Origin of the sequence: Ochrobactrum quorumnocens, from assembly GCF_002278035.1 — a bacterium.
GTDB classification, from domain to species: Bacteria; Pseudomonadota; Alphaproteobacteria; order Rhizobiales; family Rhizobiaceae; genus Brucella; species Brucella quorumnocens.
The window spans coordinates 230,687-346,029 of sequence record NZ_CP022604.1 but is presented as its reverse complement, the minus strand read 5'-3'; the positions used below and the strand labels follow the sequence as shown (position 1 = coordinate 346,029).

The window sequence follows — 115,343 nt, the reverse complement described above, 5'->3', positions numbered from 1 at the left end:
CGCAATATAAGGAATGGAGCCGACGGCTGCGATACAGGTAGCAAGAGAGGCCACGCCAAAGCTCTTGCCATAGCGAGCGGCCAAAAAATCAGCGATGGAGGTGATGTGTTCTGACTTCGCCAACCGCACGATGTGGCGCAAGAGGCGATTGCCAAGCGTGAAGACGAGAATCGGGCCGATATAGATGCCCAAAAACTCAAGCCCTCGTTGGGCCGAAAGGCCGACGGAGCCGAAGAATGTCCACGATGTGCAGTAAACCGCGAGGCTGAGTGCATAAATATAGGGGCGTGGAGCGCTGCTCCAGCGAGCGGCGCGCCTGTCGCCGATGCTTGCAACCGCAAACAGCATCAACAAATATAAAAAGGCCGCGCCTATAATACCCCAGCCCTGCATTGCCGGACCATCCTCCCCTGCTGTTACCCTCATAATTGGAGGTAACACACAGGGGAAGGCAAGCATTTTCATAGTTAGCGCGCAAGGTCTACCCTATTATCAATTAGTTAGAGCCGTCCCGCAAAAATGCCCCCTTCTATTGAGCGGGTGCCGCACCCTCTGCGGGCTTATCGGTCTCGCTGTCGAAACTCTTCGTTACATCCATGAAACGACGCATGAAACGCTCCATATAGCCAAGAGACTGCTCGAACTCCGCATCTGTTGGCAGCTTGGATGCAGAAGCAGATGCACCACCTGCTTCAAGAGCTGTAACCTTGCCCTCAAGCTTCTTCACCCGATCCTGCAAATCGGAAATATCATTTTCGTAAGCTTCTCGATCCTCGGTCGCCATCTTGCAGATAAGCTGCCCCTGCTGCTCGTTGCAAACCGACAATGCGCCGGTGCGAGTATCGAGCCGCACGTAACCGGTTTCGGTGCCTTCAAGGCGATAGCGCCCGTTTTCCTCAGCATGAGCACCGCTTGCTGCAAAGCTTGTACCCAGCAATGAAACAGCGGCTAGTGTGCGAAATAACGGGATGGTTTTGCCAGACATGTTTCGATCTCCTTTAACGCATGTTCTAAGCGCAGCTTGTCCGAAATCCGTGTCACACTTTTCGTGACGCGCTTTCAACTTCCCCCCATCATATGGGAGCTATGCAAGAAAAACGAACACGTCATGCTTTGATTTTCTAACTAATTCGGTCTAGAGAGCTGCCATGACCAAAACGACCATCTACAAGATCGCCCCGCGCGATCTCTGGGCGCAGGCAGAAGAAGCTGGCATTTTTACCGGGGCACCGGTTGATATTGCTGATGGCTATATCCATTTCTCTACCTATACACAGGTGCGGGAAACAGCCGCCAAACACTTTGCCGGGCAAACGGATCTGCTGCTTGTGAGCGTGGATGCGGATTTTCTTACAAGCAGTTTGGGCGATGCGCTGAAATATGAAGCCTCGCGTGGCGGAGCACTCTTTCCGCATCTTTATGCAGCGCTGCCAATGTCGGCAGTCACAAAAGTCGAGCCCTTGCCGCTCGACAAAGATGGTCTCCATATCTTTCCGGAGCTTGAGGATAAATGAGCGGGCTTTTTGAACTTATCGGGCGACGTGCATTGTTCTCGCTCGATGCCGAGCAGGCGCATGGTTTGTCCATTGCCGGTCTTAAAACCGGCATCGTTACATGCAACCGCTCCAATGACCCTGCGCTTTCGGTTAAGATTGCAGGACTGCAATTCCCGAACCCGCTGGGCATGGCCGCAGGCTATGACAAGAATGCCGAAGTGCCGGATGCGCTTTTGAAAATCGGTTTCGGCTTCACAGAAGTCGGCACGATCACCCCGCGTCCGCAAAGCGGTAATCCACGCCCGCGTATTTTCCGCCTGCCAGATGATCACGCCGTCATCAACCGGCTTGGCTTCAACAATGAAGGCCACGATGCAGCTTTCAAGCAATTGTCGCAACGTGCAGGCAAAAGCGGCATTGTCGGCGTCAATATCGGTGCCAACAAGGATGCTGAAGATCGTATCGGCGATTATGTGGCTGGTATCCGTAAGTTCTATCAGCTTGCGCGCTATTTTACCGTCAATGTTTCTTCGCCCAACACGCCCGGCCTGCGCAACCTTCAGTCGCGAGAGGCATTGCGCGAACTGCTATCGCGCGTGCTTGCAGCGCGCGACGAAGAAGGCAAGATGTGCACGCTGAAGCGGCCTGTCTTTCTCAAGATCGCACCCGATCTCAGCAATGAAGAACTGGACGATATCGCGGCCGAAGCTACAGCACAGAAGCTCGACGGCATTATCGTTTCCAACACCACGCTTTCACGCCATGGCCTGAAAAGTGCCGAGAACCATGAAGAAACCGGTGGTCTTTCTGGCGCACCACTTTTCGAGCGTTCAACAGTCATTCTGGCCCGTATGCGCGAACGCGTCGGCGCTGACATGCCGCTGATCGGCGTAGGTGGTATCGATAGTGCCGAAACAGCGCTCGCCAAAATCAAGGCTGGTGCCGATCTCATCCAGCTTTACACCGGCATGATCTATCGCGGTCCGGGCCTCGCGTCAGAAATCCTGCGCGGCCTCTCAGAGGCTGTGAAAAACGAAGGTGCTGCCAATATCGCCGAACTGCGTGACCGCGATACCAAGCAATGGGCCGCGCGTCGCCTTCCGGATTAATTCCGGGAAAATTCTGATCGATATCTGCGCGGCAGCAGCGTCAGAAGCGTTACGCCGCGGATCGATAAAAACAGATTGAGTGCCAACCAAAGCCCGTGATTTCCCATCATGGGCTTTGCTGCATAAAGCACCACCAAAAAGAATATCAGCGAGAAGAACATCATGTTGCGCATATCACGCGACCATGTTGCGCCGATATAGACGCCGTCCATGTGAAAAGCGAGAAGACCCGTGAGGCCTGTCAGTGCTGCCCACGGCAGATATTTGATCGCCTCATCACGCACGTCTTCGGCCTTCGACAGCAGACCAATAATCGCATCACCAAACACCATCAGGATGAGCGCAATCGCGCTGGCCATGACCAGTCCCCAGACGAAGGTCAGCTTGGCACCACGCACAAAAGCCGGGCTGTGACGCGCGCCGACCGAACGCCCGACGATCTGCTCAACCGCCGCCGCCATTCCATCAAGGAAGAAGCCACAGACGAGGAAGAAGTTCATCAACACCGCATTTGCTGCAAGCGTCACTGGCCCAAGCTCCGAGCCCGCGCGCGTGAAGAAAGCAAATGCCGTCAAAAGCAGGATCGAGCGGATCATGATGTCTCGATTGAGCGCGATCATCCGCACAATACCAGCCTTGTGCAGAATGTGCTTGATATCTGGGTGGCGACCCGTTTGCTTGTGAAAATGGCGCATAACAAGGAACAGCCCGACAATAGCGGCCACCGTTTCGCCAGTCACTGTCGCCCAGGCAACGCCTTCGACACCCCAGCCCAGTTCCAGACCGAGCACGATGCACAGCACAATGTTAATGCCGTTGATAAGCACCTGGAGGCTCAAGCCAAGCACGCCCTGCCCGCGGCCAAGCAGCAAACCGAGCACTGAATAATTGATCAGCGCCACAGGTGCCGACAACATGCGGATGGAAACATAGCTTACCATCGCAGCCTGTGTTGCAGGCGTTGGATGAATAAAATCGGACGCGACAGTGAGAACAAGCGGCAAGCTCAGGATCATCAGACAACCCGCAACGATTGCAATGATGATTGCGCGCCAGAAGATCGCCTGTTCTTCTGCCTTGTCCTCCGCACCCATGGCTTGTGCCACAAGGCCGGTCGTGCCCGAGCGCAGGAAGCTGAACATCGTCAGCAGAAAATCGAAAACTAGCGCGCCAATTGCCAATCCGCCAATCAGTTCGGCCTGCCCCATCTGACCGACCACGCCCATGTCAACAAGGCCGAGCAAAGGCGTGGTGACAGCCGCCAGCGTCATCGGCACGGCGATCATCATCACCATGCGATGCGTCACATCAAATGGTCTGGAAACGATGCTCTTTTCGTGCAGCATCTGATCCATGGCTGACCCCAACAACTCATTAGCAATTGGAGGAAGCTCTACTCTGGAATTTCTGGAAACGACAGAAAATTCGGCCACCGCATTGTCGCAGGCCTGACAACACTATGTCCGCAGAGTTTTCGATTCATTACAGCGGCTCCAGTTAATATTGAATCGTTGGAACCCCTGTAACTATTTGTTTTTACGCATTTCCGAACACAAAACCGGTTCCAACTTTTGCTGGAAATACTTTTAAGCGTTCGGAATGCGCGCAATAACCTTGATTTCGAAGTCAAAACCAGCAAGCCAGTTGACGCCCACAGCGGTCCAGTTTGGATACGGCTTCTCGGCAAACATGCGCGCCTTCACGTCCATGATTGTCGTAAACTGGTTTTGCGGGTCTGTATGAAATGTAGTCACGTCCACGATGTTATCGAATGTGCAGCCCGCCACTGCCAATACATTGCGCAGATTATCGAATGCGCGTTCAACCTGTGCTTTGAATTCAGGTTCGGGCGATCCGTCTTCACGGCTACCAACCTGCCCAGATACAAAGAGAAGGTCGCCGGAGCGAATGGCAGCCGAGTAACCGTTTTGTTCATAAAGGTCCTGGCGACCATCGGGAAATATAGCGATGCGGGTCATGGAACATCCTTTCGATATACAGCTTTTTTTAAGCCTACAAGTTTGATATACGTAACGTATGTGTATTTCATATACGCACCGTATGTCAACACCGGAGATTTGCATGGCCCCGAGGTCTCGTGCTGAAACCATGATGGAAAACCGCCAATTGCTGCTGGTTGCAGCGAGGAAAGCCTTCGCCGAAAAAGGCTTTGCAGCCGCATCCATGGACGATCTAACCGCTGAAGCGGGGCTGACACGCGGCGCGCTCTATCATAATTTTGGTGACAAGAAGGGCTTGCTGGCCGCCGTCGTTGCACAGATTGATGGTGAAATGGCTGCACGTGCCAAGGAAGCAGCGTCCGTTAAAGCTGACCCTTGGGATGCGCTGATAACGGAGGCTAAGACCTATATCGAGATGGCATTGGAACCAGAAGTGCAGCGGATCGTCCTCTTAGATGGCCCGGCTTTTCTGGGAGACCCTTCGCAATGGCCCAGCCAGAATGCCTGCCTCGACGTCACGCGCAAAACGGTTGAAGTTCTGATCGCAGAAGGTGTTTTGAAGTCCGTCGATGTGGACGCTGCGGCGCGCCTGTTAAGCGGAGCAGCACTGAATGCAGCGCTTTGGGTTGCCGCAAGCGACAATCCAGCGTCAGCGCTGAAAAAGGCTGTAGATGTGTTTCAGCATCTGGCTTCCGGACTCTTGGTCGACAAAAGAATTTAAAGCCCCAACATCATCGCCCAATAAATGCGACGCGGATTATTTTCAGGTGTTGCCCAGGCAAGGCCATAATGCCCGAATGTGGGATCGAGCATGTTTTTGCGATGGCCGGGCGATTTCATCCAGGCATCGAATACCGCTTGGGTATTGGGCTGGCCCGAAGCGACGTTTTCCGCAGCAGGACCGCGAATGCCTGCCTGCTTAAGCCGCGAGACGAAGCCATTACCCCAGCCAACCGAGTGGCCAATCTTGCCATGGGTTGCCATACGCCGTGCCTGATAAAGCGCGGCCTGTTCGAGCTTGCTATCGGTCGCCATCGACGACAGGCCGTTGGCCTTGCGGATCTGATTGAACAAGTCCGTTGGATCGACGTCTGCTGCGGCATCCGCAAAGCCCGCAGGCAAGGCGGCGAAAGCCAGTGCACCACCGGCGAGGATCAAAAATCCCCGCCGGGAAAGAATAAACGTGTCGTTCTGCTGCATTTGTCCGGTTTCTGAGCGGTTCAAATTGAAGCATTGTTCGGCACAAAAATGCTTCGCACTCTTGGCTCAAATGCTCTGATTATTTCCGGTAACTCAGGATACGGAGCAAAATAAAGGCAGGAATAACGACTGCCGCACCAAGAATGAGATAATCGGCAAAACCAGCAATTGCTGAGAAGCCCATATTCCACAGACGCAGCACAAAATCGCGGATGCCATAGAGAATATCATACGGCGTCCAGTGGAATGCGCTCATCACCACGCCCACAACAAGCGAGATCAGTACCAGCTTGATCAGCACGCGCGCTGGCGTATCGCCAAGAAAACGGTTTACACCATCAGACATGCAAATCTCCTGCATAAAAGCATGTCTCCGAAAAGCGGGAACCGGTTTTCCGTTAAAGACATGTGTAAAAACAAAGGGCATTAAACGCGCGGTATGGATACGATAAAATGCGACGCGTTTCAGCCCCTCTGCCAAACTGGCAGTTTCGTCGCGGAAAATAGGAGGTCAGTGGGGGATTCGCAAGCTATCTCACAAGCTCAGTGCTGTTTGCGATATTCGCGCGGGGCTTTTTGCTTCTGTCTGATAAACGAACGGTTCATGCTGCGGGTGTCGGTAAAGCCGCTGGCGACCGCCACTTCCAGAAGCGAGAGCCCGGTTTCAGACAACAGCTCGCGCGCCTTCTTGACCCGTAACTCCTCACGGACCTCGAAAGCGGTGCGCCCAACAGCCATGCGGAAACCTCGCTCCATCTGGCGGACAGAAATACCGAGCTTGCGCGCCACATCAATCATCGGCACTGGCTCTTCCAGCGTTTCCTCGAAAATGCGGATCGCCTTGCGGATCATCGGTGAGCGAACGCCATTGAAGCTGAGCGCCGGTTGTTCAGATCGCACCAGCTCATAAGGGATCATCAAAATGGATGCGCTTTTGCGCGCCAGTTCCTCGGAGATTTCATTCTGAATGATCGACAGCGAAAGCGACGCAGCGCCCAGTCCGCCTGCACAGGTGTAGTGTCGGCCGCTGCGATGAAAAAGGCTGGTTGTATCAGCCGTATGACCGTCGAAAAGATCGACGAAGTCGTCGCGGTGAAACCAGCTGACGCAGCAATTGCGGTCATCGAGCAAACCGCCTTCGGCAAGCAGGAAAGCTGCCGTGCAAAGGCCCACCACCGTCTTGCCGCGTTTGTCGGCTCGTTTGATGAGATCAATCAACGCTTGCTGGCGCGGGCGATATTGCGCAAGCAAACCGCCAACCACCGCCACATAATCACATTCATCAAGTTCACCTATGGGCGCGGTCGGTTCAATGACCATGCCGGAACTGGACGTAACCGGATCGCCAGACAAGGTGCAGATTTTCCACCCGCATCTGATCTGACGGCTCTTGTCACGGTCATCGGCTGCCAGTCGAAACGGATCAAGAAACAGGCTGAGTGCTGTCAGTGTAAAGCCCGGCAGCGCGACGATACCCACCAACAGACGGCGCGGTGGCACATCTACTGTGTTTTCCCGTACATCATCCTTACCATGCTTCACTCTTCCGGCCTCCTCCACTTCGCTCCAATTTATAGAAGTAGGATCGGGAAGAGCGCAATCACCTGAAATGCTTGGAGAGCTTGAGTTGCTGCGCCTGATAGTTCGATCCGAGATCGACACCGTAAAGCGCCTTCGGGCGATTCAACATATGCTCATAAACAAGACGGCCGACAATCTGGCCATGTTCGAGAATGAACGGGACTTCATGACTGCGCACTTCCAGAACCGCGCGGCTTCCAGTGCCACCAGCAGAGCTATGGCCGAAACCTGGATCAAAGAAGCCCGCATAATGCACACGGAATTCACCAACCAGCGGGTCGAAAGGCGTCATTTCAGCTGCGAAAAGCGGCGGCACATGCACGGCTTCACGCGAAACCAAAATATAGAACTCATCAGGATCGAGCACGAGCTCTCGTGAACCGCGATCATAGATCGGCTCCCAGAAATCGAGCACGTCATGCGCGGCGCGTTTATCGACATCGACGACAGCCGTGTGATGCTTGCCGCGATAACCAATTAATCTGTCTTCGCTGCCTGACAGATCAACCGAAAGCGCGATGCCGCCGCCTGAAATATTCGGCATTTCAGAAGCAACCAGCGTCTCGTTCTGATGAAGGATTGCCAGTTCCGCTTCGCTCAACTGCGCGCGGCCCTTGCGGAAACGGATCTGCGACAGGCGAGAACCAGTACGTGCCACAATCGGGAATGTGCGTGGGCTGACTTCAAGATAGAGCGGGCCTTTGTAACCAGCCGGAACCTTGTCGAATTCCTGCGCACCATCGGTGATGACGCGGGTGAAGATATCAAGACGACCGGTCGAGCTTTTTGGATTGGCGGATGCTGAAAGCTCTGGCGAAAGTGACAGGCTTTCAAGCAAAGGCACGATATAGACACAACCCGTTTCAAGCACTGCACCCGCAGTCAAGTCGATCTCGTGCAGCTTGAGACGTTCCAGCTTGTCGATAACCGGGGTTCCGGGACCCGGCATGAAGGATGCGCGCACACGATAGGCTTTGGCACCCAACCGCAGATCAAGACTAGCAGGCTGAATCTGATCGGCATCCAATGGACGCGCAGATGCCAGCAAACCGCTTTCAAACAGTGCAGCAATATCCGCATCTGCCAGAATTCCCGCATCCCTCTGCGTCATAACACTGAACTCCGTGACTTACTTAAATTTGGTCTATGACCATTGACCGCTCTCGACCCCAATGCCAACCCTGAAACCCCACAGCTCGCGGGTTTTCCGCAGGAATCACAGCCATCAGAGCTTTGGCAGACAGGCGTTTTCCTGAAAACTGATCCTTCTGGCATTGACGACCCCGCCCAAGAGGCATAAGGAAAAAGTGTTCCGTGGTGATTTGGCCGGCCGGCTTGCAGCCACGTTAAAGAATTCGCTAAATGAGGCCGCGGTTCGTTACCGGCCTTTTGCGTTTTCGCAAGGCCGGTTTTTTATTGGCCGCCGAGGCAATTCCGCGCCCCGGCCGACCAGCTTTCGACAGGTTGGAAAAATGACGAATGAGACTACCCGCAAGTTCCGCCCGGCAACTCAGCTCGTTCACGCAGGATCGCTGCGTTCGGGTTTCGCAGAGTTGTCAGAAGCCCTCTATCTAACGCAGGGCTTTCTTTATCCAACGGCGGAAGCCGCTGAGGCTCGCTTTAAGGGTGAAGACCCTGGGTTCATCTATTCGCGTTATGCCAATCCAACCACCGATATGTTTGAAAAGCGGATGTGCGCGCTTGAAGGCGCGGAAGATGCTCGCGCACTGACATCAGGCATGGCAGCAGTTGCTGCATCCATTCTTTGTCAGGTACAGGCTGGCGATCACCTGATCTGCGCCCGCGCCGTCTTCGGCTCGTCGCGTTATATCGTCGAAACGCTATTGCCACGATATGGCGTGGAAATTTCCGTAATCGATGGCGCGAATATCGAGAACTGGAAAGCCGCCGTCCGTCCCAACACCAAGGTAATGCTGCTTGAAAGCCCGTCGAACCCGACGCTGGAAGTCATCGACATTGCCGCTGTCGCAGATATTGCCAATGAGATCGGTGCCAAGCTGATCGTGGATAACGTCTTTGCGACCCCCCTCTTCCAGAAGCCACTGGAACTGGGCGCGCATATCGTCGTCTATTCGACGACCAAGCACATCGACGGTCAGGGTCGTTGCCTCGGCGGCATCGTCCTTTCCGATCAGGAATGGACTGAAGAAGTTTTGCAGCCTTACTTCCGTCATACCGGTCCCGGCATGAGCCCGTTCAATGCATGGATCATGCTCAAAGGTCTTGAAACGCTCGGCGTACGCGTGCGTCAGCAGACACAATCGGCAGCAGCCGTTGCAGACGCGCTTGCAGGCCAGGCTGGCGTCAAGCAAGTTATCTATCCGGGCCGCGCCGACCACCCGCAGGCCGACATCATCGCCAAGCAGATGACTGGTGGCTCGACGCTGATTGCTTTGGAGCTGGAAGGCGGCAAAGAAGCGGCGTTCAAGTTTGAGAATGCGCTTCAGGTCTTCAGCATCTCCAACAATCTGGGCGATGCAAAGAGCATCATCACCCATCCGGCGACCACTACGCATCAGAGCCTCACCGACGAAGCCCGAAGCGAGCTTGGCATTTCAGATGGCATGCTGCGCATCTCGGTGGGTCTTGAGGACACGGACGATCTGATTGAAGACGTGTTGGAAGCGCTTGTCGCCGCTCGTTAATAAAAATCGACTAATTTAGCGCCTTTTGATCGCAAAATGATGCATAAACAACGCAATTGCCGGAACATTTCGGCAATTGTAGCGCAATTGTCCGCTTCAAATCGTTGACCTCCAGCGCAACTTTGGCGATAGGTTGAAGATGAAGACTTGATGCGATTCAAAGGCGGGTGCGTATGTACAGAGCGGTGACGCGGGGTATCGAAGTAACAGCCGAGCCCTTTTATCTTGAAGATCAGTCAGAGCCTGAAGAAAATCGCTATGTCTGGGGCTATCGGATCACGATCGCCAACAATTCTTCCGACACCGTGCAGTTGCGCTCGCGGTACTGGCAGATTACTGATGGCAACGGCCACATAGAAGAAGTACGCGGAGACGGTGTTATCGGAGATCAGCCGACGCTCAACCCCGGAGACTCCTACCAGTATTCTTCAGGCTGTCCACTCAACACCACATCCGGCGTGATGGTCGGGCGCTATCAGATGCAGGCATCTGATGGAAAAGCTTTTGAAGTCGATATTCCGGCGTTCTCGCTCGATATTCCCGAAACACGCCGCACGCTGAATTGAAAAAGGCGCTTCTCACGAAGCGCCTTTTTCTTGTTCTTATTTCGCAAACTGCGCTGGGTCAAACTCGTAATGTGTCGAACAAAACTCGCACGTCACTGAAATCTTTCCGTCCTCGATGCTGTCCTGAATTTCTTCAGCCGAGAGATTGGAAAACACACCTTCAATCTTCTCGCGCGAGCACGAGCATTCATCGAGAACCCGAACGGCTTCATAGATGCGCACACCGCGTTCATGGAACAGACGATAAAGCAGACGTTCCGAGCCAACTTGCGGATCGGTCAGCTCAGAGCTTTCAATCGTGCCGACCAGCGAACGTGCCTCATCCCAGCCGTCATCTTCCAGATCACGCGCAACCGTGTTTTCATCGCCATCACCACCCGGAAGATCCGGTATGCGCGATCGCAATTCGGACTCAGGCAGGAACTGAATAACCAGCCCCCCGGCGCGCCAACGCTCGACAAGTTTACCGTCCGCACCGCGTTCAATAAGCTTGGCAACGCTCAGCTTCATATCGGTCGGTATCTGTTCCGACTGGCGGAAATATGTGCGTGCAATCTCTTCCAGTGTCGATCCATCAAGAGCAACGATGCCCTGATAGCGCTGCGTATAAGCACCCTGATCAACGGTGAAGGCCAGCGTGCCGCGACCGAGTAGCTCCTCAGGACGCGTCTGACCAGCCGCTACCGCTTCCTTTACGCGCTCCGCGTCGAAACGCGCATAGGCACGTACGGAACGTGGCGTACGGAAATCGACCACCAGCATATCGACAGGACCGTCGGACTGGGTCTGGAAGATAAACTTGCCTTCAAATTTAAGGGACGTGCCAAGAAGCACAGTCAGAACCGTTGCTTCGGCCAGAAGGCGCGCGACATGTTCCGGATAGTTGTGGCGCTTCAGGATGGCATCAATGCTGCCGCCCAATTGTACGGCGCGACCACGCACGTCGAGCCCCTCCACCTGGAAGGGCACAACGGCATCGTCGCCAGCGAAGTCGAGGTCTTCCAGAGCGATCTGGATGTCTTCGACTTCGATTTGCTCATTGCTGATCTTATCAGACAATTTATGCTCCTAAATTGCCGCCTTGCAGGCACCAGGCCAGAATGGCTTTCTGGGCATGGAGCCTGTTTTCAGCTTCATCGAATACGACCGATTGAGGGCCGTCGATCACTTCGTCGGTCACTTCCTCGCCGCGATGCGCGGGCAGGCAGTGCATGAAAAGCGCCTCTTGGTCAGCTTTAGCCATCAGATGTGCATTAACCTGATAGGGCATGAAAACATTATGGCCACGAGCATGATCTTCCTGCCCCATCGAAACCCAAGTGTCGGTCACGATGCAATCTGCACCGCGTACCGCCTTATCCGGGTCCGCTGTGGACATGATGTTCGCGCCGTTTGCCTTTGCCCAATCGATATATTGCTGCTTCGGCTCGCTGCCTTCCGGCGTTGCGATATTGACGTTGAAATCAAAACGCGCCGCAGCTTCCACAAGCGAATGAAGGACGTTGTTACCGTCCCCCATCCAGGCGAAGGTCTTGCCTTTGATCGAGCCGCGATGTTCCTCATATGTAAGAACGTCGGCCATGATCTGACAAGGGTGCGTATCATCGGTTAGTGCATTAATAACCGGAACGGTCGCATACTCGGCCAGTTCCAGCATGCGATCATGCGACGTTGTGCGGATCATAATCGCATCCACATAGCGCGAAAGCACCTTGGCTGTGTCCGCGATGGTCTCGCTGCGACCGAGCTGCATTTCCGAGCCTGTGAGCATGATCGTCTCACCGCCAAGCTGACGCATACCCACATCAAACGAGACGCGGGTACGTGTGGACGGCTTCTCGAAAATCATTGCCAGCACCTTGCCCGCAAATGGCTTTTCGAGTTCGCCAGCCTTCAAGCGTGCCTTTCGCGCCTTGGCATCTTCCATAATGGCGCGGAGTTCGCCGGCTGGTACAGTGGAAAGGTCGATGAAGTGCTTGATACCGTTATTGTTTGCCATGATCTCACGCCGTCTTACTGGTCGGATTTGCGATTGCAAGCCGTTCTACGGCCATCTCAATACGCTTCAATGCTTCACGAGCCTCTTCAGGCGTCGTGACCAGTGGCGGAAGAAGTCGGATGACGTTGTCACCAGCGCCGACGCTCAGAAAATGTTCGTCACGCAGAGCCTGAATGAGCGTCACATTTGGCACAACGCATTTGATACCCATCAGAAGACCACGACCACGGATTTCCGAGACCACGCTCGGAAAACGATCAATGATCGACGCAAGGCCCTGCTTCATGGTCAATGCAGTTTCCTGAACGTTTTCGAGGAATCCGTCAGCAAGCACAACATCAAGCACAGCATTGCCGACAGCCATAGCAAGCGGATTGCCACCATAGGTGGTGCCATGAACACCGGCGGTCATGCCTTTGGCAGCGTCAGCGGTTGCAAGGCAGGCGCCCATCGGGAAACCACCACCAATTCCCTTGGCGACGGCCATGATGTCGGGCTTGATGCCCGACCATTCATGAGCGAAGAGTTTGCCGGTACGGCCAACGCCCGTCTGCACTTCGTCGAGGATCAGCAGAAGACCCTTGTCATCGCAGATCTGGCGCAACAGACGCATGAACTCTTCCGGGAAGCCACGCAGACCGCCCTCGCCCTGCACAGGCTCGAGCAGAATTGCTGCGGTCTCACTGGTGATCGCAGCACGCAATGCTGCTTCATCTCCGAATGGCACCTGATCGAAGCCGTCGACCTTCGGGCCGAAACCTTCGAGATACTTGGCCTGACCACCTGCGGCAATCGTAGCCAATGTACGGCCGTGGAATGCGCCTTCAAAAGTGATGACGCGGAAGCGCTCAGGATTGCCGTTTACATAATGATAGCGGCGCGCGGTCTTGATCGCGCATTCAAGAGCCTCGGCACCGGAATTGGTAAAGAACACTTTATCCGCAAATGTCGCTTCAACCAGACGAGCGCCCAGCTTCTCCTGTCCAGGAACCTCATAGAGATTGGACAGGTGCCACAGCTTGTCGGCCTGATCTTTGAGCGTATTGACCAGATGCGGATGGGAATGGCCCAGTGAATTGACTGCAATGCCTGCAGCAAAATCGAGATAACGGTCGCCGCCTTCGGTAATCAGCCAGATGCCCTCACCTCGCTCGAAGCGCAGAGCCGCACGATTGTAGGTGTCGTAGAGCGGTTGCACAGTCGTAACGTCGGTCATTGCAGTCAGGCCTCCATAAGCCTTGTAAATGCAGCGCCTCCGGCAAAGCCGGTCAGGCAGCGTTTCCCATTGTTTTAAATACCCGCAGAATGCCTAAAAAGGCTCCTGAACGGGATCGGGCGATCTCATGTCTTTGAATGAGCCTCCCGGCGGAAATAAAAAACCGCCCTCAGGGCGGCATTATTTATTCCCGGGCGTATATTGGCGCTCGCAAAAAAAATGTCAATCAAAGCGCGCAAGGATAATCATCCATCTTTATGCATGAGTTCATGCTGGAAAGAACTCACTATAATAAGATGGGACCTATGCGCTCCGGGGCTGGCATTTTGCAGATTGGGTCGATATATAGACCCCAGATGTTTTCCCTGACGGAACATCCCGCTGAAAAGCTCCCGCGAAATACCCGAAGCTGACTCAGAAAAACCGTCTTTAGCACCCAAGTTGGGGAAAACCATAAAAATGGAATCCGCCTGACAAGGCTATCCCTTGTCATGGAGTCGTTGATTAATGTAGTTTCTATTCAAAGCAAAAAAACTACATTTCGTGCGACGGACCTAGTCACCCGGATAGATATAGTGTTTGTGCCTGGAGCAATTCGGGAGCACTGGCGGATTCCGGATAACGAAAATTGATTGGAGCCCAGGGCGATGAACTGGACAGATGAGCGCGTCGAACTGCTGAAGAAATTATGGAACGAGGGCTTGAGTGCAAGCCAGATCGCAGCACAGCTTGGCGGCGTGAGCCGCAATGCAGTGATCGGCAAAGTGCATCGTTTGAAGCTTTCGGGCCGTGGCAAAACCACCACGGCTGCTCCTCGCAGCAAAAAAGTTAATACTGTTGCAGCCACTCCACGTCCCGCTGCAACCCAGACCAATGGCGGCGGTAGCCGTCCTCAGACGACCACGACCATCCGCACGGCAACCGTTACGCAGACCGTCGGTGCAACCGCACTTCAGATGGAATATGTGGCTGATGCAGTGACTGAACGGGTCGTAAGACCAACTTCGGACGTTGTTGTACCTATTTCCCGCAAGCTGACCTTGCTGCAGCTTAGCGAACGCACCTGCAAGTGGCCAATCGGCGATCCGCTCAATGAAGATTTCCACTTCTGCGGCAGTGAATCCGGTGAATCCAGCCCATATTGCGGATATCATTCGAAACTGGCTTTCCAGCCGACGGCAGAACGTCGCCGCGCGCGCTGAATGATCGGCCAAATCGGAAAAATCTAAGCCCCGGAGCGAAAACGCTACCGGGGCTTTTGTTTGCAGAAGTCTTAGAGCATTTTCTGTTTACGATGAATCGTTAGAAATACGTCTCACTGCCTGCTTTAACGCATGTATTTATTCCAAACCCATTCCCATTTTTCGGGATTTGCTCTCGTTCAAGCCCGCTTAGGCAGGCGCACCAGGAAGGTTGAACCTTCACCAAGCCGCGAACGTACAACCAATCGTCCGCGATGGCGCGCCAGAATGTGCTTTACGATGGCAAGCCCCAAACCTGTCCCCTTCTGTGCACGGCTGGTTTCGACGTCGATGCGATAGAAGCGCTCTGTAAGGCGCGGCAGATGTTCAGCGGCGATGCCCGGACCAAAATCCTGTATGGAAGCCACAGCCTCGGATGCGCCGCCGTTGTTTTCTTCATCCAGCTTCAGAATAACACGCTTACCGCCCTGCCCATATTTACAGGCATTCTCAACCAGATTCTGGAACACCTGAATCAGTTCATCGCGCGTACCCGTCACATTGACTGGACGATCCGGCAGATGGCGTTCGATCGTGACGTCCAATCCAGCAGCCAGCGGGCTCAGCGTATCTGCTACATGATTGAGCACAGCGGTCATATCCACGCATTCATTCACTGACAGATGCGCTCGCATCTCGAGCCGCGATAGCGACAGGAGATCATCGATCAAGCGTGACATGCGCTCGGCCTGTTTCTGCATGATGCCGAGAAACCTGTCGCGTGCTGCTGCATCGTTGCGAGCCGGCCCCTGCAGAGTTTCGATAAAGCCCAGCAGCGAAGCAAGTGGCGTGCGCAGTTCGTGGCTGGCATTGGCAATGAAGTCCGACCGCATACGGTCGATACGCCGCGTTTCGCTCTGATCGCGGAAAAGAAGAACAAAAAGCTCTGGCCTACCATCGGCATCACGCAACGCCTTGACCATCGCTTTGTACCAACGGTCAATCGGCACGCGCTCGAAATAGTCGATGCTACGTGGTTCACCGTCTGCAATCACACCCTGGATAAGCGCATGCATTTCCGGTGCACGAAAACGCAAATAAAGGCCAGTGTCCTTTTCAAGAGACTGGAATGCATCAACAGCAGCGGCATTGGTAAAAAGCACAGTTCCACGTTGATCGAAGACGATCATCGGATCGGTCAGCAGTTCAGCCAGCCGTTCTCCCGAAACATCCGCCATTTCATTGGTTATATGGACGCCCTGCGGCTTGTCCTCAATGGCATCTTCGCGCGTTGCACTCGCAACCCAGATGGCACCTATAATGATCAAAACCATCAGAGCGATACGGAACCATAGCGGCAATTCCAGCACCATGATGCAGACTACCAGTACCATGCTGGCAATGAGCACGCCTTTGACCCGGAGAAGCGGAGCGAAGAGGGTTTCTTCTGGCTCGGAACCGGTCGAAGGCTGGTTGCTGTTTTCACTCATTCTGACATCTCTCACTTAATGCACCGCGCAAGCAATTGACCTGACGCAGGCGATTGTTCCTTCGGGAACAAACCATCCTTTACGCGGCTTATAAACAGCCCATATCATGCATAATGCTATGTGGGCACTTTTCGAAGCGTGCTTTTCTATAAACCAAAGGAGCTTGCCGTGGGTGACAGTTCAAAGACAGCTAACAAAAAGAAAGCAGAAAAGGACAATTCCAAATCCGCCGATAAGCCATTGAAGATCAAAATCGATGGTGAGACGCACAAGTTCGATATCAATGATCCAGAGCTTCCCGATTGGATAGATGATCAGGCTCTTCAGTCCGGTGGCTATCCCTATACGGAAAAAATGAAAACGAAGGAATATGAGGAAACGCTGGAGCGTCTTCAAATCGAACTCGTCAAGATGCAGTACTGGCTGCAAGGCACGGGCGGGCGCGTCATTTCGGTGTTTGAAGGGCGCGATGCCGCAGGCAAAGGCGGTACGATCTTCACAATCCGTCAGTTCATGAACCCACGTACTGCGCGCAACGTCGCGCTACCCAAGCCAACCGAAACCGAACGTGGTCAGTGGTATTTTCAGCGCTATGTGCAGCTTTTCCCAACGACCGGCGAGTTTGTTACCTTTGACCGCTCCTGGTATAATCGTGCCGGTGTCGAGCGCGTCATGCAGTTCTGCACACCAGAGCAGCTTGAAACATTTCTGACAGAAACACCGGATTTCGAGCGCATGGTTGTCACCGAAGGTATTCACCTGTTCAAGTTCTGGCTTGATATTGGTCAGGAAATGCAGCTCAAGCGCTTCCATGAACGCCGCCACAGCCCGCTCAAGAACTGGAAGTTCTCACCCATGGATGTGGCAGGCATTTCACGCTGGGATGATTATTCAGCAGCTTTGCACACGATGCTGGAGCGCACCGATACAGGCTATGCGCCATGGACGATCATCCGCTCCAATGATAAGCGACGCGCCAGACTGGCTGCAATCCGGCGCGTTTTGCTCACATTGCCCTATGAAGGCCGGGATCTGGAAGCCATTGGTCCCGAAGATCAATCCATTATCGGACGCGGGGCTGAATTCCTCGCATCCAAAACCGCTACCCCTTCATCCTCCAACAAATAGAACACACTTGGCTGGTGCGGAGTTTTCTCCCACAGATGCGGCTTTCGCACCAGCTGCCACAGCGCGCGCCAGGCCGAAATGGAGATCAAAACCCAATAGGCAGGTATGGCCAGAATATAGGCGTAGCCACTCAATTCCGTCGGTTCCATCGTCTTAGAACCAAGCACATAAAAGCTCAGATAAGCCAGCATGATGTTGACGAGATCAATGCGCAGCAGCCACAGATTTTCGGAGCCGAGCGGTCCGAAAGCCATCATCGCAACCAGCACTGCAACCGTCATAAGCATAAATGGATGCAGAAGCGCTGAACCGATAATGCCGAGCGTATAAATCTGGTTGACCACGAAGCGCCACCAGCCGAGCTCACGCCAGGTTGTGTAAGGATTTCGGCCATGAACAAGCCATGTCTGCATCCAGCCCTTGATCCAGCGCGTCCGCTGTTTGTGCCAGACAGAATAATCCACCGGCGCATCTTCAACAGTGCCCCGGGTGATAACATCGATACCATAACCGAAACGGGCAAGCCGCATACCAAGGTCAGCGTCCTCCGTCACATTATAGGCGTCCCACCCGCCAACTTGATCGAGACAGGATCGGCGAAAATGATTGGAAGTACCGCCCAACGGAATAACAAGACCCTGTGAGGCGAGCCATGGCAGCAGGCCCCGGAACAAAGTGGCATATTCAAACGCGAACATACGCGTCAGCAAATTCTGGCGGAAATTTCCGATAATGAGTGGTGCCTGAACGCAGGCAAGTTGCTTGCCACCACGCTGGAATGCCTGCCATGCCTCAAGCAACTGGTCAGGGTGCGGGCGATCTTCCGCATCAAAAATCGCGATAATTTCTCCACGCGCAAATTGCAGCGCGTAGTTTAACGCCTTGGGCTTGGTGCGCGGCCCGCCTGACGGCACGAGAACCAGTTCGTAATTGGAAGGCAGCGTCCGCCCTCTGATCTCGGCAATCGTATCGAAATCGTCCTTCTCACACACGAGCTTGATATCCAGCTTGCTGCGCGGCCAATTGAGCCGTTCAAGCGAGGCTAACAACTGCCCGACCACGGCCTGTTCGCGATAGAGAGGCACAAGAACGGAATAAACCGGCAAGTCACGTCGTTTGAAAGGCATGATCTCAGGAAAGCGCAAGCGTCGGCTACCAACCGCTGCAAAAAGACGAATAAGCACACAGCCGAAAAAGAACAATGTCAGGCAGACATGTAAGGCCAGAATAGTTTCTGTCGGCCAGTTCACGATACTGGCAATGAACGCATAAAGCCCCATCGCTATGATGAACGCCTGAGGCGTCTCGAGAACACGGGAAGCAGAAAAAAGCTGCGGCGTCATCGCATGGGCGCGTGCAATCAGATCTTTCTGATGACGCTGACGCAGAATTCTTTTGATGAAGGAAGGGGTGCAAATCCTGATCCGATCCCGCAGGTCCGGCGACTGTCGAATATGATCTCGCAATTTCGCGATACCTTTTTCGGTTGGCGCTAGATAGAGATAGGACGTGCCATCTCGACCGAGCACCATAAGCTGGCCAGGCTCAGTGAAAATGGCCGACGTTTCTTCGCCTGTGACAAAAATCCGGGACGACAGAACCTCTTCTGTAAATGTCAGCTCAAGATAATCGGCTATCGCTTCAAAGAGCATCTCTTCAGAAACACCCGGCTGATGTCCGACTTCATCGCAGAAACTTGTCCCGTTTATGATAGCCGCTTCGTATGCGTGCTTCAGGCAATCACGCGGCACGCCGCGGCGTTCCAATCTGGCGGATATGGCAGTGCATATCCCCAGATCGAACGCAATCGATCCGTTACTCATAGTACCCCCGCACTACTACTGGATTATTTTCAATTATTACTAATATTTATTTCAATGCATAATGTGGTTTATTTATTTAACTAATTTATGTATTTATTAAATAACCCCACACATTTATATTTATTTCATTCTATTTAAAATAGAAACAGAATTATTGGTCGTCCATGGAAGTTATTTTGTTTTTGCGTCCTTATGTGCCAACCCATTCAAAATCATTGCATAGTTTTCCACACCCACTCTATTAACGTGAAATTATAAGATATTGCTTACATAAAGCATCGATGAAACGGCACCTTTTGAGCATAGCGGTCGCAGCTTTTTGGCTTTTGAACAGCCTCCCCTCCAGCGCGCAACCCGCACCCAAGGCACCTGACTTCTTCAATCAGAAGGAAAGGCTGGCTTTACCGTCTTTGCAGGGCCTCAACAGACTTCGCTTTGTAACCACGCTCGACTTTCCGCCCTTTAATGCGTTGAATGACGCTGGCCAGCTTTCCGGTTATAATGTCGATCTCGCCAAGGCGCTTTGCAGCCAAATGGGATTGAGTGACATATGTCAGATAGAAGCTGTGCCGTGGAACAAGCTTGAAACCAGACTTGAAAGTGGCGATGCAGAAGCGATCATCGCTGGTTTAAGTGCCAATGCGCAAAACCGGGAAAAGTTTGTCTTCACCCGCGCTTATATGCGTCTTCCTGCACGCTTCGTGGCAATCAAAGCAAATCGTTTCTCGGAGCCCGCTTCTATCGCACTGCGCGGTAAGAATGTTGGTGTCATTGCAGGAACGGCACATGAGCAGGTTCTGAAATCTTATTTCCCGCAGGCCGTCGCCAAACCCTATCCAGATCGTGCCGCACTGCTGGCCGCATTGCAAAAAGGCGAAGTGGATGCAGCATTTGATGACGGAATGGCCCTGTCATTCTGGTTGGAGAGTGATCAAGTCAATGACTGCTGCAGCTTTGTTGACGGGCCTTACCTCGCGCCACAATATCTCGGTCCCGGCCTGAGCATAGCCGTGGCACCGAAAAATGCGTCGCTGGCGAGCGCTTTCAACAATGCGCTTCAATCACTGCAGCAGCAGGGCAAACTTACAGAGCTGTATCTGCGTTATTTTCCAAACAGCTTTTATTAGAGTGTTCGACAGCTCAGTTTTAATTGGAACCGCTCACGCCTGACTCGCGTTGAATGCGCCGTTCAGCCACAAACTTAAAGCGGCTCCAGTGAATATTGAATCGTTGTAACCGCTGTAACTATTTGTTTTCACGCATTTTCGAACGCAAAACCGGTTCCCACTTTTGCTGGAAACGCTTTAAATTAGAACGCATCCCGAAAAGTGTGAAACGGTTTTCGGACAAAGATGCGCGTTAAAACAGATAATTAGAGCGCCGATCTGATCCAATCAGATCGAAACGCGCTCTAAGCTGCTTGATCGAAAAAAGCACCTTAGCCAAAGCCAAAACTGGTCTGAACACGAGCTAATTTCGTGCCATTTTGTCGCACCTCAGTGCACACGCAGAGCCTAATTTTCAGTGTTTTTTGAAACTTCCGATTATTCGATACTTACAGTATATAAGTAAAATTATTTGAAATCAGAATATTGGGTTGGATTTTTTGAAAATCACCGGCGTATTATCGCTCGTATTCTCGTAACTTTCGTGTCGCTTTTATCATATTTTGCCAATAATTCCAGTTATTTATTTAAGCTTGAAGATTTCTTCTTTTGATCGATAATCAAAGTCGAGGATTAGGAGGAATTATACATGTACCAAGGCATTAGCACTCATTGGCACAAGACTCCTGCACAGACCCAACGGTCACCGAATGAAGCAACCTATGTGTTCTTCGGGATCTTTCTGGCGTGCCTAACAGTTCCTGCGGCAATCATTCTTTGGGCCATCGCTCAAAGCATAATGACGCATTTCTAAAAAGGTCAGGCAAGCTCGCGAATAGAGCCGAGACGCCAGGTTACGGCCATTGATGGATTGTGCGGAGCGTGACGGGAAGGTGTGGACGACGCCCCGAGGAGCTTGCTCATAAACGCGATCCATACATGCGTAAGCGCCCATAGACGCACCGCATGCTGTCTTAGAGAGACGTGTACCCTAATGGGCATACAAAGGACGCTCTAACAGTTTAAACTATGCCGTAATATGCAATAAGTTCAACAAAAAGCCCCGCCTGAGAGCGGGGCTTTTCTTTTTCGATCTTAAAGCATTTCCAGCAAAAGTGGAAACAGGTTTTGCGTTCGGAAATGCGTAAAAACAAATGGTTACAGCGGTTCCTACGATTCAATATTAGCCGGAACCGCTGTAACCATCAGGCGCATCCGAGGAGGCTGCGCCGGGCACTGTACTAGAGCGTCGTGCGCCCACTTGGGCGCACGACGCTCTAACACTCTAAAATGAGCGCATAATTTTACCTTAAACTGAACCAAGTTTAAGGAATTATGCTCTAGTGCGCCGGGCCATTTTCCTCGCCCGGAGCAGTCTGCACCGGGGCTGGAGTGGCAGCCACATCGTCAGGACGCTTCTTCGGCGGCTTGCGGGCAATCAGGCTGTAGAACATCGGGATGAAGAAGGTTGCGATAAAAGTCGCAGCCAACATACCACCGATAACGCCCGTGCCGATCGAGTGACGACTTGCAGAACCTGCACCGGAGCTGATTGCCAGCGGAACCACACCAAGGATGAACGCCAATGACGTCATCACAATTGGGCGGAAGCGCAGGCGTGCAGCTTCAGCAGCAGCCTCAATAGCCGACTTGCCCTCTTCACGTTGCAGCACCGCAAACTCCACGATCAAAATCGCGTTCTTTGCCGCAAGACCTATGAGCGTCACCAGACCAATCTGGAAATAGACGTCGTTGGTCAGGCCGCGCAGATCGGTGGCGAGCAGCGCACCGAAGATAGCGAATGGTACAGCCGTGATAACAGCTAGCGGCAGGCTCCAGCGTTCATACTGAGCAGCAAGGATCAGGAACACCATGATCAAACCGAAGATCATAGCCTGACTGCCGCTACCGCTTGTCGTGACTTCCTGATAGGCAGAGCCCGTCCAGGCAATCTGATAGCCCTGCGGGAGCACTTCAGCAGCCACTTCCTGCATCGCCTTGATCGAGTCACCCGATGTGTAGCCCGGCGCTGGATTACCGGTAACCTTTGCAGCATTGAACGCATTGAACCGTTCGAGCTGATCAGGACCGACAACACGCTTTACCGTCACCAGTGCGCTCAGCGGGATCATGCTGCCAGAATTGGCGCGCACAAACACATGCTTGAGATCGCTCGGATCACGACGGAACTCGGCTTCCGACTGCAGATTGACCTGATAGTTGCGCCCATAGAGCGTGAAGTCGTTGACATAAACGCTACCGAAGGTTGCCTGCATGGCGGTGAATACCGAGTTGATCGGCACACCCATCGCCTTGGCTTTTTCACGGTCAAGCTGGATGTCATACTGCGGAACATTTGGATCGAATGTCGTACGTACACCTGTCAGTTCCGGGCGCTTGGCCGCAGCATCTGTCAGAAGTTTGGTCGCATTGGTCAGCGATTCAACACCGCCACCAGTACGATCCTGCACGTAAAGTTCAAAACCACCTGTGGTGCTGAGACCCATGATCGGAGGCGGATTAAATGCCAGAACCATACCATCCTGAATGCCCGCATTCATGCCCATGATAGCACCGGGCAGATTACGTGCGTCGAGATCTGGCGTCGTGCGTTCTTTCCAGTCCTTGAGCATAATGAACATTGTACCCGCACTGGTCTTCAGACCACCCGAGAGCAGATCGAAGCCGGAGACTTCAAACACACTTTCGACAGCAGGATGCTTGCGGATATTGCTGCTGGCCTCATGAAGCACCGCAGACGTGCGCTCCAGCGAAGCTGCTGGTGGCAGGATAGCCACACTGAACAGGAAGCCCTGATCTTCATCCGGCAGGAGCGAACTCGGCACCTTCTCGAAGAGATAGTATGTACCGCCCAACAGACCGGCGAAAATCAGCAAACCGATAGCAGCGCGTTTCAGGAAGAACCGCACACCATTGGTATAACCGCGCGTCAGACTATCGAAGAAGCGATTGAAGATGCGGAACGGCAGCATTGGCTCATGATGGCCAGGCTTCAAGATCAGCGCGCACAAGGCGGGCGTCAGCGTCAAGGCCACGATGCCGGAGATCGTTACCGAAATCGCAATCGTAACAGCGAACTGCTTATACATTTCGCCGACCAGACCGCCCATGAAAGCGACCGGTATGAACACGGCGCAGAGCACCAGAACAATCGCGATAACCGGCCCTGTCACTTCGCTCATTGCCTTGATGGCAGCTTCGCGCGGCGGCAGTTTCTCGGTTGTCATAATACGTTCGACGTTTTCCAACACCACGATGGCGTCATCAACCACGATACCGATGGCCAGCACCAGACCAAACAATGTCAACAGGTTGATGGAGAAACCAAGCACATACATGCCTGCGAAAGTACCGATGATCGAGATCGGAACCGCGATGACCGGAATAAGGGTCGCGCGCCAGTTCTGAAGGAAGATAAAGACCACAAGAACCACGAGGATAATCGCCTCGATGAAGGTATGGACCACTTCCTCGACCGAGACCTTAATGAACTTGGTCGTATCGAATGGAACCGAATAATCGATGCCTTCAGGGAAACTCGTCTTCAGTTCCGCCATGCGGCTCTGAATGAGCTCCATCGTGTTCAAAGCGTTGGCGCCCGGCTGCAGATAGATCGCAATCGGAACCGCCGGCGTGCCATTCAGAGCACTGTCGACGAGATAGCTTTCTGTCCCCAGTTCAACACGCGCCACATCCTTAAGCTTCAGCGTTGCAGCATTTTTGTCGGAACGAAGAATGATGTTCTCAAATGCTGATGCGTCAGGCAAACGACCCTGCGTTGTCGCAGTATAGGTGAACGGCCCCGCCTGTGGGTCAGGCTGATCGCCAAAACGACCCGCTGCAAACTGCGCGTTTTGCTCCTGAATAGCCGTCTGAACGTCCGAAGGCGTTAGATTATATTGTGCTAGTTTGTCAGGACGCAGCCAGACACGCATCGAATAATCAATGTTGCCGAGAAGCTGAACATCACCCACGCCCGTAAGACGCTTGAGATCGTCAATGACGTTCAGAAGCGCATAGTTACCGACATAGGTACGATCATAACGGTCAGTGGTGGAGAACATCGCCACCATGCCGAGAATTGTGCTCGAACGTTTGTCGACGGTAACGCCCAGACGTTGCACTTCCTGCGGCAGGGACGATGTTGCACGCTGTACGCGGTTGTTGACGTTGATGGTCGCCTGATCCGGATCAGTGCCAAGAGCAAAGGTCACGGTCAGCTGCATAGTGCCGCTGCCAAGGCTCGAGGACTGCATATAAAGCATGTTCTCGACGCCGTTGATCTGCTGCTCAAGCGGTGCTGCAACGGTTTGCGTCACCGTTTCAGCACTTGCACCCGGATAGGTCGCACTGACGACAACCTGTGGCGGCGTCAGCTCGGGATATTGTGCAATCGGCAGGATCCGCATCGAGATGAGGCCCGCCAGCACAATGACGATAGAGATAACCGCCGCGAAAACCGGGCGGTCGACGAAGAATCTATTCATTTCTTGTCTGCCGCCTGTTCTTTACCAGCCTCTGTCCCTGCATCACCTGCAGCCTTTTCAGCCGAAGCTTCGACCGGCTTAACCGTCTTGCCTGGAGCGGCTTTGATCACGCCTTCGGTAATGATGCGGTCGCCAGCTTGCAAGCCGTCGCTCACGAGCCATGCGTCAGTAAGTTCACGCGAAATCGTAACGGGGCGAACTTCTGCGACATCGTCTTTGTTAACAACATAGACGAACTGTCCCTGCGGGCTCTGCATCAATGCTGCTTTTGGAACCAGAATTGCATTGTCGATGGTAACGCCGAGAATGGCGGCTCGCACAAACTGGCCAGGGATCAGACGCTGATCGGGGTTTTCCACGACCGCGCGCGCACCCAACGTGCCTGTTTCGGTATCAAGCGATGACGAGGTGAAGTCGATTGTGCCTTCATGCTCATAAGCCTGTCCGTCACCAAACAGAATCTTGATGCGCAGGCGATCGGCATCCTGACCTGTTGCCCCTCTCGCCTCACGCAGCTTGCGGATTTCCGCGGCTTCCGTGTCGGTGAAGGAGAAATTGACGTAGACCGGATTGATCTGGGTGATCGAAGTCAACAGGCTCGATGCCGAATCTGTACCGATGAGGCTGCCTTCAGAAACCTGTTCAAGGCTGGTGATGCCGCTGATCGGGGCAGTCACTTTGGTGTAGCTCAGATTGAGCTCCGCCGTCCGCAACTGCGCCTTGGTTGCTGCAACAGCCGCCTTATTGAGATCGCGGGTCGCAAAAGCCGTATCGCGGGCAGCCGTGCTTTGCACTCTCTGCTGAACAAGCTGTTCGGCACGTTCGGCATCGCGGATCGACTGCTGATACTGGGCTTCAGCCTGCGCTACTTGCGCCTGAACGCGTGCAAGCTCTGCTTCGTAAGGTGCCGGGTCAATCTCGAAAAGCACGTCGCCAGCTTTGACTTCCGTGCCCTCTACGAAATTGCGGTGCAAAAGAATGCCGCCGACACGAGCGCGTACCTGAACATCACGATATGCGCTCACGCGAGCGGCATACTCATAAGGGACGGAAACGTTCTGCGCCTTGATTTCTGTGACAGTGACAGGTGGAGGCGGCGGCGTAGCGCCTCCAGGAGCCTGCGCATAGACAGACTGTCCTGCAATAATGAAAAATGCGGCTCCTGCCGCAAAAAGCCGAATAGAACGGTTCATGGTCATAATGGGAGTTGCCCTTGATGTCGCACGGTGCGGCCGGATAAACATACACAAATGTTTGTAAATACGAATTACCGTGTTATAGTCAATCACCTAATGTTACATATCACGAATGAGTTATCCCAATTGTGAAGTAAAAACCCAAAGAGGTTTTGGAATTTTTTCACCTTGGAATTTCGAAAGAACCCGAATGCGCAGGACCAAAGCCGAGGCTGCGGAAACACGTGACGCCATTCTCACGGCAGCCGAGCATGTTTTTCTAGAACGCGGCGTAACGCAGTCCACATTGATGCAAATAGCAGGTCATGCCGGTGTGACACGAGGTGCGATCTATTTCCATTTTCACGACAAACTCGACATTTTTCAAGCGCTTATCAGCCGCACTCGCTTTCCACATGAAGAGATTATGCTACATGCGGCGGCCTGTGACCACCCCAATCCTCTCTATGTCCTTGAACAGTCGATCCTAACGGCCATAGAACTCTTCATTACCAATGAACGGCAGCAGAATGTTTTCACCATCATTCACCAGCGCTGCGAGTATGTTGGCGAAAACGCTCCGGTCGTTGAGCATTTGAAAGAAGCGCGCGCCAACATTCTGTCTCTTTTCATAGGACTGCTTGAAGTCGCGGAGCGTCGCGGAGAACTTTCCAGAGAGTGGACATCTTTCACGGCGGCGCAAATCCTGCTCGCTGTCCTGGGTGGGCTCCTCAATGAATGGCTCAGAAGCGAGCGGAGCTTCGATCTGGTCGGTTCAGGCAGCAAGGCTATCAAAACAATGATACAGTCTATGCGCAGCGAGAAATTCGCCGTTAGCTGATATCTATCTGACACCACAACTCGATCGGCCTGTCACCGCAAAAATAATGCCAGATTCAGCGAAATGCGATGTTTATTGTGTTTACACACCACCCAACCCAACAAGTTGGGAAAGACGCTGCACAGCTTTTTAATTTACGCTTACGTCAATGTAACTCTTGCGATTACGACGAAAGTCGCCCACATTAATTTCTGAGGAGCGCGCCTATCCATCTTTCTGGATCAGGCAGCATTGGGAGAAGGGTGGCGGGCTTGCTACTCAAACAAAGGACGGAGCAATCCGGGGAGAAGGCATGGCGAAAAAGGCAACCGAAACTAAAACCACATCAACCAAAGCAACGTCGGGCAAAGCAACGTCGAACAAGGCAACAGCCACTGTGCCTACACCGGATAAGATTTGGCTGAAATCCTACCCGAAATCAGTGCCGCATGAGATCGATCTGAGCAAAGCCACATCTATTGGCGACATGATCTCCGCCGCGTGCCGCCAGTTTACTGACAAGCCGGCCTTTACCTGTATGGGCAAAGACTTATCCTATAAGGATTTGGACGAAAATTCGCGCGCCCTCGCTGCATGGCTTCAATCACGTGGACTGGTCAAAGGTGACCGCGTTGCCGTGATGATGCCCAATATCCTGCAGTATCCGATTGCGATTACGGCAATCCTGCGGGCGGGCCTCGTCGTCGTGAATGTCAATCCGCTTTACACACCGCGCGAGCTTCAGCATCAATTAAATGACTCTGGCGCCAAAGCGCTGATCGTGCTCGAAAACTTTGCCGCGACTGTCCAGAAGTCGCTGGCTTCCATTCACGTGCCAAACATCATCGTCGCCTCGATGGGTGACATGCATGGGTTGAAAGGCCACATCATCAATCTGGTGGTGCGCAAGGTGAAGAAGCTGGTGCCAGAGTGGAGCATTCCCGACCATGTGCGCTTTAAAGATGCGCTGACGCAGGGGCGCAGCAAGTCTTTTAATCCGGTGCCAATCAACAATTCGGATCTCGCCTTCCTGCAATATACCGGTGGTACAACCGGCATTTCAAAAGGCGCAATGCTGAGCCACAACAATATTCTCGCCAATGTCGAGCAGATGCAGCTCTGGATGGACGTCGCATTTCAGAACAAAGGCAAGCCGAAGGAACTCAACTTCGTCTGCGCCCTGCCGCTCTATCATATCTTCGCCCTCACCGTGAATGCGATGATCGGCATCAAACTTGGCGCGCGCAATATTCTCATTCCGAACCCACGCGACATTCCAGCCTTCGTAAAAGAGCTGCAGAAATATCCGTTCCATATCTTCCCTGGCCTCAACACCCTGTTTAACGGCTTGATGAACAACGACGATTTCAAGGCGCTCAACTTCAAGCCGCTTATTCTCACACTCGGTGGCGGCATGGCCGTGCAACGCCCCGTGGCTGAACGATGGCAAGAACTCACCGGCTGTCACATCACTGAAGGCTACGGCCTTTCTGAAACATCTCCGGTTGCTTCTGCCAATGCACTGGATGCGACCGAATTCAGCGGCACTATTGGCTTGCCAATGCCGTCGACAGATGTGGCGATCCGCGACGATGACGGCAAAGATCTGGCGCTTGGTGAGGTCGGCGAGATTTGCGTGCGTGGTCCACAAGTCATGGTCGGCTATTGGAACCGCGAAGATGAAACCGCGCGTGCTATCATGCCAGATGGCTTCTTCCGCACCGGCGACATGGGCTTCATGGACGAAAACGGTTTCACAAAGATTGTGGACCGCAAGAAGGACATGATCCTCGTTTCCGGCTTCAATGTGTACCCGAATGAAATCGAAGAAGTGGCTGCGGAACATCCCGGCATCGTGGAATCGGCAGCCGTCGGCATTCCAAACGAACATTCAGGCGAGGTGGTGAAGCTCTACGTGGTGCGCCGCGACCCGAACCTGACGGAAGAAGATGTGAAGTCCTTCTGCGCCCAGCGCCTCACCAACTATAAGCGTCCGCGCGAAGTCGAATTCCGTGACGCACTGCCGAAAACCAATGTCGGCAAAATCCTGCGTCGTGAATTGAGAGACTAAACAGTCTCAATCATTGAGGATGACAAACTGCGGCTCTGCTGAGCCGCAGACGGTAGAGCTTTGTGTCAAAGGGAATGGCCGATGATTGAAGAAGTCACCTTTACAGCCAGCGACGGCTTCCCACTTCGTGGGCAGCTGTTCCATGGCGAAGGCAGAAAGCCCCTTGTGCTGATTTCATCGGCAACCGCCGTGCCGCAAGGCTTTTATTCCGCCTTTGCCAAGCACCTCCTCGCCAACGGTGCACGCGCGGTTCTAACTTACGATTATCGTGGCGTCGCCGCTTCCCGCCGTGCCCGCAAGGCAGTGCCTGCAATCCGTTTCAAGGATTGGGCCAAGCTGGACTTCCCCGCTGCCCTGAAATGCTTACAAGCTGTAGCACCGGGACATGAAATGGTTGGCATAGGCCAATCCTTCGGTGGACAAGCGCTGGGGGTGTCGGGATGCTCTGGCAAGTTCACCCGCTATGGTATGATCGCAACCATGTCCGGTGCAGTGCATCTTCTTAATGATAAATGGGTCTGGCCGCGCATGAACATTGTCGGCGTGCCGGTTTCTTATCTCACACCGAGCACACCGCGCTGGATGAATGGAGAGCCTATTCCCGGATCGGTTTTTCGTGATTGGGCGCGATGGTGCCGGATGAAAAACTATTTCTTTGATGACGCCGAGCTTGACGCTGCAGACCTTATTGCCAAGGTCAAAACACCCATTCTGTCCGTCGGGCTTGAGGATGACCCATGGGGTACGCGGCGCGCAGTGAATCACTTTCTGAGCTACCACGTGAACGCACCCATTGAGCAGCGCTGGTATTCGCCAGCAGATACCGAGGGCCAGCCAATCGGCCATCTTGGCTTTTTCCGTTCGCGCTTTGCACAAAGTCTATGGCCAGAAATGACAGAATGGCTGCTGGATGGCGTTTCACCATCCAGTCAGGATCACTTGAACAAGTCAGGCAAGCCTGCGATGGAATCAAGCACCACATCGGCATGAGGCTCAAGTGCCTCCCGCGGACTGTTGCCGGACAAAACACCAACGCCAAGCCCGGCTTTTGCGGCCTGTGCTGTTTCCAGATCGTGCAGATTGTCGCCCACCATTGCGATGGCGCTTGGTTCAAGGCCGACCTTTTCTGCGAAATAAAGCAGTGGATCAGGATAAGGCTTGGGACGTGCTGCCGTATCGTAGCCGATCACGACATCAAAGAAATGGTCGATCCCCAATGCCTTTGCTGTTGCATGCGCACCGGCTTCTGAATCATTGGTGGCGATGCCGAGTATGTAGCCCATTTCACGAAGCGTTTGCAGCGTCTCCTTTAGGCCCTCAATTGCCACTGCGGAACGCGCACCTTCCGCAACCGTGTAGGAGTCGAATTCGTCGATCTTGGCTTTGAAACCGGCCTCATCAATATCCGGGTGCCAAAGCTGCACGATATCTTCGACTGTACCGGCTGCAATCACCGAATTGGCGCGAAAGCGTGAGGCTTCCCAGTCATATCCGCCAGCATCGAGCAAAGAGCGCGCACGATGTTCATCGCCATGTGCGGTACGCTGTGCGAGGTTCCACGACACGGTAAACCATGTGCGGTCGAAATCGATCAAGGTGCCATCCTTATCGAACAGGATGGCACGGATCGCTTTCAGTTTTTCAGGAGAAGACGATGCACTCATGCCTCTAACGCACCCGAACGCTTTTTTACCGCAGACGGCTTCGCGGCGAGCAGTTTTAGCAGATCATCGCCACGGCGAACATAACGCAGCGTGCGGCGCGTGAGGATGCGGCCTGCCTGTGGCGCGGTCAGCGTAATGTCGCCTTCCGGTTCGCCCGGACGAGTGACAATCGTTACGAGCTTTGCGCCCGCTTCCACCACATCACCGGGGGCAACGTGATAAAGCACCATACCGCCTTCTGGCGCACGCAGCATTTCCACGTTTTCAAGCGGCGTCACCAGACCCTTGTAATGAAGATCAAGCTTTACGTTTTCATCAAAGATGACGCCACGATGGACGAGGAATTTGTAAAGGCCTTCCGCATCACCTTTTCCCATATCAGCATAGACATCGCTCAGGCCACGGAACTCGACCGTGGTAACAGCGCGGCGCTTCATGTTGCGCTGATCAGCAGGCAATTGCAGCACCGGATGCGCGCAGGCCTCCTCGAAAGCCGCGTCTGCCGTCGTGTCCCATGCGAGGATCGCAGTCGAACCCAGCGCAATCGCCAGATCCTTCATGTCTTCCACGAATTCCTTGGCGATGTAGACGTAGTTTTCGCTTTCATCATCGCAATGAAGATCAAGCACGATATCGTTGGCAAGAGCGAGCTTCAAAAGCGTTGATTTGAGGCGCTGCGCAAGGGCCACCGGTGCATCCGGGCCGGGCAGTTCCGACGTGTCGAAATCCGGCAGAAGCGGAAAAGCCCGGTTGAAATTGACCGCTGAGAAAAACTCGAAACGACCCAGATGCTGATGCGCCTGCCACTGGTTCGAGCCAATCGGATTTGCCTGTGGGATAACCGTGATATTGCCGAGAATGCGGCCTTCATCGCCAGCTTTTTTCAACATCGGCACGAGAAAATGCAGAGCAGCCTGCCCCGGCAATTCACCACCATGCAGCGAGGATTGCAGATAGGCAGTTGGCGCATCGCTGTCTTTGCCTGCAAAACGCAGCACACGCAGTCCAATGGCGTTACCCGGTACATCGCCGGCAAACTCGATAATCTCGGTCTTCATGTCTCATCCCAATTCATGCACAAAAAAAGCCGGGCAGAGCGCCCGGCTTGCCTTATTGATTTGCCTTAATATCAGGCTTTACGGCGTGCATGCAAATGGGCAACCAGACCTACGGTAGAGGCATCTTTGCCTTCAGCCGATTCAGCGCCGGAAACAACCGGCAGAAGCTCGGTCGCCAATTCCTTGCCAAGTTCCACGCCCCACTGGTCGAACGCATTGATGCCGAAAATCTGCGCTTCGACGAACACGCGATGTTCGTAAAGGGCGATCAGGCGACCAAATGCAAACGGGTCGAGCTTGTCGTGAACAAGCGTCAGCGATGGACGATTACCAGAGAAGACGCGGTGCGGCGCGATACGTTCGATTTCCGCTTCGGGCAGCTTCTTAGACTGGAGCTGCGCACGGGCTTCATCGAGCGTGCGTCCCTTCATCAAGGCTTCTGACTGCGCAAGGCAGTTAGCGAGCAGCATTTCATGCTGATGATCGAGATGCTTTTCATGGCCCTTGGCAGCTACGATAAACTCAAGCGGAATGGTGTCCGTGCCCTGATGCAGAAGCTGGAAGAATGCGTGCTGGCCATTGGTGCCGGGTTCGCCCCAGACAACCGGACCCGTTGGGCCGGAAACAGGCTTGCCATCCACAGTCACGCTCTTGCCGTTCGATTCCATATCGAGCTGCTGAAGATAGGCCGGAACACGAGCAAGACGCTGATCATAAGGGATGACTGCGCGGCTGGAATAATCGCAGATTGCGCGATGCCAATAGCCGATAAGACCGAGCCAGATTGGCAGGTTCTTTTCGAGCGGCGCATCGCGGAAATGCACGTCCATCGAATGCGCGCCCGCAAGGAACTTGCGGAAGTTGTCAGCACCCACCGCAATCATCACTGGCAGGCCGATTGCCGACCAGACGGAATAACGACCGCCAACCCAATCCCAGAAACCGAAGACGCGGTCTTCGCCAATACCGAAGGCTGCAACCTTATCAAGTGCTGTGGAAACAGCCGCGAAATGTGCGCCAACTGCATCTTCTCCCAGCGCATCAGCAATCCATTTGCGCGCGGTTTGCGCGTTGGTCATGGTTTCGATGGTGGTGAAAGTCTTGGACGCGACAATGATGAGTGTCGTTGCCGGATCAAGCGCATTGAGCGTGTCGGCAATATGTGCGCCATCGATGTTGGAGACATAATGCGCGCGTGGGCCATCATGATAAGGGGCCAGCGCCAGTGTCGCCATAACTGGGCCAAGATCGGAACCGCCGATGCCGATATTGACGATATCGGTGATCTTCTTGCCCGTCGCGCCCTTGATCGAGCCGGAACGGATGCCATCAGAGAAGGCAGCCATGCGGTCGAGAACTTCCTTCACGTCCGGAAGAACGTTATGGCCATCGACCAGCACTTCCTTAGACGTGGTATCGCGCAGTGCAACATGCAGAACGGCACGGTCTTCAGTGTTGTTGATGTGCTCGCCTGCAAACATTGCAGCGCGACGACCTTCAACGTCAGCGGCCTTGGCCACTTCGGTCAGAAGCACAATCGTCTCGTCGTTGACACGTGCTTTCGACCAGTCAAACAGAAGATCGTCCAGAGATAGCGAATAGCGCTCAAAACGGCCTGGATCGGCTTTGAAAGCTGCGCGCATGTCTTTTGGTGCAGCGTCCGTCCAGTGCTTTTTCAGCTTTGCGACCGTTGCTTCAAGCTTCGCCGCGTCTCTTGCCATGATGGTACTCCCGGTCAATCAAATCGATTTAATTGTCTTAATAGAGCATTTTAGTAGAGAAGTGCATCCGTTAAATTACAGAAATTTTCCATTTTGATGTGGTTCCATATAGGGATATGCATCAATTTAGGTTGATCAGGAGCAGTGTAAAGCATGGACCTCGTCGGAGAAGAAAGAATCGCCGCACCCCGGCAGGCCGTATGGGACGCGCTCAACGACATTGAGACGCTGAAAAACTGCATTCCCGGCTGCGAAGACCTCGAACGTCTGTCGGAAACCGAAATACGGGCGGCACTGAAAGTCAGCCTTGGTATACTTAAAGTCCGTTTCCACGGCATGCTCGAACTCTCCAACATGAACCCACCCGCCTCCTATACGATCTCCGGACGCGGCGAAGGTTCCATTGCGGGCTTCGCCCACGGCGATACCGATGTAACACTCACCATCGACGGTGATGATACGATCCTCACTTACGTGATCCGAGGTGATGCAGGGGGCAAGATCGCCCAGCTCGGCTCGAAACTGCTTGGCTCGGTGGCGCGCAAGATTGCGGATCGGTTCTTTGCCAATATCGGCGCTGCGGCAGCGCAAAAAGCGCTCGATAATGCCGCTGCAAAAACGGCATAATTTCATTCCAATCTATAATAGGAAGAGACGCGAAAGGATTTTTGCTTTTCGCCCTTTTGAGTTAGTCGATACTGCATAACCCGTAACAAGGCCTATCGGCATGAAACCCAGAGATATCGCAACGTATATTTTCCTTGCCGTAGCATGGGGGCTATCGTTCCTCGTGGTCCTGCGCGTGGTCGAAGCCTTTGGCTGGGTTGGCGCTGTTGCATTCCGCTCCTTCATCGCAGCCGGAACGCTTTTCGCGATTGCGAAACTCTCTGGACGCAGGCTTGATTTTCACGCAGGCTGGAAACCTTTCGCCGTAGTTGGTGCCACAACCGTTGCTGGTCAGCTTATCGGCCTGTCCTACGGTACACCGCTGATCGGAACAGCAATGGCCGCGATCTGCGTCGCATCCATTCCGCTGTTCTCAATGGTTATCAGCCAGCTCTGGGGACTTGAACGTATCACGTCACGCGGCCTTGTTGGCCTGTTGCTTGGTGTTACGGGCATCGTGCTGCTGGTTGGTTTTCCGGCAGTCGCAGTTACGCCAGCCTTCATCATGGGCTGCGTTGCCGTGCTTTTTTCCTGCTTTTCAGCCGCTTTTGGCAGCAATTATGCCAGCCGTCGCCTTTCCGGCTCAGGTTCCTGGGAAACAACCATCGGCGCTTTCGTCTTTGGCGGCATTCTTACCTTGCCGCTGATCTTCGCCGTTCCCGTGCCAACCACACCGGGACTAATCGATTTTGCCTATCTGCTTATTTCGGCCTGCGTGATGAGTGCTCTGACCTATGTGCTCTATTTCAAACTCGTGGGAAATGTCGGACCTACCAAAGCCATCAGTGTTGAATTTGCCGTGACCGTAATCGCGGTTCTGATCGGTGCTGTATTCTTGAAAGAACAATTGTCTTTCATCCAGTTCATCGGCGCATCGGTCATCATCGCAGGCTGTGCTCTGGTGCTCAGTTCACGCCCGGCATTGTCACGTGAAGCAGAAACTTTCTCCGATCCAGAAATTGTAGCAGAGCCAACGCCGGACGCACTCAAATCCGACTCCCTCTGATTTCACAACGTAACTCCTTTCAAAGGCCCGCGCTTTCAAAGCCGGGCCTTTCGCTATTTCTGGTATGGAAATGTCATAAATTGACCAGATGATAAAAAATTTGACCTTCCGTAAAAATCTGTCATCCTGTCATCAACGGGCGTCACGCGACGGCAAAGATCGCAGCCCGGAACAGAGTTAAGGTGCGCAAAGGGAACCCGCGCCGTAACGCAGCAAAAATGGGAGATGCGATCCATGCGATCAGCAGATAATTCGCCTATTGATGCAATCGATCATGCGGCTCAGCCTGATATGTCAGGGCCGGATATTCATGGCGCGCGGCTTGAAAAGGCCGATTATGCGCATGTCTTTGATGATCTGCATCCGCCGCTTACCAAACATGAAGCCATCGTTGAATCTGACCGCTGCTATTTCTGCTATGATGCGCCGTGCATGAATGCTTGTCCCACAAGCATCGACATTCCGCTGTTTATCCGGCAGATCAATGCTGGCAATCCTATCGGGGCTGCAAAAACAATTCTTTCAGAAAACATTCTTGGCGGCATGTGCGCCCGTGTTTGCCCGACAGAAACGCTTTGCGAAGAAGTCTGCGTTCGCGAAACATCGGAAGGCAAGCCAGTCAAAATCGGCCACTTGCAGCGATATGCCACCGATGTTTTGATGGAAACGGGCAACCACCCATTTAAACGCGCACCGGAAACCGGCAAACATATTGCTATTGTTGGCGCAGGCCCGGCAGGTATTTCGGCAGCTCATCGCCTTGCAATGCATGGCCATCAGGTGACGATTTTTGAAGCCCGCGCCAAAGGCGGCGGTCTTAATGAATATGGTATTGCCGCCTATAAGACAGTCAATAATTTCGCCCAGCGTGAGCTGGAATTCGTGCTGAAGATTGGCGCGATCAATATCGAATATAACCAGACACTCGGTCAGGACATCACTATCGAGGCACTTAAGGCTGAATATGATGCCGTGTTCCTCGGTATGGGCATGCCCGGCGTCAACGATCTGGGGCTTGTTGGCGAAGATGCGCCCAATGTGATCGACGCCGTTGACTACATTGCCAATCTGCGTCAGGCAAAAGACCTTTCGTCGCTTCCCGTTGGTCGCAATATCGTGGTGATCGGTGGCGGCATGACGGCAGTCGATGTTGCGATCCAGACCAAAAAGCTTGGCGCTGAAAACGTGACTATCGTCTATCGTCGTGGACAGGAAAGCATGAATGCCAGCGCCTATGAACAGGAACTGGCACAGATTCATGGTGTGGTGATCCGTCACTGGTTACAGCCGCATGCACTGGAGCGGAACGAAGACGGCACAGTCAATGCAATCGTCATGGAATATACAACCGCAACAGACGGTAAGCTTTCAGGCACTGGAGAATATTTGATCCTTGAAGCCGATCAGGTCTTCAAAGCTATCGGTCAGAAGTTCGAACCTGAACCAGTGGCTGGATCAGGCATCAGACTTTCCAAAGGGCGCATCAGCGTTGATGAGGAACGTCGCACATCCGTTGAGGGAATATGGGCGGGGGGCGACTGTGTTGCCGGTGGTCAGGATCTGACTGTTGCATCGGTGGAAGATGGCAAGGTCGCCGCCGAATCCATCCATGCAACGCTGACCAAACGTCCCGAAGCGATTGAAGGCTTTGCCGATGCGGTACTTTCAGGCGGCGCTCTTCATGCGCCTGCGCCAGCATCGCATGACCGTAATGCCCACGTGGGCCAGGAACAGGGCTGAGGAGATTAATCATGGCTGATCTGTCAACGAACTTCCTCGGTATCAAATCTCCAAATCCGTTCTGGCTGGCATCAGCTCCGCCGACCGACAAAGCCTATAATGTAGAGCGTGCCTTCAAGGCAGGCTGGGGCGGAGTGGTCTGGAAAACGCTGGGCTCTGAAGGCCCGCCAGTGGTCAATGTCAATGGTCCGCGTTATGGCGCGATCCATGGTGCTGACAGGCGCTTGCTGGGTCTTAACAATATCGAACTCATCACCGACCGACCGCTCGAGGTGAACTTGCGCGAAATGAAGGAAGTGAAAATGCGCTGGCCCGACCGCGCATTGATCGCTTCAATCATGGTGCCCTGCGAAGAAGAAGCATGGAAAGCCATCCTTCCTCTCGTGGAAGAAACCGGCGCTGACGGAATTGAGCTCAATTTCGGCTGCCCGCATGGCATGAGCGAACGTGGCATGGGTGCGGCTGTCGGTCAGGTGCCGGAATATGTCGGTATGGTCGTCAAATGGTGCAAGCAATATAGCCGCATGCCAGTGATCACCAAGCTGACGCCGAATATCACCGATATTCGCAAGCCTGCACGCGGCGCAAAAGCCAATGGAACCGATGCCGTATCACTGATCAACACGATCAATTCGATCATTTCGGTCGATCTCGACAATATGTCTCCGGTCCCATCCATTGATGGACGCGGCAGCCATGGCGGCTATTGCGGTCCGGCAGTCAAGCCAATCGCGCTCAACATGGTTGCGGAAATTGCGCGTGATCCGGAAACGCACGGACTGCCAATTTCAGGCATTGGAGGCATCACCACATGGCGCGATGCGGCTGAGTTTATTGCGCTTGGTTGCGGCACGGTTCAGGTTTGCACTGCTGCCATGACCTATGGCTTCAAAGTCGTTGAAGAAATGATCGACGGTCTGTCCGACTGGATGGACTCCAAGGGCTATGAGACGCTGGATGATTTTCGTGGCATGGCAGTCGGTCAGGTCAGCGACTGGCAATATCTCAACCTCAACTATGTCACCAAGGCGCGCATTGATCAGGACCTCTGCATCAAATGCGGTCGCTGCCATATTGCCTGCGAAGACACTTCGCATCAGGCGATCACAGCAATGGTCGATGGTGCGCGCCATTTTGAGGTGATCGACGAGGAATGCGTTGGCTGTAATCTCTGCGTCAGCGTCTGCCCGGTCGAGGACTGCATCACCATGGAGCAGATTTCCGACTTTGATCCACGCACCAACGCGCCGATCCCGGATCAGTATGCCAACTGGACGACCCACCCGAACAATCCAATGGCCGTCAAGGAAGCAGCCGAATAAAACAGAAACGCACTAAAACAAAACGCCGGGCGTTGCCCGGCGTTTTTCATTTCAAACAAGCGACTTACAGGCTGACGCGAGCGCCTTTTTCCGGCTCGAACACATGACTGGTTGCCGGATCGATTGCGATGGTCAAGACATCGCCCGGACGAACGGTCAGACGCTCGCGGAACAGACAGGTGATCGGCTGATCTCCCAGCTTGCCCATAACCATGATTTCCGAACCGGTTGGCTCAACGATTTCAACCGTGACAGGCACGCCGTTCTCGGCAATCTTCATATGCTCTGGTCGAACGCCATAAACGGCCTTGCCTGAAAGGCTTGCATAATCCCCTTTTGGCAGCGGCATGCGGAAACCGCCGTCAGCGAGGAAAGTACCCTCGTCGATCTTGCCGTTGATGAAATTCATCGAGGGAGAACCGATAAAGCCTGCGACGAACATATTGGCCGGACGATCATAAAGATCGAGCGGCGCACCAATCTGCTCCACCAGACCATCACGCATGACGACGATCTTATCGGCCATGGTCATGGCTTCGATCTGATCATGGGTCACGTAGATCGTCGTGGTCTTCAGCCGCTGATGCAGTCCCTTGATTTCACCACGCATCTGCACGCGCAGCTTGGCGTCGAGGTTAGACAGCGGCTCATCAAACAAGAACACCTGCGGGTCGCGAACAATCGCTCGGCCCATGGCTACGCGCTGACGCTGACCACCGGAAAGCTGGCGCGGAAAGCGGTCGAGCAGCTTGTTGAGGCCCAGAATTTCCGCCGCACGATTAACACGGCTGTCGCGCTCGGCCTTGGGTGCATTCTTCAACATGAGCGCGAAGCCCATATTGTCGGCCACCGTCATATGCGGATAGAGCGCATAATTCTGGAACACCATGGCGATATCACGTTCCTTGGCGCGCAGGTCATTGACCACGCGCGGACCAATAGCGATTTCACCGTCGCTGATTTCCTCAAGCCCTGCGATCATACGCAGAAGCGTGGATTTTCCGCAGCCCGACGGCCCGACCAGCACGACAAATTCGCCGTCCTGAATGTCCACTGACACGCCGTGCAGAACGCCGACATTGCCATATTTTTTGATTGCATTTCGGATGGATACAGATGCCATCTTGAACCTCAACTCTTATTTGACGGCGCCTGCGGTCAGACCCGCAACGATCTGGCGCTGTGCGAAAACGGTCAGCAACAGGACCGGCAATGTGACCACAAGTGCTGCGGCGGCAAGCGGACCCCAGCTGACCTGTTCAAAGGACAGCATGTTGTAGACCGCAACCGGCAGGGTGCGTGTCTCGCGGCTTGCGAGCACGATGCCGAAAACGAAATTGTTCCATGAAAAGATCACTGCAAGGATGAGCGACACCACAACGCCGGGCTTGGCGATTGGCAGTGCCACCTTCATGAACACCTGCCACGAGGAAGCACCATCGATAATGGCTGCTTCTTCAAGCTCCATCGGTGTTGTCTCGAAATAGCCGATCATGATCCAGATCACGATTGGAACGGTGACGACCAGATGGATGATGATCTGCGGCCAGAGCGTGCCAAGCAGGCCCAAGGTCTGGAACAGCAGGAATAGCGGGATCAGGTAGGACAGGCCCGGCGTCATACGGGCAATCATGATGACGATTGCCGATTTATGCGCCTTGAGCCGTGCAATACCGTAACCCGCAGGAACGCCAACCAGAAGCGCAAGCAAGGTCGCCGTACCTGTGACCAGAAGACTGTTCCAGAAATAGAGCAGAAAATCGTTGGTTGCAAAGATATCGGTATAGTTCGACCAGGCGAAGCGTTCAGGGATCAGGATCGGCGGATAAGCGCCATTGTCGATTTCATATTTCAAAGAAAGCGACAGCATCCAGACGAAGAAGAAGATCGCTGGCGACACAATGATGAAAACCATGAGTGCCGTGCCAAGCTTGGAAAGAATTGACTTGCGTGCCATGGTCGGTCCTCAGCTGTTCCACTTGGTCCGCTGGCGCAGCGCCAGAAGAACAAGCGACATGGCGATAATGACAATGAAGAACACCACGGCAATTGCCGATGCATAACCAATGTCATAATAAGAAAACGCCACGTTATAGAGATAGATGTTGATGGTTTCCGATGCTGTTCCGGGACCGCCCTGCGTCATCGCATAGATGATGTCGAAGCTTTTCAGCGCATCGATCGAGCGAATAATCACAGCCACCATGATGAAAGGCAGGATCATCGGAAGCGTGATATAACGGAATTTCTGCCAGCCATTGGCACCATCAATTTCTGCACTTTCAAACGGATCGCGAGGCATGGAAGCAAGGCCGCCCAGCACGATCAGCATGACCAGCGGCGTCCACTGCCAGGTTTCAACAGCAACCAGCGACGGAATGACTGTGTTCTGGTTGAAAATCCATTCCTGCGGCGGAATGCCGATCAGCGACAGAAGATAGTTCAGCACACCCAGCTGTGGGTGATACATCATCGTCCAGACCAGTGCGACCGCCACCGGTGTTGCCATCATCGGCATGACGAAGATCCCGCGCAGAAGTCCGCGCATGGGCAGTTTGCTGTCAAACACCAGCGCTGCAATCGTACCCAATATCATCGGGGCCACGACGGACAGAACCGTGTAAACAACCGTGTGCCACATGGATTCCCAGAAGCGCATATCGGTCGCAAGACGCAGATAATTGTCAAAACCGACAAAGCTCTGCTCGCCGCCAAGCTGCCACTGGTTGGTACTCATCCAGAGTGTAAACACCCATGGGAAGACGATCACCGCCCCGACGGTGATCAAGGCTGGCAGAACAAACGGCCAGTAACTGGGCCGCAAGCGGCTCGTGACCGACTTGGCGGAGGAAGCTGCCTTCGCAGCAGCTTCCGTTTTTGCTCCTATCGGGGCGGCAGATGTCATTTTCCTTCGCTCCGTGCGAGGACCGGACGGAATTCTTCCGTCGCGCGTTTCATTTCAGTTTCTGCGTCAGCACCATTGAGAAGATTGGTGAGGCCGACACCGATAATGTCGCGGAATTCCGTGACAGGCACGATGACAGGCAGGCAGAGCTGGCTGATCGGGGCAGACTTCGAGAGGGCTTCCACCCAGCCTTCCGGCATGGTGACAGCCTTGCGCACTGCTTCGTCGTCAATGATCGACTTGCGGAAAGGAACGCCCGATCCCGATTGCAGAAGACGTGCACCCATTTCCTTGGAAATAGCCCACTGGCAATAGAGATATGCGGCTTCCTTGTTCTTGGAAGCTTCGGTCACGCCAATGCCGTCGCCTGTCGTTGGTGCTGCCTGAGCATTCGGGCCAGCTGGCATGACGCCATAGCCAACTTTGCCAACAACGCGCGACTTGTTCGGGTCTTCAAGCGGTGGCGCAAAGCCAATACCATCAAGCCACATGCCGACACGTCCTTGCAGGAAGTTCGACTGGCATTCAGCCCAGTTGAAGCCTGCAACACCGGGAGGTGCCGATTTGGTCATCAGGCGCTGATAGAGCTTGGCAGCTTCAATGCCTTCAGCCGAATCCGTCTGCAGATTGCCGTCCGCATCAACCGACTGCTTGCCATAGCCAAGCAGCAAGCTGGTATAGACCGGCGCATTGGCATTCTTCATGCCGCGAGCGACGAAGCCATAGGTTTTGGTCGATGGATCGGTGAGTGCTTCTGCCGCTGCAACCAGCTCTTCAAAGGTCTTTGGATATTCAATGCCCTTGGCGGCAAAGAGCTCCTTGTTCCAGTAGATGATCCAGTAATCGACCGAGAATGGCAGCGCGCCGAAGCGGCCATGGGCATCCTTGGCAAATGTCAGACCAGCGCTTGCGAAATCATCTTCTGTAAGCGATGCATCGGTCAGCGTCGGGTCTTTCAGGAACGGATTGAGGTCGGCAAGCCAGCCGCCTTTTTCAAACTGGCGCTTCTGAACGTGATAGCTGATATGGATGACGTCGAAGCTCGGGCGACCGGAAGTCAGCTCGATCACCGCCTTCTGGCGTTGCTGCTGTTCCGGCATCTGCTCGGAGTTCACCTTGATGCCCGTCAGCTCTTCGAATTCCTTCTGATGCTTCTGAAGGATTTCGCCGCGCGGGCTTTTGATGAGGTTTACTTCAAGTGTGGTTCCGGCAAATTTCTTCCAGTCGACATTTGACTGGGCTAATGACGGGGTGAAGCCCGTGATGCCGGATGCAGCGATTGCTGCGGTTCCCGCCATAAACTGGCGGCGTGTCGGACGTAACAGATTCATTGCTTACTCCTCCCCTGTTGTGTTTTAGGCCTTATACATTTTGGCCTGTCATTCTTCCGGCCCGGCGACTCCTCTCGCCCGACCTTCAGTCTCATATATGCAAAGCCAGTTTCCGCGCATTGTTGATATGAACGGCGATGGCATCCATGGCAGTCTGCGGGTCTCGGGTTTCGATTGCGCTCAGCACGGAAAGATGCTCCTGCATGACCGGGATAACGCGTCCGGTAATGCGGAAGCGCTCCTGATTGATCAGACGCATCTTGATCGTGTTGGTCTGGTAAGCGCGCCAGATGATTTCGTTGTCGAGCGAGCCGACAATCGTATCGTGCAGGCTCCAGTCGATATTCTGCGCCTGCTCTTCCAGCTCAGGCGTTTCGCCCTCGTTCATTGCGCGATTGAGCGTGTTTTCATGCTCCGCGCGCAACGAACGTAGCAGTTCGTCAGATGCCGCCTGACAGAAGATGGCAATCGCCTCTTTCTCGATGAAAAGCCGAAACTGAAACGCCTCGCGGATGAGATTGAGATCAATATGCGCAATCTGAAGCCCGCGCTGCGGCACGGTCTTGATAAGACCTTCCGCTTCAAGGCGCGGGATAAGTTCGCGGATAGCACCGAGCGGCAGGCCCGTCATGGTGACGAGCTGACGCTGAGAAACGAATTGGCCCGGATGAAAATCGCGCGCCAGCAAATGCTGGGTGAAGCTTTGATAAGCTTTATCCCGCAATTTTACCGGTTCGCTGTGATCTTCCGCCAAAGCCTGTCCCCTCTCAGTGCCGTTCGCTTATGCCGTGATCAGGCCGCTTTTGCCATATGCAAACGGTCGAATACACTGCCAATTGCATTGAAATCCGCGTCGTTGAGTGAAACGAGCGGTGCACGCACCCGACGCCACTCCATGTCACCCGTATGACGCGCAACCATAGCCTTCACTGCTGGCGTGACCGGATAGTTCAGCAACTGCTGCACGGCGCTGACGAGTTCAGCGTCGTCCTGACCTTCGTTGACCATGCGCAGAAGACGATCCGGGAACAGATTGGCCATGCCGGAAATAGCACCCTGCCCACCAAGACGAACACCCGCAGCAAGATCGCGCTCATCACCGATCAGGATCGCAATGTCCTTGTGTGCGGCAAGCAGTTTTTCCGTATAGGCCCAGGTCCCCGACGAATCCTTCACACCAGTGATGATACCGCCAAAAGCTGCACGCAGACGGCTGATCAAATCGACAGAAAGCTCAACGGCAGTAACCGACGGAATGTTGTAAAGAATGATGCTGCGCGCATCATCGCCAAGACCTTTGAAGACTGCAGAAAACCAGTTGAACAGGCCACCATCGGAAAGGTTTTTGAAATAGGATGGGGGTGCCAGAAGAATGGCCTTGCAATCGCGACGCAGCGCATCGGCCGATTGAAGGACAGCATCAGCAACCGAGTTTTCCATCACACCGACAACGATGTTGGAAGCTGCAAAGCCTTGAGCAATGAAGCTATCCAGAAGTACTGCGCGTTCGGCATCAGCGATCGACGAACCTTCGCCTGTGGTGCCAAACAAAGTGACGCTTGAGCAGCCACTATCGAGGCGAGCGCGGGCGTGCTTCAGAGCACGACTGACATCGATTTTGCCATCCGCATCGAATGGCGTTGTAAGCGCTGCAGAGAGCCCGAAGCGCTCCTGACCAGAATTATCGTGTGCCAAAACTGGCTCCTCCCAAGTTTGAACTTTAGGTTTGCACATACTAACATGTTAGTAAAGAGTCAATTCGAGTTCAGTGTGTAATCGCATGATTTCGGGAAAATGGGAGAGAACGTAAAATAGCTGAAACGCGGGTTAGTCCAAAGCGCTGACATCTGCGTCCCTCATCCTGAGGAGCTGTTGAAAACAGCGTCTCGAAGGACGAGGGAGGAAGATGTACGTCGCTTAACTTATCGTGCTGGAACAACGCAGCTTTCGATGAATGAAAGAACTTCCGCTTTATGTGGTGAACCGGCTCGTCCGCCGAAACGCGCGCATTTGATGGCGGCAGCGGCATTGGCAAAGCGGATGATGTCCGTCATCGGTTTTCCCTCCACCAGACCATGTGCAAAAGCACCGTGGAACACGTCACCTGCAGCAAGCGTATCCACTGCATCGACCTTGAAACCCGCCACATGTGAAACGGATTGGCCAGCGCCGTCTGACCAATAGCAGCCCTCCGCTCCAGCGGTAACAGCAGTAAAAACATCATAACGGTCAGCTAAAATGCAGACACATTCGCTCAAATCTGTCGTCCCTGCCACGCTGATTGCTGCAGGTTCTGATGCTACGATATGGGTCGCAAGTGGCAACAGCGTTTCGAGCAATTCGACAGGCGCGGTATCGGCATCCAGAATGGCCGGAATACCTGCATCGCGCGCAGCACGCAGCGCAGTTTCAGCAGCCCATGGCCAGCGCACATCGGTCATGACAGCGGCATAAGCTCCCGCTGCAATCGGCGGCACCGGATCAGACGGACTTGCAAGCCTGCGATCATAAAAAGGCACGATGATGCGTTCACCGTTCGCATCAACGAGGATCGAAGAAAATGCGGTGCGAGCGCCATCGAGCCGCCGGATATAGGAACAATCAATACCTTCGGCTTCAAGCTCCGTTATGGCGCGATCGCCCACTGGATCAATCCCCGCAGAACCCCAGAGCGCCACCTCACCGCCAAGCCGGGCAATCGCAGCGGCTGCACTTGATGCCATGCCAGCAGCAATCTCGACCGCCTCGCGAGGCAGATATTTACCTGCCTGTTCGGGAAGCGTATCGAGGCGGAAAATGGTGTCCATGGTGAGGGCACCAACGCAGAGAATTTTGGACGTCATGATTACGAAATGAGACCTTCCGAGCGAAGTGTCGTCCAGAATTCATCCGGGATCGATTGTTCAAACCACACAACATTTTGCCTGATCTGTTCAGGTGAGCGAACACCGATCAGAATGGAACTAACCGCCTCATGCATCATCGGGAACTGCATGGCGGCAGCGGCAAGCGGCACATGATACTCATCGCAAATGTCATGCAGGCGATTGGTGCGCTCGATGATTTTGGCAGGCGCATCGGCATAGTCGAACTTCTGTTCGCCGCCGCGCGGTGCCGCAAGAATACCTGAGTTGAAAACACCGGCGATGACCAGCGCCATGCCACGCTTTTGCGCTAATGGCAGGAATTCTTTTTCCGACACCTGATCGAGCAGTGAATAGCGGCCAGCAAGAAGCGAGCAGTCGAGATCAGCTTCTTCAAGCGCATCGCGAATGATCTGCCATTCGTTCACACCAAGACCAAAGCCCTTGATGTTGCCTGCGTCGCGCAATTCGCTCAGCGCGCGGAATCCACCGCCCCTGGTCAGCGCATTCCAATGAAGCTCGTGCCTGTCGGCATGGGTCACGCGGCCAATGTCATGGACATAAAGCAGATCGATGTCCGGAAAGCCAAGACGTTGCTGACTATCATCAAAGCTCCGCATGATGCCGTCGTAGCTGTAATCAAATACCTCGCGGAAATTCAGCCCATTGTGCCAGCCGGAATCAAGCGGGTTCTTTGGTGGCGCTGGCGGCAGCTTGCGCCCGGCACGCTCATTGGTCATCAGGCGACCGACTTTAGTCGAAATGACCGCACGCTCATTCTTTTCACGCAGCATATCACCCAGAAGGTGTTCACTGCGGCCATAGCCATACATCGGCGCGCTATCAAAATAGCGGATACCACTTTCCCAGCCCGCTTCGAGCAGAGCGTCGGCGTCAGCACGCGCGACCGGCGCATAGAGCCCGCCCAAAGGTGCTGTTCCCAGACCAAGCGCCGTTACAGTCAGACCGGTCCGGCCAAGCGTCCGTTTTTCGGATGCCTTCAATTGCATGGATATCTCCCCAACAACGGCGCTCAACGTGCCGCGCTCCTTATCCAGCGCCTCTTATCCAAAAACCGCTTCACACGTTTCGGGACGCGCTGCCTCTTCCGCCGATTGATAGGAGCAAGTTTGCGCAAGTGCAATCGGAAAAACATGCCCATGCAAAGAGCTTATTCATGCGCAAATAAATCATTCACCAGAGCGCTCTCACGGAGTATAAGAGAAATATTCGATTTATATCAATAAGATAACAGATGATCCCCGATCACCCCATCATAAAACCCTTCACCAGCACCCGCTTGACAATGTCGATTTCCTGTCGATATTACTATGATGTCAGACCAATTTAAAAACCAATTAGGGAACCGGTTCTGACCTGATTGCGCGTTGAGATTCTGGACCGGACACTGGGCCAAACACTAGGTTAGTCTCTGGGCTGATCGCGGGGCTGATCTCTGGGCCAATCTGTAAAATGGAGGCAGGATGAAAGATCGCAGGCTGCTGCAAATAGCGCCATTACCGCCGATGGATCGTGCCCGGCAGGTAACGGATGCTCTCGCCAATTACATCGCGACAGCGCAGCTTCAGGCCGGTGACCGCCTCCCCGCAGAACGTGAATTGATGACTGCACTCGCCGTTGGTCGGTCCACCATTCGCGAAGCAATCCGTCATTTTCAGGCATTGGGGGTGATTGAAGCCCGCAAGGGCAGCGGCACTTATCTGCTGAAGCCGATTTCGGCGGCGACAATCCATATGCCGCTCTCATTCGATCCCGCACAGTTGCGCGATGCATTGCTGCAATCGCTTGAAGTACGCCGCGGCATTGAAGCGGAAGCCAGCATGGTTGCAGCGCGCAAACGCACAGCCGATGACCTCGTGATTATCGAGCGCAATCTGAACGAGATGGAGCGTGTTCACATCGCTGAAGGCACGTCAGGCCCCGAAGATCTTGCCTTCCATCTCGCCATTTATGACGCGACCCATAATCCGCTTTTCAGACAATTGCTCGAACAGATGCGCGAAGCCTTTCTGCACTTCTGGGATCATCCGTTTGAGCGCGTCGATTTCGCGCGGCGGACCTTTCCGTTCCACCGCACGCTCTTTAACGCCATCGTGGCTCAGGACCCTGAATCCGCGCGGCTGGAAACACTCAAGATCCTCGACATTGTTGAGGAAGACATCAAGGAAATGTCCAAATGACCGACGGGATGGATCCGCTGGATTTTGCAGCACTTACGGTTGCTCATGATGAAAGCAATGCATACGACGCCGTGGTTCCCCCCATCGTGCAGACCTCGCTTTTTACCTTCCCAAGCTATGACGATATGGTCGCCTCCTATCGCGGCGAAAAAGTTCGTCCAATCTATACACGTGGACTCAACCCGACCGTGCGGGCATTTGAAGAAATGCTGGCGAAGCTTGAGGGCGGCGAAGATGCGCTGGGGTTTGCCAGCGGTATGGCCGCAATTTCATCAAGCGTATTGGCCTTCGTCAATCCGGGTGATCGCATTGTTGCGGTGCGCCATGTCTACCCGGATGCGTTCCGGCTTTTCGGTACCATCCTGAAGCGCATGCAGGTGCAGGTCGATTATGTCGACGGACGTGACGAAGAAGCAGTCGCAAAGGCTTTGCCCGGCGCGAAAATCTTCTACATGGAAAGCCCGACAAGCTGGGTGATGGAAGCCCATGATGTCGGCGCGCTGGCCAAAATCGCTAAGCAACACGGCGTTCTAAGCATCATCGACAACAGCTGGGCAAGCCCGATCTTCCAGCGCCCGCTGTCGCTTGGCGTTGATCTCGTTGTGCATTCGGCTTCGAAATATCTCGGTGGTCATAGCGATGTTGTGGCAGGCGTTGTGACCGGCTCGAAAGCGCTGATCAATGCAATTCGCGCAGAAACCTACCCATATCTCGGTGGCAAGCTTTCACCATTTGATGCGTGGCTGCTTATTCGCGGCATGCGTACTCTTCCAACGCGCATGAAGGCGCATGAAGCCTCGGCACTCGAAATAGCAAAGCGTCTTCAAGCGCTCGATACGGTGGAAACTGTCTGCCATCCAGCACTTGCCAATCGCCTGCCAGCAGGGCTGACCGGCACGTCCGGTCTGTTCTCGGTGATCTTCCACGAAGGCGTGAATATCCGCGAATTCTGCAACCATCTCAACCTGTTCAAGCTTGGCGTGAGCTGGGGCGGGCATGAAAGCCTGATCGTACCGGGCGAAGTGGTGTTGCAGCAAAAGGCACAGCCAAATTCGGCACACACATTCGGCATTGATGCGCGCTCGGTGCGCCTGCATGTCGGACTGGAAGGAACCGAAGCGCTGTGGAGAGACATTGAAGGAGCGCTCGCTCAGTCAATCGCATGAAATAAACCGTCGTGAGGATAAAAAAAGGGGAACGGAAATGAAGAAACTAGTAGTCGCCGCACTCGCCACCATGCTGATGAGTGGCACAGCGCTTGCCGATACAACATTGAAGCTGGTGGAGGTTATCACCAGCCCGGAGCGCACCAAGACGCTTGAATCAATTGTTGCAAAGTTTGAAGCCGCCAATCCAGGAACCAAGGTGGAAATCATCTCGCTGCCATGGGGAGAATCCTTCCAGAAATTCGCTACAATGGTATCGGCAGGTGAAATTCCTGACGTCATGGAAATGCCGGACACATGGGTGTCGCTCTATGCCAACAATGGCATGCTGGAGAGCCTCGAGCCATATCTGGAAAAGTGGGAAACCACGCCAGACCTGACCGAGCGTGCGCTTGAGCTTGGCCGCAGCGTCAAGAACACTGCCTATACGCTGCCTTACGGTTTTTATCTGAACGCCATGTTCTACAATAAGAAGTTGCTGTCTGAGGCTGGTGTATCCGAGCCGCCAAAGACGATGGACGAATTCGTTGAGGCTTCCAAGAAGATCGCAGCCCTTCCCGGCAAGTCAGGCTTCTGTATGCGCGGTGGTCCCGGCGGACTTAATGGCTGGGTGATCTTTGCTGCGTCCATGGCAGGCAACAATAAGTTCTTCAATGAAGACGGCACCTCAACCATGAACAGCGAAGGCTGGAAAAAGGGTATCACCTGGATGGTCGATCTTTACAAGAACGGCCTCGCACCAAAGGACAGCGTGAACTGGGGGTTCAACGAAACCGTCGCTGGTTTCTATAGCGGCACCTGCGCCTTCCTCAATCAGGACCCGGACGCCCTGATCGCCATTGCCGAGCGCATGAAGCCTGAAGATTTCGGCGTTGCCATTATGCCAAAGGGCCCGGATGGCAAGACCTTCCCGACCATTGGCTTTGCCGGATGGTCGATGATGAGCGGAAGCAAAAACAAGGACCTTTCCTGGAAGCTGATTTCCACCCTTGAAGGACCCGAAGGCAACATCGAATGGAACAAGCGCACCGGCGCGTTGCCGGTTCTCAAATCCGCACAGAACGATCCGTTCTATAGCGGTGAGCAGTTCAAGGGCTGGTTCGATGAACTGGCTGACAAGAACGTCGTTCCAACCGTGATGCCGACCTATCTTGAAGAATTTGCCTTCTTCAAGGATTCGCTCGTCATCAAGACGTCGCAGGAAGCGCTTCTCGGCGACATCACGCCGGATCAGTTGGCCGACCAGTGGGCAGAATATCTGACCAAGGCACAGCAGAAGCACCTATCCAAGCAGTAAGCCGCGTAAACTTGGCAGGCGCGGAGTTTTCGCGCCTGCTCATCATCTTCATGCAATCCCCGCGAAGGGAAAAATGATGACCGACACCGCTTCCATAAAGGCCCCGGTGCGCAGCGAAGTGCCAAAGCAGGACCAGCGCAGCTTTTTGCAGCGTTTTGCGCATGCCTCCGAACCCTATCTTTACAGTGCTCCGGCGCTGATCCTGATTGGCGCTATCATGCTGGTTCCGCTGGTCCTTGGCGTGTCCTATGCCTTTCGCGATATCCAGTTGCTCAATCCGTTTTCCGGCGGCTTTGTCGGGCTTGAACATTTTCGGGAACTTGCAACCGATCAGGCGTTTTATCGCTCATTGAAAAACACGCTCTGGTGGACGGGTTGTTCGGTCCTGCTGCAATTTGTGTTTGGACTTATTCTGGCATTGCTGCTCGACAAGCCGTTTGCGGGTCGCGGTCTGGCGCAAGCGCTGATCTTCCTGCCATGGGCAGTGCCAACATTCCTGACCGGTCTTAATTGGGCATGGCTGTTTAACCCCGTTATCGGTCCACTTCCTCATTGGCTGTACGCCATTGGACTATTGAGTGCGCCTGACAATATCCTGTCCGATCCCAATCTTGCCATGTGGGGCATTATCACCGCCGGTGTCTGGTGGGGGATTCCGTTCTTTGCGATCACCATGCTCGCGGCCTTGCAGGCCATCCCACGCGATCTTTATGAAGCAGCCGCAATTGATGGCGCGGGCCCAGTGCAGCGCTTCCTTTCTATTACGCTGCCTTATCTTGCACCAACCATGGCCATTACCATTTTGTTGCGCACCGTCTGGATTGCCAACAGTGCAGATCTGATTGTCGTGATGACCGGCGGTGGCCCGGCCGACCGCACGCAGATCGTCGCAAGCTACATTTTCACGCAGGCTTTCAAGCGGCTCGATTTTGGCTATGCGTCTGCCATTGCGATGGTGCTGCTCGTGTTGCTGATGGTCTATTCGATGCTCATCGTGCTGTTGCGCCAGACGCTGCTAAACAAGGATTAAGGTCATGACAAACCGTAAATTTCTCCTTGTCGGCGCACATCGCATAGCTATTTTGCTGTTTGTTCTATTCGCGCTTTTTCCGATCTTCTGGCTGGTCAAAGTTTCGGTCACGCCCAATGACCTGCTGTACAGCGAAGGTGTGCGGCTCTGGCCATCGCGCACGACGTTCGATCACTTCAGCCATGTCTTGAATAACAGCTCGTTCCCGCTGTTCTTCCGCAACAGTCTGATCGTGTCCGGCTCAACCGCCATCATCGTCACGCTGTTGGCATCACTTTCCGGTTATGCGCTGTCACGTTTCAACTTCCGCGCCAAATACTGGATCGTAGCGCTAATGCTGCTCACCCAGATGTTTCCGCTCGTGATGCTGATCGCGCCTATCTATAAGATCATGGCGCCGCTCGGCCTTACCAACAGCCTGATCGGCTTGATCATCGTTTATTCGGCGTTCAATGTACCTTTCGCAACCTTCCTGATGCAGTCGTTCTTCGACGGTATTCCGAAAGACCTCGAAGAAGCTGCGAAGATTGACGGTGCAACGCAATTCATGGCGTTTCGCCAAATCATTCTGCCGCTCACGTTGCCCGGCATTGCAGCCACGCTCGGCTTCGTTTTCACTGCTGCGTGGAGCGAGCTTCTGTTCGCGCTGATGCTGATTTCCGGCAATGATTCAGCCACGTTCCCGGTCGGGCTTTTGAGCTTTGTCTCAAAGTTCTCGGTCGATTTCGGACAGATGATGGCGGCGGGTGTGCTCGCACTGATCCCGGCCTGTCTCTTCTTCTTCCTCATTCAACGATATCTCGTGCAGGGCCTCACGGCTGGCGCGGTCAAAGGCTGAAAGGATTTTTCCCTATGGCTTCCATCGATATTCAGTCAGTCCGCAAGAGCTATGGCGAACATGCTGTTCTGCACGGCGTTGATCTTGAGATCAAAGATGGCGAATTCATTGTGCTGGTCGGCCCGTCAGGCTGTGGCAAATCCACATTGCTGCGCATGATTGCTGGCCTTGAAGACATCACTGCCGGCCAGGTGCAGATCAGTGGCAAGCGCGTCAATGAACTCGCACCCAAAGACCGCGATATTGCGATGGTGTTTCAGTCCTATGCGCTCTACCCGCATATGAGTGTCGCCGACAATATGAGCTACAGCATGCGGCTGCGCAAAACGCCGAAAGAAAAGATTGCAAGCGCCATCAAATCGACCGCCGCCAAGCTCGGCCTTGATCCTTTGCTGGAACGCCGTCCGAAGGCGCTTTCCGGCGGCCAGCGTCAGCGTGTTGCCATGGGCCGCGCCATTGTGCGTCAGCCCAAGGCCTTCCTCTTTGATGAGCCGCTTTCCAACCTCGACGCCCGCCTGCGAGAGCAGATGCGCGCCGAAATCAAGAAACTTCATGCAGAGTTAAAGGCTACTTCGATCTACGTCACGCATGACCAGATCGAAGCCATGACTCTGGCCGACCGTATCGTCGCCATGCATGGTGGTGTGGTGCAACAGGTCGGCTCTCCACTGGAGCTTTATGACCGCCCGGCCAATCTCTTCGTGGCAGGTTTCATTGGTTCACCCGCCATGAATTTTCTCGACGTAACCTATCTTGAACAGGATGGTGGTCCGCGTCTGAAACTCAAGGACGGCACGCTCATCGCGCTACCGCATCCCGTAAAACTCAAGGATGGCGCGAACGCCACGCTTGGCATTCGTCCAGAGCATGTTCATATCGAGAATTCAGCAGGCCTGACGGCTGATGTCGATTTGGTCGAGCCGACCGGCTTCGGCATTATCCTGCATCTCAGCCTGCACGGATTGCCGTTCAAGATTTTCACGCTCGATCGCGATGCGCTTCATGCGCAGGGCTCTGTTCAAGTGAGCTTCCCGGCACAGCATCTCCATCTGTTCGATGGCGAAGGAAATCGCGTCGATATTGCTTAAACTGCTTCCGAAAACCGTGTCTGGATGCTTTGTGAAAGCAGGGCTACAGGTCGGGTCTGATCGCCCGCCGCAACCCAGATCAGCTCTTCGATTTCGCTTGAGGCGGTGGGTATCTGCCCATCGTTTAATGCAAGGTGAAACAATTCGGCTTCAACAGTTGCACCTTCTTCATTGGCAGCCGGTGCCGACATCTTTGCAGCATAGCGCAATTGGCTCTCATCAATGAGAATCCCAAGCTCTTCCTCGATCTCGCGGATAAGGGCTGTTTCAGGCTTCTCGCCTGCATCAATCTTGCCACCAGGCTGGAAGAAAATCTCGCTGCCGCGCTTGCGCACGAGGAGGAAACGGCCCGCGTCATCACGGACAATGGCTGCTGCAATAAGAATCGTTTTCATAAGGGCGAAACATCGTCGCGAACACGCACACCGTCAAGAATGATTGCTGCAATGGAGCGTGCTGTCTGCTCATAAAAATCAGGTTCTTCCGTGCGCTTGCCAAGAACGGCTGCGACCTGAACCGAGAAGTCGGAATAATGCTGTGTCACCGCCCAGATCGTGAAAATGAGGTGGTAAGGATCAATCGGCGCAATGCGCTTTTCCTCGATCCAGCGATGAATGACCCGCGCCTTTTCATCGACCAGATCTTTCAGATGACCTTTGAGAAAATCGGTAATGGCCGGAGCACCATGCAGAATTTCATTTGCGAAAAGGCGCGATGCTTCCGGTCTCTTCGCAGAGAGTTCAAGTTTCTGCGTAATATAGTGCCGGAGTTCATCCAGCGGATCGCCTTGCGGGTTGATGCTCTCAAACGGGCCGAGCCATTCTGTGAGTGTCTCTTCGAGAACTGTCACATAGATATTCTGCTTTCGCGGGAAATAATAAAGCAGGTTTGGCTTCGACATCCCTGCCTTTTCGGCGATCTGGTCGACGGTAGATCCGCGAAAGCCATAGGCAGAAAAGACGTCCAAAGCCGCATCCAGAATCAGCCTGCGATTGATTCCCTGAATGCGGGTCGCACCCTCCGCCTTCTCGTTCACACCTGCTTCGACGGGAGCTGTCGCATCTGTGACCATTTAACACCTTTTGACAGAGCAAAATTTCTTAAAACCGCTTGACCAGTGTCGAACGCTCTTCTAGCCTGCATTTTGACCAACTAGTCAAGTTTTTGCAATTGTTGCAAGAAGATTGAGGCCAAAGAGCCAGGTCGCGGGAACAACATATCATGCGAAGCGCTGGCAGCAATGTCGCCGTTGATGCATGCTTGAAATGTGGAGGCAGAGCGTATGGTGCTCAGCAACAATCCCAGTTTCAGCAATCTCAAGGTCGATGGTGATCGCCTGTGGGACAGCTTGATGGATATGGCCAAAATTGGCCCTGGTATTCGTGGCGGCAATAACCGCCAGACGCTGACCGATGAAGACAGCGAAGGCCGCCAACTTTTCCAGTCGTGGTGTGAAAAAGCCGGACTGTCGATGACCGTCGACACGATGGGCAACATGTTTTTCCTTCGCCCCGGCGAAGATGCGGATGCTGATCCGGTCTATATGGGCAGCCATCTCGACACGCAGCCGACAGGCGGCAAATATGACGGCGTGCTCGGTGTGCTGGGCGGACTTGAAGTCATGCGCACATTGAACGACACCAATATCAAGACAAAGCGTCCTATCGTGGTGGTCAACTGGACCAACGAAGAAGGTACACGTTTTGCGCCTGCAATGCTGGCATCCGGCGTTTTTGCCGGCGTGCATGAGCAGGACTGGGCCTATGAGCGCACCGACTCCAAAGGCAAGAAATTCATTGATGAGCTGGAACGCATTGGCTGGAAGGGTGATGAGCCGGTCGGCAAGCGCAAGATCCACTCGATGTTCGAGCTCCACATCGAACAAGGCCCGATCCTCGAAATTGAAAACAAGGATATTGGCGTTGTCACCCATGGCCAGGGGCTGTGGTGGCTGCAGGTTACACTGACCGGCAAAGAAGCGCATACCGGCTCGACGCCGATGAAGATGCGCAAAAATGCAAGCGTGGGCTTGGGTAAGATGCTGCAACTCGTCAACGAGATTGCCATGTCACATCAGCCGGATGCCGTGGGCGGCGTAGGCCATATCGAAGTTTCGCCGAACTCACGCAATGTGTTGCCGGGTCAGATCGTCTTCACCGTCGATTTCCGCTCTCCGAACCAGAAAACACTCGATGCCATGAAAGAGCGTTTTGAGGCCGAAGCGCCTAAGATCGCAAAGGAACTGGGCATCGGTATCGAGATCGAAGTGGCCGGACATTTCGATCCTGTCACATTCGACGAAGGTTGCGTCACCGCCATCCGCAATGCAGCCGAACGGCTTGGTTACAGCCATCGCAATATCGTTTCGGGTGCTGGACACGATGCCTGCTGGATCAATCGTGTAGCGCCAACTGCCATGGTTATGTGTCCATGTGTGGATGGCCTGAGCCATAATGAAGACGAGGAAATTTCAAAGGAGTGGGCATCGGCTGGCGCTGATGTGCTTCTTCATGCCGTATTGGAGACTGCTGAAATTGTGAGTTAGCATTCGTTCCATCCAATACTGCTTAATGTTCGAAACAAAACCAAAAAGGGGAACGCGAACATGGTAAGTTCTGGGGCCAGTAAAGTGATCAAGGGCGGCACAGTTATTACTGCCGACCGCACCTTTAAAGCCGACGTTCTCATCGAAGGCGAGAAGATTGTTGCCGTGGGTGATAATCTGACCGGCGATGAAACCATTGACGCTTCGGGCTGTTACATCATGCCCGGCGGCATCGATCCGCATACGCATTTGCAGATGCCCTTTATGGGCACCTATTCATCCGACGATTTCGATACCGGCACCGCAGCCGCGCTTGCTGGCGGCACGACGATGGTCGTTGATTTCGTGCTGCCTGGACCGGAAGGCAATCTGCTCGATGCGTTGCAGGAGTGGTTCCAGAAGGCAGGCAAGGCCCGCACCGACTATTCATTTCACATGGCAATTACCGGCTGGAGCGAACGCGCCTTCAATGAAATGCCGGAAGTGGTGAAACGCGGCATCAATACTTTCAAGCACTTCATGGCCTATAAGGGCGCCTTGATGGTCAATGATGACGAGATGTTCGCATCGTTCCAGCGCTGCGCCGAACTTGGCGCTATGCCGCTCGTCCATGCTGAGAACGGCGATATCGTTGCACAATTGCAGGCAAAGCTGCTGGCCGCTGGTAATGACGGACCGGAAGCACATGCCTATTCGCGCCCGCCGGAAGTGGAAGGGGAAGCCACTAACCGCGCCATCGTGATCGCCGATCAGGCGGGTGTGCCGCTTTACGTGGTGCATGTCTCCTGCGAGCAGAGCCATGAAGCGATCCGCCGTGCGCGTCAGAAAGGGATGCGCGTTTTTGGTGAACCACTGATCCAGCACCTGACACTGGATGAGAGCGAGTATCATAATCGCGATTGGGATTATGCCGCGCGCCGCGTGATGTCGCCGCCGTTCCGCGACAAGCTCAATCAGGATAGCCTCTGGGCAGGCTTAGCTGCAGGCAGTCTGCAATGTGTTGCAACCGATCATTGCGCCTTCACCTCCGAGCAGAAGCGTCATGGCATTGGTAATTTCACCAAGATTCCAAATGGTACAGGCGGGCTTGAAGAAAGGCTTCCTGTGCTGTGGACACGTGGCGTTCGCACCGGCCGTCTCACGCCCAATGAGTTCGTGGCTGTCACCTCCACCAACATCGCGAAGATTCTCAACATCTATCCGCGAAAGGGTGCGATCCTGCCGGGTGCTGATGCCGATCTCATCATCTGGGACCCGGAAGCGACTAAAAAGGTCTCGGCCAAGACGCAACATTCATCCATTGATTACAATGTCTTCGAAGGTTTTGAGCTGAAAGGCCTGCCGGTCAAGACGTTCTCGCGCGGTCGCCTTGCTTTCGACAAGGGGCATGTAACAGCACAACCGGGCGATGGCCGTTTTGTTGAACGCGAACCAAATGGTGCGGTGAACAAGGCATTGTCGCAGTGGAAGGAAATCGTTGCGCCACGCAAGGTGGAACGCAGCGCCGAACATATGCCGATAGGGGTCTGATACATGGCTCCAGCTCAGCTTCGGGAAATACGCATGAATTCGAATGATAGCGTGGCCCCGAAGAGGGGCTTGGATGATGCGCAGACGGTGATTAACGTCGAGGATCTCTCCTTGGTGTTCGAGACCAATGATGGTCCGGTTCATGCACTGTCCAACATTAATCTCACGATTAAGCGCGGCGAGTTTGTTTCCTTCATCGGCCCGTCGGGTTGCGGCAAGACCACGCTGATGCGTGTGGTGGCCGATCTTGAACAGCCAACCTCTGGCATTGTAACCGTCAACGGCAAGACGCCAGAGCAGGCGCGGCTGGATCGCTCATACGGATATGTCTTTCAGGCAGCCGCTTTGTTTCCATGGCGCACCATTGAAAACAATATCAGCCTGCCGCTTGAGGTGATGGGATATAGTGCCGCCGAGCGCAAAGCGCTGATCGAAAAGAACCTGGCACTGGTCAATCTCACCGGTTTTGAAAAGAAGTTTCCATGGCAGCTTTCAGGCGGCATGCAGCAGCGGGCATCGATAGCACGTGCGCTGTCGTTTGACCCGGACATGCTGTTGATGGACGAGCCTTTCGGCGCGCTGGATGAGATCGTTCGCGATCACCTCAACGAACAGCTTCTCAAGCTCTGGGCCGCAACGCAGAAGACAGTCATCTTCGTAACGCATTCCATTCCTGAAGCTGTGTTTCTGTCCACCAAAATTGTCGTCATGAGCCCGCGTCCGGGCCGCATTCATGAAATCATCGACTGCGATCTTGGTCCTGATCGGACGCTTGATATCCGTGAATCGGAAGCGTTTTTGAAGATAGCCCATCGCGTGCGCGAAGGCCTGCGGCTGGGGCATATCCATGAGTAAATCAGGGGGCATGAGTAAACGGCGGGGGCATAAATCAGGTGAAGGGGGGCGGCAAACATGAAAGCCCTTTTTCACGACAAATTTGTACCGGTTACGGCGGTTCTCGCCATCATCATCGGGCTTTGGTATCTGCTTGCGGTCTTTCTCAATGCGCCGTTTGAACGCGATCAGGCGGAGCGCGCCGGGACCGAGATTACATTCTCGACAATCGTTGCCAACACGATGCATCAGGACCGCCCTGTCCTTCCTGCCCCGCATCAGGTGGCCGAAGAAATCTGGAAAACCGTCTTTGATGTTAAGCCGAGTTCCAAGCGCAGTTTGGTCTATCATGGCTGGGTAACGCTTTCGTCGACCTTGCTTGGCTTCGTGCTGGGATCGGCGCTTGGCGTATTGCTGGCGGTCGGCATCGTGCATTCGCGCACGCTCGACAAAAGCCTGATGCCGTGGATCATCACCTCCCAGACGATCCCCATTCTCGCCATCGCACCGATGATTATCGTGGTTTTGAACGCCATCGGCATATCGGGGCTTTTGCCAAAAGCCATCATATCGACTTACCTTTCCTTCTTTCCCGTGGCCGTGGGCATGGTGAAAGGTCTGCGATCCCCCGATGTCATGCATCTTGATCTGATGCGGACCTACAACGCGTCACAGAATCAAGTTTTCTGGAAACTGCGCTGGCCCGCTGCCATGCCCTTCCTGTTCACATCCATGCAGATCGCCGTCGCCATCAGCCTTGTGGGCGCTATCGTCGGCGAATTGCCAACGGGCGCAGTCGCGGGCCTTGGCGCACGTTTGCTTGCCGGTTCTTATTACGGGCAGACCGTTCAGATATGGGCAGCACTTATTGCAGCCGCGATCATGGCCGGAGTGCTTGTGGCCCTCGTCGGGTTTGTCGCAAGCGTCGTCAATCGACGCATGGGTGCAAAGCCAGAAAGGGCGGTAACATGACGAATGTCATAATCATCATCGCGCTGATTGCCGTCTCATGGGCGATTGTCGGTTGGGTCGCAAGCCTGAAATCCCGCAATCCCCGCAGCCAGAAATTGCTGGACATCGCGGTCCCTGCCCTGTTCGGCCTTGCAATGCTGCTCCTTTGGGAAGTCACTGTGCGGTTGTTTGCCGTGCCGCAGGTGCTTTTGCCCGCACCATCGGTTATATGGGCGCGGATAACCAGTTCCATCCCAATCCTGTGGGCCGACTTTCAGCAGACATTTCTTAAAGCTGTTATCATTGGCTATGTTGCGGGCTGCGGTCTGGGCTTCATCACCGCCATCATCGCTGACCGTGTGCCATTCCTGCGAAAAGGGTTGCTGCCGCTCGGCAATCTCGCTGCTGCCCTCCCCATCGTCGGCGTTGCGCCCATTATGGTGATGTGGTTCGGCTTCGACTGGCAGTCGAAAGCAGCCGTCGTCATCATCATGACCTTCTTCCCGATGCTGGTAAACACCGTTGCGGGGCTTGCTGCGAGCGGTTCGATGGAACGCGACCTGATGGAAACCTATGGCTCAAACTACTGGCAGACACTCGTCAAACTGCGCCTGCCTGCAGCCATGCCTTTCATCTTCAATGCGCTCAAAATCAACTCCACACTGGCGCTGATCGGCGCGATTGTCGCCGAGTTTTTCGGCACGCCGATTGTCGGTATGGGCTTCCGCATATCGGCTGAAATAGGCCGCATGAATGTGGATATGGTCTGGGCCGAAATCTTTGTAGCCGCTCTTGCAGGGTCGCTCTCTTATGGGCTGATCGCAATGATTGAGCGCAAAATGACATTCTGGCACCCTTCGTACAGGAGGGCTTAAGCCTGAATATTTGGCATCTACAAAAATAAGGTAGAGCCTTAACCAGAGGAGAACTGAAATGAAAAAGGCAATTTCTTTATGCCTTGGAACAGCCGGACTGGCGCTCGCGCTTATGAGTAGCTCGGCAATGGCAGCGGACAAGCTGACCTTGCAGCTCAAGTGGGTCACACAGGGGCAATTTGCGGGCTATTACGTTGCCAAGGACAAAGGCTTCTACGAAGCCGAAAATTTAGACGTGGACATCAAGCCGGGTGGCCCGGACGTTGCTCCGCCACAAGTGATTGCTGGCGGCGGCGCGGACGTGGTGGTGGACTGGATGCCTTCGGCACTCGCAACCCGCGAAAAAGGTGTGGCGCTCGTCAATATCGCACAGCCTTTTAAGAAATCCGGTATGATGCTGACCTGCCGCAAGGACACCAACATTACCAAGCCGGAGGACTTCAAGGGCCGCACGCTTGGCGTTTGGTTTGGTGGCAATGAATATCCGTTCCTGTCATGGATGAGCCATCTGAAAATTCCGACCGAAGGCGGCAAGGATGGCGTGACCGTCCTCAAACAGGGCTTCAATGTCGATCCGCTGATCCAGAAGCAGGCCGACTGCATTTCTACCATGACCTATAACGAATATTGGCAGGTGATCGATGCCGGGATTCCTGCCGACCAGCTCGTCGTGTTCCCTTATGAAGAACAGGGCGTGGCAACGCTGGAAGACGGGCTATATGTGCTTGATAAGAGCCTTGATGATCCTGCAATGGTCGACAAGCTCGCCCGCTTTGTCCGCGCTTCGATGAAGGGCTGGCAGTATGCATCAGAAAACCCTGCTGAGGCGGCCGAAATCATTCTCGAAAATGATGCTTCGGGCGCTCAGACTCAGGAAGTTCAGGAGCGGATGATCAAGGAAATCGGCAAGCTGATCGACGGTTCAGACGGCACGCTGGACGTGGCAGCAGCAGACCGCACGGTCGAGACACTACTCGGTGGCGGTTCCGATCCTGTGATTACCAAAAAGCCGGAAGGCGCATGGACCTCCAAGATCACGGATGCGATGAAGAAGTAACAAAGTGCATAACAAAGAACCCCGGAAGATTGCTCTTCCGGGGTTTTTTCTTTTTGCAAAGTTTACTTCAGCTTTTCTTCCAGTGCGACTGCCCTGACCAGCTCGCGCTCAAGCCGCGCTTCTTCCTCAACTCTTGGCTTGGTGAACCGACCAAGAAGAAGATAGGCGACCGGCGTCACAAACAAGGTTGCTATCGTGGCAAGACCCAAGCCGCCCACAATCACCCAGCCAAGCGCCACACGGGCTTCAGCGCCAGCGCCACTTGCCAGAATCAACGGCACACCACCCAAAACCGAACAGATCATGGTCATACAGACCGGACGCAGGCGGATATTTGCCGCCTCTTCAATGGCCTGTCGAACATTCATGCCCTTGTCGCGTAACTGATCGGCAAATTCGACAATCAGAATACCGTTCTTGGCCATGATGCCGACCAGCAGCACAAGGCCGATCTGGCTGTACACATTCAGCGTCGTGCCAGTGAGGATCATCGCGAAGACCGCACAACCAAGACCCAACGGCACGGTTGCCATAACGATCAGCGCACTCACAAAGCTTTCAAACTGTGCCGCCAGAACCAGCAGGATAATGATGATGGCAAAGCCAAATACCAGTGCAATGCCCGTCGAGGTTTCGCTCAGTGTCGAGGCTTCGGCAAGGGGGATGATATGCGCGCCGGGTGGCAATAGCGGAAGGGCTATTTCCAGTGCGGCAGCATAGGCGTCGCCCAAGGCGAAATCGCTGCGCAGGTCACTTGTAATCGCTATAGAACGCTGTCGTTCTTCGCGGTTGAGCTGTGGTGGAACCGCTTTTTCGACCACCGTTGCGATGGAAGACATTGGCACATAACGACCATCTGTCGTCTTCAGGAAGACGTTTTCCAGATCGGTTGGATCGTTGATCGGGTTGGTTGTCGATACAAGCTTCACATCGAAACTTCTGTCGCCAACATAGACCGAACCGATTTTACGACCATCAAGGACAGCCTGAACCGCATTGGCGAGACCGGTGATATCAATGCCCAGATCAGATGCACGCTCACGGTTGATCTCGACAGAAAGCTGCGGCTGTGTCGGTTCGACAGACAAACGCGGCTGCACAAAACGAGGATCTTTTTCGAGCGCTGAAACGATAGCGTCAGTGGCAGGACGCAGTTTCGCATAATCCTGACCGAGCACAGCAAACTGCAAGCCATTGCCTGCACCGCGAATACCCAGACTGTTGGGCTGCGCCGTGAAAATACGCACAGCCGTAATCCCGCGTGTACGCGCAGTGATATCAGCCATGATTTCCTGCTGTGAGCGGCTGCGCTCTTTCCACGGTGCCAGCGTCAGAACCATAAAGCCGTTGTTTGACGAACCGCCTGACCCGGCAATGCCATAAGTGGTCAGGATTTCGCCGCTATCGCGCAAGGGCTGGATAGCCGTTTCGATCTTCTCAAGCTGCGACTGAAGAAACTCGACACTGATGCCCTGTGGCCCATTGATGCGCAACACTGCAACGGCGCGATCTTCCGTCGGTGTCAGCTCCTGTCGCAACATGCCAAAGCCGACATAGGAAGCACCGGCAAAAAGCACTGCAACCAGAACGACAATGAACGGTGCGGAGAGACAGGCATGCAGGCTCTTGCGATAGAAGTTCGCCAACCCACTGCCAATCCGACGCAAAAACTTTGGACCATGACCGCCACCCTCAGAGGCTTCAACACCTTCTTTAAGGAACCGCGATGCCAGCATCGGACACAAAGTCAGCGCAACAATCGATGACAGCAAAATAGCAATTGCCAGCACGAAACCGAATTCGCGGAACAGACCGCCAGCCTGACCGGGTAGGAAGGAAATTGGTACAAACACAGCCACAAGTGTCAGTGTCGTTGCAATAACAGCGAAGAATACTTCCTGTGTGCCAAGGACTGCAGCAGCACGCGGACCCATGCCCTGATTGCGTCGTCGCACGATATTTTCGAGCACAACGATCGCATCATCCACCACAAGGCCGGTGGCCAGCACCAATGCCAGCAAGGTGAGAATATTGACCGAGAAACCGCTCAGATAGATCGCCGCAATTGTGCCGATCAATGCCACAGGCATGGCCAGAGCAGGAATAAGCGTTGCACGGATATCCCACAAGAACATGAAGATGATGACGACAACGATGATGACCGAGGCAATCAGCGCAATTTCAACTTCGTGGATAGCACCGTTAATAAAGCTCGCGTCGTCACTGGTCACTGTCACATCGACGCCGGGCGGCAATGTGTTTTTCAGATTGGCGACTGCTGCCCGAATACCTTCCGAAATATCAAGCGTGTTCGACTGCGCCTGACGCACGATGCCAAGACCAATGGCTGTCTTGCCGTTCGACCGGACAGCCGAACTTTCAATATCCGGACCCAGTGTTACCGTCGCAACATCGCGGATCTGCGTGCGCCCTTTAACATAGACACTTTCGAAGTCTTCTGGCCGTTCAAGATTGGCCGTGGCACGAACCACAATCGACTGATCGGAACTACGCAACGAGCCCGCTGGCGCATCAAGGCCCATGGACGAAAGTGCGCTGGAAATATCCGCGATGGTCAACCCGTAGCTTGCCAAGCGCGCCTGATTGATATCGATACGGAAAATCTTGTCGCGATCACCATTGATCTGCACATCGGCGACACCGGGAACAGCCGAGAGAACATCCTGGATCTGATCTTCAACCAACACCGTCATATCGTCGACCGCCATTGTGTCGGACGTTACAGCGAGGCGCATGACCGGATCGGCATTGGAATCGGCCTTGATGATGCGCGAAGGATCAGCTTCCTCAGGCACATCGTTTGCCACACGTGAAATGGCGTCACGCATATCGGCTGCAGCGACATTAAGATCAACGCCGTCGTTGAACTCAACCGTGACACGGCTGCGCTCAAAAGAAGACGACGACGAAATGGATTTCACGCCCGATACGCGGGCAACGGCATTTTCAAGCACCTGTGTCAGCTGACGGTCAATGGTTTCAGCCGAAGCGCCACTGAAATCGGTGCTGATGGTAACGACTGGCCGGTCCACATCCGGCAGCTCCCGGATGTCGACACCGGTAAAGGCCGCAAGGCCCGCAACGATGATCAAAACATTGATGACGAAGGCAAAGACCGGGCGCCGAATGAACAGCGCTGTCGATCCACCGGTATTGCCCGAAGGCGAATTAGGATTGCTCACGCTTTATCCTCACCCTGCAACGCGGCTTTTGGCGGAAGGATCAATGCGGGCGGTGCCCTGCTCATCCTGCAAACGGACCGGTGCATCATCGCGCACAGTCTGCACGCCTTGCGTAACGATCATGTCGCCTTCCTTAACTGCACCGTCGATCAATATGTTGGTCGAATTGCGCTGTACGATGCGCGCAGCAACCTTCTTCGCGACGCCTTCTTCCACGCGCCAGACGTAAGAGCCGTCAGCACCCCACTGGATAGCCAGCGGATCAACGGAAGGATAATTATCTCCCGGGAACAAAACAGTCACCGAGAACGACATGCCAGCACGCAAGCGGTCCTGATCGTTGTTGATCTCGGCACGAACATGCAACGTACGGCTGGCTTCATCGAGCATATTATCAACAGCGTTGATTTCACCCTTATGCGTCACGCCGGGAAATGCTGTGGATTCGGCTGTCAGCGGCTGACCAACTTTGATCTGTGGCGCAAAACGTTCCGGCACCCAGATGTCGATCAGTACCTTGGAGCGATCATCAATGCGGGCGATTGAAGTTTGTGCCGTGACATAGTTCCCGGCATTAACCGGCAAGATACCAACAACACCGGAAATCGGTGCGCGTACCGTGCGGCGGCTCAGTGCGAGCTGTGCATCTTCCAATACAAGCTTGGCGTTGGACAAAGCCAGATCAGCTTCAACTTCCTGCACCACCGTTGCCGTATTCGTGGCCCGCAAACGTACGATGCGCTGGCGGGTGGTTTCCGCATCTTTCAGCGCGATCTGCGCCTTGCTGACCGCAATGGTCTCGGTTTCATTATCCAGCACTGCAATCGGATCACCAGCCTTGATGGAATCGCCTGCTTTCACAAGCAGCTCATCCATATAACCGCTCGAATAAGGCGTGACTGAAACTGTGCTCAGCGCGCGTGCGGAACCAATGGCTGTGAGGCGACTGTTGATCGTCTCCTCGCCTGCCGGTTCAACAACAACCAGCGGAGCACCGCGTCCTGAGGCTGATCCATGCGTCTGCTGTCCGGGAGCTGCGCCTGATGCCGTTTGCGCCGAAGAGTCCTTGTTTTTATAGATGTACCAACCGCCACTGGCGGCAATAATAACAAGCAGGCACAGAACAATCTGCTTCCAAGACTTCATTCAACTCTCCGGCAGGGCCTTATCGAATGCCTCGACAAGCCGCTGATTCAAACCATTCATATTCACGTTGGGCGCAGGATAAGCTGCAAACAGTATCAAAATAATGATCGCCCCAATAGATTGCACCGAAAGTGCCGCCATTGAAGCATCACAGATTTCCCTTTTTGCGAGTTTGCACGTCGCGATTCAGCACGTCGAGTTAAATTTCGGTAATGCTGGCAAAGGAGTGGGCTACAGCATTTCTGGATTAAGTTGAATCATTAGAAATGCGTTTCACTTTTTGTGTTACGCACATCTTGTTCCGAAAATCGGCGCCCACTTTTCGGGATATGCTCTCAGTTGTTTCAATCAAAAACGACAAAGTCCGTTGGAATTATCGTGTGCCACCATATATAGAAGACGATATTTATATGTATCGCATTGTGATGAGCTTTCTGGATAAGGCACGGCTGCATTGCAGCCACACAGCCTGTCGGTTTGGATTTGACGTATGGCGGCTGTTGAAAAAACCATGGATACGGGTGGGGTCGTTGCCGATGCAGCTGCGCAGCATTCCGCTGTGGCATCTCCCAAAGACGATAAGATGTCGCCTATCCATTTCACGCGTCTTCGCTGGCGAAACCGGCTTTCAAGCAAGCTCCTTATCCTAACCGCTCTTGCCGTTCTTATCGCTGAAGTTCTGATCTTCGTGCCTTCCATCGCCAATATGCGTGTGCGTTGGATGAGTTCACGCCTCGACACCGTAGATGCTGTGAGCGAAGTGCTTATTGCGAGCGGCAACATCAATATTCCACGCGAGGTTCAGGATAAGGTTCTGCTCGCAACCGGTACCAAAGCAATTGCGTTGCGTGAAGCCGGTGCATCCCATCTTCTGGCAATGAGCGAAATGCCGGGCACGATCGATCAGGTGGTCGATCTCAATAATATCAGTGAAGCCGCTGCCATCTGGGATGCATTTGGAACGCTCTTTAATGGCGGCAATCGCACGTTGCGCGTTTATGGATCGAACCCGCCATCGGCCAATCCGGGACGGATTATCGAAATCGTCACATCGGACGCCCCGCTGCGCCATGCCATGCTGAGTTACGCGACCAATGTAGCGATCATCTCTCTGCTTATCTCGGTTATAGCCGCGAGCCTTATCTATCTGATCATTCATGAGATGCTGCTGCGTCCTGTGCGCCTTATGCATCGCAATATGATTGATTTTGCCTCGGCACCCGACAATCCAACCCGGATTCTCGTGCCTGAAAACCGCAAGGATGAATTCGGTATAGCGCAACGACAGATCGCACACATCCAGAGCGATTTGCAGCGCACCCTGAAAGAACAGAAACATCTGGCCGATCTCGGCCTCGCTGTTTCCAAGATCAATCATGATATGCGCAACATTCTGGCATCGGCGCAGCTCATGTCAGATCGACTGGCCGACACTCAGGACCCGATGGTGCAGCGCTTCGCGCCAAAGCTCATCCACACGTTGAGCCGCGCCATCAATTACTCTGAAAGCGTTATGGCCTATGGCCGCTCGCAAGAGGCCCCACCTGCCCCGCGCCGCGTACAACTGAGCACCGTCATTCTTGATGTGCAGGAAACGCTCAATCTGAAAACGGAGAGCGGTATCGAGTTCGAAAATCTCATCCCCATTGATTTCGAACTGAATGTCGATTCCGAACAGCTGTTCCGTGTATTGCACAATCTGTGCCGCAACTCTGTTCAGGCCATGGAGCGTGATCGGCGTAGCGATGTGTCTACCGTCAAGCGCCTCACGCTATCTGCAGGTAGAATCGGGACCACAACAATTATCGGCGTCGAAGACACTGGCCCTGGCCTGCCGCAGAAAGCACGCGATAATCTCTTTACTGCGTTTAAGGGCTCTACACGCAGCGACGGCACAGGCCTCGGCTTGGCGATTGCACAAGAGCTGGTGCGCGCGCATGGCGGCACGATCGAACTGCGTGAAGATCGGCCCATCGGCGCGCATTTCGAGATTCGTCTTCCTGACCTGCCGAATTGGAATGACAAGCGAAACAGCCAATCTGAAAGCGAAGTGGCCTGATTTTTACGGTGCACTCAAAAAATGCTCATAAAAAACAGAGCGTTGATACAGCTGATTCCTGTTTGCGACTGCCTTAAAACGAGTGCGGCGGAAGGTTTTCGCGCTATAGGTTAGTTTTCCACGTTCTAAAACACGGCGGAAACCCTTGGAAATGCGGGCTTTGACAAGAAAACTTCACATAAGCGCATTTTTTTCCAAGAAGGTGCTTGCTTTTAGTAATCCGTCCGATTATCAACCGCCCATCGCCGCAGCAATCGCGGCACACAGGCAAGCACCCGTAGCTCAGCTGGATAGAGCACCAGACTACGAATCTGGGGGTCAGAGGTTCGAATCCTTTCGGGTGCGCCATTCTTTCTATATAAAATTCAATGTTTTTAGATCAGCGGAAACGCTGATTTACTAAAACTATTCAGCTACTTAGAGCGCCGTGCACCCTCTTGGGCGTACAAAGGTCGCTCTAACACTTTATATTTACAGCATAATTCCTTAAACTGATTCAAGTTTAAGGAATTATGCTGTAGCCGATAAGTTTCTGCAGGAATTCTTCTTTGTAAAGAGACTCGGACGAGTGATATGAATTTGCTTTTCCATTCACAAAATCAAATCGCAGGTCATCGCAAGTCATGGCGAACCGCAATGATATCTATCATTGTGAAGTTTGAACTTTAATCTCGGGGGGATACGGCCTTGGTTTCCAACCTGGAGGAAACTGGTGCTGCGAGAGAGGATTGAACTCTCGACCTCTCCATTACCAATGGAGTGCTCTACCACTGAGCTACCGCAGCATTCTCTTGAACGCGGCGGACTTCTGCCACATCATTACGCAAACCGCAAGCAAGCAATCGCATTTCTTTTCACTTAATGTGGAAATCATTGGATACTCGCTTTGAAACCGGCTTTTCGTAGGCTTTTTACCGTAGTACATGAGACCTATGAGCGAAAAAAAGACAAAAAACGACAACGAAGCCCAATCTGATCCACGCGAAAAGCGGCGCGCGGAGCAGCTCCGTGCGAATCTGATGCGCCGCAAAGTGCAATCACGTTCGCGACGCGCGGGCGATGCAGATGAGCGAAATGACGGCATTACAGCCGGCAAAGAAGATAATGATTAGAGCCGTTTCACAAAATGTAAGAACCGATTTTCTGCGCTGAACTGCAAATTGCCCGAGAAGCGGGTAGCGCTTCATATCCCGACATTTGAGCCACACTCGTAGCAGATAGATGCAAATGCCGGAATCGGACCACTAGAGCGCCGTGCACCTTCTTGGGCGCACAAAGGTCGCTCTAACACTCTATATTTACAGCATAATTTTACCTTAAACTGATTCAATTTTAAGGAATTATGCTGTAGGCAAGCTTTAAGGAGTTCGATTTAAGCTGAAACAATCGCAGCAAAGCCTTCCTTGAAGATAGGGAGCACCTGCGTTAAAAGCGCAGTTCAATTCTTGATGGCGTTGCGGTCCGGGTACGATTCGTGATCGACGTAATTTTGCCGCAAGAACAGTCATTTCATAATGCAACGCCGCATGCTTGAACGCTGCGGAATTTGCAAAAATCGATTACCGGGCAATGGCTTCGGCCCAGAAGGTGAAACAGCATGGATCGCATCAAAATCGTCGGCGGCAACAAGCTCAACGGCGTTATTCCTATCTCTGGCGCGAAAAATGCTGCGCTTCCTTTGATGATCGCCTCCCTTCTCACCGACGATACGCTGACGCTGGAAAACGTGCCGCACCTCGCCGATGTCGAGCAGCTGATCCGCATTCTTTCCAATCATGGCGTTGATTATTCGGTTAATGGACGCCGCGAACACCAGAATGGAGCCTATTCGCGCACCATTCATTTCACAGCCCGCAACATCGTCGACACCACCGCTCCTTACGAGCTGGTTTCCAAGATGCGCGCGAGCTTCTGGGTAATCGGACCGCTTCTGGCGCGCATGGGTGAAGCCAATGTGTCCCTGCCCGGCGGCTGTGCGATCGGCACGCGTCCGGTTGACCTGCTGCTCGAATGCCTTCAGGCACTCGGCGCTCAGATCGACATTGAAAACGGTTATGCCAAGGCGCGCGCGCCAAAGGGTGGCCTTGTCGGCTCACGATACAAGTTCCCGAAGGTTTCCGTCGGCGCGACCCATGTCATGCTGATGGCTGCAGCCCTTGCCCGCGGCGAAACGGTTATCGAAAACGCAGCCCGCGAACCAGAGGTCGTCAATCTTGCGGATTGCCTGAATGCAATGGGCGCAAAGATCAGCGGTGCCGGAACCAGCACGATCCATGTTGAAGGCGTCACCAGCCTGTCAGGTGCACGTGTTCGCGTCATTCCTGACCGCATCGAAACCGGTACTTATGCCATGGTCGTTGCCATGACCGGTGGCGATGTGCTGCTCGAAGGCGCACAGGAAAGCCAGCTTACAGCAGCGCTTGACACATTGCGTAAGGCTGGTGCGGAAATCACCGAAACCAACAGCGGCCTGCGCGTTGTGCGCAATGGTCACGGAATTCATCCGGTTGATGTGACGACCGATCCATTCCCCGGCTTCCCGACCGATCTTCAGGCGCAGTTCATGGGCCTGATGACCATGGCAAAGGGAACCTCGCGCATTACCGAAACGATCTTCGAGAATCGCTTCATGCACGTGCAGGAACTGGCGCGTCTTGGCGCAAAGATTTCGTTGTCCGGCCAGACCGCAACCGTTGAAGGCGTTGATCGTCTCAAGGGTGCGCAGGTTATGGCGACCGATCTGCGTGCCTCGGTTTCTCTCGTCATCGCAGGCCTTGCTGCCGAAGGCGAAACCATCGTCAACCGCGTCTATCACCTTGATCGCGGCTTTGAACGCCTGGAAGAAAAGCTCTCGCGTTGCGGCGCGAATGTCGAACGCATCAGCGGTTAAAATCTAAAAGCCGGAAACTTGTTTCCGGCTTTTCTTTCATTTCAGGCTTATTAATCAACAGGCTGAAAAGCCTGTCGATTTTTTTGTGCTGGCATGTAAAGTTGCACTACGCGATCTGAAAAATAGCAGGGAACGATGCCAGATATGGAAATGTTGAAGCTTGTGGCACTGGATGAGGAGGATTTGCAGGTCCTGTCCGCCCATCTTCAGGATGCAGTCCTAAAAGTCTCCGATCTTCAATATCTTGCGAAGGACAAACGCTTTGTCCTGACTGCCAACCGTTTTGCTTGGGAAGAAGCCAAGCCAAAGCTGTTTCGCAAACCCCAGTATCAGCGCCGTCGCGCCACATTGCATTTCAATCGTGTAACGGTCGCGAAAGCAACAGGCATTGATCGGCAGAAACCGGATGAGGTTCTCTCGCTGCTCGCCATCCGTTTTATTGTCAGCGAAGCGCCAGCTGGAACAATCGAACTGACTTTTTCGGCAAATGCGGCTATCCGACTGGATGTGGAATGCATAGAAGCACAGTTGACGGATCTGGGGCCTGCCTGGGAAACAGCTTCTGTGCCGCGACACGACACCTGATTGTCGCGGACGACTGCTTCACATAACTGACGGGCTACGCCCAGACTGCCAATTACCAGACTGACTTTTAAAGGAATACCAGCGTGGTCACGACGCTCAGACAAACCGATCCCGATTTTGAACAGAACTTTGCTACTTTCCTGACCGGTAAGCGCGAAGTCTCGGAAGATGTGGATCGGGCTGCCCGCGAAATCGTTGATCGCGTGCGCCGCGAAGGCGATACAGCGCTTATTGAATATTCCCAGCGGTTTGATCGTATCGATCTTCATAAGACCGGCATCCGCGTGACGGAAGCGGAAATCGATGCGGCCTTTGATGAGGCACCCGCCTCGACTATTGAAGCATTGAAGCTTGCTCATGAACGCATCGAAAAGCATCACGCACGACAGCTGCCCAAAGACGACCGTTATACCGATGCGCTTGGCGTTGAACTTGGTTCTCGCTGGACGGCAATTGAAGCGGTAGGCCTTTATGTACCTGGCGGCACGGCAAGCTATCCAAGTTCTGTGCTGATGAATGCAGTGCCTGCGAAGGTTGCAGGCGTTGACCGGATCGTCATGGTTGTCCCCTCGCCCGATGGCAAGCTGAACCCACTGGTTCTGGTGGCAGCACGTCTCGCAGGTGTATCGGAAGTCTACCGCGTGGGTGGTGCTCAAGCCATTGCAGCTCTCGCTTATGGCACCGAAACCATTGAGCCGGTCGCCAAGATCGTTGGCCCCGGCAACGCCTATGTGGCAGCCGCCAAGCGCATTGTGTTCGGCACGGTGGGCATCGACATGATCGCAGGGCCTTCCGAAGTGCTGGTGATTGCCGATAAGGACAACAATCCAGATTGGCTGGCCGCTGACATTCTGGCGCAGGCGGAACATGACACCGCAGCACAGTCGATACTGATGACCAATGATGAGCCTTTTGCAAAGGCTGTCGAAGAAGCCGTGGAGCGTCAGCTCAAGACGCTGCCACGCGCTGAAACAGCCGCCGCAAGCTGGCGCGATTTTGGTGCTGTCATTCTGGTCAAAGATTTCGACGCTGCCATTCCACTGGCAAACCGAATTGCCGCCGAGCATCTGGAAATCGCCACCGCAGATCCTGAAGCGCTGCTGCCCAAAATTCGCAATGCCGGTTCGATCTTCATCGGCGCCCATACGCCGGAAGTGATTGGTGATTATGTCGGCGGATGCAATCACGTTCTGCCAACAGCGCGCTCTGCACGATTCTCGTCCGGCCTTTCGGTTCTTGATTATATGAAGCGCACCTCGCTTCTCAAACTTGGCCCGGATCAGTTGCGCGCCCTCGGCCCCGCAGCCATAGAAATCGCTCGTGCCGAAGGCCTCGACGCCCACGCGCAATCTGTCGCCATCCGGCTCAATCTATGAGGTATCATGACCGCCGGCGTTCCTAATGCCCGTCTAGTTGACGTCGAGCTCGATGAATCCATCGGCCGCTCGACGCCTGACGTCGAGCATGAACGCGCGGTCGCGATTTTTGACCTGATTGAAGAAAACGCTTTTCACCCGGTCGGCGATGATACGGGTGGTCCTTACAAGCTGAAGCTTTCACTGATGGAATCACGTCTGATTTTTTCCATCATGCGTGAAAGCGGTGATGACGTTGCTACTCACATCCTCTCGCTAACCCCATTGCGGCGCGTTGTGCGCGACTATTTTCTGGTTTGCGAAAGCTATTATGAGGCCATTCGCTCTGCGAGCCCCAGCAAGATCGAGGCGATCGATATGGGGCGGCGCGGCTTGCACAATGAAGGCTCACAAACTCTTCAAACGCGACTGAACGGCAAAATCGAAGTCGATTTTGCGACTGCGCGGCGTCTTTTCACGCTCGTCTGCGTGCTGCACTGGCGGGGCTGATTCTTGATGAGTGCTCAGGAAGCGATTGCCCCTGCTGAAGAAAGTGAAGCCGCCAAACGGCCCACTTCAGTGCTTTTTGTCTGTGGAAAGAATTCTATCCGTTCACCAATTGCCGAACTTCTTGCAAGAAAGCTGCTTCCACCCAATATGTATATAGCTTCTGCCGGTGTTCAGCGCGGCGAGCGTGACCCGTTTGTCGATGCAGTGCTCAATGAAGAAGGCCTGTCACTCGATGCCCGGCAACCGCGCGGACTGGAAGAACTGGCAGACGGCTATTTCGATCTTATCATCACGCTCACCCCGCTTGCGCATCATACGGTGCTGGAGCGGATGCGTGGCTTTTCCGTCGATGTGGAATATTGGCCTACGCCCGATCCCACACTTATGACGGGAAGCCGTGAGCAGATCATGAATGCTTATCGTGATGTACGAGACCGCCTGAAGCGGCAAATCACACAGAGATTGGCACCGAATTAAAAGCTCCTGAGCCTAATCCAATTCGGTTGTTCACAAATGCCGTCTAATCATATAGGTTCCGGCCAAATTTAAAGCTGCGGCCCGATTTCGGGCCAATTTTATCAAAGAAAGTAACAGGTATCGCATGGCGAAAGAAGAAGTCCTCGAATTTCCGGGTGTTGTTACGGAACTGCTGCCGAATGCAATGTTCCGCGTGAAGCTCGAAAACGAACATGAGATTATTGCCCACACCGCAGGCCGCATGCGCAAGAACCGCATCCGCGTTCTCGCTGGCGACAAGGTTCTGGTCGAAATGACCCCTTACGACCTTACCAAAGGCCGTATCACCTACCGCTTCAAGTAAGCGACTAACTACCTTTCAGGAAAACCTTGTCTCAGGAAAAAACTTGTCTATGAGCGCGCAACATAAGCTGGTTCTTGCCTCCGGCTCTCCCCGCAGGATCGAGCTTCTGGGGCAGGTCGGCATTGAGCCAGATCATATTCAGCCAGCTGATATTGACGAAACGCCTGAGCGCGCCGAACATCCGCGTTCACTGGCGCGTCGTCTTGCGCGCGAAAAGGCAAAAGCCGCACAGGAACAATTAAAGGGCGACGAAAACTTCGCAAATGCTTTTGTTCTGGCGGCTGACACGGTTGTAGCTGTGGGGCGTCGTGTTCTGCCCAAGGCAGAGATCAACGACGAAGCACGGGAATGCCTGCGCCTTTTGTCAGGACGCACGCATAAGGTTTTCACTGGCGTGTGCCTCATTCTGCCCAATGGCAATTTGCGTCAGACGCTTATCGAAACGCGCCTGCGTTTCGAGCGGCTGACACGCAAACAGATCGACGCCTATCTCGCTTCTGGCGAATGGCGTGGCAAGGCTGGTGGTTATGCCATTCAAGGGCTCGCTGGCAGCTTTGTGGTCAAGCTTGTTGGATCATACACCAATGTGGTTGGCCTCCCCTTGCAGGAAACTGTGAGCCTGCTGGCCGATGGCGACTATCCCGTTTACGATAACTGGATAAACGGCAAGGTCTGAGAACTTCCATGAGCGACAAGAAAGATATATCCGCAGCTGCCGGTTCGCGCGTTACACCGTTGCGCCCGACTCGCCCCTGCCCTGAATGCGGTAAGCCGTCGGTCCGTGACACGTATCCATTCTGCTCGCCACGTTGCAAAAGCATTGATCTTAATCGTTGGCTTTCAGGAAGCTATGTCATTCCTGGAAAAACGATTGAGGAGGAAGAAGAAAACGACAACTGAGGCTGTTCAATAGGGATTTCCACAGTGAAATCGGCACTTTAGCGTGTTTATAAGAAATCTTATAAAAATTGCGATGGGGTGCTGGACAGCGCGAAATTTAATGCTATAACCCACCCACTTCCGGCGGACACCAACACCGCCACCCAGTGAGAAATCACTGATAGGATGCCCGGATAGCTCAGTTGGTAGAGCAGCGGATTGAAAATCCGCGTGTCGGCGGTTCAAATCCGTCTCCGGGCACCATTTTTCTCCTGAGAATGATTTTCTGATGTTACGCAGTATGTTAGCGACTGCCTGATATTCGGTGAGTTTGATCCGGAGCACTCATGAAATTTTCCCCTGCCGATCAAGACGCCCTCTTCCGCATTCTGCAGTGGCGGCGGGATGTACGCCATTTCCTGTCTGATCCTGTTTCCGATGAAGTGCTCGAAAAACTGCAAGAGGCAGTGGCCTACGCACCATCTGTCGGAAATTCGCGCCCCTGGCGTATCTATGTCGTCCAAAGCGCCGAAATGCGTGAAGCGGTGCACCACCTGTTCGAAAAAACAAATTGCGATGCGGCTACTGTCTATGACTACGCTCGTGCAGAGGAATACGGAAAACTGAAGCTCGAGGCGATCCGCACGGCCCCGGTTCAACTCGCCATTTTCACCGAAACAGACCCCGCTGAAGGCCACGGCCTTGGGCGACAGACAATGGCCGCTACGCTTGAGCAAAGCACCGCAATGGCCGTCCAGAATCTCAATCTCATGGCCCGTTCACTGGGTCTTGGTGTCGGAATGGTTTCCATTCTCGATCCGCTCGCCATGAAGCACCTGTTCAACGTGCCAGAACATTGGATTTTCAGTCATTATCTGTGTATCGGCTGGCCATGCTTCACCAGCGATATACCGCTCTTGCATGAGAATGGATGGCAGGAAAATACGACCCTCCGTTGGAAGATGTTATAGGTCACAACTGCTCGTTGACATGACCACCCAGCAAGTGGCTGGCGCGCATATTTGATAGTTGATCGCGCCAGTCCAATTTGCTTAATGAGGCACATGCTTCTACACGACAAACATCGGCTCGCTGTTCTCACTTCCTATAACACGATCGAGATGGGGCAAGATCGCACACTGGATGCGCTCTGCAATCTGGTTCTATCGACGTTTGGTGTGCCCATGGCAGCGGTGTCGCTTGTCGATGAGCGTGTGACGCATCATATCGGCATGGCTGGCTGCGTGTTCGGTGATGTAGCCAATGAAAACACGTTCTGCTCCCGCGCAATCGAGAGTACTGATCCTTTTCTGATAGAAGATGCCACTTCCGATGATCGTTTTGCCACGAATCCTTTCGTGAAAGATGCGCCGGGGATTCGATTTTATCTTGGTGCTCCACTGATCGCGCCCGATGGCTCTACACTTGGCGCAATCTGTGCTCTGGATACCAAAGTCAGACAATGCACTTCTGAGGAAAAGATAAAGCTCATCAGTCTCGCCAGCACTGCTGTCGAGATTCTGAGCATGCGTCGCTACATGCGCGAAGCGCGTAAATTGGCGCTTGTCGATGGATTGACCGGCATTGCCAATCGTACTGGCATCGAGTTGGAAATCGAAAAGGCAATCCTTGCACTTCGCAATCACGACCTACCCTTTTCGCTGCTTTACTTCGATGTCGACCGGTTCAAGCAGGTCAATGACGAGTGTGGCCACACCGCAGGAGACGAATTGTTGCGGTTGATCGGCGAAGTGCTGGCCGGGCGCAATCGTCCTGACGAGGTCAGCGCACGTCCTGGCGGCGATGAATTCATCGTGCTACGCCTCGGCGGTACAAGAGTAAGCGATCTCGCTGAAGCCCAGCAGATCAAGGCTCTTCTGGATGATGCCGTTTCCCGCGCAAGTTTCCCTGTCAGCTTCTCGATGGGCCTTGTGAGCTTCACTGCGGCTCCTAAAGATGTTACGGCAGCTCTCTATGCGGCTGATGCACTGCTATATGACGCCAAGCGGCGCGGTAAAAACCTGATCTCGGCCGGCGAACAGAAATAAGGCTTCACTTTTCAGTGAGACATTGGCCTATTGCCCCTACAGATAATTGGGAGTGTTATCTGTAAAGTTTCGGTGCACTCCGTTTATCTTCACACAATTACGATCCACATCTAAGCGAGGATTTTCCATGATCTGGACCTTGTTCGGCATTCTTTCGGGTGCCTGTATCGCCATTCAGGCTCCCATCAATGCGGCGCTCGCGCGCGGACTTGGTTCTCCGGTCACCGCAGCAGCGATTTCCTTTCTGTCAGGCGCAGTCATTCTTGGCATAATCGCAGCCATAACCGCACGAGCAACAGGCGCGATGCCAGCGTTCAACGTGCCTTCTGGCTGGCTGTTTGTGGCTGGCGGTGCGCTTGGCTGTATTTATGTGACCACGTCTGTATTGCTTACACCACGCATCGGTGCTGCGGCCGTGATGGGGCTTGCCGTCGCCGGGCAATTGGTGGCGGGACTTGCCGCAGATCGTATCGGTTTCATGGGGGTAGCAGTACGCGAAATCACTGCAGGGCGCGTAGCCGGAGCCGTGTTATTGCTGACCGGCGCTTTGATGATCCGCTTTCTCTAGGGTCCAGACTCAATTGAGCCACCATGTGACGATGGCAGCGATATAGCATGTGGCTGTAAAGTTCAGCATGAGCTTGTCATATCGTGTCGCGACCCTCCTCCAGTCCTTGAGGCGGCAAAAGGTGCGTTCGATGATGTTTCGGCGGCGGTAGGCAATTGGGTTGAAAGGTTTGATCCGCTTACGGGTCGGATTATTTGGAATGACCGGTTCAGTGCCGCGAGCTTTGAGAAAATCGCGTAACGCGTTGCTATCGTAAGCCGTATCGGCAGCGCACAGGTTGCTTGGCGGCAGTGGCTCAAGCAGTGGGATGGCAATGGGAGCGTCACCGCGCTGCCCAGGGGTTATTCTCAGTGCGACTGGGCGGCCACAACCATCGACAACAGCATGTATTTTTGTCGATCTGCCGCCTCGCGATCGACCGATGGCTTGAGCTTCCGCCCCCCTTTTCCGCCAGCAGCAGATCGGTGCGCCTTTGCGGTGGTGCTGTCGATCATGTGAATGTCGCGATTGGTCGTCTGCACCAGTGCTTCGAATAGTTGCCGCCATATGCCTTTGGCAGACCAACGATGGAAACGATTGTAGATGGTTGTCGAGGGACCGTAGACAGCGGGGCAATCCTGCCACCGACAGCCAGTGCGCAGCACATGGATGATGCCGCTAATCACCCGGCGGTCGTCAGTTCGATGCGCGCCGGGTTGGTTCGTTGGAAGCAAAGGAGCGATCACTGCCCATTGCCGATCATCAAGCCAGAATTCTCCTGCCATGCTCCAAAACTCCCGTTATCAGGAGAGTGAATCATGAAGAAGTAATTTGATCAAATGTTTAATTGGGTTTGGAGCCTAGAGAGGCTATCTGATAAAACCAGATCGAAACGCGCTCTAAAAGCAAAAGCCGCGCTGTATTTTTTCAGCGCGGCTTTTTTTATCAACCCTTGAAGGTGTATTCCGTAATCGACTGCGGCTTCATTTCGATGGAGAAGCCCGGCAGCGATGGCGGCATATAGGCCGCATCCTTGATGATGCATGGCTCAATGAAGTGCTCGTGCAGATGATCGACATATTCGATCACGCGACCGTCCATAGTGCCTGAAACGGCAACATAATCGATCATCGAAAGATGCTGCACATATTCGCACAGACCAACACCACCTGCATGTGGCCAGACCGGCTTGTTGTACTTGGCAGCAATCAGCAGCACGGCCAGAACTTCATTCAGACCACCCATGCGGCATGAATCGATCTGAACGATGTCGATGGCGCCTTCTGCGATGAACTGCTTGAACATGATGCGGTTCTGGCACATTTCGCCGGTCGCTACCTTCACGTCGCCAATAGCTTCGCGGATCTTGCGATGACCTGCAACATCATCCGGGCTGGTCGGCTCTTCGATGAAGAACGGCTTTGAGAAAGCAAGCTTGTTGACCCACTCAATCGCCTGATCGACTTCCCACACCTGATTGGCGTCGATCATCAGATAACGGTCTGGACCGATGACTTCACGTGCGATGGTAAGACGACGAATATCGTCTTCAAGATCACGGCCGACCTTCATCTTCACATGATTGAAGCCTTCGTCGATGGCTTCCTGACAAAGACGGCGCAGCTTATCGTCGTCGTAGCCGAGCCAGCCTGCCGAAGTCGTGTAGCAAGGATAGCCAGTCGCTTCGAGCTTCGCGATACGCTCCGCCTTGCCGCTTTCTGCTTTGCGCAGAATTTCAACGGCTTCGTCGCGGGTGAGCACGTCGGTTAGATAGCGGTAGTCGACGATGTCGGCGATTTCCTCTGCTGAGAGTTCCGACACCAGACGCCAGACCGGCTTGCCGGACTGCTTTGCCAGAAGATCCCAGAAAGCATTGACGACAGCACCGGTTGCCAGATGCATCGCACCTTTTTCAGGGCCGATCCAGCGCAGCTGGCTGTCGCTTGTCAGATGGCGCCAGAACTTGCCGGGTGCGGAGCGGACAACGTCGAGATCGACGCCGACCACCAGATGGCGCATCGCAAGAATAGCCTGACAGCAGATGTCATTGCCGCGACCGATAGTAAAGGTGAGGCCATGGCCCTTCAGAGCCTCGTCATCCGTATCTAGGATGACATAGGCTGCCGAGTAGTCCGGGTCCGGGTTCATCGCGTCAGAACCGTCCAGACTTTGCGAAGTCGGGAAGCGCAGATCAAAAACGCGCAGATCAGTAATTTTGGTCATTTGTAATTCCGCGATCCGAACATGACCCCCAAAAGTAGCAACGCGTTTTGGGAATCATGCTCAAAAAAATTAAACGTCAGCGCGCACGTTCTGCTTCTGCGAGCCGAGGCCTTCAATGCCGAGTTCGACAGTATCGCCAGCCTTGAGATAACGCGGTGGCTTCATGCCCATGCCAACGCCCGGAGGCGTGCCGGTGGAGATGATGTCGCCCGGCTGCAGTGACATGAACTGCGAGAGATAGGAAACCAGATGACGCACGCCATAGACCATGGTCTTGGTCGAACCGTTTTGCATGGTCTCCCCATTGACCTTGAGCCACATGGCAAGGTTTTCAGGATCAGCGATTTCTTCTTTCGTCACCAGCCATGGTCCGGTCGGGCCGAATGTGTCGCAGGATTTGCCCTTGGTCCACTGGCCCTGACGCTCGATCTGGAAGGCGCGTTCGGAAACATCGTGGATGGTGCAGTAACCGGCAACATAATCAAGCGCATCGTCTTCACTGACATATTTTGCGGTCTTGCCGATGACAATGCCGAGTTCGACTTCCCAGTCGGTCTTTTCAGAACCGCGCGGAATGAGCAGATCATCATTCGGGCCGACGATCGCAGACGTTGCCTTCATGAAGATGATCGGCTCTGGCGGCACAGTAGCACCCGTTTCAGCCGCATGGTCGGAATAGTTGAGACCGATGCAGATGAACTTTCCGGTGCCGGTAACGCATGGGCCAAGACGCGGGTTGCCGTCAACCTTTGGCAGAGAATTCACATCGAGCGAACCGAGCTTGGCAAGCGCTTCAGGGCTCAAAGCGGCACCCGACAGATCGCTCACATGAGCAGACAGATCGCGGATATTGCCGTCAGCATCGAGAAGGCCCGGCTTTTCGTGACCGGTTTCGCCATAGCGAAGAAATTTCATGAGTTTACTCCTTTGCGGGGATAGAATTGGCAGCTTGGACTAGATCGTCCAGCCACCGTCGATGTTGTAAGCCTGACCCGTGGTATAGGTGGCACCAGCGAGATAGACCGCGAGATCCGCGATCTCTTCCGGCTGGCCAATACGGCCAATCGGCTGACGGGCGATGAAGGCTGCACGCTGCTCTTCATAGTCACCTTGCGCGCGCAGACGATCCTGCAGCGACGGGCTTTCAACCGTACCGGGGCAGATCGCATTGCAGCGAATACCCTTCGCGACATAATCAGCCGCGACAGCCTTGGTAAGACCGATGACGGCAGCTTTGGTGACGCCATAGGCAAAGCGATTCGGCACACCCTTCACGCTGGAAGCAACCGACGCCATGTTGACGATTGCGCCGTCTTTGCGTTCCAGCATACCCGGCAGCACGGCACGGATGGTGCGGATCATCGCCTTGATGTTGAGATTGACCGCGAAATCGAGGTCTTCGTCCTTCATTTCCAAAATCGAACCGCCATGGACAACACCTGCGCAGTTGAACAGGATATCGACCTGACCGATCTCGGCAACGAGTGACTTCACTTCCGCCTCATCAAGCACGTTGAGCTTGCGGGTGATGATGTTAGAGACACCTTCGAGTTCTTTGAGAGCGCCCTCGTTGATGTCAGTCGCATAGACCTTTGCGCCAGCTTCCGCAAAAGCCAGCGCACTTGCACGGCCAATGCCCTGAGCTGCGGCTGTCACCAGTGCGGTTTTTCCATCAAATCGTATCGTCATCTTTATGCCTTTCGTTCAACAAGCAGGATGTGGTCGCAAGCAAGCACCACTTCGTCCCGCTGATTAAGCACTTCGCACCGCTCCGTAACGCGGCCCAAATTTGTCCGTTTCGGATCATCTTCCTTGGCACTGATCGTCACGCGCGTGCGGATCGTATCGCCGATATGCACCGGACGCACGAAACGAAGGCGATCATAGCCAAAGGAAAACGCAACAGGGTTAATAAGCGTCGCCGTCAATCCAACGCCGATAGCAAAGATCATCGTGCCATGGGCAATGCGCTGACCACCTGGCAATGTCTTGGCAAATTCCGCATCCATATGGTGCGGAAAGAAATCGCCCGTATGACCGGCATGCACCACGAAATCCGTTTCGGTGATGGTGCGGCCATAGGTTACGCGCTCATGGCCAAGTTCATAATCTTCAAAATAGATCGTCTGTTCGGACATGATTAAAACTCCGGCTTTGCAGCGAGCGGGGTAGCGGGTGAGCTACTTGACTGATAGGCCGCTTCGACCAGTGCCATTGTATGCCAGGCATCCTCAACCGAGCCGATGAGTGCTGCATCTTCGCCGCACGCAAAACGCTGCAACTGCGCCATGCGATTGAGAAATGCATCCGGGAACCACGCGCCTTCAAGCGCGACCTGCACCCAATCGTCGCCACCCTTCGGCTTGATCCAGAGCTCGTCCGGTTCGCCACGCGGATAGTCGAGATTAACGCCAAGCTTCACGTAGGCAGCACCCTCAGTTCCACAAATGCGGAACTCGCAGGCCTGAAACTTGCGGCCAAAATCATGATCGTGATTGATCGACAGCGCACAACGTACGCGGTCGCCGTAATCAAGGATTGCAGCAGTGCGGGTTTGAGCGACTTCGTGGTTTGGGTGACCGATAGTCTTGGCGTGAACGCCTTGCGGATTGCCGAGCAGACCGCGCACGAAATCCAGATAATGGATCGAATGCATGGCGATCTCGATACGCGGCAGACCTTTGAGGAACGGCCACAGACCCCAAGGGGTCGCAAGCGCCAGCCATGCATCGAAATCCACCACTTCGCCAAGCAAGCCCTTATCGACGGCATCGTAAAGTGCCAACATCATTGGCGCGAAACGCAGCTGAAAATTCACCGCAGCTTTCAGATTACGCGCACGGCAGACCTTCAGGATTTCCGTAGCAGCGGCAAGATCACTGCCCATCGGCTTCTGAATGAGACAGGCCGCACCTTCCGGCAATTGCGCAAGGATCGAAGCATGGGCTGAAGGCGGTGTCGCCAGATCGAAGATCGCACCTTCAACTGCAATCGCTTCTTCAAGACTTGCAAAAGCCTTGACGCCCCACTGGTCAGCCAAAGCTTTGGCCTTCTCGAAATTGGGATCGAAAATGCCTGCAACCGGAAAGCCGCCCTGCTTATAGGCGGGCAGATGCGCGTCGCCGACAATGCTGCCTGCACCGAAGATCACGATAGGCTTCGGCTCAGACGGCTTGGCCGACCATTGGCGCAAGGTTTTGGGATCGAAGGTCTCAGTCATGGTGGAAAACCTCCTCCATCATGGCCCACCACTCGCCCTCTTTACGGGTTTCAAGCGGCTTCTGGCATGGCATGCAAACCGACCACCATTCCTGATTTTTAGGGTTATCAGCCATCTTCTTCATGTCGGCCTCAAAGTCTTGGCCGACATATTCCCACGTACCGAAAAGCAGGTTCTCAGGCTCTTTCAAAAAGATCGTATAATTGGTGATATTGCACTCGGAAATGAGTGCCAGAATTTCCGGCCACACGCTCGCATGCAGCTTTTTATATTCTGCGATCTTTTCAGGCTTGAGCCCGATAACCATACCCATACGTGTACTCATGCCGCGCTCACGATCTCACGGGTGAACTCAGCAACAGAACGGCTGCGAACGGCATCCCAATCCCACTCGATACCAATGCCCGACTCGGACGGCGCGATGGCGTGACCATCACGGATTTCCATGCCCTTGGTGGTCAGTTCATCGAGCTGCGGGATATATTCCACATAACGGCCATTCTGCACAGCACAGGTGAGGCTGACATGCAGTTCCATCAGGAAATGCGGGCAGACAGGAATGTCAAAAGCTTCTGCCGCATGCGCCACTTTCAGCCATGGCGTGATGCCGCCGATGCGCGCCACATCGACCTGCACGATCGAGCATGCACCCTTCTGCATATATTCGCGGAAATGGCGGATCGAATAGATCGATTCACCCACTGCAATTGGCGTCGCGGTCGAGCGCGTCAGGCGGATATGACCATCAATATCATCCGCCGGAAGCGGCTCTTCGATCCACGCCAGATCAAGCTCTTTCAGACGCTCGGCACGGCGGATTGCCTCATCGACCGTAAAGCCCTGATTGCAATCAGTCATGATTTCAAAGCCGTCACCTACGGCTGCACGAACAGCCGAAAGACGTGCGTAATCTTCCGAGCCATGCGGCTTACCGATTTTCACCTTGGAGCCGGAGAAGCCCTTGGCCTTGGCTTGCAGTGCGTCCTCAACGAGCGCTTCTTTTTCGATATGCAGCCAACCGCCTTCGGTCGTATAAAGCGGGCAACGATCCTTGGCACCGCCTGCGAGTTTCCACAGTGGCAGGTTCTGCTTTTTCGCACGCAAGTCCCAAAGGGCCGTATCAATGGCAGCCAGCGCAAGTGCCGTAATCGCGCCGATGGTCGTGGCATGGGTTGCAAATTCGAGCTTGCGCCAGATTGCTTCGATACAATCCGCATCATCCCCGATGATCAATGGCACCAGATGATCGTTGAGCAGCCGCATCACCGACGAGCCGCCGGTTCCGATTGTATAGCTATAGCCGGTGCCGACCGCACCATCACTATCGGTGATGGTAACGATAGGCGTTTCCTGGCTGACAAAGCTCTGGATCGCATCGGTACGCTTGACCTTCGGCTGAAGGTCGACCATCCGCAGTTCAACTTTTTCAATACGCGCCATGATTACACCACCAGGTCCTGGGCCTGATTCTGGGCCAGGCTCTTGCCGCTTGCGGCATCGAAGAGGTGCGCCTGCGACAAATCAAATTGCATCGGAATGGTTTCGCCCGGTTGCAGGTGACGCGGGTTCAGCATGCGCGCCACCCATTCCTTTCCTGCGAACTCCGCAAAGACCAGTGTTTCATTGCCGAGTGGCTCAGTGATGGAAACGCGCAAGCCGCCTTCGTGAATGGCCTCACCCGACGAAAGGCCATGGCCTTTCGGGAAAAGATCATCCGGTCGCAGGCCGAACGTCACCTTTGCACCATCCTTGACCTGAGCCTTGAATTGGGCAGGCACCGGCAAGCGGTCACCATTGGCAAAAACCAGCTCTGACGCTTGCACCGTTGCTTCAGCCATATTCATCGGCGGCGAGCCGATAAAACCTGCCACGAACTGGGTTGCCGGACGCTTGAACACTTCATCGGGTGTGCCGACCTGCTCGATATGGCCGTCGCGCATGATGACAATACGATCAGCCAGCGTCATGGCCTCGACCTGATCATGCGTTACGTAGACGACCGTGGACTGCACCTTGGCATGAAGCTTCTTGATCTCGGTGCGCATCTGCGTGCGCAGCTTGGCATCAAGATTGGAAAGCGGTTCGTCGAACAGGAACACTTCCGGATTACGCACGATAGCGCGCCCCATTGCAACACGCTGGCGCTGACCGCCGGAAAGCTGTGCCGGGCGGCGTTCCATCAATGCTTCAAGACCAAGAATGGCTGATGCTTCATTGACGCGACGGTCGATTTCCGCTTGCGGCTGCTTGGCAATTTTGAGCGAGAAACCCATGTTCTCGCGCACCGACATATGCGGATAAAGCGCATAGGACTGGAACACCATAGAGATGTTGCGGTCACGCGGCGGCAGATCGTTGACCACCTTGCCGCCGATTTCCAGCGCGCCGTCGGAAATGCTCTCAAGACCCGCAATCATGCGCAGCGTCGTGGACTTGCCACAGCCGGATGGTCCAACAAGTGCTACAAATTCCTTGTCGGCGATTTCGAGATTAATGCCATGCACCACTTCGATTGTGCCGTAGCGCTTGACGAGATTTTTAATGGAAAGCTGAGCCATTACTATATCAACCTTTAACCGCGCCGAACGTCAGACCAGCAACAAGATGCTTCTGAACGATGAATGTGAGGGTCAGCGCCGGGATAATCATCACGACTGCAAGCGCGCACATGCCACGCCAGTCGATGGTGAATTCAGCGGTGTAATCGAGAAGACCAACAGGAAGGGTCTTGGAATTCACCGAACGAGTGAGCTGGGATGCCAGCGCATATTCGTTCCATGAGGTGAGAAATGCGAAGATGCCTGCGGTCGCAATGCCGGGACCGGCCAGCGGAAACTCCACCTGCCAGAATGCTTGCCAGCGTGTGCAGCCATCGATCTGGGCTGCTTCCGCCAGATCTTTTGGCACCTGACGGAAGAAACCATCGATCAGCCAGATGGTGAAAGGCACGTTGAGCGCCACATAAGTTACGATCAGACCGAAATGCGTATCGATGATACCAATGCGCGAATAGAGCATGAAAAGTGGCAGCGACAATGCAATACCCGGTACAGAGCGTGTCAGCATGAGGCCAAGAAAGGTCGTCGACTTGCCCCAGAAGCGGAAGCGCGCGAAAGCATAACCGCCCGATACACCGACGATGAGCGCAATCACTGTCGACGTGACCGAGATAATCAGCGAGTTGCGGAAATAATCCCAAACCGGAATACCGCCCCCACCTGCGCCTGAAAACATCGAGTAATAGGCATCAAGCGTGATTTCCTGCGGAATCCAAACCGGCGGCTTCGCCATGATTTCAACTGGCGGTCTGAGCGAAGACAGAACAATCCAGAGACCCGGCAGGCAGATAACGGTCATCGCGAGGAACAGGCCGACCAGATAGGCGACTTTCTTGACGCGACGCAGCAGACGATGCTGGTTATTGGAGAGTACTTTGTGAGCCATGATTACCACTCCGCTCCAATTTGCGCGCGTGCGGCAGCAAGCTTGCGGAAGAACATTACGGTGAAGAGGATCGAGAGCAGGATCGCGACATATGCCATGGCATTTGCCAGTCCCATTTGTGCATCCGAATAGGCGGTGCGTCCCACAAGCGTCCAAATAAGCTCGGTTCGCCGTGCCGGGCCACCATCGGTCATGATCTTCACAATATCATAGGCGCGTGCCACATCGAGCGAACGAATGGTCATTGCGATGAACGCAAACGGCATCAGATAAGGCCAGATAACATAGCGGAAGGTCTGCCATGGCGTGCAGCCGTCAACGCGCGCGGCCTCAACCGGATCCTGTGGCATGGACAAAAGACCGCCCAGAATAAGAATCGCAAACACCGAGGTCGACATCCAGACTTCTGCCATCAGAATGGCAAACAGCGCCAGATTGCCATCGATCAGCCATGGAATGGCTTGACTGGTGATACCGAGCGACTGAAGCGCATTGTTCACCAGACCAATATTATCGTTGAACATGAACTTGAACTGGAAGCCGACCAGCACGGGCGAGAACATCATCGGGAACATCATCAAGGTGCGCAGAAGGCGCTGACCATGGGTAGCCTTGTTGATGAGCAGCGCCAGCCCGAGGCCAAGCAGCATTTCCAGATTGAGTGCGATGGTAAGGAAAATCACCGTACGAATGAATGCAGCCCAAAACACCCAATCGGTCATGATGCGCTGGTAGTTGCGCAGGCCGATGAAGGTGAACAGGCTTTCTGGACGCGTCAGCCGGAACGGCGTGAAGCTTGAATAAAGCGAAAGCGCGAGGGGAAACAGGACCACCGCCGCGAGAATGATGAAGGCCGGAAGCAGAAGCAGTACCGGCGGGGAAATTCGTTTAAACATTGTTCTTCCGAAGCGGCGGACCACAGCATCGGCCTAAAAATCGAAATCGATTTTTGGAAAGCACGATGCGTAGATTCAATAGTTTAGAGCGTCCTTTATGCGTCCAATTGGATGCATGGCACTCTAAGCGGAAAACCTGTCAAAACGGCCCGCCAGTCGGTTTCCCAAAGGCGGGCCATAAAGTTACCAAGCGAAATCAGAGTTCGCCTGCATCCTCGAGGATCTGCGTTGCTTTCTTGGCTGCATCGTCAAGCGCCTGCTGCGAAGTCTTGTCGCCAAGGATCGCGGCCTGAAGCTCAGGATAGACAGCGTTTGAAATTTCGATCCAGGATGGTGTCTGAGGAACCGGGAAAGCGGTCTTTGCCGTTTCCTGGAATACCGAGAGCACTTCCTTCTTGTATGGATCGGACGCAGCCTGTTCGATGACGTAATCCCAGACAGCTGTGCGCGTTGGCAAAGTGCCTGCAGCCGATTCCTGCTTCTGCGAATCCTCGTTGGTCAGGAACCAGACGAGCGATGCAGCGGCTTCCTTGTTGCTACAGGTTTCAGTGACCGAGAAGCCGTGATGACCCGACCAGCCAGTGCGCTTGCCCGATGAACCTGCAGGTGGAGGAACGATCCCGACATTGCCTGCGACTTTCGACGACTTTGGATCGTTGAAATAGGTCGCCCAGCCTGGCCAATCCAAGTTGATTGCGATGGTGCCCGATGCAAAGCCAGCGCCCAGCTCATCCCAGAGATAGTTTGTCGTGCCGGCAGGAACTGCCTTGGCCTTGTAGAGATTGACAAACCAGTCGAGCGCACGAACACCGGCTTCCGAATTGAAAGCTGGCTTGCCGTCCTTGAGATATTCGCCGCCTTCAGCAACGAGCATTTCATAGAAGCGGCCATTGATGGCTTCTTCCTTGCCCGCAAACTGTGTGCCGTAGAAATTCGGTGGATCAGCAAAGAACACAGCCTGATCGGAAACTTCTTTCCAGGTCTTTGGCGGCGCCAGATCGTAGCCGTATTTCTCCTTGAATGCCGTCTTCTTGGCGTCATCCTCGTAGAGGCTCTTCTGATAATAAAGTGCCGATACGTCGAACTGTGCACGCGGCAGCATGATCAGCTTGTCGTTGAGCGTTGAAGCCTTGATGACCGATGGCACGAAGCCTTCGATTTCTTCTTTCGGAAGCAAGCCGTTCAGATCGGCATAAAGGGTAGGATATTGCGGTGCAAAGGATGAATGGTTGGAACCGACGCACCAGTTGATCGAACCCGATGCGATGTCAGACTTGATTTCCTTGTCCAGTTCGAAGTGGTTCTTCTTGGACAGGATGTTGACCTTGGCACCGGTTGCCTTTTCCCAATCGGCAATGCGCGAATAAAGCGCTTCATATTGCTGACCGCCGATCAGCTTGGCGTCAATTGTAACGCCTTCAAATTTGCCCGGAAGTTCCGCAGCCCCCGCGGAAACCATCCCTGCAGCCAGCAGCACAGAACCTGCCAGCACAGATGTCGTGAAATTTCTCATGCTTCTCCTCCTCTTGACGGGCAACTCCCATGCCCACCCCCAATTGTGAATTGTGTATTTATATGCAAACATAATATTCACACCCGGTCAAGGCGCTTTCGATGCGTTCACGACTTTCGTCATTTGCAATGTTCGTATATGAAGAAGGCTATTCATGAAGGGGACGAGTTTGGAAACAGATGACCGCTATCGCGCGCCAGCGCTGGACAAGGGGCTGGACATTCTTGAATTGCTGGCAAGCGTTGATGGAGGTCTCAGCCAGGCCGAGATTGCAAAACATCTCGACCGCAGTCCGAATGAGTTTTACCGGATGCTCGACCGGCTGGTGAAGCGCGGCTACGTCACGAAACTCGAAGGCGACCGCTATTCTTTGACCCTTAAGCTGTTCGGTTTGGCGCATCTGCATGCGCCGGTTCGCAGGCTTGCATCCTTCGCCACGCCCTATATGCGTGATCTCGCCGACCGCTCAAAACAAGCCAACCAGCTCGCGGTTTTTGACCGTGGCTCGGTGGTGGTCATCGCCCAGCAGGAAGCCCCGGATTACTGGGGAATCTCCATCCGTGTCGGCTCGCATATCAGCCTGTTTGATACGGGTTCCGGTCATGTACTGCTTGCCTTCCGCTCGCCTGAAGAGCGTAAGATGATGATTGCCGAATATGTGAAAGACAGCGATAGCATCAAGCTGGATGAAAGCTTCTATGAGAGGCTCGACCAGATCAGAGAGCGTGGCTACGAGATGATGCCGAGTGCGCAGGTCGCAGGCGTTTACAATTTGTCCGCACCGATTCTCGGTCCCGATGGTGCCTGCATTGCAGCACTCACCTGCCCCTATGTGACGCTCGTCAATTCTGCCCCTGCACCAGACATTACTCAGACGATTACACTGCTGCAGAATACGGTAAAAGACCTGTCCAAACTGGTTGGTTCTGATATCGGCACAACAGAATAGTTCACTGCGATAATTCTTATTTGAAAACTCTCTTCTTTTTTGAAAGTATGACATAGGAGGAGAGTTTTCATGATTATCGATACCCATCTGCATCTGATCGACAAAAGCGCGTTGAATTATCCATGGCTGGGAGACGTACCAGCCTTGAACCGCGACTTTCTGTTTGAGACCTATCAGAAGCAGGCCGAACGCTGCGGCATTACAGCAGCGCTTCATATGGAAGTGGATGTTTTACCGGCACAAATTGTGGCCGAGACCGCTCACATTGAGGCAATCTCGCGGCAATATAATGGCTACATTAAGGGTGCAATCGCATCCTGCCGCCCTGAAGAACCAGAATTTGCCGAATATCTGGAACAGCAGCTTGGCAATCCTTTCGTGAAAGGTTTTCGGCGCGTGTTGCATGTCGTGCCTGACGATTTGTCGGAAAAGCCTTTGTTCCGCGAAAATATCAGGCGCTTGGAAGGCACCGGCCTGACATTTGATCTCTGCACTTTGCCGCATCAAATCGACAAAGCCGTGGCTCTCGCCGACCTCGCAACAGATGCACAATTCGTACTCGACCATTGCGGTGTGCCGGACATCAAATCAGGTGCGCTGGAAGTCTGGCAGAAGGGAATTACTGAGATTGCTCAGCGCGACAATGTGGTCGCCAAGATTTCAGGCGTTGTGGCTTATGCGGACTCCGCAAGCTGGACCGTAGAAACCCTGCGCCCTTATGTGGAGCATGTCATTCAGTCGTTCGGCTGGGAGCGTATCGTGTGGGGGAGTGACTGGCCGGTCTGCACCTTAGCAGTTCCGGGGGCGAGCAGTGTCGATGCTGGGCTTTCGACATGGGTTGCCACAACCCATGCGCTTCTTGAAGGATGCAGCGAAGACGAAAAAGCGCTGCTGCTTTCTGAGAATGCAACGCGCCTCTGGAAGCTGTAAAATTGATCAGGCTGGCGACAAACCGCCAGCCTTTTTTTTAATTAAAAGCTTTCGCGGAAAAGCCTATTGAGATCGACGATAACATCTTCCGCCTTCTCATTTTCCACTAAGCCCTTGTTAATGCGCTCGGATGCCGCTTCCTGAAATGGCATATAGCCATCGTGACGTGGGCGCACCCATGCGCCTTCAAGCGTTGCACGCGTATCCCGATAGAAGTCTGACGTCGCTGCATTTACAATGGCGTCTTCCCAGGCACTCGCATGCCCCGGCTGGCCGTTGGAGGCCGCATAAAGCCCCTTCTGCACATCCCCACTCGCAATCCAATAAGCAAAATCAATGGCTGCGACTGAATGCTTGCTGAAGGCAGAAACCGCAATACCCGTGCCGCCGAGAGCAGAACCTGCAACACCCGCCGCACCCGCTGGAATATCGGAAAAGCGGATCAAACGTTCACGGAATTCTGGCATGGCATAATTCACATAGCCATAGATCAGCGGTGAGCAGGCTATCTCGGAATCAGGCTTCGCCATTTCCTCAAACACAGCAATCGGGTCCATGCCAAAACATTCAGGCTTCACCAGTGAAGCAAGCTCACGTAACTGCTCGAAAGCCTTGGCACCATCCTCAACAGAGATCAGCTCGCCTTCCACTGAGCAAGGTGTTCCGGCATTGGCGACAAGTGTGTAAAAACTCATCAGCGAATGCGGCGAACGCAGTGGCAACAGCACTTTTCCAGAGCGTGCAAGCCGCAGCACTTCGCCCCACGAGGTTGCAGGCTTGTCCATCAGATCAGGACGCAATGCCTGAACCTGCGTTGCAGCATCCAGCGGAAACGCCCATTGCCGCCCCTGCCAGTTATAGCTCGGGAAAGACTGCCCGACCGAACCATCCGCAAGCGCCGCAAGTTCTGTTTCGCGTCCAGCTACATCAAGCGGCAGCAGGCAATTTTCCTTGGTAATTTGCCCCACATGCGGATGATCAATCACGATCATATCGAAATTGCGCGCCAGTTCCTCGACAGGATAAGTCTCAAAATCCTGAAGCGAGCGCTTTTCCCACTCAATCTCGACGCCCTTATCCTGCAACCATTGTTGAGCCGCCGCCACCATCGGATCATAACCGCGCGGGTGGCTCCAGGTCATGCCTTTAAGCGTGATCTTGCTCATAGGCCGAACTCCTCGCGAATTTCCCTGCTGTTTTCGCCAATGCGCGGTGCCGCACGCGCAACCTTCGCACGCAAACCATTGATGCGCAGTGGTGAACGTGTAGTGGTGATGGAAACATCGTCTTCACGTGTCACCGTCTGGAGCATGTCGAGGACCGAAAAGCCTTCGCTTTTGAGCAGTTCTTCCCAGTTGAGAACGCGGGCACACCAGATATCGGCCGGTTCCAGAATGGCGAGCCACTCATCGACTGTTTTCTCAGCAATACGCGCCGCAATCAGGCGTTTGATTTCATCGCGCTTAGCGAATGCGATCTTCGGATCGTCAATGAAAGGCGCAAGTGTATCTGTTTCAAGCAGGGGCGCGAGTTTTGCAATCGGCATCATGGCAATGGCGAGATAACCGTCCGCTGCCGGATAAACCCCATAGGGTGCTGAAAGATAAGCGTGGGCGCTGCGGAACTCAGAACGCTTCGGCAGACGGCGACCATCGTTCAAATGAGTGGTCAGCACTTCAAACTGGAAATCAACCAGCGCTTCGAGAAGGCTGGTTTCGACATGCGAGCCTTTGTTGGTAATGCCACGGCGGACCAGTGCGGCGAGAATGCCCTGCGCTGCGGCAGCGCCTGCCAGCATATCAGCGACCGCCAAACCGAATGGCACCGGCCCCTGCCCTTCATCACCATTCAGCCACATCAGGCCTGAACGCGCTTGCGCCAGCAAGTCCTGTCCCGGACGCCCGACCCATGGACCTTCTTCGCCATAACCGCTGATCGATGCATAGACGAGACGCGGATTGATTGCTTGAGCTGCTTCATAATCGAGGCCAAGACGCTTTATGACACCGGGACGGAAGTTCTGGATCAACACGTCAGCCTGTGTGAGAAGCTTCTTCAACGCCGCCAAATCGTCAGGGTTTTTCAGATCGATTGCAAGGCTGTCCTTGCCGCGATTGATCGCATGAAAAATCGTGGAATCACCACCTATTTCCGTGTCACTCAGATAAAGCCTGCGCGAGAGATCGCCGCCATCGGGCCGCTCAATCTTAATAACGCGTGCGCCTAAGTCCATCAGGCGCAACGAGCAATAAGGCCCCGACAAAAACTGGCTCATATCGACAATGACGAGCCCGCTCAGCGGCAGTTCGTTTTCCGACATCGGGAAATTCCCTCCTCACGAATTTCTATGTGAATACAGTCTTCACATATGGATTTATGGAAGGCAAGGTGAAATTGGGGTTCGAGCGCGGTTCGGTGTGAATGTGCCAGATCGGTGCTCTGGGAGAGCGAAAGCCTCTCGCTTTCAGAAATATGGGGTTTTCGAACGCCCTCCTCATCCTGAGCCAGTGCGAAGCACCGGGTCGAAGGACGAGGGCATAGGCTTGGTTCGTTTTCCCTCGCCTTCGAGACGCCGTTTTCAACGGCTCCTCAGGATGAGGGAAAGAGATGTCACGCTCTAGAATGCAAAAACGCCACCCGGTTGGGCGGCGTTTTTGGAGGAATAAGGTATCAATCAGACTGCGAGTTCGACTTCGTTACTGGCAAGTTCCAGCAGGGTCCAGACGTGATCGGCGAATGAGTTCCACACCTCAATGCGATAATGATCTTCGTCCCATTTCAGAAGAATAATCTGGGCATGATCGAATATCGTACGGGCGGCTCCTGGCGCTTGCATCTTGGCCAGTTCCAGCGGAGAAGCGGCATTCAACAACCATTCGGCCTTGGGACCAGTAATATCGACGCCGGTTTCGCGGTGGCTCACTTCCGTCAGGCTGTGCTGCTCGGTTTCATAGAGCTTGGCGAATGCCTGCGTGATGGTTGCGCCCTTGGTTTCCTCGGCCCAGATATACCATTCATCCGGCCCGATGCAGGCGACTGCGATATCATCCGTGCGGATAAGATCGCCGATCTTTGCTGGGATTTTTGCACCTAGCGCTTTTTCCGCTAGCTTCAGTTTTGTGGCCGCAATGCGCAATACGAAACGGGCAGCGTCATCGGCTGCGTGGATTTCCAGACGACCCGGAATAACGACCTTGCGGTTCGAATAAGGTTTTGTCTCAACAAGCATGGTTCAATCCTTATCCGTTCAACTTCGCGCCTTCGGGATCATAAAAGACCATTCCCGAAACAGTGGCTTCATGTACGCTTCCATCGGGCATTGGCATATAAAGCGTTTCACCTATACGGTCCTTGCCGCCAGCAACAACCGCCATGGCAATAGACCGACCAAGGGCCTCGCTCCAATAGGACGAAGTGACATGGCCAAGCATGGTCATCGGCAGCGCCTGTTTTGGATCGGCAACAATCTGTGCGCCTTCTTCCAGAACCAGCTTCGGATCGTTGGTCAACAGACCCACAAGATGCTTGCGATCAGATTTAAGCATATCAGGGCGAGCCAGCGAGCGCTTACCGACAAAATCCGGCTTCTGCTTGCCAACAGCCCAGCCGAGGCTTGCATCATCCGGCGTTATCGTACCGTCAGTGTCCTGACCGACAATGATATAGCCTTTTTCCGCGCGCAGAACGTGCATAGTTTCCGTGCCGTAAGGCGTGATGTCATATTGCTGACCGGCCTCATAGAGTGCCTTCCAAAGTGAAAGACCGTAACGCGCAGGCACGTTGATTTCGAAGCCAAGTTCGCCGGTGAAGCTCATACGGAACAGACGTGCTGGCACGCCGAGGAATGTGCATTCCGCGACCGACATATGCGGGAAGTTTTCGTTTGAGATATCCAGCCCTTCGACCATCGGTTCGATAAGCTTGCGCGCATTGGGACCGTTGATCGCCACAACTGCCCATTGCTCAGTGGTTGAGGTGAGCGAGACTTTCAGCTCCGGCCATTCGGTCTGGAGATAGTCTTCCATCATATTGAGAACACGCGCGGCACCGCCGGTTGTGGTTGTCACATGGAAACGATCCTGCATGAGACGACCAACTACACCGTCATCACGGATGAAGCCATCTTCGCCAAGCAGCAGACCATAACGGCAGCGCCCGACACCGAGCTTCGTCCATGGATTGGTGTACATGCGGTTCATGAACTCTGCCGCATCGGGGCCGACCACTTCGATCTTGCCAAGCGTTGAAGCGTCGAACATGCCCAATGATTGACGCGTGGCCTTGCATTCGCGTGCCACCGCCTTGTGCATGTCTTCGCCGGTTTTCGGGAAGTACCATGCCCGTCGCCACAGCGAGACCGGCTCGAAAGCAGCGCCATGCTGCTCGGCCCAGCTATCGATTGGCGTCTTGCGTGTCACATCAAACAGCTTGCCACGATTGTAGCCGCAGAAAGCACCAAAGGTGGTCGGTGTGTAAGGCGGGCGGAAAGTTGTGAGACCCACCTGCGGCGTTGGCCTCTTCAACGCATCCGCTGCAATCGCCAGACCATTAATGTTGGACGTCTTACCCTGATCGGTCGCCATACCGTTGGTGGTGTAGCGCTTAACATGCTCGATAGAGCGGAAGCCCTCGCGCACAGCCAGACGAATATCCTTGGCCGTCACATCGTTCTGGAAATCGATGAAAGCCTTGGCCTTGCCGGGATCGCGATCTGTCGGCAGTTCGCGCACGCTCTCACCATCGCAGATGAAATCACCAGCAACTGCATATTCAGATGCTTTGGCCTTATGCCCAACATCCTTTGCGGCAGCAGCGCCTGCATCTGCACCTTCGCGAAGAGCGGCCTGCAAATCGAAATTGCCATTGCCTGCTCCTGCACAACGGCTTTCCTCGGTCGGCTTACCCGGAAGATAAATCTGACGCGCGTCATCCCAGACAAGCGAGCCTTTTGTGTGCGAAAAGAGATGCACGCTCGGATTCCACCCACCAGACATCAGCACCACATCGCAGGCAATTATGCGTGCAGCACCGACCGAGCCATTGGAAACCGGATTGACGCGCACGGACGACACACGATGACGTCCGCCAGTGTCCGTAACAGTCCAGCCGGTCAGTGTTTCAATGCCGAGCATTTTGGCACGGTTGATAAGGCTGTCGGCAACGCTCGAACGCACATCGATGATGGCAGGAACCTTGACGCCTGCCACCGCCAAATCGAAAGCCGCGAGCCATGCACTGTCATGCGAGGTGACGACGACAGCCTGATTGCCAACCTTGACGCCATAGCGATTGAGATAGGTGCGTCCCGCGGAAGCCAGCATCACGCCGGGACGGTCATTGCCTGCAAAGACCAGCGGCTTTTCAATCGCGCCCTGCGCCAGCACCACCTGCTTTGCACGCACACGCCACATACGTTCACGCGGTGCATTGGAGGCGGGCTTTGCCTGATGATCGGTCAGGCGTTCGCAAAGGCCGACCATGTTCTGATGGTAATAGCCAATGGCCGTTGTGCGCGGCAAAAGCGTGACATTCGGATTGGCTTTAAGGGCCGCTATGGTTTCATTGAGCCAGTCCCAGCTTGCGCGGCCATTGATGACCGGCTCTGGCTCGGACAGAAGCGAGCCACCAAATTCGGCCTGCTCATCCACGAGGATGACCTTCGCGCCGCTCTTTGCAGCTTCGAGCGCAGCAGCCAGGCCGGCAGGTCCACCACCGGCGATCAGCACGTCGCAGAAAGCATAGCGGCTGGCATAGGTGTCTGGGTCCGGTTCGGATGGCGACTTGCCAAGACCGGCAGCGCCTCGGATGAAAGGCTCATAGACCTTGTTCCAGAAGCTCTTCGGCCACATGAAGGTCTTGTAGTAAAAGCCCGCAGAGAAGAACATGTAGAACGCATCATTGATCGCGCCTACATCGTGCTTGAGCGACGGCCAATGGTTCTGGCTTTCGGCTTTCAAGCCGTCATAGAGTTCGAGAACCGTTGCGCGGGTGTTCGGCTCATAACGGCCCGGTCCTCTTGAGACGCCCATCAGCGCATTTGGCTCTTCGGAACCGGCAGAAAGAATGCCGCGCGGACGGTGATATTTGAACGAACGACCGGCCAGATGTTCGCCATTGGCAAGCATGGCGGATGCCAGCGTATCGCCTTCAAAGCCCGAATAGGACTTGCCGTTGAAGGTGAAACGCACAGCCTTGGCCTTGTTGACGCGGCCTTTGTTATGAATGCGCATATCGGTCATTATTTCGTCTCCGCAGCCGGAGTTTCTGCCAAAGCAGGACGGGGTTCACCGGCCTTGTAGGTGGTGACAAACTTGTCGCTTACCGTGTCGCGCACAGCATTGAAGAAGCGACCGCAGCCATTGATATGCCGCCAGCGTTCATAATGGGTACCGCGAGGGTTTGAGCGCGTGAACAGGAAATCGCGCCATTCATCATCGGAAAGCGTCGATGGATCGGCTGGACGTGCAATATGCGCTTCGCCCGCATAGGCGAATTCCAGTTCCGGGTGTTCCTTCTCGCAATAAGGGCAACGGATAAGAAGCATTTTGTGTTTCCCCTATTCCTTAGTGCGCGACAGCAGCAGCAGCCGCTTCATCGATCAGGCGACCGGTGGTGAAGCGTTCAAGCGTGAACGGTGCGTTGATCCAGTGTGGCTCGTCGCGGGCGATTGTGTGCGCGAAGACATGCGCAGAACCCGGCGTTGCCTTGAAGCCCCCGGTGCCCCAACCGCAATTCACAAACAGGCCCGGAACCGGCGTCTTGCCAATGATCGGCGAACGATCAGGCGTGACGTCAACGATACCACCCCATTTGCGCAGCATCCGCATACGGGTGAAGATCGGGAAGACTTCGCAAATGGCCGCAAGCGTATGCTCGATCAATGGCAGACCGCCGCGCTGGCTATAAGAGACATATTGGTCAGTGCCGGAACCAATCACCAACTCACCCTTGTCGGACTGGCTGATATAGGCATGCACCGAATTGGACATAACTACGCATGGGAAGATCGGCTTGACCGGCTCAGACACCAGCGCCTGTAGCGGGAAGCTTTCAAGTGGCATGCGCACGCCTGCGGTATCCATGACAATCGATGTGCTGCCAGCAGCGGAAACCGCCACCTTCTTCGCCTTGATAAACCCGCGTGGCGTATCAACGCCGGTCACACGGCCCGAAGCATCGCGACGAATGGCCGTCACCGGGCAATTCTGTATGATATCAACGCCGCGCTCGGTTGCACCGCGCGCATAGCCCCAGGCCACGGCATCGTGTCTGGCCACACCGCCTCGCCGCTGCAAGGTGGCACCAACAACCGGATAGCGCGCATTCGCCGAAATATCGAGCGGCGGACAATATGCCTTCGCCTGCTCCTTGGTCATCCATTCATTGTCGATACCATTGAGACGATTGGCATGGATATGACGCTTGAAGCTCTGCACGTCATGAACCGTATGCGCCAGCATCATCACACCGCGCTGCGAGAACATGACGTTATAATTGAGGTCCTGGCTTAGACCTTCCCACAATTTCATCGCGTGTTCGTAAAGATGCGCGCTCTCGTCATAGAGATAGTTGGAGCGGATAATGGTGGTGTTGCGTCCGGTATTACCGCCGCCAAGCCAGCCTTTTTCGATGACCGCGACATTGGTGATGCCGTGTTCCTTGGCCAGATAATAGGCGGCACCCAGACCATGGCCGCCAGCACCGACGATGATCACATCATATTCGGCCTTGGGTTCGGCATCCGGCCATTGCGGCTTCCAGTTCTTATTGCCGGAAAGCGCGTTGCCAACGATAGAAGCTAACGAAAAACGGGACATGAACAACCACCAGTCTTACGGTTCATGCACCCATGCAGCACATGAAAAATCTCTGGTGATATTTGTATTGGCTTGCGCGTGAAACCGACAGCAGGCTTGCGTCAAAAGACGTCACAAATACGACATTAGCACCATTTCGCGACATGGCGAAGATCGGAGCGCCCAAGTGTTGCAATTCGCGTCTGACAAGGACAGTAGTGGAACCGGATTGAATGCGTCACATCAACTTCAACTGGATTGCCGATGACCGATACATTGCCGCTTAAGCCGCTAGACCTGCCTGAGAGCGAATTTGCAAATCTTGTGCCGAATTCCAGACTGCGACAGCAATTCCAGTTCATTCTTGAAGTAGAAAAACTGAAACAGGTGATACGGCGGACCCCACTTCTGGATGTTTCGCGGCGCGAAAATGATGCCGAGCACACCTGGGAACTGACGCTCATGGCGATGGTTCTGCATGAACATGCGAATGAGAAAGTCGATCTCCTGCGTGTACTCAAGATGCTGATCATCCACGACATCGTGGAGATCGATGCGGGCGATACGTTCATTTATGATGCCGTGGGAGCTGTTGATCAGGAAGAGCGCGAAATACAGGCCGCCGACCGGTTATTCGGCATTCTGCCGGAAGATCAGGCGCTGGAGTTTCGCGCGCTGTGGGATGAATTTGAGGCGCGTGCAACGCCTGAATCACAATTCGCGCGCGCGATGGATAGGCTACAGCCGCTCCTTCATAACTTTTTCACCAGTGGCGGAACCTGGCACACGCCGGGTGTGACCGCATCAGACGTACTGGATAGAAAGGCGCCCATTTCACAGGCATCTGACACACTTTGGGACGCCGCTCAGCGGATAATCGCAGAAGGTGTAGAACGCGGATATCTGAAGCAGGGTTGAACTAAACTTTTTAGTTTTGGCTGGATATTGCGAAGCTCTGGTTGTTTTCACGGACGGCCCGAAGGAGCTGCTATGTCCTTAATATTAGTGATTAATAATATTAGAAATCCTCCAAATAGTTTTTATCAAAATAGGACAATATTGTTGTCCTTTTCTCTTTTCTTTTATTGCGTGAAGCGCTACTCAAGCGTTCATAAACGCCTCTTTAAAGAGGGATAAAAGCAAGAAAGGTGATTTCATGACTAGGGAAAATCTACTTGAAAGTGCGCTCGTTCGTCTTGATGAAGCCGCAAGCCATATCAATATCGATCCGGATGTTATCGAAAAGCTGAAATACGCGCGCGAAACCATGAAGGTGCGGTTGATGATCCGCATGGACGACGGCTCGCGTAAATCCTTTCTTGCATGGCGCTGCCGCTATGACGACACTCGCGGACCAACCAAGGGCGGCATCCGTTATCATCCCGAATCAACGGCTGAAGAAGTCGAAACACTCGCTTTCTGGATGACCTTCAAGTGCGCCGTGATGAACCTGCCTTATGGCGGTGGCAAGGGTGCTATCCAGGTTGATCCACGCAAGCTTTCCAAGGCTGAGCTTGAGCGTCTTTCACGCGCCTATATTCAGGCTTTCTCCGGCATCATCGGCCCAGACCGCGATATTCCGGCACCAGACGTCTATACCAACTCCATGATCATGGGCTGGATGGCAGACGAATACTCTCAGATCGTCGGCCAATCCTCACCTGCCGTGATTACCGGTAAGCCATTGGCACTCGGTGGCTCGCTTGGTCGTAACGATGCGACAGCACGCGGCGGCTTCTATCTGGTTCGCCATCTGGCGCACGACCTCGGGCTTGCTTCGCAGCTTCGCGTTGCAGTTCAGGGCTTCGGTAATGCTGGACAGTTTTTTGCGAAACTTATGGCCAGTGACGGCCACAAGATCGTAGCAGTGTCAGATTCGTCGGGTGCGGTTTATTGCGCCAAAGGTCTTGATCTTGATCTGCTTCTGGCAGCAAAGGAACAGGGCAAATCGGTTGTTTCCACTGCTGGTAACAAGGGCCATGAAGCGATCAGCGCTGATGAACTTGTCGCCGTTGATTGCGATGTATTGGCACCAAGCGCCATGGAAAACATGATCCATGTCGATAATGCTGCATCCATCCAAACCAAGTTGATTGTTGAGCTTGCAAACGGTCCTGTTACGCCTGAAGCCGACAAGATTTTGGAGGAAAAGGGCGTCATCATCCTGCCAGATATTCTGGCCAATGCCGGTGGCGTAACTGTTTCCTATTTTGAATGGGTTCAGAACCGTCAGGGCTATTACTGGACGCTTGAAGAAATCCATGAACGCCTGAAAACCATCATGGAACGCGAAGGCCGTGCCATCTGGAACCATGCCAAGCAACACAAGGTTACTGTCCGTTCGGCAGCTTATGTGCATGCGCTGGAACGCCTTGCACAGGCCATCGAAGCGCACGGCACACAGAACTACTTCTCTGCCTGATCGAGCATCTTAAAACGTCCTCCTGTCAGATGTCTGGCGGGAGGGCGTTTCATCGGCAAGCGTCCTTTGCCAGATGGCTATAGTCTGGTCTCTTAACATAACAATCGTCGAATACCTGCTCGCAAGACTCTTTGAATGACGCCTTGCCATCCCTATATCCTGTAAAACCACGATACAGCGAGGAACGGGATGAATATCGGGCAAGCCGCCAAAGCATCGGGCATATCGGCGAAAATGATCCGCCATTATGAAACCATCGGGCTTATCGAGGCTGCCGATAGAACCAGCTCGGGCTATCGCGTCTATACGCAGAATGATGTCGAAACGCTGCGTTTCATCCGTTCAAGCCGTGATCTCGGCTTTCAGGTCGAGCAAATCAAGGAACTACTGGCGCTCTGGCGCGATCGCAACCGCGCATCTGCCGATGTGAAGAAGGTCGCACTCCAGCATGTTGAAGATCTTGAAGCCAAGATGAAGCAGCTGCAGAATATGGCCGATACGCTGCGCCACCTTGCCCATAATTGCCAGGGCAATAATCGCCCCGACTGTCCGATTATTCACGAGCTTGCCACCCATAGCGTGCAAAAGCCTGTGCGCCCCGCACCGCGAAAGGGCGAGTTGCTGCACGGGAAAGTTTGAAACGCTCTTTGGACAAGAGACATATCAAAAAGGCAAAACGCCGGGAATTTCCCGGCGTTTTTGTTTGATGTGCTCTGTCGGTTTATTTTTACGCGCATCTTGTTCCGCAAACCGCTTCGCACTTTTCGGGATACGCTTTATTTCGGAAGCGTATAGGCAATCACGTAGTCGCCCGGCTTAGTCCCGACCGAACCGTGGCCGCCAGCAACCATCAGCACGAATTGCTGATCACCGACCGTATAGGTCATAGGTGTGGACTGACCACCTGCCGGCAAACGTGCCTCCCATAGAACCTCGCCATTGGTAAGATTATAGGCGCGGAGATAGTCATCGACCGCAGCACCCAGGAAGGCAACTCCACCTGCCGTAATCATCGGCCCGCCAATGCCCGGCACGCCAACCTTGAATGGCAGCGGAACCGGTGCCATGTCGCGGATGGTGCCATTGCGATGCTTATAAACCGTCTTGCCTGTGCGCAGATCGACACCCGCAACATAGCCCCAAGGTGGCGACTGACACGGAATGCCGAGCGGGCTTAAGAATGGTCCCATGAAGACGCCATAAGGCGCGCCGTCATTGCGGTTCAGCCCCTGCTCGCTGCCCTTCTCATCCTGTCCACGCGGCGGAATATCCGCACGCGGCACAAGGCGGGAGGTGAAAGCGAGGTAGGTCGGCATGCCGAACATCACCTGACGCACCGGATCAACCGCCACGCTGCCCCAGTTGAAGACACCGAAATTACCTGGATAGACAATCGTGCCTTTCAGAGAAGGCGGCGTATAGCGCCCTTCATAGAAGTGCTGATGGAACGCGATGCGGCAAGCGAGCTGATCGAACAATGTCACGCCCCACATGTCGCTTTCTTTAAGCGGTGGTGGGCTGAATGTCAGATCAGAGATCGGCTGCGTTGGCGACGTATGATCCTCTGGGATTGCGCCGGTTGGAGCCGCAATCTCACTGATCGGAATGATCGGCTCGCCCGTGCGGCGATCAAGCACATAGATATCGCCCTGTTTGGTCGGCCCGACCAGTGCAGGCACACCATCGATGTCAAGAAGAACTGGCTGGGCTGGAACGTCCATATCCCAAAGGTCGTGATGCACTGTCTGGCGCACCCATTTGACTTGACCCGTATTCACATCGAGGGCGACAATGGAAGAAGAATATTTCTCGACATTATCGCTACGCCCCATGCCGAGCTGATCCGGCACCTGATTACCGAGCGGGATATAAACAAGGTTGAGCTTGTCATCGACGCTGAATACCGACCAGCTGTTGGGCGAATTGGTCGTGTAATGCTCGCCTTCCGGCAGCGGCGTCGTAACATCCGGATTGCCCGAATCCCAATTCCAGAGCAGCTCACCCGTGCGGATATCGAAGGCGCGGATAACGCCTGACTGTTCTTCGGTCGAATAGTTGTCATTGACCGCACCGCCGACGATGATCTTGTCACCAACCACAGCTGGTGGCGAGGTCGAGTAATAATAGCCAGCCGGATTATATTTCATCCCATGGCTGAGATCGAGCGTGCCACCATTGGCAAAGTCAGTGCATATTTCCCCGGTAGCAGTATCAAGCGCGATCAGACGCGCATCCGAAGTCGGCAGATAAACGCGCTCAGAGCATTTGGCTCCCGCCGTTGCCGTTGAATCCTTCCAGTAGCTTACACCACGGCAGGTCTGGTGCTGGCGATCGGTATTAAAACCAACCTTGGGATCGAACTTCCACTTTTCTTTGCCCGTCGCAGCATCAAGCGCAATCGCCCAGTTATGTGGGGTACAAAGATAAAGCGAGTCGCCGATCTTGAGCGGTGTCACCTGGTAGGTGGTTTCGCCAACATCCTGCGGCTGTTTCACATCGCCAGTCTGATATTGCCAGGCGACCTGCAGTTTGGAGACATTTTCAGGCGTTATCTGCGCAAGCGGTGAATAGCGCTGCCCGTAAGGTGTACGCCCATATTGATGCCACTCACCCTCGGGCACGTTGCCACCAAGATCAGGTGTTGCAGCAACCTTTTCCGTTGGCAGATCGCCCTTGATATTGGTCGGGTCCTGCGTCATCGAGTAACCCGCGACAACAAGAGCTGCGAGCGTCGCAATGGTCAGCGGTAAACCACCACCATTCAGCGGCTTCCTGATCCATGGCGTGAGCAACCAGAGGCCAAGCAGGACAATAATGCCGCCAGTGGAGCCGAGACGCCACCAATCAAAGCCGACTTCATAAACGGCCCAGCCAAGCGTTCCGAGAATGACCAGCGCATAAATCCAGAGCGCCAAAGCATTTCGTTTGAGAAGGAAAAAGCCGGTCAGCAGGAGGCCGACAGCGATGGCTATGAAGGCCCAGCTGCCACCCAGCGTGGCGAGATAGATCCCGGCTGCGCCGAGCGCAAGACCAATCAGTAACAACACAATAGCCGTAAGAGAAACAAGCAAGACATTACCCCCTTCAAGTAGTGACTGCAGTCCCGCCGTGCATGACTGTTACTCTAATGAAAGCTGCACGGATTAAACCGAATTCGAGGTATTCCTGATTTGGGTGGGAGTGTCGCAGCAAATCCTTTGCCGCGCAACACTACGTTGCCTGCTCATCCACATAGGCGGCAAAATAAAAAATCCAGAGGGAGTGTATCGAAAAGTTCTTATTGATGTATCGGCAACCAATGTGGCCGCCGATACAAGTATTCAATGATTGTTTTTATTAACTCGCCATTGGGCTTTTAAAGCCCCTCAGCCGCAGCGCATTGCTCAGGACAAAGATACTTGAAAGCGCCATGGCACCAGCAGCCAGAACAGGCGACAGCAACGTGCCGGTGAACGGATAAAGGATACCCGCTGCAACCGGGATCAGCGCCACATTATAGGCAAAGGCCCAGAACAGGTTTTCGCTGATATTGCGGATCGTTGCCTTCGAGATCGCAATTGCATTCACCACGCCGCGCAGATCACCCGACATCAGCACCACATCGGCACTTTCAATCGCAATATCCGTGCCGGTACCGATGGCAATTCCGACATCGGCTGCGGCAAGTGCTGGCGCATCATTGATGCCGTCGCCAACAAAGGCAATGCGCTTGCCACCAGCTGAGAGACGCTTCAGTGCTTCGACCTTGCCGTCAGGCAACACTTCGGCCACCACTTCATCAATGCCCAGACGCTTGGCAATGGCTTGCGCCGTGCGACGGTTGTCGCCCGTAATCATTGCCACTTTCAAACCCTGCTCATGCATGGCTGCAATAGCTGCAGGCGTGGTTTCTTTCATCGGATCGGCAACCGTGATAATTGCTGCAAGCTTGCCATCAATTGCTGCATAAAGCGGTGTCTGACCTTCATCGCCAAGGCGACTTGCATCATCGGCAAAAACCGCCACGTCATAGCCAAGCTTTGCCATATAACGGTCAGCACCGATGGCAACCTCATGACCGGCAACGCTGGCTTTAAGGCCAAAGCCGGGGACAGATTCAAAGGCTGAGACATCCGCAAGCTTCAGACCTTTTTCCTTTGCTGCGGTAACAATGGCATCGGCAATCGGATGCTCAGAACGTGCTTCTACAGCGGCGACCAGCGCCAGAGCTTCATCTTTGTTGACACCATCGACAACAGCAAAATGTGCAAGTGCAGGCTTGCCTTGTGTGAGTGTCCCGGTCTTGTCGACAGCGATCACCGATGCATCACGCAGGGTTTGCAATGCATCGCCACGACGGAACAACACACCAAACTCGGCTGCACGACCCGTTCCGACCATGATCGAGGTCGGCGTTGCAAGGCCCATGGCACATGGGCATGCAATGATAACCACAGCAATGGCATTGACCAGCGCAAAGCCCATCATGCCTGTGCCGCCGATGACCAGCCAGACCACGAATGTCAGTGCCGCTGCGACCAGCACTGCAGGCACAAACCAGCCGGTGACTTTATCAACTTTCGCCTGAATAGGCAGCTTGTCGGCCTGTGCATCTTCGACCATACGAACGATCTGCGAGATCACCATATCACGGCCAACCTTGGTCGCGCGGAAGCTGAAGGCGCCGGTCTTGTTGATCGTGCCGCCGACGACTTCTGCGCTCTCTTCCTTGGCAACCGGTACCGGCTCACCGGTAATCATCGATTCATCCACATAAGATGAACCCTCAATCACCTCACCATCCACAGGCACCTTTTCGCCCGGACGCACCTGCACGATATCGCCGACGCGCACATCGTCGAGCGGCACATCGACCGTTTCGCCATCACGGACCACACGTGCAGATTTTGCCTGCAAACCCACCAGACGGCTGATTGCGGCCGAGGTGCGGCCTTTGGCACGTGCCTCCAGATAACGACCAATCAGGATCAGCGTGACAATGACTGCCGCTGCTTCGAAGTAAACATTCACTGTGCCTTCGGGCAGAATATCAGACCAGAAGGTTGCAACGACGGAGAAGCCCCATGCGGCTGTCGTTCCGACGACCACCAGAGAATTCATGTCTGGTGTGCCGCGCAGCAATGCCGGAATGCCTTTCTTGAAAAAGCGCATACCGGGGCCGAACAGTACCATTGTGGTGAGCACGAACTGGAAATACCAGCTGTTCTGCATTCCGATCGTGTCCATGACGAACATGTGCACAGCCGGAATGATATGCGATCCCATTTCAAGAATGAAAACCGGCAGCGTCAGAACTGCGGCAAGGATAACGCTCTTCTTCAGTTCTGCAGCTTCTGCATCGCGCTTGTCAGACTGCGTTTCCTGCGTCGCGTCGCTGCGCGCTTCATCAAGCGAACGGGCTTCGTAACCTGCAGTCTCGACTGCCTTGATAAGGTCACTGAGCGGCACCTGACCCGCAAGCTCTACATGTGCACGCTCTGTCGCAAGATTGACACTGGCGCGCGTTACGCCCGGAACGGCGTTCAATGCCTTTTCGACCTTGCTGACGCAGGACGCGCAGGTCATGCCTTCAATAGCGAGATCAGTGCTACCGGATGGCACGTCATAGCCAGCCTTGCGAATGGCATCGATGACCGCAGGCATATCGGGAGCTGCTTTAAAGGTCACGTCAGCGCGTTCAGTTGCAAGATTGACCAGCACCTTGTCAACGCCCGGCACCTTCGCCACGGCTTTTTCAATGGACGAAACACAGGAAGCGCAACTCATGCCCTCAACGGGAATGGCAAAACTTGTGGCTTCCGGTTTGACTGGCTTGTTCATGGCAATCCCTTTCAGCCCCTGTTTTGAGGAGCGATATTACGAGTTGCACAATAATTAACCCTTCCCACCGTTGGAAGGTCAAGCCTTAATATGGAATGATTTTCAGACTGCCATTTCGTTCTGCGGTTGCATCGTCGCGAGGATCGATCCGCAGCGGGTCTGAATGAATTCCGGCACGTCAGCTGCAGGCATCGGGCGCCCCATGAGGAAGCCCTGCACCTCACCGAAATTCTGTTTACGCAGACATTCGAGCTGTTGCGTTGTCTCCACACCTTCGGCGGTCGTAACAATCTTGAATCCTGCTCCAAGCGTCGCAACAGCCTGAATAATCGCCAGATCGCGGGTGTCTATTTCAATACCGGAAACGAAGCTTCGGTCGACCTTGATCTTGTCGAAAGGAAAAGAGCGCAGATAACTCAGCGATGAATAACCGGTGCCAAAATCATCCATGGCAATGCGGACGCCCAATCGGCGCAACTCGAACAGCAACTCCGTATTGTGCTTGCTGTTTTGCAGAAAGACGGATTCCGTAATTTCCAACTCAAGACGATCCGGCGAAAGCCGGGCTGCATGTAATGCATCCTTCACAGAATCAAGCAACGTGCACTGATTGAACTGGACTGGAGAAAGATTGACCGAGACCTTGATGTCCTCGGGCCATGAAGCTGCCTCCCGACATGCCTCACAAAGAACCCAATCACCAATCGGCCCGATCAGTCCTGCTTCTTCGGCAATCGGAATAAATTCGACCGGAGACACCAGCCCCAATACGGGATGATACCAACGCAGCAAGGCTTCAAAGCCGGATATGCGCCCGGATTCCAAATTGAAGATCGGCTGATAATGCAACTCAAACTGCTGTGCAGCCAAAGCCAGACGCAGGTCGGTCGTCATCGCATGGCGTTTCTCAACGGCAAGGCGCAGGGAATGCTGATAAAAGCAGAAAGTCCGCCTTCCATCTGCCTTGGCCGCATAAAGCGCAAGGTCGACATTTCGCATCAGCACATCAGGATCGTCACCGTGCATAGGAGCCTGTGCAATGCCGATGCTACAGGTCACAAATTCAGAGATGTCACCAAGATCGAACGGCTCCTGGAATGCCGAAAGGAGGCGATCTGCGAACATGGCGATCTGTTCAACCGTATTGCAGTGATAAATGATGGCGAATTCATCGCCACCAAGCCGCGCGATGAACTGATCACTGATGATGTTTTTAAGACGAACTGCGACTTGCTGGAGAAGCAGATCACCAATCTGATGACCTCTGCTGTCATTGATGTTCTTGAAATGATCAATGTCGAGATAAAACAGCGCGAATGCAGGCGCGCACTCTCTCTGTTTCAACACCCCGGTAATGTGCTGCGAGAAATAGGCACGGTTTGGTAAATCCGTCAGACTGTCATGCATGGCGACATGAGCCATACGTTCCTCAATCTGTCGCCGCTCCGTCGTATCTTCTATCATACCAATGAGATAACGCGGCTGATCACCCTCAATAGGAGGGATCGAGCGCTTGATAATACGCATGCGGCGCGGCTTGCCATCGGCGCAACGGATATCACGTTCGACTGTCAAAACACTGCCGCGGCGCATAGCCAGACGGTCCTGCTGGGTCAGAAGCTTTGCTTCCTCCGCAGGAAAGATTTCTGCATCAATCGAACCAATAACCCGATCAATATCGTGCCCGCTGATGCTGGACGCTGCCTGATTGTAGAGGAGGTAACGCCCCCGATCCTTCATGTCCTTAACGAACACGCCAAGCGGCAAGTTATTGACGAGACTGTCGAGAAGCGACTGGGCATGATTTGCCTGCCGGTTGGCCTCTTCCAGCTCGGTAATATCCTGCACAATTGCAAGAATGGCTTGCTTACCGTCAAAGATAACCTGACGCCCATAAGTCAGAACATCGATGGTCTGACCGTTGGCGTTCAGGTGCTGCCAGCGCTCAGGACGTTCCAGATCGCTCCGGTCGCGCACGGCAGCAAACATTCTGTCGCGTTCGGTCTGTGGGCGGATGTCCAGCACTGTCATGCCGGGTATTTCGTCAACGGAATAACCATAGAGCCCATGGGCTGCTTCATTCATGACAATGAAGTGCAGCGTGTCAGGATCATAGACCCACATTGGTGTCGGATGGGTTGTAAAAAGAATGCGGAAATCTTCTTCGGAGGTACGCACCATGGCACCATCCGAGCGAGCCTGACCGGCTTCCCGCTTCCTCATCATTGTCCCCTCATCAGACATATCCTGACTGGATGTTCTCTGTTCTCGTGTCTGGAGAATCAGACCAAACTGTCTGTAGCAGGACGAAACAATCCCGTGGATAGCTTACTGCGTATAATTTTAACAAATTATATATAAATTATCGGAATCGCTAAATTAGCACCTTTGATTTTGATATTCAGAGAGCTTTGCTCTGTCTCTTGACCGGCCTGCTGTTCCGGCCTATGCCTTAAAGCACAAAATTCGTTGGGGTGCCTTCCAAGCAATATCAAGAAAAGTGCTTAGCGCTTTTCTGCCCGATATTGCGACACAAAAGGCTGAGAGACGCTGATCGCGTTAACCCATTGAACCTGATCCGGGTAATACCTGCGTAGGGAACGGAGTTTGACGCGTCGCGGCCGAGGGAGTTCCCTCATCGGAGTTCAGGCTCCCAACAGGTTCATGACGTCTCATTTTTCCGTTCGGAATGAGAGACGACATGATGGACCAAAAAAACAGTTTCTCCCGAACCACATCAAGCTGCATTGCGGCGCCCGTGCCCATATGCGTAACTATTGCTGGCTCTGACAGCAGTGGGGGCGCGGGCATTCAGGCTGATCTCAAAACCTTCTCGGCACTTGGTGTCTATGGTGCAAGCGTCATTGCCGCCATCACAGTGCAGAATACCCGCGCCGTAACCGCGGTGCATGATGTGCCGCCGGAAATTGTCGCTGGCCAGATCGAGGCGGTTTTCAGCGATCTCAATGTCGCCGCAGTCAAAATCGGCATGGTGTCGGTGCCTAAGACTATTCAGGCAATCGCGTTTGGCCTTGAGCATTTTTCCGGCCCTATCGTGCTCGATCCGGTGATGATCGCCAAATCAGGTGATCGTTTATTGAGTGAAGACGCTATTTCGATCCTGCGCGAAAAGCTGATCCCCCTTGCCGCCCTTTTGACCCCCAACAGGCCCGAAGCTGCCTGCCTTCTCGACGCACCAACGGCAGTGACTGACGACGAGGCAGAGGAACAAGGTCGCGCCTTGCTCAAGCTTGGTGCAAAGGCTGTCTTGATGAAAGGCGGACATGCGGAAGGGGCAATTTGCACCGATCTTTTGATCCGCAGTGACCAGCCAACAATTCGGCTTGAAGCACCCCGCATTTACACCGCCAACACGCATGGAACGGGCTGCACGTTGTCCTCCGCGATTGCAGCAGGACTTGGCAAAGACCTCTCGCTTGAACACGCTCTTCGAGAGGCGCACACCTATCTGCAAGCCGCGATCCGGAACGCAGACAAGCTTAAGGTTGGTCACGGACATGGCCCTGTGCATCACTTTCATGCCCTCTGGAATACAGATATCAGGGAGCAGGTATGATGCGGGTTACGATCATCGGCGCAGGCGTGGCGGGCCTTGCCACTGCCGCCGAATTTACCGATCAAGGCCATGCAGTTACCATCATTGCACGCAGTCCGAAAATCGGCAGTGATTGTTGCTCGTGGCTTGCTGGCGGAATGCTTGCACCATGGTGCGAAGGCGAAAGCGCTGAAGAGCCGGTCGTTCGTCTCGGACAGGAGGCCATTGGCTGGTGGGAACGCCAGGTATCTGGCGTCAAACGCGAGGGAACACTCGTGCTTTCGCATCTGCGGGATACCACAGAATTGCGCCGCTTTGCCCGTCGAACGGATGCTTTCGATATTATTGATCAAGCACGCATCGATGCTCTGGAACCCGATCTTGCAGGCCGTTTCCGACAGGGATTGTTCTTCGCGCAGGAAGGACACCTTGACCCACGCAAGACGCTGATCGAACTGGCAGACCGGCTGCAGAAAAAAGGCGTGGTCTTTCATCTTGGAACGGATGCACAAGAGACATCTCTCGACGCGGATATCATAGTCGATGCGCGTGGCCTTGCCGCCCGCGACGTGCTGACCGAACTTCGTGGTGTGAAGGGCGAAATGCTGGTGGTCCGCTCACGCGACATCAACCTCACCCGTCCTGTGCGCCTCCTGCATCCACGCATCCCGCTTTACATCGTACCGCGCGGCGATGGTGTTCATATGATCGGCGCGACCATGATCGAAAGCGATGAGCGCAGTGGGATCAGCGTGCGCTCGACGCTGGAAATGTTGAGCGCGGCTTATGCTTTGCACCCTGCGTTCGGCGAGGCGGAAATTCTCGAAACCGGCGTCGATGCCCGCCCGGCCTTCCCCGATAACCTGCCGCGTGTAAGCAGGCGCGGCAAAACCATTTATGTCAACGGGTTGTACCGGCACGGCTTTCTGCTGTCACCGGCGGTCGCACGTATGGCCGTTGCAGCAGCAACGCAGCCGGAAGAAAGACCTGAACTTTTGGAGGAACTTTCATGACCATCGTTCTCAATGGCGAGGTCGTAGAGACGACTGCGGCCACTCTTGCAGCTTTGCTGACAGAAATCGAACTCGACGAGGCTGTGGTGGCAACGGCACTCAATGGTGAGTTCATCGCGGGTGACGAGCGCGAAACGACTACAATTTCTACTGGCGACCGCATCGAAGTTCTCGCTCCGATGCAAGGAGGTTAAGTTGCTGGAGTTTTATGGAAAAACGTTTGAAAGCCGTCTGTTGCTTGGCACAGCACTTTACCCTTCACCGGCCATTCTAGCGGACAGCGTCCGTTCATCAAAGACGGAAATCGTGACTGTTTCGCTCAGGCGCGAAAGCGGTGACATGCGTGCAGGTCAGGATTTCTGGAAACTTATCAAGCAGATGGACGTGTCTGTCCTGCCCAACACCGCTGGCTGTCACACGCCACGCGAAGCGGTCACTACGGCCAGGATGGCACGTGAAGTCTTCGGCACCAATTGGATCAAACTCGAAGTCATCGGCGATCATGACACGCTGCAGCCTGACCCTTTCGGGCTGGTGGAAGCAGCACGCATCCTTTGCGATGACGGCTTTGATGTTTTTCCCTACATGAATGACGATCTGGTGGTGGCCGAAAAGCTGCTCGAAGCTGGTTGCAAAGTGCTCATGCCATGGGGCGCACCCATCGGTTCGGGGCGCGGGTTGAACAATCCTTATGCGCTCAGAACCATGCGCGCGCATTTTCCCGACGTTCCGCTGGTGGTGGATGCAGGCATCGGCGTGCCTTCACATGCAGCGCACGCAATGGAGCTTGGTTATGACGCGGTGCTGATCAACACCGCCGTCGCCAAGGCTGGTGACCCCACCGCAATGGCCTGCGCTTTCGCACTTGCCGTTGAAGCCGGGCGCCTCGCCTATGAAGCCGATCCGATCGACGCGCGCGATATGGCCGCCCCCTCCACTCCCCTTATCGGAAAGGCATTTTTGTAATGGCCCTCGATCCGTTCTACCCGATCTTTGACAGTGCAGACTGGATCAAACGCATGGTGCCACTTGGCATCAAGCTGGTGCAGTTGCGTATCAAGGATAAGGATGATGCAGAACTGCGCACAGAAATCCGTGCAGCACGTGACATTTGCAAAGCACATGACTGCCAGCTCATCGTCAACGACTACTGGAAGCTGGCGATAGAGGAAGGCTGCGATTTCATACATCTTGGTCAGGAAGATCTCGATGACGCCGATCTCGATGCAATCCGTGCGGGCGGCGTAAAGCTCGGTATTTCCAGCCATGATGAAGCAGAACTCGATCGCGCAATGGCGCTTGAGCCTGCCTATATCGCGCTCGGTCCTGTCTATCCGACCATTCTCAAAAAGATGAAATGGCACGAACAGGGACTGGACCGCGTGCGGGAATGGAAGACAGCCCTCGGTAACATTCCACTCGTTGGCATCGGCGGCATGAATGTCGACCGCGCGCCTGGCGTCTTTAAGGCGGGCGCCGACATTGTTTCAGTCGTCACCGACATCACCTTCAATCCCGATCCGGAAGCCCGCGTGCGGCAATGGATCGAAATTACCCGTGCTTACGTAATTTAGTTTCTGGAGGAAACATTGAAAAAGCTGATTTTTGCTGCGCTTTTCAGCGCCACGGCTTCGCTTGCCCTGATGTCACCTCAGCCGGCACACGCCAACGATAAATTCAAGCTCATTCTGGACTGGTATGTGAACCCTGACCATGGGCCTATCATCGTGGCTGACAAGCTCGGTTACTTCAAGGATGCAGGACTTGATGTAGACATCGTGGCACCAGCGGACGCTTCCGTGCCACCCAAAATGGTTGCGGCCGGGCAGGCTGATCTCGCAATTTCCTATCAGCAGCAGGTGCATCTCGATGTGCATGCCGATATTCCGCTGATCCGTGTCGGCACGTTGGTGGATTCCCCGCTCAACTGCCTGATGGTGCGCGATGATGGTTCGGTCAATTCAATCGCCGATCTCAAGGGCAAGAAGATAGGTTTCTCGGTTGCGGGTGTTGAAGAGACAGTGCTCGGCACAATTCTCAAAAAACACGACATTCAGCTTTCAGATGTTGAACTCATCAATGTGAACTTCTCGCTCGCACCATCGCTCATGTCGAAGCAGGTTGATGCGGTGATGGGCGCTTATCGCAATGTCGAACTCAACCAGATGGCGGTTGAAGGTGTTGCGGGCAAGTGTTTCTTCGTCGAGGAAGAAGGTGTGCCAGTCTATGACGAGCTGGTTTATGTCGCCAACTCCAACAAGCTTGATGCCGCCGAAAAAGACAAGATTTCGCGCTTTCTCTCTGCCACGGAAAAGGCAGCGCAATACATCGTCAATCACCCGGAGCAGAGCTATGAGGTGTTTGCGTCCTACAGTTCTGAACTCAAAGACGAGCTGAACCAGCGCGCCTGGAAAGATACCGTCGCCCGTTTCTCACGCTCCCCTGCCAGCCTCGATTATGGACGCTGGAGCCGCTACGAAACCTACCTCAAAGAAAACGGCCTCGTGCCTTCGATCCTGCCTGTCGAGAAATTTGCCATCGACATCAATGCTGAAGGGAGCAAATGATGAGCGTGCCACAGCCGCATTATTCGTCAGAATTATTCACCCGTCTGCGGGCAGCAACCCTTGAGGACTGGAAGCCTTATATCGATCATGAATTTGTACGTGGGCTTGGCGATGGTACGTTGCCCAAGTCAGCTTTCCTGCACTATCTCAGACAGGATTATGTCTATCTGCATCATTATGCCCGTGCCTTTGCGCTTGGTGTCGTGAAGGCAGGCAGCTTGCAGGAAACGCGGCTTTGCGCGGAAATCATGCATGGGCTGGCGGTTACGGAACTGCCGCTGCATGTCGGCATCTGCGCGCGCGAAGGCATCAGCGAAGACGATCTTTACAACACCCGCGAAGAGCCGGAAAATTTGGCCTATACGCGCTATGTGCTGGATTGCGGACAGGCGGGCGACTTCCTTGATCTGCTGACCGCCCTTGTGCCTTGCGCACATGGTTATGGTGAAATCGGGATCAACCTTGCCGCAACGGCAAAGGCTGGCACACCTTATCAGGAGTGGATCGACACCTATGCCGGGGCTGATTATCAGGACATGTGCCATACGGTCGGCAAGCTTTTTGATCAGGCCGCCAAAGATCGCATTGGCACTGATTTCGAGAACAGTCCGCGCTGGCCAAAGCTCTGCCAGATTTTTGCAATCGCCAGCAGGCTTGAAGCGAATTTCTGGAGCATGGGGCTAAAAGCAAAGTGACGAGCGTGGTTTCTCGCTCCCGTAAAAAACGCATCGCCGACGGGTTTCTGTCGGCGTTTGCAGTGCTCGGATTGTGGCAGGCAGTGGTGAGCATCTGGCAAATGCCACGCTTCATTTTGCCCGGTCCACTTGATGTGGTTCTCTCCCTCCTCACCAATGCGCAGCTGATCGCGGATAATGCCATCGTGACATTTGGCGAAGTACTGGGTGGGCTTTTTCTTGGCTGTGCCATTGGTGTGCTGACCGCAATTGGCCTGATGATGTCGCCGCTTGCTCAACGGCTTGTCATGCCCGTGATGGTGTTCAGTCAGGCCATCCCTGTATTTGCACTTGCCCCGATCCTCACCCTCTGGCTCGGATACGGCCCGGCATCCAAAATTGCCGTCACCATTCTAATGATCTTTTTCCCGGTCGTTTCCACCTTTTTGGATGGAATGCAGCGCACCGATCAAACCCTTATCAACGCGGCGGAAAATCTCGGCGCCAAACGGATGCATATTCTGTTTCGCGTTCGCATACCCGCGGCCTTCCCTTCGCTTGCTTCAGGCTTGAGCTTGGCGGCAGTCTACGCGCCAATCGGTGCCGTTGTGGGCGAATGGGTCGGCGCATCGAAAGGTCTTGGCTATCTTATGTTACTTGCCAATGGGCGCGCCAAGGTCGATCTCATGTTCGCCAGCCTGTTTGTGCTGGCAGCCTTCACAATGCTGCTGCATGCAACCATTTCGCATTTCTCGCGCAAGCTCGCGGCTTGGCCACGAAAGGTATAAAGCGCGATGTGCTTTAAAGCATTTCCAAACGCAAAAGCGGTTCCCGCTTTTGCGTTTGGAAATGCGTAAAAACAAATAGTTACAGCAGCTTCAATGATTCAATATTAACTGGAACCGCTGTAAGTCTTTGCTCTACGCATGTCTTAGCCTCAAAACCGTTCCAACTTTTGGGAGACATTCTGGTCTGACATTTTTGCCACACTCAATAGGTTGAAAGCAAAATTCCGCATTTTGCCACTTGGCAAAAACATTTGCTCATTTATTGTGCAGACATCTGAAACACTGGCAAGAGGTATGAGATGCGTGTCTATCCATTTCCGTCGGTGCCCGGTGTTAACGCGGGCGCTTCCAAGCTTTAAGTCTTTGGCCCGTGCTGCAGGCTAAGGCCTGACCGCCCTCCCTAAAAGGGCACATTCCTAAAAACTTCCCAATTTGCCGCAGCCCTTCCGGCTGCTTGTTTTATCTTCGTTTCACGCTTTGTCCGACGCAAAACCGCTTCGCACTTTTGCTGGAAATGCTTTTAAAGGAACCAGAATCCGCCGTTTTGCGGGCTGGTATTATTCATATGACTCGGTTTCGTATAGATTTCCGGGGACCTGCGTTCCGCAATGTCCTTGGCTACACTTTCAGCCACTGGCGAAGTCAGCCCGTGCGGCTGTCGCTGATGATTATCGGCATGCTGCTTGCAACAGCCGCAGATGTTTT

At 54.1% G+C, this 115,343-nt stretch carries 105 protein-coding genes, 3 tRNA genes, 1 pseudogene and 2 riboswitches (2 of these 111 running past the window's edge); of the genes and pseudogenes, 56 read left to right on the top strand and 53 right to left on the bottom strand.

Going from position 1 to position 115,343, the window contains the following annotated elements:
- Positions 1-393, bottom strand: the 5' portion of a protein-coding gene (locus tag CES85_RS11060) for a PAS domain-containing hybrid sensor histidine kinase/response regulator (protein ID WP_095446044.1). The gene continues 3,123 nt to the left of window position 1, outside the view; 393 of the gene's 3,516 nt are visible here — the first part of the coding sequence; its start codon is at positions 391-393; the stop codon falls past the left edge of the window.
- Positions 394-529: 136 nt separating this feature from the next.
- A complete protein-coding gene (locus tag CES85_RS11055; RefSeq protein WP_095446043.1) occupies positions 530-985 on the bottom strand; it encodes a hypothetical protein in 456 nt (151 codons plus the stop codon).
- Positions 986-1,148: 163 nt separating this feature from the next.
- Between CES85_RS11055 and CES85_RS11050 the strand changes: the two genes are divergently transcribed.
- Complete coding sequence (locus tag CES85_RS11050; RefSeq protein WP_095446042.1) at positions 1,149-1,514, top strand: DUF952 domain-containing protein; 366 nt, start codon at positions 1,149-1,151, stop codon at positions 1,512-1,514.
- The gene (locus CES85_RS11045; RefSeq protein ID WP_095446041.1) at positions 1,511-2,605 is read left to right on the top strand and encodes a quinone-dependent dihydroorotate dehydrogenase; all 1,095 of its coding nucleotides are present in this window, start codon (positions 1,511-1,513) and stop codon (positions 2,603-2,605) included. Before CES85_RS11050 ends, CES85_RS11045 begins: the two co-directional genes overlap by 4 nt.
- Here CES85_RS11045 and CES85_RS11040 read toward each other — a convergent pair.
- Entirely contained in the window at positions 2,602-3,951 is a 1,350-nt protein-coding gene (locus CES85_RS11040) for an MATE family efflux transporter (RefSeq protein ID WP_404900847.1), read from the bottom strand. The genes CES85_RS11045 and CES85_RS11040 overlap by 4 nt on opposite strands.
- Before the next feature lie 240 nt (positions 3,952-4,191).
- Positions 4,192-4,584, bottom strand: coding sequence for a RidA family protein (locus tag CES85_RS11035; protein ID WP_095446039.1), 393 nt, complete (start codon positions 4,582-4,584; stop codon positions 4,192-4,194).
- A gap of 103 nt (positions 4,585-4,687) precedes the next feature.
- Between CES85_RS11035 and CES85_RS11030 the strand changes: the two genes are divergently transcribed.
- Positions 4,688-5,287, top strand: a complete 600-nt coding sequence (locus CES85_RS11030; protein WP_095446038.1) for a TetR/AcrR family transcriptional regulator — start codon at positions 4,688-4,690, stop codon at positions 5,285-5,287.
- Here CES85_RS11030 and CES85_RS11025 read toward each other — a convergent pair.
- The 4 genes from CES85_RS11025 to CES85_RS11010 form a co-directional block, all read right to left on the bottom strand.
- Positions 5,284-5,766 (bottom strand): CAP domain-containing protein, encoded by a 483-nt coding sequence (locus tag CES85_RS11025; protein WP_095446037.1) that lies wholly within the window; start codon positions 5,764-5,766, stop codon positions 5,284-5,286. The genes CES85_RS11030 and CES85_RS11025 overlap by 4 nt on opposite strands.
- A gap of 79 nt (positions 5,767-5,845) precedes the next feature.
- Positions 5,846-6,112, bottom strand: coding sequence for a DUF6460 domain-containing protein (locus tag CES85_RS11020; RefSeq protein ID WP_007873508.1), 267 nt, complete (start codon positions 6,110-6,112; stop codon positions 5,846-5,848).
- Between the two features lie 197 nt (positions 6,113-6,309).
- Positions 6,310-7,326 (bottom strand): GlxA family transcriptional regulator, encoded by a 1,017-nt coding sequence (locus tag CES85_RS11015; protein WP_404900665.1) that lies wholly within the window; start codon positions 7,324-7,326, stop codon positions 6,310-6,312.
- A 40-nt stretch (positions 7,327-7,366) separates the two neighbouring features.
- The gene (locus CES85_RS11010) at positions 7,367-8,458 is read right to left on the bottom strand and encodes a 2'-deoxycytidine 5'-triphosphate deaminase (protein WP_095446035.1); all 1,092 of its coding nucleotides are present in this window, start codon (positions 8,456-8,458) and stop codon (positions 7,367-7,369) included.
- Positions 8,459-8,651: 193 nt separating this feature from the next.
- Positions 8,652-8,731: riboswitch (SAM riboswitch) on the top strand.
- An 88-nt stretch (positions 8,732-8,819) separates the two neighbouring features.
- Here CES85_RS11010 and CES85_RS11005 point away from each other — a divergent pair.
- Both CES85_RS11005 and apaG read left to right on the top strand, forming a co-directional pair.
- On the top strand, positions 8,820-10,013 hold the full coding sequence (locus tag CES85_RS11005; RefSeq protein WP_095446034.1) for an O-succinylhomoserine sulfhydrylase: 1,194 nt from the start codon (positions 8,820-8,822) through the stop codon (positions 10,011-10,013).
- Positions 10,014-10,186: 173 nt separating this feature from the next.
- Positions 10,187-10,579 (top strand): Co2+/Mg2+ efflux protein ApaG, encoded by a 393-nt coding sequence (gene apaG / locus CES85_RS11000; protein ID WP_095446033.1) that lies wholly within the window; start codon positions 10,187-10,189, stop codon positions 10,577-10,579.
- Between the two features lie 36 nt (positions 10,580-10,615).
- Here the strand turns inward: apaG and CES85_RS10995 are convergent, their stop codons facing one another.
- From CES85_RS10995 to CES85_RS10985, 3 genes are read right to left on the bottom strand one after another with little or no spacing between them, the layout of a single operon-like run.
- Positions 10,616-11,638, bottom strand: coding sequence for an Hsp33 family molecular chaperone (locus CES85_RS10995; protein ID WP_095446032.1), 1,023 nt, complete (start codon positions 11,636-11,638; stop codon positions 10,616-10,618).
- Position 11,639: 1 nt separating this feature from the next.
- Positions 11,640-12,578 carry an ornithine carbamoyltransferase gene (gene argF / locus CES85_RS10990; protein WP_095446031.1) on the bottom strand — a complete coding sequence of 313 codons (939 nt, stop codon included), beginning with the start codon at positions 12,576-12,578 and terminating at the stop codon, positions 11,640-11,642.
- Between the two features lie 4 nt (positions 12,579-12,582).
- Positions 12,583-13,794, bottom strand: coding sequence for an aspartate aminotransferase family protein (locus CES85_RS10985; RefSeq protein WP_095446030.1), 1,212 nt, complete (start codon positions 13,792-13,794; stop codon positions 12,583-12,585).
- Between the two features lie 647 nt (positions 13,795-14,441).
- Between CES85_RS10985 and CES85_RS10980 the strand changes: the two genes are divergently transcribed.
- Positions 14,442-14,996, top strand: a complete 555-nt coding sequence (locus CES85_RS10980; RefSeq protein ID WP_095446029.1) for a GcrA family cell cycle regulator — start codon at positions 14,442-14,444, stop codon at positions 14,994-14,996.
- A gap of 179 nt (positions 14,997-15,175) precedes the next feature.
- Here the strand turns inward: CES85_RS10980 and CES85_RS10975 are convergent, their stop codons facing one another.
- Positions 15,176-16,465, bottom strand: coding sequence for an ATP-binding protein (locus CES85_RS10975; protein WP_095446028.1), 1,290 nt, complete (start codon positions 16,463-16,465; stop codon positions 15,176-15,178).
- Between the two features lie 168 nt (positions 16,466-16,633).
- Here CES85_RS10975 and ppk2 point away from each other — a divergent pair, with 168 nt between their 5' ends.
- Positions 16,634-17,593, top strand: a complete 960-nt coding sequence (ppk2, locus tag CES85_RS10970; RefSeq protein WP_095447839.1) for a polyphosphate kinase 2 — start codon at positions 16,634-16,636, stop codon at positions 17,591-17,593.
- Here ppk2 and CES85_RS10965 read toward each other — a convergent pair.
- Positions 17,521-19,416: a glycosyltransferase family 2 protein gene (locus CES85_RS10965; protein ID WP_095446027.1), complete on the bottom strand. Its 1,896-nt coding sequence runs from the start codon at positions 19,414-19,416 to the stop codon at positions 17,521-17,523. The two genes, ppk2 and CES85_RS10965, sit on opposite strands and share 73 nt — an antisense overlap.
- Positions 19,417-19,697: 281 nt before the next feature.
- On the opposite strand from CES85_RS10965, the gene CES85_RS10960 reads away from it, so the two are divergent.
- On the top strand, positions 19,698-20,543 hold the full coding sequence (locus CES85_RS10960) for a transporter substrate-binding domain-containing protein (RefSeq protein ID WP_095446026.1): 846 nt from the start codon (positions 19,698-19,700) through the stop codon (positions 20,541-20,543).
- A 1,319-nt stretch (positions 20,544-21,862) separates the two neighbouring features.
- On the opposite strand, the gene CES85_RS10955 is transcribed toward CES85_RS10960, so the two are convergent.
- Entirely contained in the window at positions 21,863-25,030 is a 3,168-nt protein-coding gene (locus tag CES85_RS10955; RefSeq protein WP_095446025.1) for an efflux RND transporter permease subunit, read from the bottom strand.
- The gene (locus tag CES85_RS10950; RefSeq protein WP_095446024.1) at positions 25,027-26,229 is read right to left on the bottom strand and encodes an efflux RND transporter periplasmic adaptor subunit; all 1,203 of its coding nucleotides are present in this window, start codon (positions 26,227-26,229) and stop codon (positions 25,027-25,029) included. Before CES85_RS10950 ends, CES85_RS10955 begins: the two co-directional genes overlap by 4 nt.
- Positions 26,230-26,416: 187 nt before the next feature.
- Between CES85_RS10950 and CES85_RS10945 the strand changes: the two genes are divergently transcribed.
- From CES85_RS10945 to CES85_RS10935, 3 genes are all read left to right on the top strand, one after another.
- The gene (locus tag CES85_RS10945; RefSeq protein ID WP_095446023.1) at positions 26,417-27,046 is read left to right on the top strand and encodes a TetR family transcriptional regulator; all 630 of its coding nucleotides are present in this window, start codon (positions 26,417-26,419) and stop codon (positions 27,044-27,046) included.
- A 292-nt stretch (positions 27,047-27,338) separates the two neighbouring features.
- Positions 27,339-29,096 (top strand): long-chain fatty acid--CoA ligase, encoded by a 1,758-nt coding sequence (locus CES85_RS10940; RefSeq protein WP_235901981.1) that lies wholly within the window; start codon positions 27,339-27,341, stop codon positions 29,094-29,096.
- An 81-nt stretch (positions 29,097-29,177) separates the two neighbouring features.
- A complete protein-coding gene (locus CES85_RS10935) occupies positions 29,178-30,086 on the top strand; it encodes an alpha/beta hydrolase family protein (protein WP_244923273.1) in 909 nt (302 codons plus the stop codon).
- On the opposite strand, the gene CES85_RS10930 is transcribed toward CES85_RS10935, so the two are convergent.
- From CES85_RS10930 to pgi, 3 genes are all read right to left on the bottom strand, one after another.
- Complete coding sequence (locus tag CES85_RS10930; RefSeq protein ID WP_095446022.1) at positions 30,032-30,760, bottom strand: HAD family hydrolase; 729 nt, start codon at positions 30,758-30,760, stop codon at positions 30,032-30,034. The two genes, CES85_RS10935 and CES85_RS10930, sit on opposite strands and share 55 nt — an antisense overlap.
- The gene (locus CES85_RS10925; RefSeq protein ID WP_095446021.1) at positions 30,757-31,818 is read right to left on the bottom strand and encodes a M14 family metallopeptidase; all 1,062 of its coding nucleotides are present in this window, start codon (positions 31,816-31,818) and stop codon (positions 30,757-30,759) included. Before CES85_RS10925 ends, CES85_RS10930 begins: the two co-directional genes overlap by 4 nt.
- Before the next feature lie 71 nt (positions 31,819-31,889).
- Positions 31,890-33,539 (bottom strand): glucose-6-phosphate isomerase, encoded by a 1,650-nt coding sequence (gene pgi, locus CES85_RS10920; RefSeq protein WP_095446020.1) that lies wholly within the window; start codon positions 33,537-33,539, stop codon positions 31,890-31,892.
- 153 nt (positions 33,540-33,692) lie between these two features.
- On the opposite strand from pgi, the gene CES85_RS10915 reads away from it, so the two are divergent.
- From CES85_RS10915 to preA, 4 genes are all read left to right on the top strand, one after another.
- Complete coding sequence (locus tag CES85_RS10915; RefSeq protein ID WP_095446019.1) at positions 33,693-34,166, top strand: SRPBCC family protein; 474 nt, start codon at positions 33,693-33,695, stop codon at positions 34,164-34,166.
- Between the two features lie 100 nt (positions 34,167-34,266).
- Complete coding sequence (locus CES85_RS10910; RefSeq protein ID WP_095446018.1) at positions 34,267-35,211, top strand: DMT family transporter; 945 nt, start codon at positions 34,267-34,269, stop codon at positions 35,209-35,211.
- A gap of 225 nt (positions 35,212-35,436) precedes the next feature.
- Positions 35,437-36,951, top strand: a complete 1,515-nt coding sequence (locus tag CES85_RS10905) for an NAD(P)-dependent oxidoreductase (RefSeq protein WP_191793896.1) — start codon at positions 35,437-35,439, stop codon at positions 36,949-36,951.
- 11 nt (positions 36,952-36,962) lie between these two features.
- Positions 36,963-38,273 (top strand): NAD-dependent dihydropyrimidine dehydrogenase subunit PreA, encoded by a 1,311-nt coding sequence (preA, locus tag CES85_RS10900; protein WP_095446016.1) that lies wholly within the window; start codon positions 36,963-36,965, stop codon positions 38,271-38,273.
- Positions 38,274-38,337: 64 nt separating this feature from the next.
- Here preA and CES85_RS10895 read toward each other — a convergent pair whose 3' ends face one another.
- The 8 genes from CES85_RS10895 to CES85_RS10860 all read right to left on the bottom strand — a co-directional run bounded on the left by CES85_RS10895 (position 38,338) and on the right by CES85_RS10860 (position 46,383).
- Positions 38,338-39,396: an ABC transporter ATP-binding protein gene (locus tag CES85_RS10895; protein ID WP_095446015.1), complete on the bottom strand. Its 1,059-nt coding sequence runs from the start codon at positions 39,394-39,396 to the stop codon at positions 38,338-38,340.
- A gap of 15 nt (positions 39,397-39,411) precedes the next feature.
- Positions 39,412-40,230, bottom strand: coding sequence for a carbohydrate ABC transporter permease (locus tag CES85_RS10890; RefSeq protein ID WP_095446014.1), 819 nt, complete (start codon positions 40,228-40,230; stop codon positions 39,412-39,414).
- Positions 40,231-40,239: 9 nt separating this feature from the next.
- A complete protein-coding gene (locus tag CES85_RS10885; RefSeq protein WP_095446013.1) occupies positions 40,240-41,178 on the bottom strand; it encodes a carbohydrate ABC transporter permease in 939 nt (312 codons plus the stop codon).
- Complete coding sequence (locus CES85_RS10880; protein WP_095446012.1) at positions 41,175-42,509, bottom strand: ABC transporter substrate-binding protein; 1,335 nt, start codon at positions 42,507-42,509, stop codon at positions 41,175-41,177. The genes CES85_RS10885 and CES85_RS10880 overlap by 4 nt, the downstream gene beginning before the upstream one ends.
- A 91-nt stretch (positions 42,510-42,600) precedes the next feature.
- On the bottom strand, positions 42,601-43,263 hold the full coding sequence (locus tag CES85_RS10875; RefSeq protein ID WP_095446011.1) for a GntR family transcriptional regulator: 663 nt from the start codon (positions 43,261-43,263) through the stop codon (positions 42,601-42,603).
- 38 nt (positions 43,264-43,301) lie between these two features.
- Entirely contained in the window at positions 43,302-44,204 is a 903-nt protein-coding gene (locus CES85_RS10870) for a dihydrodipicolinate synthase family protein (RefSeq protein ID WP_095446010.1), read from the bottom strand.
- A 227-nt stretch (positions 44,205-44,431) separates the two neighbouring features.
- Positions 44,432-45,352, bottom strand: coding sequence for a PfkB family carbohydrate kinase (locus tag CES85_RS10865; protein WP_095446009.1), 921 nt, complete (start codon positions 45,350-45,352; stop codon positions 44,432-44,434).
- A gap of 2 nt (positions 45,353-45,354) precedes the next feature.
- Positions 45,355-46,383, bottom strand: a complete 1,029-nt coding sequence (locus CES85_RS10860) for an aldo/keto reductase (RefSeq protein ID WP_095446008.1) — start codon at positions 46,381-46,383, stop codon at positions 45,355-45,357.
- Positions 46,384-46,857: 474 nt separating this feature from the next.
- Here CES85_RS10860 and CES85_RS10855 point away from each other — a divergent pair, with 474 nt between their 5' ends.
- From CES85_RS10855 to CES85_RS10830, 6 genes are all read left to right on the top strand, one after another.
- Positions 46,858-47,574 (top strand): FadR/GntR family transcriptional regulator, encoded by a 717-nt coding sequence (locus CES85_RS10855; protein WP_095446007.1) that lies wholly within the window; start codon positions 46,858-46,860, stop codon positions 47,572-47,574.
- Entirely contained in the window at positions 47,571-48,740 is a 1,170-nt protein-coding gene (locus CES85_RS10850; RefSeq protein WP_095446006.1) for a PLP-dependent transferase, read from the top strand. Before CES85_RS10855 ends, CES85_RS10850 begins: the two co-directional genes overlap by 4 nt.
- A gap of 37 nt (positions 48,741-48,777) precedes the next feature.
- Positions 48,778-50,037 carry an ABC transporter substrate-binding protein gene (locus CES85_RS10845; RefSeq protein WP_095446005.1) on the top strand — a complete coding sequence of 420 codons (1,260 nt, stop codon included), beginning with the start codon at positions 48,778-48,780 and terminating at the stop codon, positions 50,035-50,037.
- A 76-nt stretch (positions 50,038-50,113) separates the two neighbouring features.
- Complete coding sequence (locus CES85_RS10840; protein WP_095446004.1) at positions 50,114-51,067, top strand: carbohydrate ABC transporter permease; 954 nt, start codon at positions 50,114-50,116, stop codon at positions 51,065-51,067.
- A 4-nt stretch (positions 51,068-51,071) separates the two neighbouring features.
- A complete protein-coding gene (locus CES85_RS10835) occupies positions 51,072-51,905 on the top strand; it encodes a carbohydrate ABC transporter permease (protein ID WP_095446003.1) in 834 nt (277 codons plus the stop codon).
- A 14-nt stretch (positions 51,906-51,919) separates the two neighbouring features.
- Positions 51,920-52,993, top strand: a complete 1,074-nt coding sequence (locus tag CES85_RS10830) for an ABC transporter ATP-binding protein (protein WP_095446002.1) — start codon at positions 51,920-51,922, stop codon at positions 52,991-52,993.
- Here CES85_RS10830 and CES85_RS10825 read toward each other — a convergent pair.
- Both CES85_RS10825 and CES85_RS10820 read right to left on the bottom strand, forming a co-directional pair.
- The gene (locus CES85_RS10825; protein ID WP_095446001.1) at positions 52,990-53,388 is read right to left on the bottom strand and encodes an NUDIX hydrolase; all 399 of its coding nucleotides are present in this window, start codon (positions 53,386-53,388) and stop codon (positions 52,990-52,992) included. The genes CES85_RS10830 and CES85_RS10825 overlap by 4 nt on opposite strands.
- A complete protein-coding gene (locus CES85_RS10820) occupies positions 53,385-54,065 on the bottom strand; it encodes a TetR family transcriptional regulator C-terminal domain-containing protein (protein WP_095446000.1) in 681 nt (226 codons plus the stop codon). The genes CES85_RS10825 and CES85_RS10820 overlap by 4 nt, the downstream gene beginning before the upstream one ends.
- A 210-nt stretch (positions 54,066-54,275) precedes the next feature.
- On the opposite strand from CES85_RS10820, the gene CES85_RS10815 reads away from it, so the two are divergent.
- From CES85_RS10815 to CES85_RS10790, 6 genes are read left to right on the top strand one after another with little or no spacing between them, the layout of a single operon-like run.
- Positions 54,276-55,538: a Zn-dependent hydrolase gene (locus CES85_RS10815; RefSeq protein WP_095445999.1), complete on the top strand. Its 1,263-nt coding sequence runs from the start codon at positions 54,276-54,278 to the stop codon at positions 55,536-55,538.
- A gap of 60 nt (positions 55,539-55,598) precedes the next feature.
- The gene (hydA, locus tag CES85_RS10810) at positions 55,599-57,068 is read left to right on the top strand and encodes a dihydropyrimidinase (RefSeq protein WP_095445998.1); all 1,470 of its coding nucleotides are present in this window, start codon (positions 55,599-55,601) and stop codon (positions 57,066-57,068) included.
- Positions 57,069-57,101: 33 nt separating this feature from the next.
- Positions 57,102-57,923: an ABC transporter ATP-binding protein gene (locus CES85_RS10805; RefSeq protein WP_095445997.1), complete on the top strand. Its 822-nt coding sequence runs from the start codon at positions 57,102-57,104 to the stop codon at positions 57,921-57,923.
- 57 nt (positions 57,924-57,980) lie between these two features.
- Complete coding sequence (locus tag CES85_RS10800; RefSeq protein WP_095445996.1) at positions 57,981-58,874, top strand: ABC transporter permease; 894 nt, start codon at positions 57,981-57,983, stop codon at positions 58,872-58,874.
- Positions 58,871-59,728 (top strand): ABC transporter permease, encoded by an 858-nt coding sequence (locus CES85_RS10795; RefSeq protein ID WP_095445995.1) that lies wholly within the window; start codon positions 58,871-58,873, stop codon positions 59,726-59,728. Before CES85_RS10800 ends, CES85_RS10795 begins: the two co-directional genes overlap by 4 nt.
- A gap of 58 nt (positions 59,729-59,786) precedes the next feature.
- Complete coding sequence (locus tag CES85_RS10790) at positions 59,787-60,785, top strand: ABC transporter substrate-binding protein (protein ID WP_095445994.1); 999 nt, start codon at positions 59,787-59,789, stop codon at positions 60,783-60,785.
- A gap of 62 nt (positions 60,786-60,847) precedes the next feature.
- On the opposite strand, the gene CES85_RS10785 is transcribed toward CES85_RS10790, so the two are convergent.
- The 3 genes from CES85_RS10785 to CES85_RS27140 are packed head-to-tail and all read right to left on the bottom strand — an operon-like array spanning position 60,848 to position 65,275.
- Positions 60,848-63,988, bottom strand: coding sequence for an efflux RND transporter permease subunit (locus CES85_RS10785; RefSeq protein WP_095445993.1), 3,141 nt, complete (start codon positions 63,986-63,988; stop codon positions 60,848-60,850).
- 9 nt (positions 63,989-63,997) lie between these two features.
- On the bottom strand, positions 63,998-65,134 hold the full coding sequence (locus CES85_RS10780; RefSeq protein ID WP_095445992.1) for an efflux RND transporter periplasmic adaptor subunit: 1,137 nt from the start codon (positions 65,132-65,134) through the stop codon (positions 63,998-64,000).
- Positions 65,135-65,275: a hypothetical protein gene (locus CES85_RS27140; RefSeq protein ID WP_157743452.1), complete on the bottom strand. Its 141-nt coding sequence runs from the start codon at positions 65,273-65,275 to the stop codon at positions 65,135-65,137.
- A 349-nt stretch (positions 65,276-65,624) separates the two neighbouring features.
- Here CES85_RS27140 and CES85_RS10775 point away from each other — a divergent pair, with 349 nt between their 5' ends.
- Together CES85_RS10775 and CES85_RS10770 are read left to right on the top strand one after the other, a co-directional pair.
- The gene (locus CES85_RS10775) at positions 65,625-67,193 is read left to right on the top strand and encodes a sensor histidine kinase (protein WP_095445991.1); all 1,569 of its coding nucleotides are present in this window, start codon (positions 65,625-65,627) and stop codon (positions 67,191-67,193) included.
- Between the two features lie 271 nt (positions 67,194-67,464).
- Positions 67,465-67,541 (top strand) — tRNA-Arg (locus CES85_RS10770).
- Positions 67,542-67,903: 362 nt separating this feature from the next.
- On the opposite strand, the gene CES85_RS10765 is transcribed toward CES85_RS10770, so the two are convergent.
- Positions 67,904-67,978 (bottom strand) — tRNA-Thr (locus tag CES85_RS10765).
- Between the two features lie 147 nt (positions 67,979-68,125).
- Here CES85_RS10765 and CES85_RS27415 point away from each other — a divergent pair.
- From CES85_RS27415 to CES85_RS10700, 13 genes are all read left to right on the top strand, one after another.
- Entirely contained in the window at positions 68,126-68,305 is a 180-nt protein-coding gene (locus tag CES85_RS27415) for a hypothetical protein (protein ID WP_095445990.1), read from the top strand.
- Positions 68,306-68,790: 485 nt separating this feature from the next.
- Positions 68,791-70,083, top strand: a complete 1,293-nt coding sequence (murA, locus tag CES85_RS10755; RefSeq protein ID WP_095445989.1) for a UDP-N-acetylglucosamine 1-carboxyvinyltransferase — start codon at positions 68,791-68,793, stop codon at positions 70,081-70,083.
- A 144-nt stretch (positions 70,084-70,227) separates the two neighbouring features.
- On the top strand, positions 70,228-70,668 hold the full coding sequence (locus CES85_RS10750) for a DUF2948 family protein (RefSeq protein ID WP_095447837.1): 441 nt from the start codon (positions 70,228-70,230) through the stop codon (positions 70,666-70,668).
- Positions 70,669-70,751: 83 nt separating this feature from the next.
- On the top strand, positions 70,752-72,044 hold the full coding sequence (gene hisD / locus CES85_RS10745) for a histidinol dehydrogenase (RefSeq protein WP_095445988.1): 1,293 nt from the start codon (positions 70,752-70,754) through the stop codon (positions 72,042-72,044).
- A gap of 6 nt (positions 72,045-72,050) precedes the next feature.
- A complete protein-coding gene (locus CES85_RS10740; protein ID WP_095445987.1) occupies positions 72,051-72,533 on the top strand; it encodes a UPF0262 family protein in 483 nt (160 codons plus the stop codon).
- 6 nt (positions 72,534-72,539) lie between these two features.
- Positions 72,540-73,010, top strand: coding sequence for an arsenate-mycothiol transferase ArsC (locus CES85_RS10735; RefSeq protein ID WP_095445986.1), 471 nt, complete (start codon positions 72,540-72,542; stop codon positions 73,008-73,010).
- 124 nt (positions 73,011-73,134) lie between these two features.
- Positions 73,135-73,353, top strand: a complete 219-nt coding sequence (infA, locus tag CES85_RS10730; RefSeq protein ID WP_002965531.1) for a translation initiation factor IF-1 — start codon at positions 73,135-73,137, stop codon at positions 73,351-73,353.
- 49 nt (positions 73,354-73,402) lie between these two features.
- Positions 73,403-74,029, top strand: a complete 627-nt coding sequence (locus CES85_RS10725) for a Maf-like protein (RefSeq protein WP_095445985.1) — start codon at positions 73,403-73,405, stop codon at positions 74,027-74,029.
- Positions 74,030-74,037: 8 nt separating this feature from the next.
- Complete coding sequence (gene yacG, locus CES85_RS10720; RefSeq protein WP_024898072.1) at positions 74,038-74,253, top strand: DNA gyrase inhibitor YacG; 216 nt, start codon at positions 74,038-74,040, stop codon at positions 74,251-74,253.
- A 167-nt stretch (positions 74,254-74,420) separates the two neighbouring features.
- Positions 74,421-74,496 (top strand) — tRNA-Phe (locus CES85_RS10715).
- An 83-nt stretch (positions 74,497-74,579) separates the two neighbouring features.
- Positions 74,580-75,203: a 5,6-dimethylbenzimidazole synthase gene (gene bluB / locus CES85_RS10710; RefSeq protein ID WP_095445984.1), complete on the top strand. Its 624-nt coding sequence runs from the start codon at positions 74,580-74,582 to the stop codon at positions 75,201-75,203.
- Between the two features lie 93 nt (positions 75,204-75,296).
- Positions 75,297-76,280 (top strand): sensor domain-containing diguanylate cyclase, encoded by a 984-nt coding sequence (locus CES85_RS10705; protein ID WP_167388289.1) that lies wholly within the window; start codon positions 75,297-75,299, stop codon positions 76,278-76,280.
- Positions 76,281-76,407: 127 nt separating this feature from the next.
- On the top strand, positions 76,408-76,848 hold the full coding sequence (locus tag CES85_RS10700) for a DMT family transporter (RefSeq protein WP_095445982.1): 441 nt from the start codon (positions 76,408-76,410) through the stop codon (positions 76,846-76,848).
- A gap of 78 nt (positions 76,849-76,926) precedes the next feature.
- On the opposite strand, the pseudogene CES85_RS10695 reads toward CES85_RS10700, so the two are convergent.
- The 12 genes and pseudogenes from CES85_RS10695 to CES85_RS10640 all read right to left on the bottom strand — a co-directional run.
- A pseudogene (locus CES85_RS10695) lies at positions 76,927-77,612 on the bottom strand (IS5 family transposase); the annotation flags it as partial.
- Between the two features lie 160 nt (positions 77,613-77,772).
- On the bottom strand, positions 77,773-79,050 hold the full coding sequence (locus CES85_RS10690) for an L-fuconate dehydratase (RefSeq protein WP_095445981.1): 1,278 nt from the start codon (positions 79,048-79,050) through the stop codon (positions 77,773-77,775).
- 69 nt (positions 79,051-79,119) lie between these two features.
- Positions 79,120-79,965 carry a fumarylacetoacetate hydrolase family protein gene (locus tag CES85_RS10685; RefSeq protein WP_095445980.1) on the bottom strand — a complete coding sequence of 282 codons (846 nt, stop codon included), beginning with the start codon at positions 79,963-79,965 and terminating at the stop codon, positions 79,120-79,122.
- Between the two features lie 39 nt (positions 79,966-80,004).
- Positions 80,005-80,739: an SDR family oxidoreductase gene (locus tag CES85_RS10680; protein ID WP_095445979.1), complete on the bottom strand. Its 735-nt coding sequence runs from the start codon at positions 80,737-80,739 to the stop codon at positions 80,005-80,007.
- 2 nt (positions 80,740-80,741) lie between these two features.
- Positions 80,742-81,188 (bottom strand): MaoC/PaaZ C-terminal domain-containing protein, encoded by a 447-nt coding sequence (locus CES85_RS10675; RefSeq protein ID WP_095445978.1) that lies wholly within the window; start codon positions 81,186-81,188, stop codon positions 80,742-80,744.
- 2 nt (positions 81,189-81,190) lie between these two features.
- Positions 81,191-82,270, bottom strand: coding sequence for a Gfo/Idh/MocA family protein (locus tag CES85_RS10670; RefSeq protein WP_095445977.1), 1,080 nt, complete (start codon positions 82,268-82,270; stop codon positions 81,191-81,193).
- A complete protein-coding gene (locus CES85_RS10665) occupies positions 82,263-82,595 on the bottom strand; it encodes an L-rhamnose mutarotase (protein WP_095445976.1) in 333 nt (110 codons plus the stop codon). The genes CES85_RS10670 and CES85_RS10665 overlap by 8 nt, the downstream gene beginning before the upstream one ends.
- On the bottom strand, positions 82,592-83,710 hold the full coding sequence (locus tag CES85_RS10660; RefSeq protein ID WP_095445975.1) for a mandelate racemase/muconate lactonizing enzyme family protein: 1,119 nt from the start codon (positions 83,708-83,710) through the stop codon (positions 82,592-82,594). Before CES85_RS10660 ends, CES85_RS10665 begins: the two co-directional genes overlap by 4 nt.
- Before the next feature lie 2 nt (positions 83,711-83,712).
- Positions 83,713-84,828 (bottom strand): ABC transporter ATP-binding protein, encoded by a 1,116-nt coding sequence (locus CES85_RS10655; protein ID WP_095445974.1) that lies wholly within the window; start codon positions 84,826-84,828, stop codon positions 83,713-83,715.
- A gap of 7 nt (positions 84,829-84,835) precedes the next feature.
- A complete protein-coding gene (locus tag CES85_RS10650) occupies positions 84,836-85,714 on the bottom strand; it encodes a carbohydrate ABC transporter permease (protein WP_095445973.1) in 879 nt (292 codons plus the stop codon).
- 2 nt (positions 85,715-85,716) lie between these two features.
- Positions 85,717-86,610, bottom strand: coding sequence for a carbohydrate ABC transporter permease (locus tag CES85_RS10645; protein WP_095445972.1), 894 nt, complete (start codon positions 86,608-86,610; stop codon positions 85,717-85,719).
- A 196-nt stretch (positions 86,611-86,806) separates the two neighbouring features.
- Positions 86,807-88,123 carry an ABC transporter substrate-binding protein gene (locus CES85_RS10640; protein WP_095445971.1) on the bottom strand — a complete coding sequence of 439 codons (1,317 nt, stop codon included), beginning with the start codon at positions 88,121-88,123 and terminating at the stop codon, positions 86,807-86,809.
- 154 nt (positions 88,124-88,277) lie between these two features.
- Between CES85_RS10640 and CES85_RS10635 the strand changes: the two genes are divergently transcribed.
- Positions 88,278-89,072, top strand: coding sequence for an IclR family transcriptional regulator (locus CES85_RS10635; protein ID WP_095445970.1), 795 nt, complete (start codon positions 88,278-88,280; stop codon positions 89,070-89,072).
- Between the two features lie 69 nt (positions 89,073-89,141).
- On the top strand, positions 89,142-90,002 hold the full coding sequence (locus CES85_RS10630; protein ID WP_095445969.1) for an amidohydrolase family protein: 861 nt from the start codon (positions 89,142-89,144) through the stop codon (positions 90,000-90,002).
- Positions 90,003-90,043: 41 nt separating this feature from the next.
- Here CES85_RS10630 and CES85_RS10625 read toward each other — a convergent pair whose 3' ends face one another.
- From CES85_RS10625 to CES85_RS10600, 6 genes are all read right to left on the bottom strand, one after another.
- Positions 90,044-91,168: an extracellular solute-binding protein gene (locus tag CES85_RS10625; RefSeq protein WP_095445968.1), complete on the bottom strand. Its 1,125-nt coding sequence runs from the start codon at positions 91,166-91,168 to the stop codon at positions 90,044-90,046.
- Positions 91,165-92,322, bottom strand: a complete 1,158-nt coding sequence (locus CES85_RS10620) for a CaiB/BaiF CoA transferase family protein (RefSeq protein WP_095445967.1) — start codon at positions 92,320-92,322, stop codon at positions 91,165-91,167. The genes CES85_RS10625 and CES85_RS10620 overlap by 4 nt, the downstream gene beginning before the upstream one ends.
- A 354-nt stretch (positions 92,323-92,676) precedes the next feature.
- Positions 92,677-93,231 (bottom strand): sarcosine oxidase subunit gamma, encoded by a 555-nt coding sequence (locus CES85_RS10615; RefSeq protein WP_095445966.1) that lies wholly within the window; start codon positions 93,229-93,231, stop codon positions 92,677-92,679.
- 10 nt (positions 93,232-93,241) lie between these two features.
- Entirely contained in the window at positions 93,242-96,241 is a 3,000-nt protein-coding gene (locus CES85_RS10610) for a sarcosine oxidase subunit alpha (RefSeq protein ID WP_095445965.1), read from the bottom strand.
- On the bottom strand, positions 96,241-96,546 hold the full coding sequence (locus CES85_RS10605) for a sarcosine oxidase subunit delta (protein ID WP_095445964.1): 306 nt from the start codon (positions 96,544-96,546) through the stop codon (positions 96,241-96,243). Before CES85_RS10605 ends, CES85_RS10610 begins: the two co-directional genes overlap by 1 nt.
- A gap of 19 nt (positions 96,547-96,565) precedes the next feature.
- Entirely contained in the window at positions 96,566-97,819 is a 1,254-nt protein-coding gene (locus tag CES85_RS10600) for a sarcosine oxidase subunit beta family protein (protein WP_095445963.1), read from the bottom strand.
- 243 nt (positions 97,820-98,062) lie between these two features.
- Here CES85_RS10600 and CES85_RS10595 point away from each other — a divergent pair, with 243 nt between their 5' ends.
- The 3 genes from CES85_RS10595 (at position 98,063) to cueR (ending at position 100,859) form a co-directional block, all read left to right on the top strand.
- Positions 98,063-98,716 (top strand): HD domain-containing protein, encoded by a 654-nt coding sequence (locus CES85_RS10595; protein WP_095445962.1) that lies wholly within the window; start codon positions 98,063-98,065, stop codon positions 98,714-98,716.
- Between the two features lie 238 nt (positions 98,717-98,954).
- Entirely contained in the window at positions 98,955-100,220 is a 1,266-nt protein-coding gene (locus CES85_RS10590) for a Glu/Leu/Phe/Val family dehydrogenase (protein WP_095445961.1), read from the top strand.
- A gap of 189 nt (positions 100,221-100,409) precedes the next feature.
- A complete protein-coding gene (cueR, locus tag CES85_RS10585; RefSeq protein WP_095445960.1) occupies positions 100,410-100,859 on the top strand; it encodes a Cu(I)-responsive transcriptional regulator in 450 nt (149 codons plus the stop codon).
- Positions 100,860-100,996: 137 nt separating this feature from the next.
- Here cueR and CES85_RS10580 read toward each other — a convergent pair whose 3' ends face one another.
- The 3 genes from CES85_RS10580 to CES85_RS10570 all read right to left on the bottom strand — a co-directional run bounded on the left by CES85_RS10580 (position 100,997) and on the right by CES85_RS10570 (position 108,263).
- Complete coding sequence (locus tag CES85_RS10580) at positions 100,997-103,291, bottom strand: glucose/quinate/shikimate family membrane-bound PQQ-dependent dehydrogenase (RefSeq protein ID WP_095445959.1); 2,295 nt, start codon at positions 103,289-103,291, stop codon at positions 100,997-100,999.
- Positions 103,292-103,556: 265 nt separating this feature from the next.
- Entirely contained in the window at positions 103,557-106,040 is a 2,484-nt protein-coding gene (locus CES85_RS10575; protein ID WP_095445958.1) for a heavy metal translocating P-type ATPase, read from the bottom strand.
- Between the two features lie 102 nt (positions 106,041-106,142).
- Positions 106,143-108,263: a putative bifunctional diguanylate cyclase/phosphodiesterase gene (locus CES85_RS10570; RefSeq protein ID WP_095447836.1), complete on the bottom strand. Its 2,121-nt coding sequence runs from the start codon at positions 108,261-108,263 to the stop codon at positions 106,143-106,145.
- A gap of 237 nt (positions 108,264-108,500) precedes the next feature.
- Positions 108,501-108,657: riboswitch (TPP riboswitch) on the top strand.
- An 87-nt stretch (positions 108,658-108,744) separates the two neighbouring features.
- On the opposite strand from CES85_RS10570, the gene thiD reads away from it, so the two are divergent.
- From thiD to CES85_RS10525, 9 genes are all read left to right on the top strand, one after another.
- On the top strand, positions 108,745-109,617 hold the full coding sequence (gene thiD, locus CES85_RS10565) for a bifunctional hydroxymethylpyrimidine kinase/phosphomethylpyrimidine kinase (RefSeq protein WP_095447835.1): 873 nt from the start codon (positions 108,745-108,747) through the stop codon (positions 109,615-109,617).
- Positions 109,617-110,609: a glycine oxidase ThiO gene (thiO, locus tag CES85_RS10560; RefSeq protein WP_095447834.1), complete on the top strand. Its 993-nt coding sequence runs from the start codon at positions 109,617-109,619 to the stop codon at positions 110,607-110,609. Before thiD ends, thiO begins: the two co-directional genes overlap by 1 nt.
- Positions 110,606-110,803 carry a sulfur carrier protein ThiS gene (thiS, locus tag CES85_RS10555; protein ID WP_095445957.1) on the top strand — a complete coding sequence of 66 codons (198 nt, stop codon included), beginning with the start codon at positions 110,606-110,608 and terminating at the stop codon, positions 110,801-110,803. Before thiO ends, thiS begins: the two co-directional genes overlap by 4 nt.
- Before the next feature lies 1 nt (position 110,804).
- Positions 110,805-111,575 carry a thiazole synthase gene (locus tag CES85_RS10550; protein ID WP_095445956.1) on the top strand — a complete coding sequence of 257 codons (771 nt, stop codon included), beginning with the start codon at positions 110,805-110,807 and terminating at the stop codon, positions 111,573-111,575.
- The gene (locus CES85_RS10545; protein ID WP_095445955.1) at positions 111,575-112,183 is read left to right on the top strand and encodes a thiamine phosphate synthase; all 609 of its coding nucleotides are present in this window, start codon (positions 111,575-111,577) and stop codon (positions 112,181-112,183) included. The genes CES85_RS10550 and CES85_RS10545 overlap by 1 nt, the downstream gene beginning before the upstream one ends.
- A 15-nt stretch (positions 112,184-112,198) precedes the next feature.
- The gene (locus tag CES85_RS10540) at positions 112,199-113,176 is read left to right on the top strand and encodes an ABC transporter substrate-binding protein (RefSeq protein ID WP_095445954.1); all 978 of its coding nucleotides are present in this window, start codon (positions 112,199-112,201) and stop codon (positions 113,174-113,176) included.
- Positions 113,176-113,871, top strand: a complete 696-nt coding sequence (gene tenA, locus CES85_RS10535; protein WP_095445953.1) for a thiaminase II — start codon at positions 113,176-113,178, stop codon at positions 113,869-113,871. The genes CES85_RS10540 and tenA overlap by 1 nt, the downstream gene beginning before the upstream one ends.
- Positions 113,868-114,638: an ABC transporter permease gene (locus CES85_RS10530; RefSeq protein ID WP_095445952.1), complete on the top strand. Its 771-nt coding sequence runs from the start codon at positions 113,868-113,870 to the stop codon at positions 114,636-114,638. The genes tenA and CES85_RS10530 overlap by 4 nt, the downstream gene beginning before the upstream one ends.
- 565 nt (positions 114,639-115,203) lie before the next feature.
- On the top strand, positions 115,204-115,343 hold the start of the coding sequence (locus tag CES85_RS10525) for an ABC transporter ATP-binding protein (protein WP_208636302.1). 1,669 nt of this gene lie beyond the right edge of the window; 140 of the gene's 1,809 nt are visible here — the first part of the coding sequence; its start codon is at positions 115,204-115,206; its stop codon lies beyond the right edge, outside the window.

Excerpts from the sequence above, each read along its gene's own strand:
- CES85_RS11055 (WP_095446043.1), bottom strand. The coding sequence starts at position 985 with ATGTCTGGCAAAACCATCCCGTTATTTCGCACACTAGCCGCTGTTTCA.
- CES85_RS11050 (WP_095446042.1), top strand. The coding sequence starts at position 1,149 with ATGACCAAAACGACCATCTACAAGATCGCCCCGCGCGATCTCTGGGCG.
- CES85_RS11045 (WP_095446041.1), top strand. The coding sequence starts at position 1,511 with ATGAGCGGGCTTTTTGAACTTATCGGGCGACGTGCATTGTTCTCGCTC.
- CES85_RS11040 (WP_404900847.1), bottom strand. The coding sequence starts at position 3,951 with ATGCTGCACGAAAAGAGCATCGTTTCCAGACCATTTGATGTGACGCAT.
- CES85_RS11035 (WP_095446039.1), bottom strand. The coding sequence starts at position 4,584 with ATGACCCGCATCGCTATATTTCCCGATGGTCGCCAGGACCTTTATGAA.
- CES85_RS11030 (WP_095446038.1), top strand. The coding sequence starts at position 4,688 with ATGGCCCCGAGGTCTCGTGCTGAAACCATGATGGAAAACCGCCAATTG.
- CES85_RS11025 (WP_095446037.1), bottom strand. The coding sequence starts at position 5,766 with ATGCAGCAGAACGACACGTTTATTCTTTCCCGGCGGGGATTTTTGATC.
- CES85_RS11020 (WP_007873508.1), bottom strand. The coding sequence starts at position 6,112 with ATGTCTGATGGTGTAAACCGTTTTCTTGGCGATACGCCAGCGCGCGTG.
- CES85_RS11010 (WP_095446035.1), bottom strand. The coding sequence starts at position 8,458 with ATGACGCAGAGGGATGCGGGAATTCTGGCAGATGCGGATATTGCTGCA.
- CES85_RS11005 (WP_095446034.1), top strand. The coding sequence starts at position 8,820 with ATGACGAATGAGACTACCCGCAAGTTCCGCCCGGCAACTCAGCTCGTT.
- apaG (WP_095446033.1), top strand. The coding sequence starts at position 10,187 with ATGTACAGAGCGGTGACGCGGGGTATCGAAGTAACAGCCGAGCCCTTT.
- argF (WP_095446031.1), bottom strand. The coding sequence starts at position 12,578 with ATGGCAAACAATAACGGTATCAAGCACTTCATCGACCTTTCCACTGTA.
- CES85_RS10985 (WP_095446030.1), bottom strand. The coding sequence starts at position 13,794 with ATGACCGACGTTACGACTGTGCAACCGCTCTACGACACCTACAATCGT.
- CES85_RS10980 (WP_095446029.1), top strand. The coding sequence starts at position 14,442 with ATGAACTGGACAGATGAGCGCGTCGAACTGCTGAAGAAATTATGGAAC.
- CES85_RS10975 (WP_095446028.1), bottom strand. The coding sequence starts at position 16,465 with ATGAGTGAAAACAGCAACCAGCCTTCGACCGGTTCCGAGCCAGAAGAA.
- CES85_RS10965 (WP_095446027.1), bottom strand. The coding sequence starts at position 19,416 with ATGAGTAACGGATCGATTGCGTTCGATCTGGGGATATGCACTGCCATA.
- CES85_RS10960 (WP_095446026.1), top strand. The coding sequence starts at position 19,698 with ATGAAACGGCACCTTTTGAGCATAGCGGTCGCAGCTTTTTGGCTTTTG.
- CES85_RS10955 (WP_095446025.1), bottom strand. The coding sequence starts at position 25,030 with ATGAATAGATTCTTCGTCGACCGCCCGGTTTTCGCGGCGGTTATCTCT.
- CES85_RS10950 (WP_095446024.1), bottom strand. The coding sequence starts at position 26,229 with ATGACCATGAACCGTTCTATTCGGCTTTTTGCGGCAGGAGCCGCATTT.
- CES85_RS10945 (WP_095446023.1), top strand. The coding sequence starts at position 26,417 with ATGCGCAGGACCAAAGCCGAGGCTGCGGAAACACGTGACGCCATTCTC.
- CES85_RS10940 (WP_235901981.1), top strand. The coding sequence starts at position 27,339 with ATGGCGAAAAAGGCAACCGAAACTAAAACCACATCAACCAAAGCAACG.
- CES85_RS10935 (WP_244923273.1), top strand. The coding sequence starts at position 29,178 with ATGATTGAAGAAGTCACCTTTACAGCCAGCGACGGCTTCCCACTTCGT.
- CES85_RS10930 (WP_095446022.1), bottom strand. The coding sequence starts at position 30,760 with ATGAGTGCATCGTCTTCTCCTGAAAAACTGAAAGCGATCCGTGCCATC.
- CES85_RS10925 (WP_095446021.1), bottom strand. The coding sequence starts at position 31,818 with ATGAAGACCGAGATTATCGAGTTTGCCGGCGATGTACCGGGTAACGCC.
- pgi (WP_095446020.1), bottom strand. The coding sequence starts at position 33,539 with ATGGCAAGAGACGCGGCGAAGCTTGAAGCAACGGTCGCAAAGCTGAAA.
- CES85_RS10915 (WP_095446019.1), top strand. The coding sequence starts at position 33,693 with ATGGACCTCGTCGGAGAAGAAAGAATCGCCGCACCCCGGCAGGCCGTA.
- CES85_RS10910 (WP_095446018.1), top strand. The coding sequence starts at position 34,267 with ATGAAACCCAGAGATATCGCAACGTATATTTTCCTTGCCGTAGCATGG.
- CES85_RS10905 (WP_191793896.1), top strand. The coding sequence starts at position 35,437 with ATGCGATCCATGCGATCAGCAGATAATTCGCCTATTGATGCAATCGAT.
- preA (WP_095446016.1), top strand. The coding sequence starts at position 36,963 with ATGGCTGATCTGTCAACGAACTTCCTCGGTATCAAATCTCCAAATCCG.
- CES85_RS10895 (WP_095446015.1), bottom strand. The coding sequence starts at position 39,396 with ATGGCATCTGTATCCATCCGAAATGCAATCAAAAAATATGGCAATGTC.
- CES85_RS10890 (WP_095446014.1), bottom strand. The coding sequence starts at position 40,230 with ATGGCACGCAAGTCAATTCTTTCCAAGCTTGGCACGGCACTCATGGTT.
- CES85_RS10885 (WP_095446013.1), bottom strand. The coding sequence starts at position 41,178 with ATGACATCTGCCGCCCCGATAGGAGCAAAAACGGAAGCTGCTGCGAAG.
- CES85_RS10880 (WP_095446012.1), bottom strand. The coding sequence starts at position 42,509 with ATGAATCTGTTACGTCCGACACGCCGCCAGTTTATGGCGGGAACCGCA.
- CES85_RS10865 (WP_095446009.1), bottom strand. The coding sequence starts at position 45,352 with ATGACGTCCAAAATTCTCTGCGTTGGTGCCCTCACCATGGACACCATT.
- CES85_RS10860 (WP_095446008.1), bottom strand. The coding sequence starts at position 46,383 with ATGCAATTGAAGGCATCCGAAAAACGGACGCTTGGCCGGACCGGTCTG.
- CES85_RS10855 (WP_095446007.1), top strand. The coding sequence starts at position 46,858 with ATGAAAGATCGCAGGCTGCTGCAAATAGCGCCATTACCGCCGATGGAT.
- CES85_RS10850 (WP_095446006.1), top strand. The coding sequence starts at position 47,571 with ATGACCGACGGGATGGATCCGCTGGATTTTGCAGCACTTACGGTTGCT.
- CES85_RS10845 (WP_095446005.1), top strand. The coding sequence starts at position 48,778 with ATGAAGAAACTAGTAGTCGCCGCACTCGCCACCATGCTGATGAGTGGC.
- CES85_RS10840 (WP_095446004.1), top strand. The coding sequence starts at position 50,114 with ATGACCGACACCGCTTCCATAAAGGCCCCGGTGCGCAGCGAAGTGCCA.
- CES85_RS10835 (WP_095446003.1), top strand. The coding sequence starts at position 51,072 with ATGACAAACCGTAAATTTCTCCTTGTCGGCGCACATCGCATAGCTATT.
- CES85_RS10830 (WP_095446002.1), top strand. The coding sequence starts at position 51,920 with ATGGCTTCCATCGATATTCAGTCAGTCCGCAAGAGCTATGGCGAACAT.
- CES85_RS10825 (WP_095446001.1), bottom strand. The coding sequence starts at position 53,388 with ATGAAAACGATTCTTATTGCAGCAGCCATTGTCCGTGATGACGCGGGC.
- CES85_RS10820 (WP_095446000.1), bottom strand. The coding sequence starts at position 54,065 with ATGGTCACAGATGCGACAGCTCCCGTCGAAGCAGGTGTGAACGAGAAG.
- CES85_RS10815 (WP_095445999.1), top strand. The coding sequence starts at position 54,276 with ATGGTGCTCAGCAACAATCCCAGTTTCAGCAATCTCAAGGTCGATGGT.
- hydA (WP_095445998.1), top strand. The coding sequence starts at position 55,599 with ATGGTAAGTTCTGGGGCCAGTAAAGTGATCAAGGGCGGCACAGTTATT.
- CES85_RS10805 (WP_095445997.1), top strand. The coding sequence starts at position 57,102 with ATGAATTCGAATGATAGCGTGGCCCCGAAGAGGGGCTTGGATGATGCG.
- CES85_RS10800 (WP_095445996.1), top strand. The coding sequence starts at position 57,981 with ATGAAAGCCCTTTTTCACGACAAATTTGTACCGGTTACGGCGGTTCTC.
- CES85_RS10795 (WP_095445995.1), top strand. The coding sequence starts at position 58,871 with ATGACGAATGTCATAATCATCATCGCGCTGATTGCCGTCTCATGGGCG.
- CES85_RS10790 (WP_095445994.1), top strand. The coding sequence starts at position 59,787 with ATGAAAAAGGCAATTTCTTTATGCCTTGGAACAGCCGGACTGGCGCTC.
- CES85_RS10780 (WP_095445992.1), bottom strand. The coding sequence starts at position 65,134 with ATGAAGTCTTGGAAGCAGATTGTTCTGTGCCTGCTTGTTATTATTGCC.
- CES85_RS27140 (WP_157743452.1), bottom strand. The coding sequence starts at position 65,275 with ATGGCGGCACTTTCGGTGCAATCTATTGGGGCGATCATTATTTTGATA.
- CES85_RS10775 (WP_095445991.1), top strand. The coding sequence starts at position 65,625 with ATGGCGGCTGTTGAAAAAACCATGGATACGGGTGGGGTCGTTGCCGAT.
- CES85_RS27415 (WP_095445990.1), top strand. The coding sequence starts at position 68,126 with ATGAGCGAAAAAAAGACAAAAAACGACAACGAAGCCCAATCTGATCCA.
- murA (WP_095445989.1), top strand. The coding sequence starts at position 68,791 with ATGGATCGCATCAAAATCGTCGGCGGCAACAAGCTCAACGGCGTTATT.
- CES85_RS10750 (WP_095447837.1), top strand. The coding sequence starts at position 70,228 with ATGGAAATGTTGAAGCTTGTGGCACTGGATGAGGAGGATTTGCAGGTC.
- CES85_RS10740 (WP_095445987.1), top strand. The coding sequence starts at position 72,051 with ATGACCGCCGGCGTTCCTAATGCCCGTCTAGTTGACGTCGAGCTCGAT.
- CES85_RS10735 (WP_095445986.1), top strand. The coding sequence starts at position 72,540 with ATGAGTGCTCAGGAAGCGATTGCCCCTGCTGAAGAAAGTGAAGCCGCC.
- infA (WP_002965531.1), top strand. The coding sequence starts at position 73,135 with ATGGCGAAAGAAGAAGTCCTCGAATTTCCGGGTGTTGTTACGGAACTG.
- CES85_RS10725 (WP_095445985.1), top strand. The coding sequence starts at position 73,403 with ATGAGCGCGCAACATAAGCTGGTTCTTGCCTCCGGCTCTCCCCGCAGG.
- yacG (WP_024898072.1), top strand. The coding sequence starts at position 74,038 with ATGAGCGACAAGAAAGATATATCCGCAGCTGCCGGTTCGCGCGTTACA.
- bluB (WP_095445984.1), top strand. The coding sequence starts at position 74,580 with ATGAAATTTTCCCCTGCCGATCAAGACGCCCTCTTCCGCATTCTGCAG.
- CES85_RS10705 (WP_167388289.1), top strand. The coding sequence starts at position 75,297 with ATGCTTCTACACGACAAACATCGGCTCGCTGTTCTCACTTCCTATAAC.
- CES85_RS10700 (WP_095445982.1), top strand. The coding sequence starts at position 76,408 with ATGATCTGGACCTTGTTCGGCATTCTTTCGGGTGCCTGTATCGCCATT.
- CES85_RS10690 (WP_095445981.1), bottom strand. The coding sequence starts at position 79,050 with ATGACCAAAATTACTGATCTGCGCGTTTTTGATCTGCGCTTCCCGACT.
- CES85_RS10685 (WP_095445980.1), bottom strand. The coding sequence starts at position 79,965 with ATGAAATTTCTTCGCTATGGCGAAACCGGTCACGAAAAGCCGGGCCTT.
- CES85_RS10680 (WP_095445979.1), bottom strand. The coding sequence starts at position 80,739 with ATGACGATACGATTTGATGGAAAAACCGCACTGGTGACAGCCGCAGCT.
- CES85_RS10675 (WP_095445978.1), bottom strand. The coding sequence starts at position 81,188 with ATGTCCGAACAGACGATCTATTTTGAAGATTATGAACTTGGCCATGAG.
- CES85_RS10670 (WP_095445977.1), bottom strand. The coding sequence starts at position 82,270 with ATGACTGAGACCTTCGATCCCAAAACCTTGCGCCAATGGTCGGCCAAG.
- CES85_RS10665 (WP_095445976.1), bottom strand. The coding sequence starts at position 82,595 with ATGAGTACACGTATGGGTATGGTTATCGGGCTCAAGCCTGAAAAGATC.
- CES85_RS10660 (WP_095445975.1), bottom strand. The coding sequence starts at position 83,710 with ATGGCGCGTATTGAAAAAGTTGAACTGCGGATGGTCGACCTTCAGCCG.
- CES85_RS10655 (WP_095445974.1), bottom strand. The coding sequence starts at position 84,828 with ATGGCTCAGCTTTCCATTAAAAATCTCGTCAAGCGCTACGGCACAATC.
- CES85_RS10650 (WP_095445973.1), bottom strand. The coding sequence starts at position 85,714 with ATGGCTCACAAAGTACTCTCCAATAACCAGCATCGTCTGCTGCGTCGC.
- CES85_RS10645 (WP_095445972.1), bottom strand. The coding sequence starts at position 86,610 with ATGTTTAAACGAATTTCCCCGCCGGTACTGCTTCTGCTTCCGGCCTTC.
- CES85_RS10640 (WP_095445971.1), bottom strand. The coding sequence starts at position 88,123 with ATGAGAAATTTCACGACATCTGTGCTGGCAGGTTCTGTGCTGCTGGCT.
- CES85_RS10635 (WP_095445970.1), top strand. The coding sequence starts at position 88,278 with ATGAAGGGGACGAGTTTGGAAACAGATGACCGCTATCGCGCGCCAGCG.
- CES85_RS10630 (WP_095445969.1), top strand. The coding sequence starts at position 89,142 with ATGATTATCGATACCCATCTGCATCTGATCGACAAAAGCGCGTTGAAT.
- CES85_RS10625 (WP_095445968.1), bottom strand. The coding sequence starts at position 91,168 with ATGAGCAAGATCACGCTTAAAGGCATGACCTGGAGCCACCCGCGCGGT.
- CES85_RS10620 (WP_095445967.1), bottom strand. The coding sequence starts at position 92,322 with ATGTCGGAAAACGAACTGCCGCTGAGCGGGCTCGTCATTGTCGATATG.
- CES85_RS10615 (WP_095445966.1), bottom strand. The coding sequence starts at position 93,231 with ATGCTTGTTGAGACAAAACCTTATTCGAACCGCAAGGTCGTTATTCCG.
- CES85_RS10610 (WP_095445965.1), bottom strand. The coding sequence starts at position 96,241 with ATGACCGATATGCGCATTCATAACAAAGGCCGCGTCAACAAGGCCAAG.
- CES85_RS10605 (WP_095445964.1), bottom strand. The coding sequence starts at position 96,546 with ATGCTTCTTATCCGTTGCCCTTATTGCGAGAAGGAACACCCGGAACTG.
- CES85_RS10600 (WP_095445963.1), bottom strand. The coding sequence starts at position 97,819 with ATGTCCCGTTTTTCGTTAGCTTCTATCGTTGGCAACGCGCTTTCCGGC.
- CES85_RS10595 (WP_095445962.1), top strand. The coding sequence starts at position 98,063 with ATGACCGATACATTGCCGCTTAAGCCGCTAGACCTGCCTGAGAGCGAA.
- CES85_RS10590 (WP_095445961.1), top strand. The coding sequence starts at position 98,955 with ATGACTAGGGAAAATCTACTTGAAAGTGCGCTCGTTCGTCTTGATGAA.
- cueR (WP_095445960.1), top strand. The coding sequence starts at position 100,410 with ATGAATATCGGGCAAGCCGCCAAAGCATCGGGCATATCGGCGAAAATG.
- CES85_RS10575 (WP_095445958.1), bottom strand. The coding sequence starts at position 106,040 with ATGAACAAGCCAGTCAAACCGGAAGCCACAAGTTTTGCCATTCCCGTT.
- CES85_RS10570 (WP_095447836.1), bottom strand. The coding sequence starts at position 108,263 with ATGAGGAAGCGGGAAGCCGGTCAGGCTCGCTCGGATGGTGCCATGGTG.
- thiD (WP_095447835.1), top strand. The coding sequence starts at position 108,745 with ATGGACCAAAAAAACAGTTTCTCCCGAACCACATCAAGCTGCATTGCG.
- thiO (WP_095447834.1), top strand. The coding sequence starts at position 109,617 with ATGCGGGTTACGATCATCGGCGCAGGCGTGGCGGGCCTTGCCACTGCC.
- thiS (WP_095445957.1), top strand. The coding sequence starts at position 110,606 with ATGACCATCGTTCTCAATGGCGAGGTCGTAGAGACGACTGCGGCCACT.
- CES85_RS10545 (WP_095445955.1), top strand. The coding sequence starts at position 111,575 with ATGGCCCTCGATCCGTTCTACCCGATCTTTGACAGTGCAGACTGGATC.
- tenA (WP_095445953.1), top strand. The coding sequence starts at position 113,176 with ATGAGCGTGCCACAGCCGCATTATTCGTCAGAATTATTCACCCGTCTG.